The organism is Coraliomargarita parva (assembly GCF_027257905.1).
In the GTDB taxonomy this organism is placed as follows: Bacteria; Verrucomicrobiota; Verrucomicrobiia; order Opitutales; family Coraliomargaritaceae; genus Coraliomargarita_A; species Coraliomargarita_A parva.
Map to the genome: position 1 here is coordinate 173,015 of NZ_JAPZEI010000001.1, position 115,343 is coordinate 288,357.

93 protein-coding genes, 2 tRNA genes and 1 pseudogene (2 of these 96 running past the window's edge) are annotated in these 115,343 nt (G+C 56.2%); 37 read left to right on the forward strand and 59 right to left on the reverse strand.

Annotation, left to right across the window (positions count from 1 at the left end):
- The 3 genes from O2597_RS00660 to O2597_RS00665 form a co-directional block, all read right to left on the reverse strand.
- On the reverse strand, positions 1-713 hold the 5' portion of the coding sequence (locus O2597_RS00660) for a PEP-CTERM sorting domain-containing protein (protein ID WP_269522238.1). It extends 481 nt beyond the left edge of the window; 713 of the gene's 1,194 nt are visible here — the first part of the coding sequence; the start codon lies at positions 711-713; the stop codon falls past the left edge of the window.
- 329 nt (positions 714-1,042) lie between these two features.
- Entirely contained in the window at positions 1,043-1,126 is an 84-nt protein-coding gene (locus tag O2597_RS18680) for a PEP-CTERM sorting domain-containing protein (RefSeq protein WP_425603709.1), read from the reverse strand.
- Between the two features lie 42 nt (positions 1,127-1,168).
- A complete protein-coding gene (locus O2597_RS00665) occupies positions 1,169-2,203 on the reverse strand; it encodes a LacI family DNA-binding transcriptional regulator (protein WP_269522239.1) in 1,035 nt (344 codons plus the stop codon).
- A gap of 220 nt (positions 2,204-2,423) precedes the next feature.
- On the opposite strand from O2597_RS00665, the gene O2597_RS00670 reads away from it, so the two are divergent.
- Together O2597_RS00670 and O2597_RS00675 are read left to right on the forward strand one after the other, a co-directional pair.
- Positions 2,424-4,187, forward strand: a complete 1,764-nt coding sequence (locus O2597_RS00670) for an SGNH/GDSL hydrolase family protein (RefSeq protein WP_269522240.1) — start codon at positions 2,424-2,426, stop codon at positions 4,185-4,187.
- 144 nt (positions 4,188-4,331) lie between these two features.
- A complete protein-coding gene (locus tag O2597_RS00675) occupies positions 4,332-6,995 on the forward strand; it encodes a glycoside hydrolase family 5 protein (RefSeq protein ID WP_269522241.1) in 2,664 nt (887 codons plus the stop codon).
- A 924-nt stretch (positions 6,996-7,919) separates the two neighbouring features.
- Here O2597_RS00675 and O2597_RS00680 read toward each other — a convergent pair.
- The 4 genes from O2597_RS00680 to O2597_RS00695 form a co-directional block, all read right to left on the reverse strand.
- Positions 7,920-8,798 carry an alpha/beta hydrolase gene (locus tag O2597_RS00680; RefSeq protein ID WP_269522242.1) on the reverse strand — a complete coding sequence of 293 codons (879 nt, stop codon included), beginning with the start codon at positions 8,796-8,798 and terminating at the stop codon, positions 7,920-7,922.
- Between the two features lie 43 nt (positions 8,799-8,841).
- Positions 8,842-14,514: a PKD domain-containing protein gene (locus tag O2597_RS00685; protein ID WP_269522244.1), complete on the reverse strand. Its 5,673-nt coding sequence runs from the start codon at positions 14,512-14,514 to the stop codon at positions 8,842-8,844.
- Positions 14,515-15,075: 561 nt separating this feature from the next.
- Positions 15,076-16,107: a glycoside hydrolase family 113 protein gene (locus O2597_RS00690; protein ID WP_269522246.1), complete on the reverse strand. Its 1,032-nt coding sequence runs from the start codon at positions 16,105-16,107 to the stop codon at positions 15,076-15,078.
- Positions 16,108-16,678: 571 nt separating this feature from the next.
- Positions 16,679-17,512: a LamG domain-containing protein gene (locus tag O2597_RS00695; protein WP_269522247.1), complete on the reverse strand. Its 834-nt coding sequence runs from the start codon at positions 17,510-17,512 to the stop codon at positions 16,679-16,681.
- Positions 17,513-17,634: 122 nt separating this feature from the next.
- Between O2597_RS00695 and O2597_RS00700 the strand changes: the two genes are divergently transcribed.
- The 5 genes from O2597_RS00700 (at position 17,635) to O2597_RS00720 (ending at position 23,334) form a co-directional block, all read left to right on the forward strand.
- Entirely contained in the window at positions 17,635-18,507 is an 873-nt protein-coding gene (locus O2597_RS00700) for a helix-turn-helix domain-containing protein (RefSeq protein WP_269522248.1), read from the forward strand.
- 94 nt (positions 18,508-18,601) lie between these two features.
- The gene (locus tag O2597_RS00705; protein WP_269522249.1) at positions 18,602-20,290 is read left to right on the forward strand and encodes a glycoside hydrolase family 5 protein; all 1,689 of its coding nucleotides are present in this window, start codon (positions 18,602-18,604) and stop codon (positions 20,288-20,290) included.
- Between the two features lie 19 nt (positions 20,291-20,309).
- A complete protein-coding gene (locus O2597_RS00710) occupies positions 20,310-21,467 on the forward strand; it encodes a glycoside hydrolase family 5 protein (protein WP_269522250.1) in 1,158 nt (385 codons plus the stop codon).
- A 32-nt stretch (positions 21,468-21,499) separates the two neighbouring features.
- Entirely contained in the window at positions 21,500-22,495 is a 996-nt protein-coding gene (locus O2597_RS00715) for a glycoside hydrolase family 130 protein (RefSeq protein ID WP_269522251.1), read from the forward strand.
- A 152-nt stretch (positions 22,496-22,647) separates the two neighbouring features.
- On the forward strand, positions 22,648-23,334 hold the full coding sequence (locus O2597_RS00720) for a prepilin-type N-terminal cleavage/methylation domain-containing protein (protein ID WP_269522252.1): 687 nt from the start codon (positions 22,648-22,650) through the stop codon (positions 23,332-23,334).
- 108 nt (positions 23,335-23,442) lie between these two features.
- On the opposite strand, the gene O2597_RS00725 is transcribed toward O2597_RS00720, so the two are convergent.
- The 5 genes from O2597_RS00725 to O2597_RS00745 all read right to left on the reverse strand — a co-directional run bounded on the left by O2597_RS00725 (position 23,443) and on the right by O2597_RS00745 (position 31,623).
- A complete protein-coding gene (locus O2597_RS00725) occupies positions 23,443-24,189 on the reverse strand; it encodes a hypothetical protein (RefSeq protein ID WP_269522253.1) in 747 nt (248 codons plus the stop codon).
- A 34-nt stretch (positions 24,190-24,223) separates the two neighbouring features.
- Entirely contained in the window at positions 24,224-24,934 is a 711-nt protein-coding gene (locus tag O2597_RS00730) for a hypothetical protein (protein ID WP_269522254.1), read from the reverse strand.
- Positions 24,935-24,948: 14 nt separating this feature from the next.
- Positions 24,949-28,575 carry a hypothetical protein gene (locus O2597_RS00735; RefSeq protein WP_269522255.1) on the reverse strand — a complete coding sequence of 1,209 codons (3,627 nt, stop codon included), beginning with the start codon at positions 28,573-28,575 and terminating at the stop codon, positions 24,949-24,951.
- 591 nt (positions 28,576-29,166) lie between these two features.
- Complete coding sequence (locus O2597_RS00740; protein WP_269522256.1) at positions 29,167-31,362, reverse strand: glycoside hydrolase family 5 protein; 2,196 nt, start codon at positions 31,360-31,362, stop codon at positions 29,167-29,169.
- Positions 31,363-31,547: 185 nt separating this feature from the next.
- Positions 31,548-31,623, reverse strand: a tRNA-Phe gene (locus tag O2597_RS00745).
- A 175-nt stretch (positions 31,624-31,798) separates the two neighbouring features.
- On the opposite strand from O2597_RS00745, the gene O2597_RS00750 reads away from it, so the two are divergent.
- Together O2597_RS00750 and O2597_RS00755 are read left to right on the forward strand one after the other, a co-directional pair.
- On the forward strand, positions 31,799-32,926 hold the full coding sequence (locus O2597_RS00750; RefSeq protein WP_269522257.1) for an efflux RND transporter periplasmic adaptor subunit: 1,128 nt from the start codon (positions 31,799-31,801) through the stop codon (positions 32,924-32,926).
- A 27-nt stretch (positions 32,927-32,953) separates the two neighbouring features.
- Positions 32,954-36,055 (forward strand): efflux RND transporter permease subunit, encoded by a 3,102-nt coding sequence (locus tag O2597_RS00755; protein ID WP_269522258.1) that lies wholly within the window; start codon positions 32,954-32,956, stop codon positions 36,053-36,055.
- A 353-nt stretch (positions 36,056-36,408) separates the two neighbouring features.
- Here the strand turns inward: O2597_RS00755 and O2597_RS00760 are convergent, their stop codons facing one another.
- Positions 36,409-37,779, reverse strand: a complete 1,371-nt coding sequence (locus O2597_RS00760; protein WP_269522259.1) for a glutamate--tRNA ligase — start codon at positions 37,777-37,779, stop codon at positions 36,409-36,411.
- A 70-nt stretch (positions 37,780-37,849) separates the two neighbouring features.
- Here O2597_RS00760 and O2597_RS00765 point away from each other — a divergent pair, with 70 nt between their 5' ends.
- Together O2597_RS00765 and O2597_RS00770 are read left to right on the forward strand one after the other, a co-directional pair.
- Positions 37,850-38,578: a M14 family metallopeptidase gene (locus tag O2597_RS00765; RefSeq protein WP_269522260.1), complete on the forward strand. Its 729-nt coding sequence runs from the start codon at positions 37,850-37,852 to the stop codon at positions 38,576-38,578.
- A gap of 464 nt (positions 38,579-39,042) precedes the next feature.
- Entirely contained in the window at positions 39,043-39,423 is a 381-nt protein-coding gene (locus tag O2597_RS00770; RefSeq protein ID WP_269522261.1) for a GxxExxY protein, read from the forward strand.
- 121 nt (positions 39,424-39,544) lie between these two features.
- On the opposite strand, the gene O2597_RS00775 is transcribed toward O2597_RS00770, so the two are convergent.
- Both O2597_RS00775 and gmd read right to left on the reverse strand, forming a co-directional pair.
- Positions 39,545-40,492, reverse strand: a complete 948-nt coding sequence (locus tag O2597_RS00775; protein WP_269522262.1) for a GDP-L-fucose synthase family protein — start codon at positions 40,490-40,492, stop codon at positions 39,545-39,547.
- A 118-nt stretch (positions 40,493-40,610) separates the two neighbouring features.
- On the reverse strand, positions 40,611-41,630 hold the full coding sequence (gene gmd, locus O2597_RS00780; RefSeq protein ID WP_269522263.1) for a GDP-mannose 4,6-dehydratase: 1,020 nt from the start codon (positions 41,628-41,630) through the stop codon (positions 40,611-40,613).
- An 80-nt stretch (positions 41,631-41,710) separates the two neighbouring features.
- Here gmd and O2597_RS00785 point away from each other — a divergent pair, with 80 nt between their 5' ends.
- The 5 genes from O2597_RS00785 (at position 41,711) to O2597_RS00805 (ending at position 46,853) form a co-directional block, all read left to right on the forward strand.
- A complete protein-coding gene (locus O2597_RS00785) occupies positions 41,711-42,847 on the forward strand; it encodes a helix-turn-helix domain-containing protein (RefSeq protein ID WP_269522264.1) in 1,137 nt (378 codons plus the stop codon).
- A gap of 537 nt (positions 42,848-43,384) precedes the next feature.
- Positions 43,385-44,464 (forward strand): ferrochelatase, encoded by a 1,080-nt coding sequence (gene hemH / locus O2597_RS00790; RefSeq protein WP_269522265.1) that lies wholly within the window; start codon positions 43,385-43,387, stop codon positions 44,462-44,464.
- Between the two features lie 47 nt (positions 44,465-44,511).
- The gene (locus O2597_RS00795) at positions 44,512-45,384 is read left to right on the forward strand and encodes a cytochrome C assembly family protein (RefSeq protein WP_269522266.1); all 873 of its coding nucleotides are present in this window, start codon (positions 44,512-44,514) and stop codon (positions 45,382-45,384) included.
- Positions 45,381-46,457, forward strand: a complete 1,077-nt coding sequence (gene hemA / locus O2597_RS00800) for a glutamyl-tRNA reductase (RefSeq protein WP_269522267.1) — start codon at positions 45,381-45,383, stop codon at positions 46,455-46,457. Before O2597_RS00795 ends, hemA begins: the two co-directional genes overlap by 4 nt.
- A 42-nt stretch (positions 46,458-46,499) precedes the next feature.
- The gene (locus tag O2597_RS00805; RefSeq protein ID WP_269522268.1) at positions 46,500-46,853 is read left to right on the forward strand and encodes a cupin domain-containing protein; all 354 of its coding nucleotides are present in this window, start codon (positions 46,500-46,502) and stop codon (positions 46,851-46,853) included.
- A gap of 1 nt (position 46,854) precedes the next feature.
- On the opposite strand, the gene O2597_RS00810 is transcribed toward O2597_RS00805, so the two are convergent.
- The 8 genes from O2597_RS00810 to fabG all read right to left on the reverse strand — a co-directional run bounded on the left by O2597_RS00810 (position 46,855) and on the right by fabG (position 55,826).
- Entirely contained in the window at positions 46,855-48,594 is a 1,740-nt protein-coding gene (locus O2597_RS00810; RefSeq protein ID WP_269522269.1) for a GspE/PulE family protein, read from the reverse strand.
- 36 nt (positions 48,595-48,630) lie between these two features.
- Entirely contained in the window at positions 48,631-49,920 is a 1,290-nt protein-coding gene (locus tag O2597_RS00815) for a response regulator (protein WP_269522270.1), read from the reverse strand.
- A gap of 19 nt (positions 49,921-49,939) precedes the next feature.
- Positions 49,940-51,250, reverse strand: a complete 1,311-nt coding sequence (locus O2597_RS00820; RefSeq protein WP_269522271.1) for a sigma-54-dependent transcriptional regulator — start codon at positions 51,248-51,250, stop codon at positions 49,940-49,942.
- Between the two features lie 10 nt (positions 51,251-51,260).
- Complete coding sequence (locus tag O2597_RS00825; RefSeq protein ID WP_269522272.1) at positions 51,261-51,776, reverse strand: hypothetical protein; 516 nt, start codon at positions 51,774-51,776, stop codon at positions 51,261-51,263.
- A 52-nt stretch (positions 51,777-51,828) separates the two neighbouring features.
- Positions 51,829-53,226: a trypsin-like peptidase domain-containing protein gene (locus tag O2597_RS00830; RefSeq protein ID WP_269522273.1), complete on the reverse strand. Its 1,398-nt coding sequence runs from the start codon at positions 53,224-53,226 to the stop codon at positions 51,829-51,831.
- Positions 53,227-53,473: 247 nt separating this feature from the next.
- A complete protein-coding gene (gene fabF, locus O2597_RS00835; protein WP_269522274.1) occupies positions 53,474-54,730 on the reverse strand; it encodes a beta-ketoacyl-ACP synthase II in 1,257 nt (418 codons plus the stop codon).
- A 60-nt stretch (positions 54,731-54,790) separates the two neighbouring features.
- The gene (locus O2597_RS00840) at positions 54,791-55,045 is read right to left on the reverse strand and encodes an acyl carrier protein (RefSeq protein ID WP_269522275.1); all 255 of its coding nucleotides are present in this window, start codon (positions 55,043-55,045) and stop codon (positions 54,791-54,793) included.
- A gap of 34 nt (positions 55,046-55,079) precedes the next feature.
- Positions 55,080-55,826: a 3-oxoacyl-[acyl-carrier-protein] reductase gene (gene fabG / locus O2597_RS00845; RefSeq protein ID WP_269522276.1), complete on the reverse strand. Its 747-nt coding sequence runs from the start codon at positions 55,824-55,826 to the stop codon at positions 55,080-55,082.
- A gap of 130 nt (positions 55,827-55,956) precedes the next feature.
- On the opposite strand from fabG, the gene O2597_RS00850 reads away from it, so the two are divergent.
- The 9 genes from O2597_RS00850 to O2597_RS00890 all read left to right on the forward strand — a co-directional run bounded on the left by O2597_RS00850 (position 55,957) and on the right by O2597_RS00890 (position 65,006).
- Positions 55,957-56,691 (forward strand): pseudouridine synthase, encoded by a 735-nt coding sequence (locus O2597_RS00850; RefSeq protein WP_269522277.1) that lies wholly within the window; start codon positions 55,957-55,959, stop codon positions 56,689-56,691.
- Positions 56,692-56,737: 46 nt separating this feature from the next.
- On the forward strand, positions 56,738-57,703 hold the full coding sequence (locus O2597_RS00855; RefSeq protein WP_269522278.1) for an SH3 domain-containing protein: 966 nt from the start codon (positions 56,738-56,740) through the stop codon (positions 57,701-57,703).
- 48 nt (positions 57,704-57,751) lie between these two features.
- Positions 57,752-58,630 (forward strand): bifunctional methylenetetrahydrofolate dehydrogenase/methenyltetrahydrofolate cyclohydrolase FolD, encoded by an 879-nt coding sequence (gene folD / locus O2597_RS00860; RefSeq protein ID WP_269522279.1) that lies wholly within the window; start codon positions 57,752-57,754, stop codon positions 58,628-58,630.
- Positions 58,630-59,262, forward strand: a complete 633-nt coding sequence (locus tag O2597_RS00865; protein ID WP_269522280.1) for an RDD family protein — start codon at positions 58,630-58,632, stop codon at positions 59,260-59,262. Before folD ends, O2597_RS00865 begins: the two co-directional genes overlap by 1 nt.
- Before the next feature lie 119 nt (positions 59,263-59,381).
- Positions 59,382-60,497, forward strand: coding sequence for an ATP-binding response regulator (locus O2597_RS00870; protein ID WP_269522281.1), 1,116 nt, complete (start codon positions 59,382-59,384; stop codon positions 60,495-60,497).
- 5 nt (positions 60,498-60,502) lie between these two features.
- Positions 60,503-61,309, forward strand: a complete 807-nt coding sequence (proC, locus tag O2597_RS00875) for a pyrroline-5-carboxylate reductase (protein ID WP_269522282.1) — start codon at positions 60,503-60,505, stop codon at positions 61,307-61,309.
- A 499-nt stretch (positions 61,310-61,808) separates the two neighbouring features.
- Positions 61,809-62,816, forward strand: coding sequence for a LacI family DNA-binding transcriptional regulator (locus tag O2597_RS00880; RefSeq protein WP_269522283.1), 1,008 nt, complete (start codon positions 61,809-61,811; stop codon positions 62,814-62,816).
- 76 nt (positions 62,817-62,892) lie between these two features.
- Positions 62,893-63,669 (forward strand): hypothetical protein, encoded by a 777-nt coding sequence (locus O2597_RS00885; RefSeq protein WP_269522284.1) that lies wholly within the window; start codon positions 62,893-62,895, stop codon positions 63,667-63,669.
- Between the two features lie 77 nt (positions 63,670-63,746).
- On the forward strand, positions 63,747-65,006 hold the full coding sequence (locus O2597_RS00890; protein WP_269522285.1) for an FAD-dependent oxidoreductase: 1,260 nt from the start codon (positions 63,747-63,749) through the stop codon (positions 65,004-65,006).
- Between the two features lie 169 nt (positions 65,007-65,175).
- Here O2597_RS00890 and O2597_RS00895 read toward each other — a convergent pair whose 3' ends face one another.
- The 8 genes from O2597_RS00895 to O2597_RS00930 all read right to left on the reverse strand — a co-directional run bounded on the left by O2597_RS00895 (position 65,176) and on the right by O2597_RS00930 (position 79,721).
- A complete protein-coding gene (locus tag O2597_RS00895; RefSeq protein WP_269522286.1) occupies positions 65,176-66,822 on the reverse strand; it encodes an alpha-L-rhamnosidase-related protein in 1,647 nt (548 codons plus the stop codon).
- 102 nt (positions 66,823-66,924) lie between these two features.
- Entirely contained in the window at positions 66,925-69,222 is a 2,298-nt protein-coding gene (locus O2597_RS00900; protein ID WP_269522287.1) for a sodium:solute symporter family protein, read from the reverse strand.
- A 101-nt stretch (positions 69,223-69,323) separates the two neighbouring features.
- Positions 69,324-72,416, reverse strand: a complete 3,093-nt coding sequence (locus O2597_RS00905; protein WP_269522288.1) for an alpha-mannosidase — start codon at positions 72,414-72,416, stop codon at positions 69,324-69,326.
- A gap of 3 nt (positions 72,417-72,419) precedes the next feature.
- The gene (locus O2597_RS00910) at positions 72,420-75,626 is read right to left on the reverse strand and encodes a sugar-binding protein (RefSeq protein WP_269522289.1); all 3,207 of its coding nucleotides are present in this window, start codon (positions 75,624-75,626) and stop codon (positions 72,420-72,422) included.
- Between the two features lie 130 nt (positions 75,627-75,756).
- Positions 75,757-76,488 carry a hypothetical protein gene (locus O2597_RS00915; RefSeq protein WP_269522290.1) on the reverse strand — a complete coding sequence of 244 codons (732 nt, stop codon included), beginning with the start codon at positions 76,486-76,488 and terminating at the stop codon, positions 75,757-75,759.
- A 15-nt stretch (positions 76,489-76,503) separates the two neighbouring features.
- The gene (locus O2597_RS00920; RefSeq protein ID WP_269522291.1) at positions 76,504-78,198 is read right to left on the reverse strand and encodes a hypothetical protein; all 1,695 of its coding nucleotides are present in this window, start codon (positions 78,196-78,198) and stop codon (positions 76,504-76,506) included.
- Between the two features lie 49 nt (positions 78,199-78,247).
- Positions 78,248-78,868 carry a type II secretion system protein gene (locus tag O2597_RS00925; protein WP_269522292.1) on the reverse strand — a complete coding sequence of 207 codons (621 nt, stop codon included), beginning with the start codon at positions 78,866-78,868 and terminating at the stop codon, positions 78,248-78,250.
- 67 nt (positions 78,869-78,935) lie between these two features.
- Complete coding sequence (locus tag O2597_RS00930; RefSeq protein WP_269522293.1) at positions 78,936-79,721, reverse strand: hypothetical protein; 786 nt, start codon at positions 79,719-79,721, stop codon at positions 78,936-78,938.
- Positions 79,722-79,945: 224 nt separating this feature from the next.
- Between O2597_RS00930 and O2597_RS00935 the strand changes: the two genes are divergently transcribed.
- On the forward strand, positions 79,946-81,040 hold the full coding sequence (locus tag O2597_RS00935) for a GntR family transcriptional regulator (protein WP_269522294.1): 1,095 nt from the start codon (positions 79,946-79,948) through the stop codon (positions 81,038-81,040).
- Here the strand turns inward: O2597_RS00935 and meaB are convergent.
- The 7 genes from meaB to mce form a co-directional block, all read right to left on the reverse strand.
- Positions 81,037-82,002 (reverse strand): methylmalonyl Co-A mutase-associated GTPase MeaB, encoded by a 966-nt coding sequence (meaB, locus tag O2597_RS00940; protein ID WP_269522295.1) that lies wholly within the window; start codon positions 82,000-82,002, stop codon positions 81,037-81,039. The two genes, O2597_RS00935 and meaB, sit on opposite strands and share 4 nt — an antisense overlap.
- Before the next feature lie 101 nt (positions 82,003-82,103).
- On the reverse strand, positions 82,104-83,597 hold the full coding sequence (locus tag O2597_RS00945; RefSeq protein ID WP_269522296.1) for a butyryl-CoA:acetate CoA transferase: 1,494 nt from the start codon (positions 83,595-83,597) through the stop codon (positions 82,104-82,106).
- Between the two features lie 34 nt (positions 83,598-83,631).
- Entirely contained in the window at positions 83,632-84,804 is a 1,173-nt protein-coding gene (locus O2597_RS00950) for a sodium ion-translocating decarboxylase subunit beta (RefSeq protein ID WP_269522297.1), read from the reverse strand.
- Positions 84,805-84,835: 31 nt separating this feature from the next.
- Complete coding sequence (locus tag O2597_RS00955) at positions 84,836-85,228, reverse strand: biotin/lipoyl-containing protein (protein ID WP_269522298.1); 393 nt, start codon at positions 85,226-85,228, stop codon at positions 84,836-84,838.
- 37 nt (positions 85,229-85,265) lie between these two features.
- On the reverse strand, positions 85,266-85,685 hold the full coding sequence (locus O2597_RS00960) for an OadG family transporter subunit (protein ID WP_269522299.1): 420 nt from the start codon (positions 85,683-85,685) through the stop codon (positions 85,266-85,268).
- Between the two features lie 25 nt (positions 85,686-85,710).
- The gene (locus O2597_RS00965) at positions 85,711-87,261 is read right to left on the reverse strand and encodes an acyl-CoA carboxylase subunit beta (protein ID WP_269522300.1); all 1,551 of its coding nucleotides are present in this window, start codon (positions 87,259-87,261) and stop codon (positions 85,711-85,713) included.
- Between the two features lie 41 nt (positions 87,262-87,302).
- Positions 87,303-87,707: a methylmalonyl-CoA epimerase gene (gene mce / locus O2597_RS00970; RefSeq protein ID WP_269522301.1), complete on the reverse strand. Its 405-nt coding sequence runs from the start codon at positions 87,705-87,707 to the stop codon at positions 87,303-87,305.
- A 139-nt stretch (positions 87,708-87,846) separates the two neighbouring features.
- Here mce and O2597_RS00975 point away from each other — a divergent pair, with 139 nt between their 5' ends.
- The 3 genes from O2597_RS00975 to O2597_RS00985 all read left to right on the forward strand — a co-directional run bounded on the left by O2597_RS00975 (position 87,847) and on the right by O2597_RS00985 (position 93,011).
- On the forward strand, positions 87,847-89,982 hold the full coding sequence (locus O2597_RS00975; RefSeq protein WP_269522302.1) for a methylmalonyl-CoA mutase family protein: 2,136 nt from the start codon (positions 87,847-87,849) through the stop codon (positions 89,980-89,982).
- A 35-nt stretch (positions 89,983-90,017) separates the two neighbouring features.
- The gene (gene scpA, locus O2597_RS00980) at positions 90,018-92,186 is read left to right on the forward strand and encodes a methylmalonyl-CoA mutase (protein WP_269522303.1); all 2,169 of its coding nucleotides are present in this window, start codon (positions 90,018-90,020) and stop codon (positions 92,184-92,186) included.
- 303 nt (positions 92,187-92,489) lie between these two features.
- Positions 92,490-93,011 carry a cob(I)yrinic acid a,c-diamide adenosyltransferase gene (locus O2597_RS00985; protein ID WP_269522304.1) on the forward strand — a complete coding sequence of 174 codons (522 nt, stop codon included), beginning with the start codon at positions 92,490-92,492 and terminating at the stop codon, positions 93,009-93,011.
- A 51-nt stretch (positions 93,012-93,062) separates the two neighbouring features.
- Here O2597_RS00985 and O2597_RS00990 read toward each other — a convergent pair whose 3' ends face one another.
- From O2597_RS00990 to tsaD, 4 genes are all read right to left on the reverse strand, one after another.
- Positions 93,063-93,812, reverse strand: coding sequence for a M48 family metallopeptidase (locus tag O2597_RS00990; RefSeq protein WP_269522305.1), 750 nt, complete (start codon positions 93,810-93,812; stop codon positions 93,063-93,065).
- Positions 93,813-93,828: 16 nt separating this feature from the next.
- Positions 93,829-94,497, reverse strand: coding sequence for a MazG family protein (locus tag O2597_RS00995; protein WP_269522306.1), 669 nt, complete (start codon positions 94,495-94,497; stop codon positions 93,829-93,831).
- Between the two features lie 68 nt (positions 94,498-94,565).
- Positions 94,566-95,372 (reverse strand): hypothetical protein, encoded by an 807-nt coding sequence (locus tag O2597_RS01000; RefSeq protein ID WP_269522307.1) that lies wholly within the window; start codon positions 95,370-95,372, stop codon positions 94,566-94,568.
- Positions 95,373-95,558: 186 nt separating this feature from the next.
- Positions 95,559-96,599 (reverse strand): tRNA (adenosine(37)-N6)-threonylcarbamoyltransferase complex transferase subunit TsaD, encoded by a 1,041-nt coding sequence (tsaD, locus tag O2597_RS01005; RefSeq protein ID WP_269522308.1) that lies wholly within the window; start codon positions 96,597-96,599, stop codon positions 95,559-95,561.
- A 174-nt stretch (positions 96,600-96,773) separates the two neighbouring features.
- On the opposite strand from tsaD, the gene O2597_RS01010 reads away from it, so the two are divergent.
- The 3 genes from O2597_RS01010 (at position 96,774) to O2597_RS01020 (ending at position 98,842) form a co-directional block, all read left to right on the forward strand.
- A complete protein-coding gene (locus tag O2597_RS01010; protein WP_269522309.1) occupies positions 96,774-97,763 on the forward strand; it encodes an SAM-dependent methyltransferase in 990 nt (329 codons plus the stop codon).
- A 99-nt stretch (positions 97,764-97,862) separates the two neighbouring features.
- Positions 97,863-98,309 (forward strand): DUF983 domain-containing protein, encoded by a 447-nt coding sequence (locus tag O2597_RS01015; protein ID WP_269522310.1) that lies wholly within the window; start codon positions 97,863-97,865, stop codon positions 98,307-98,309.
- A gap of 101 nt (positions 98,310-98,410) precedes the next feature.
- Positions 98,411-98,842: an META domain-containing protein gene (locus O2597_RS01020; RefSeq protein ID WP_269522311.1), complete on the forward strand. Its 432-nt coding sequence runs from the start codon at positions 98,411-98,413 to the stop codon at positions 98,840-98,842.
- 296 nt (positions 98,843-99,138) lie between these two features.
- Here O2597_RS01020 and O2597_RS01025 read toward each other — a convergent pair whose 3' ends face one another.
- The 6 genes from O2597_RS01025 to O2597_RS01050 all read right to left on the reverse strand — a co-directional run bounded on the left by O2597_RS01025 (position 99,139) and on the right by O2597_RS01050 (position 103,425).
- Positions 99,139-99,897, reverse strand: coding sequence for an MlaA family lipoprotein (locus O2597_RS01025; protein WP_269522312.1), 759 nt, complete (start codon positions 99,895-99,897; stop codon positions 99,139-99,141).
- Complete coding sequence (locus O2597_RS01030) at positions 99,881-100,498, reverse strand: MlaC/ttg2D family ABC transporter substrate-binding protein (protein WP_269522313.1); 618 nt, start codon at positions 100,496-100,498, stop codon at positions 99,881-99,883. Before O2597_RS01030 ends, O2597_RS01025 begins: the two co-directional genes overlap by 17 nt.
- Before the next feature lie 21 nt (positions 100,499-100,519).
- Positions 100,520-100,978 (reverse strand): outer membrane lipid asymmetry maintenance protein MlaD, encoded by a 459-nt coding sequence (gene mlaD, locus O2597_RS01035; protein WP_269522314.1) that lies wholly within the window; start codon positions 100,976-100,978, stop codon positions 100,520-100,522.
- Positions 100,975-101,745, reverse strand: coding sequence for an ABC transporter ATP-binding protein (locus O2597_RS01040; RefSeq protein WP_269522315.1), 771 nt, complete (start codon positions 101,743-101,745; stop codon positions 100,975-100,977). The genes mlaD and O2597_RS01040 overlap by 4 nt, the downstream gene beginning before the upstream one ends.
- A 1-nt stretch (position 101,746) precedes the next feature.
- Positions 101,747-102,523, reverse strand: coding sequence for an MlaE family ABC transporter permease (locus O2597_RS01045; RefSeq protein ID WP_269522316.1), 777 nt, complete (start codon positions 102,521-102,523; stop codon positions 101,747-101,749).
- Between the two features lie 152 nt (positions 102,524-102,675).
- Positions 102,676-103,425: an IclR family transcriptional regulator gene (locus O2597_RS01050; protein WP_269522317.1), complete on the reverse strand. Its 750-nt coding sequence runs from the start codon at positions 103,423-103,425 to the stop codon at positions 102,676-102,678.
- 222 nt (positions 103,426-103,647) lie between these two features.
- On the opposite strand from O2597_RS01050, the gene O2597_RS01055 reads away from it, so the two are divergent.
- A complete protein-coding gene (locus O2597_RS01055; RefSeq protein WP_269522318.1) occupies positions 103,648-103,806 on the forward strand; it encodes a hypothetical protein in 159 nt (52 codons plus the stop codon).
- Positions 103,807-103,811: 5 nt separating this feature from the next.
- Positions 103,812-103,991, forward strand: a pseudogene (locus O2597_RS01060) (transposase); the annotation flags it as partial.
- Positions 103,992-104,166: 175 nt separating this feature from the next.
- On the opposite strand, the gene O2597_RS01065 reads toward O2597_RS01060, so the two are convergent.
- From O2597_RS01065 to O2597_RS01090, 6 genes are all read right to left on the reverse strand, one after another.
- Positions 104,167-104,241: transfer RNA gene (locus O2597_RS01065), tRNA-Gly, on the reverse strand.
- Positions 104,242-104,301: 60 nt separating this feature from the next.
- On the reverse strand, positions 104,302-104,898 hold the full coding sequence (recR, locus tag O2597_RS01070; protein WP_269522319.1) for a recombination mediator RecR: 597 nt from the start codon (positions 104,896-104,898) through the stop codon (positions 104,302-104,304).
- A gap of 16 nt (positions 104,899-104,914) precedes the next feature.
- Positions 104,915-105,226, reverse strand: coding sequence for a YbaB/EbfC family nucleoid-associated protein (locus O2597_RS01075; RefSeq protein ID WP_269522320.1), 312 nt, complete (start codon positions 105,224-105,226; stop codon positions 104,915-104,917).
- Positions 105,227-105,433: 207 nt separating this feature from the next.
- Entirely contained in the window at positions 105,434-105,961 is a 528-nt protein-coding gene (locus tag O2597_RS01080; protein WP_269522321.1) for an FHA domain-containing protein, read from the reverse strand.
- Positions 105,962-106,080: 119 nt separating this feature from the next.
- Positions 106,081-106,533: a CBS domain-containing protein gene (locus O2597_RS01085; RefSeq protein WP_269522322.1), complete on the reverse strand. Its 453-nt coding sequence runs from the start codon at positions 106,531-106,533 to the stop codon at positions 106,081-106,083.
- Positions 106,534-106,592: 59 nt separating this feature from the next.
- Complete coding sequence (locus tag O2597_RS01090; protein WP_269522323.1) at positions 106,593-107,513, reverse strand: NAD-dependent epimerase/dehydratase family protein; 921 nt, start codon at positions 107,511-107,513, stop codon at positions 106,593-106,595.
- Positions 107,514-107,572: 59 nt separating this feature from the next.
- Here O2597_RS01090 and hemF point away from each other — a divergent pair, with 59 nt between their 5' ends.
- Genes hemF through hemG form a run of 3 tightly spaced genes read left to right on the forward strand, consistent with a single transcriptional unit; the run spans position 107,573 to position 110,906 of the window.
- Positions 107,573-108,487, forward strand: a complete 915-nt coding sequence (gene hemF, locus O2597_RS01095; RefSeq protein ID WP_269522324.1) for an oxygen-dependent coproporphyrinogen oxidase — start codon at positions 107,573-107,575, stop codon at positions 108,485-108,487.
- Positions 108,488-108,529: 42 nt separating this feature from the next.
- On the forward strand, positions 108,530-109,561 hold the full coding sequence (gene hemE, locus O2597_RS01100) for a uroporphyrinogen decarboxylase (RefSeq protein ID WP_269522325.1): 1,032 nt from the start codon (positions 108,530-108,532) through the stop codon (positions 109,559-109,561).
- Positions 109,554-110,906 (forward strand): protoporphyrinogen oxidase, encoded by a 1,353-nt coding sequence (hemG, locus tag O2597_RS01105; protein WP_269522326.1) that lies wholly within the window; start codon positions 109,554-109,556, stop codon positions 110,904-110,906. The genes hemE and hemG overlap by 8 nt, the downstream gene beginning before the upstream one ends.
- On the opposite strand, the gene lpxB is transcribed toward hemG, so the two are convergent.
- From lpxB to cysD, 5 genes are all read right to left on the reverse strand, one after another.
- Positions 110,903-112,081, reverse strand: coding sequence for a lipid-A-disaccharide synthase (gene lpxB, locus O2597_RS01110; protein WP_269522327.1), 1,179 nt, complete (start codon positions 112,079-112,081; stop codon positions 110,903-110,905). The two genes, hemG and lpxB, sit on opposite strands and share 4 nt — an antisense overlap.
- Positions 112,082-112,087: 6 nt before the next feature.
- A complete protein-coding gene (locus O2597_RS01115) occupies positions 112,088-112,876 on the reverse strand; it encodes a glycerophosphodiester phosphodiesterase (protein WP_269522328.1) in 789 nt (262 codons plus the stop codon).
- A 50-nt stretch (positions 112,877-112,926) separates the two neighbouring features.
- Positions 112,927-113,856, reverse strand: a complete 930-nt coding sequence (locus tag O2597_RS01120; protein WP_269522329.1) for a Gfo/Idh/MocA family oxidoreductase — start codon at positions 113,854-113,856, stop codon at positions 112,927-112,929.
- Positions 113,857-113,940: 84 nt separating this feature from the next.
- Complete coding sequence (locus tag O2597_RS01125) at positions 113,941-115,224, reverse strand: sulfate adenylyltransferase subunit 1 (RefSeq protein ID WP_269522330.1); 1,284 nt, start codon at positions 115,222-115,224, stop codon at positions 113,941-113,943.
- Between the two features lie 61 nt (positions 115,225-115,285).
- Positions 115,286-115,343: the final stretch of a sulfate adenylyltransferase subunit CysD gene (gene cysD / locus O2597_RS01130; protein WP_269522331.1), read on the reverse strand. The gene runs 857 nt beyond the window's last position; only the last 58 of its 915 coding nucleotides appear in the window; its start codon lies off the right edge, out of view — the gene reads right to left on this strand; the stop codon is at positions 115,286-115,288.

A 115,343-nucleotide genomic window follows, 5' to 3' on the forward strand; every position in this document is an offset into this window, starting at 1 on the left:
TTAACCCCTTGGCTCAAGCCGGCAGCCATGATGAAGCTGCCATTCAATGTAAGATTGCGGTTCACGCCATCGAATGCTGAACCAGTAAGCTCAAGTGTGCCGTCGGCATTAACTGTTGTATTCTTGAGTTTGGCTCCCACAGAACCGGTGTAGATCACTTTACCTGCGTCCACGATCAAGTAACCATCGAGACGATTCACCGTCAGTGTTCCATCCCCACTCTTAGTCATGTAACTTCCGCCACGAATGGCATTGATTGATAGATTACCGCTCCCTAGCACATTAAAGTCCCCGTTAACTGCGCCAAGGTCCTGCGAAAATGTGGCACTGGCACTATCGCCTACTGTAAAGAGAATATTGCCAGAGCTGGCATTGGAGAAAGCACTGCCACTAAAGGCGACATCCCCCTCCTCGATTGTTATACTGCTTAATGCCTGTGTTCCAGAAATAACAACCACGGCACTGGTCATATCGGCCCCTGCGGAAAATACGACATCTGTGATAGCTCCTGTGGTGTAATCAACGGTCGCAGCCGCACCGGCGGAGTCAGTCGTCCAGTTTGCCGTAGCAGCAGCATCCCAAGTTCCATCCGCAATGGTGCCGGCACCTGCAGTGCTTCCGTTGGTGTCCCAGTATAATTGACCGTGCAAAGCGCCACCAAGAAATAAAGGCGCAGCAAGAAGCGAGGTTAACTTGTATCGTTTCAGATTCATATGAATTTAGGGTTTGAGTGGGGTTTATAGTTTATATTTAGGGAAAATTATCGCACTCGTTGAAATAGACACAAGAAGCCTTGCACGCAATTGGTTGCGATAGGCATTTTAGCCGCCCCCGGATATCCAGACTTCTAAACTAAGCCTTGTTATGGGGAACGAACCAGACACCCAGATTCCTCCTCTGCTTGCAAGGGTCGGAGGGGTCCCACTCTATTACTGCCCTGACGGAATTCGCAGACTTCACTCAGGCCTCCCCCGTACTTGACGATGCACCCCAAAAGCCCGGACAAACATCCGGGCCGTCGAAATTGTGTCGAACCACTCCCCTACCGGCGGCGCAGCATGACAAAAGCCAGCCCAAAGCAACCGGCCAGTAATGCGAAAGCCGAAGGCTCGGGAACAATGCTCAGTTGAGGGGCCTGAACAAACTAGCTTTAAGCAAACTAGACTGCTCAAGTTCGGTCGACCAGACTGAGACTCTTACCATCCACCCAGACGCCCTCGACCATGGTGGTCAGGGGCACGTCGGGAATGCCGCGTTCCCCGCGTTGCATCTGGCCGATCAACATGTCCATGGCCGCGGCGCCGATCTTGTCGGGACGCTGGTTGATCCCGGCCACCCCGCCGTTGGCTTCATTCCAGTTCAAGGTAGCGATGTCGACCTCGCCCGGGACTGAGATGCCGGCATTGCGCATCGTCTGCGCGACAATCCGGTTGTCACTGATCACGACATCCAGTTTTTCACGCCGGCACCAGTCCGGCACATCCGCGAGCGTGTTGTCATCAAAGAGATAGGTCTTGATCGCGAAATCGCGCGCTTCAACGCCTTTGAGTACGAGACGACCGTTTTGTGCGAGAAAGGCAGCGGAAAGCCAGAGTTCATCCACACGCCGGCTGGTATCGGAAAAGAGGCAGAGCCCGATCCGGTCGTAGCCCAGATCATACAGTTGGCGTATCGCGAGCTGCATGCCGTGGTAATGGTGCGGCGTGCTGCGGTGCAGAATTGGGGTCATGACCGAATAGCCGATGGTCACGCAACTAAAGCGCTCCCATTCAATCGCAATCGGCTCACGCACATGAGCCATCGGTGCCACGCAAATCCCGAGGATGCCCCGGTTGTAGAGGATGCGGCTCAAGCGCTGGGCGTTCATACCCGTCTCTCCCAACCAGAAGTGCTCGAGCTTGTAGCCGAGGCTTTCCACCCGTTCCCGGATGCCCTCATAGCAGCGCTTGTAAAATGGGTTCTCCCGCCATTCATCTCGCGTTGCAAAGTTCGTGATGTAGGCGATCGTCGTGACGCTCGACCCCAGCTTGCGTCCACGGCGGCGCGAGGCGAACGCGGAGAGCAAGGGGTCCGGACGGTAGCCCAGCTCCTCAGCCACCTTCTGGATGCGTTTTCGGGTCGCTTCAGGAATCTGCGGATTCGAGTTCAAGGCACGACAGACGGTCGACGACGAAACTCCCGCCGCCGTCGCGACATCTTTCATCGTCACCCGGGAACCGGACTGAGACTGTTTATGGGAGGCGCACACAACTATTTGTAGAATGAAGATAGCCGGAGGACGATCAAGCGCAATCGCGCAACTAGTTGCAGATGCACTCGCTGGCAGCTTCACCTAAAAGTTCCTAGGAAGGACAAAATAAAATCACAACCGCCATGCAGCCTATGTCCAAAGAGAGACTGCCAGGCCCACCTTATTCCCCGTTATGCAACGATTGAATTACCTCAAGTCCTGTCTAAAACTGGCCCTTCTGGCCGGATTTGCCCTACAGCTACAGGCGGTCGAACCGCTTCGCTACGTCGCCACCGGCGCACGGATCGGCGTCTACCGGCAGGGCACGAATGAGACCAGAACGGCCTTCTGGCACCGCACACCACACCAGCTCGGAGGACCGGTCGACGAAATCCAGATCGGCTTCATGAACTGGTTTCTGAACTACAACGATGAAACGGCCATCACGAACGAGGTCACCATCGAATATGCCTGGCTGGAACGCGCATCGGACGGACAAGTCGTGCCGGTTACATTCAACGGCTCCCGCCAACTCGTCATGCCTGCCGACGACACCGAGCCTTACTGGCTGGCAGATGCCATCGACTCGAGTGTGTGGACGGGCGGCACCCCCCAGCGTGACGAAGTCTTCTGGCTCAACATCAAAGGCAGTATTCCCGCAAGTGGTTTTGTCTCGCAAGGCAATCCGACCGGCTACAGCGGTTCGAAATTCATCCTCTATGATCCCGCCAATGATCCGGGCACCTATGACACCACCGGATCCGTCCCGTCAATCACAGATCAATATGCCCGCACACGCGGTTTGCCCACTATGTTCCTTGGACGCTATACGGAACCCGGCTACTTGTCGGTCATCGGTATCGGTGACAGTATCCTTGATGGCTCCGGCGATGCCAGTAGCTCCTACAGCACCATCTCCGGCTTCGGCTTTTTCTGCCGTGCCGCGGTTGACGAGTCCGGAGCAAATACTTTCGCCACCTTCAACCTCACCCGCCACGGAGCCGCGTCCACAGCCCCAACCAGAGCCGCCAATCCACGTCAACGGCATTTCCTCAAGTACGCCAATGTTGCGGTCGAAGAATACGGCACCAACGACCTTGGCAGCAGCGGCACCGGAACGGTCAGCACAATCCAAGGCCGCTTGGATGAACTTTGGGCACTGTGCCGCGCTGAAGGCATTCAGAAAATCATCCGCACCCAGCTGATGCCCCGCACAACCTCTGTGACCTACAACTGGATCAGCTTGGAAGACCAAACACCCAACACAGGATGGGGCGATGTGGACGCCGGGGACAGCGGCAAGCGCGACGAGCTCAATGCCGGTTTCCAAACTTCGCTGGCCAATGGCGACATCGATCTTGTGCTTGAGAACCTGGCCGTCGTAGCCGATCCCACCGACGACCACTACTGGCTGAGTAACGGCACCAATGACTACATGACCAGCGACGGCACACACCTCAGGGGAACGTCCTACGCGATGGTCGCCGTAGTTCTGCGCGACGCTTTGCTCGCAACCACCGTGGATGAAAATGCACCCCGCTACAGCACCTGGGCCGATGCCATCGACTGGGGCGGTGAAGATTCATCTGAGGAGGCAGACCCCAACAAAGATGGTATCAGCAACGCGATGGCCTACGCCCTCGATCTCTCTCCATTGGAAACAGTGCCTGCCTCTGACAGACCTTACGCAGCTTATGATAGTGAAACAGCTGACGGCCCATGGTTGAATTTTATCTTTCGAGAAAACGTAAATGCTGAGGATGTCATCTTCGACTACCTTTCCACACTCGATCTCACCGGCGGCTGGGACAGTTTGGTGGTGGATGATGTCAATGTGATCGAAGAAACCCTCGACCCGGATCCCGACGGTGATGGAACTGCCATTTTGAAGAAAGTCCGGGTTAAAATCGCCGGTAGCGACGCACAGCAGTTCCTCAAACTGCAGCTGACGCTCTAAGCCCTTCTTACAGTCTACTCTTAAACAGCTTCATTTCTGCCTCTTAGTCCAACGAGCCGAATGATGCGCCATCCATCGCAGATGGCGGGCGCATCATTCACCAGGTCGTTGGGCATCTCCCCCACCCCCAAACAAAGGATACCCATGAAGATCGACTGCTCCTCAATAAGCAGCCGGAGTCTGCTTCAATGTGGACTCATCTTGCTCAGCCCCGTGCTGGGCAATGCAGCCATCACCCTCCAAAACTGGTCTTCCAGCCCTTGGAACCTCACCGGAGGCGCAACCTCCTTCTCGGCCACTCAAACCGACCCGGTCTATGAAGGTGGCACGGACGCCGTCTTCAGTTTTGCAAACCCACTCGACGGAGTCGACATCACCGACCCGGCGAACCCCGACAGCAGCTCCGCGACCGCCAGTTTCTTCGGCGTCGAGGGCACCGGCTTCGGTGTGGGCGAAACCACCGTCGGACGCTTCGACCGAAACGAAAGCTTTTCGTTTCAAGCGGATCACGCATTCCAACTGAACGGTATCAGCTGGGCCGAGTATCAGGGTGACGAAAGCATCCAAATCAGTTGGACCAGCGGCGGTCTGCAGATGAGCGAATTATTCGATCTGGCAACCGGCGCCTTCTACACGACCACCGCATTCAGTGAAATCACGGTCGATGCAAATACACCCGTGACGATCACAAACGTCAGCGATAGTAGTGCCGGCGTGAATGGTCGTCTCCGCATAAAACAGGTCATTGTCGAATTGATCGACGGCATTGTGCTCCCCGAAGTCGGCGAAACCCACCGTCTCCAGTCCTGGACGACCAGCCCCTGGAATCTGGTCGGCGGCGACACTGCATTCAGTGCCAGCGTCACCGACACAATTCACGGTGACGTGCTGGTCAGCTTCTCCGACCCGCTCTCCGGGATCGACATCAGCGATCCGGACCTGCCCGACTTCACAAGCGCAAGCAGCTCCATCTTCGGCGTCGAAGGCACCGGCTTCGGTGTGGGCGAGTCCTGGGCTGGGCGCTTCACCCGTGGTGAGAGTTTCACCATCCAAGCCGAACAAGCCTTCGAGCTTCAGGCAATCCGCTGGGCCGAATACAGCGGCGATGAAACCCTGTATCTGACTTGGACGAGTGATGGCGTGCCGCTCAGCACAACCATTGCCGTACCGTCCGGTGCCTTCTACACCGAACTGCCCTTCGTCGGCATCTATCCGGATGCCAATACACCCCTGGAAATCGTCAATGTCAGCGGCAGCAGCGCCTATCTGGATGGACGTCTGCGGGTCAACTATATCGACATCGCCTTCCAAACGGCGCTGCCGGAACCGGAAGGGCTCTCGGCAGGTGCCATACAACTACTCAACACCTGGGACCTGTGGCCCTGGAATGCGACCGGCGGAGACTACACGATGTCGGGCACCCTCATCGCCCCCGAGAATGGTGGGACCGATATCACCTACACCTTCACTGCTCAGTCCGGAGTCGATATCACCGTCCCGACCGCACCTGACTTTACCGGGGCGACGAGTGACTATTTCGGCTACGAGGCCACCGGCTTCGGTGTCGGCGAAGCCTACGTCGGCCGTTTTGACCGCGGCGAAAGTATCACCCTCATCGCGGACCACGACACCCAGCTCGATGCAATCAGTTGGCGTGAACTGGATGGCGATGAGCAGCTCCACATCAGCTGGACAAGTGAAGGCGTCGCACAATCCGCTGTCTTTGACATAACAACATCGACCTTTGAATTCACGGACATGATCGTCGACGCCAATACGTCCTTGGTGATGACAAACGTGAGCCCGAGCACTTCATCACTGAACGGTCGCTTACGTATACAGCAGATCCAAACACGGGGCATCTACAGCACGGCCCCCTACTACGATCACTCCGGAGCGGATGGCTTCAACCAAATGTTTGGCGTCAATCTGGCCGGCGCTGAGTTCGGCGGCTATGCCTTCTGGCAAACCGATCCGGCCGAGTGGAACTACTACAATACCAAGGGCCTCAACCTGATCCGCATTCCGTTCACATGGGAGCGTATCCAGTCTTCGCTCTACGGCGCGGTCGACTTCACCAACCTGGATGCGGTCGTCGCCATGGCCAGCGCCCGCGGCATGAAGGTGGTGCTCGATATGCACAACTACGCCCGCTACAACGGAGACCTGATCGGTAGCACAAACGTGCCGAATGCGGCCTTTGAGGATGTCTGGCGACAAATAGCCGACCATTACAAGAATGAGTCCGCCATCTACGGCTACGGCATTATGAACGAGCCGCACGACACCGGTGGCCTCTGGCCCGCAGCCGCACAATCAGGTACCGACGGTATTCGCGAAGTCGATACAAGCAATTGGATCATCGTCGGCGGGGACAACTGGAGCAGTGCCAGTGCCTGGCGCACCAGCAATGCCGACCTGGACGTATATGATCCTTCCGGCAAGGTTATGTATGAAGCACACGTTTACTTCGACAGCAGCTGGCCGAGCGGCGACGGCGTATACGGCTCCTATGACAGCGAGAACCCAAGCCCGTTGCGGGGTCTGGCACGCGTGCATCCGTTCATCCTGTGGTGTCAGGAAAAGGGTGTCCGTGGGTTCATCGGTGAATACGGCACGCCGAAGGATGACATCCGCTGGAACAACGTTCTCGATCCCTTCATGTCCCACATCCAAGCCTACGGCATGAGCGGCACCTATTGGGCCGGTGGGAAGAACTGGTCGGACTATGCTTTGGATTGTTCACCAACCAACAGCTATACGGTCGACTCCTTCCAAATGGAAGTGCTCGAGAATTACACCGAATAAGAGCTTGCTCGATCCGGGCAACAACGAGGCCGCCATGTCTGAACATGGCGGCCTTTTTAGGGTTCATTGTGAATGGCACGGACTTAAGGCAATGATCCGTAGTGGCGACTTCAGTCGCCAGCAAGTCGACGCACCTGCAGGACGTAATATGGCAGCTAAAGCAGCCACTACCGCCCCAAGCCTCGATCGGCCCAAATATTCAATTCCCCTCATTCAGTCCGTGCCATTCTGGTTCATCGTCATTTACCGTGGAGGCCTCTGTTCCGGAGGGTTGCGCTCCGTCGCAACCGCGAATCTTGCCATCACTCACACATAACACTACAGCTTACAACGCTGCGGCGGCCACAGAGGGCCGCCCTCCACCGGACCCGAGCGATCACGATACCCCGCTGGGAGGGTTGCGCTCCGTCGCAACCGCGAATCTTGCCATCACTCACACATAACACTACAGCTTACAACGCTGCGGCGGCCACAGAGGGCCGCCCTCCACCGGACCCGAGCGATCACGATACCCCGCTTGGAGGGTTGCGCTCTGTCGCAACCTCGAATCTTGCGCTCACTCACACATAACACTGTAGCTTACAACACTGCGGCGGCCACTGAGGGCCGCCCTCCACCGGACCCCGAGCGATCACGATACCCCGCTGGGAGGGTTGCGCTCCGTCGCAACCGCGAATCTTGCGCTCACTCACACATAACACTGTAGCTTACAACACTGCGGCGGCCACTGAGGGCCGCCCTCCACCGGACCCCGAGCGATCACGATACCCCGCTTGGAGGGTTGCGCTCTGTCGCAACCGCGAATCTTGCGCTCACTCACACATAACACGATAGCTTACAACACTGCGGCGGCCACTGAGGTCCGCCCTCCATTAATCGCATTGACTACAGATAATCTCGCGCACCGACTTCGACCAACGAGCTCTATTTCAGGTGCTTTGCCAGGAACTCGAACAATGCCGGACGTAGATCCATTTGTTCGGGCTGTAAATCGAAGGAATGCGGCGCGCCCTCCACTTCGATGAAAGTATGCGGGACATTGGCTTGCGTGAGTGCGTCAGCCAACTTTTTCGACTGACTTAACTTGACCGTGCCGTCCCGGGTGCCGTGCGCGATAAACACCGGCGGGGTCTCCCTATCGACATGTGTGAGGATGTTGGCGAGGCGCAGGTTCTCCGCCGTCTCGGCATCGGTGTCACCGGCAAAGAGTTTCTGTCTCCCTCCGGTCACCTCAACGATACCGTAAAAATCAACAATGCAGGCAACCTGGTTGCTCTGCTCCAAGTAAAGTCCCCCGTGATTCAACGCGTCCACGTCTCCGCTGACGCCCACGAGCAGAGCCAGATGGCCCCCGGCGGAACCACCCGCCACCGCGATTCGGTCCGGATCGACGCCAAAGCGTGCCGACTCCTTCCGGATATACCGGAGCGCCGACTTGCAGTCGTAAATATTTTGCGGCCAGGGGACGTCCACGCCGCCACCGGGCAGTGTCTTCGACTTGTAGCTGCCGAGCCGGTAATCGATCGAAAAGGCCACATAGCCTTCCTCGGCCAATGCCTTACAAATCACCTTCTCGCGCTTGCTCAACTTATTGCCGCCGACCCAGCCGCCGCCATGAATCCAAAGCACCGCAGGACGCGGCCCATCCGATTCACCTTTCGGCGTGTAGACATCCATCTTCTCCGCGCGGTCCGGGCCCAGATAGGCGACATCTTTTTGAAAGCTCACATTTGATGCGTGCACAAGAGCGGGCAACATAAGCAGTAGCAGGGGGCGGATTCTTTGCATTGTAGATTTATTCATTAGACTGATATTTTTCGAAGGCGAGACGAACGATTTAGAAAGCTTATTCACTAATACGTAGTTTCAAGAACTGACTGTCTTCTGCGGCATCGGTTTTAACCCAGACACGCATCAGGTCCGCATCCCCATCAGAGCCTACCTGCTCCTCAATCACATTCACGTCATCGACCAGCAGGCTGTCCCAGGTTTGCAGGTTGAAACTCGTCAGCAATTCGTAATTCAAGCCGGTCTCCGAAGCATTGACCCGGAAGTCAAAGACCAGCCAGGGACCGCCTGCGGTGCTCGCATCATAAGTCACCTGCGGAAGGTCGCCCGGCCCCACAGCTTGCAAGGGGTCCAAGCCCAAGGCAAAGCACAGGAAGTTACTCACGCCATCCCCGTTCGGATCGGCTCCGGCCGAAGCGTCTGCACCCATCCAGTCGATTCCGGCGGCCCAGATCTCATAGGCAGTCCCGGGAGTCGCCAGCACTTCCGGAATGAGAATAAAATCAAGGCGGTAAGCATCACCGCTATGCGTCACCAGAGGTACATAATTGACGCTATCGTAGCCCGTAATTTCACTGAAGCCGAAACCGTCGGTCGTCACCTGATCGATGAGGGTATACGTGCGGCTGTAATCGAAACCAGCACCCAGGTTCAGGTCCAGCGCGGGCCGGTCATAAGCGCGCAACCAATCACCGGTCTGGAAGAATGTGATCCGGTCACTATCATCCGTCGTATTCAAATCCAACTCAATCCGGCTTCCGGGATCAAAGACGAGTTTGCCGCCCTCATCGAAATTAAAGCAAAAGGTCTGGTTCGCCCCCGGATTGCCTGGCGACAGAACCGCATGGCTGCCCATGGTAAACCGGAAGTATTCCGGGCGGACACTGCCATAAATATTGCCGCCGCCACTGAGGACTTGGGCTTGGATGCCTCCCAGGGTAAAGTCGGCCTCGCCGCAGTCGAACTTCGCTCCCGGTGCCAGATTGATCTCGGATGTGTAGTCGAAGGACACCGAGTCTTCCAGGATGAAATAGCCGGTTTGCACAAAGGTGCGCCCCGTGTAGGTTTGATCCGAATACACCGAAAACCGTCCGTTCGGCGCGGCAAAGACCACATCGATATCACCCTCAATAACAGAACGAAGATTGATGCCTGTCGTGCTTGCGATACTGGCTTCAGCCACCATCAGGTAAAGCACGCCGGTGTCGGAGGTCACGACTCCCCGGTCGGAATCGTTCGACCCGATATACAGCGCCCGTCCGTCTTTGTCCCCAAACGCGAGTGATTCGGTGGTCAGGGTACCTCCCCCCAAATCCAGGGTGGTCGATGAACTCAATGAAATTGCCAGGCTGCGAACGGTGACGTCTCCGGCGAATTCCCCGCTCAGGGCCTGGGTTTTCACGACCACGTCACTGCTACTGTCGTAGCCCAACCAGGAGGCATCCGAAAGTGTCGCGCTCCCCTCCTCGCTCGCACGGACCATTAATTTCCCCGTCGAATCCGTGCAGAGGAAGCCCGCGTCTTTCGTGCCGCCGGTGGAGCCGTCCAAATATTCGGCCAGGCCGAAATTAACCGCCCAGGGGAAATAGGTGTTGGCCGGAAGGCCATGTCCCTCCAGGACCAAGCCGTTCCCGGAAGTCACCCCCAAGCCTCCGGTCGTGTAGGTATTCATCGTTACCAGCGTCCCCATTCCGGTCACACCGCGGTCCAAGCCGTTTGCCAGTGACAGGGTCAAAATGCCCAAATTTGAGCTCCGGCCTCCGTAGCAATACAACATGCCGCTGCCATCGAGGATCACCCGGTCCACCGACTCGGTAATGGAGAAACTGTCGTTCGGGACGGTAAAGCGCAGAGACCCGACCCCGAAGCGCAGTCCTGCGGCATCGGAGATACGGTCGTCACTGGTCGAGTTATAATAGACGCGCGTATAGGCGATATTCCCGATCAGGGCCAGACTGTCGATATTCGGCAAGCCCGTCGCATTTGAGGAGGAGGAGCCGATGTTCAGGTTGCCTGAGTGAACCAGCGCTTCACCGCTCAGAACGGAGCTTTCCAGATCCATGTAGCGACTGTAGCTCGGCGAGCCGTCAAAGGTATCGACCCGGAAATTGAAGCCGTGGGAACCGCCCAGCAGCACAGCGCCCTTGCCGGACACGCCGCCCCGGCGTTTAAAGTTCAATCCGATATTACTGCCGGTATCAAAGTTGATGTGAATCCATGGGTCCTCGCCGAGGGTCAGCGTACGATCCGTACTGTCCAAACTGGTCAAATCGAACTCCTTTTTGAGCGCTCCCTCGGGGAAGTAAGCGGTGATCGAGCCCGCCACGACATCTTCCGCCAAACGGACATCGGGTGTAATAGTCGAGTTATAGCTGGAGTCCACCCGCAGGAAGGCATGTGCCCCTTCAGTCCATGCCTGGAAGCCATCCGTTACCGCGGGGTCCGGATTCCAGTTCAGCAAGCTACTGTTCCAGGTACCATCCATGTTCGCGTAATCGTCGGCCAGTTCGTCGATGCTCGTACCAGCGAGGTCGGAAGCACCACCGCCCCACCACAGCACATTGCTCGCAGTCACCACCACGGTCACCTCATCGCTGACTTCCACGCCATTGGCCACCACAGTCAGAGCGAAGACATAGCTGCCGCTGACCGTAGGTGTAAAGCTCATGCTGAGCTGGTCCGGGTTCGTCAAAGTCAGCGTTTCCGGACCGGAAACGAGCGTCCATTCCAGCGCAAGGCTGTCACCGTCCAAGTCATAGGCTTCTCCGGCCAAAGAAACCAGATCACCGGGTGCAACATATCGGTTGCCGCCTGCGGAGACAAAGGGGTCGAGATCGCCTTCGCTCAAGTTCACGATCACCGAATCGGAGTCGCTGCCGCCGGCATTGCTGACAACCAGCTCAAATTCATAGGTACCGGCAACCGCAGCGGAAAAATCCGGCTGTGCCGTCGAGGCGGCATTCAGGACTACGGCAGGGCCGGACACTTGGCTCCAGCTATAGCTCAAGTCCAATCCCTCCGAATCGCTCCCGTCCAGAGTGACCAGGTAATTCCCATCGGTGAGTGTCTGGTCCGCACCGGCATCCGCCACCGGAATCGCCAGTGCACTCTGGCCAAATACGGCGATATCCCAGGCGCGTTGGGCGGAATTGTCGCCCGATTTGCCGATGCCGCAAATGGCACTGGAAGCGGTGTTCCAGATATAAATACGAAATTCAACCGGGTCCGCCACATTCTGCAAAGCGCCGAACGCACTCGTATCCGCCGAACAGATCACCCCGCCGTTGTCGGATTGGTGAAATGCCTCGATCAGGGAGCCTTGCTCCAGCGGTAGTGTCGTGTAGCTCGCGAAGCCGTCCGTGCTCATACGTAGCTCGGCATTGATCGCCGGATAAGGATCCGAAATCGCCGCCCCACTGCTGTAGAGGAAGAAAGTGACCCGGTCCACCGAGACGGTGGAACCGCTTTGAGGGGCCAGAGTCCAAGCCACATAATCAATTGTGTTCAAACTACCCGAATCCGCTCCGGACATACCGAAAGCTTCGGAAGTCGTCTTTATCTTCAGTCCGCCGCCCAGCACCAAGCTCGCGGGCTCAATGCGGAAATTGTTGAACGTGCTCGACGGAGCGGAAAGCGAATCGAGCCAGGACCACCCCAGCAGAATGTCCGTATCCGCCGGGGCCACCACACGGATCGCCATCTCGACCGGCTCACTCTGCTGCAATCCGTCACTCAAGCAATAAGTCAAGCGGTCGCCCCCCAGATAATCGGTCGACGAAACGTAATACGCCTGGCCGTCGCTCCAGCGCAGCTGGCCATTCTCCGGATTCTTGATCACCACCGGGAAAAAGTCATCCCCGTCCGCATCAACCCCGGGGAAGTGCAAACGTGTCGGAGCATTGCTCGCAACTGGAACGACAGCGTCAGGTGCTTCGGGAACCGGCGCCTGCGATCCGCTACCGTCTTCACGAAGAAGGGCAAAGATGCCCTCCGATTGATTGTAGTAGCTACCTGTCTCGATCTCAGTTAAGGCCACGGCCCGCACCTGGTAATAGGTATCTCCACTTTCCGGAACAGAGGTATCCGTAAAACTCACCGCATCGGCGGCAAGCAGGTCGGTGTTTAAGCGCGTGTATGCCCCCAAACGCTCCTGCGAGCGATAGACATGAAAGCCGACACGAGTCGAATCCTCCGGAACCGACCAGCTCAGGACGGCATTGCCCTCCGACTGGGACACCTGCAGGTTAGCGGCCGGTTGAACGGGATTCAAACGTATGGTGGGATCCCCCATCATGTTGATGTGGACATAGTGTGGAAAGCTACCGGTGTGATAGTAGTCCGTCGTTCTCCCGAGACTCGAATTGGAATAGTTATTCACGGCTCGCAGGAGCGAATAGCCGGCAGTCTGCCCGACTGCCATCTGGTGAAAATAGTAATTCGGGCGTGCCCCCCAGAGCGTATTCAGCCCCCAGTCCGGCTGGGCCAAGACCCCGCGCATCGGTGCATTGCTGCGCGCCCAGTGTTGATTGTAACTGGCGAAGATAAATCCGATCAGCGTCTTGTTTTCGACCGCAGTATATTGGTCCTCTACGGTGCCACTTTGCATCAAGAAACGCCCCGCCATCAACATCGGTTGATACGACAAGGTCGGCCTAAAACCAGCCGTGCTCACCCGGTCATCACCAAACATCGGAAGCATCCATTGATACATCACATCAAGATAGGTATCATAATAATCGTTCAGCGCACGGTAAGGGATCTCCCGGTAGCCATGCTTCCATGCATGCGCTTTCTGAATATAATCCCGCAGATACTCACGTTCTCCTTTGCGGTAGGCAGTCATACCGGAGAAATCGACACGTCCACTTTGCAATTCGACGACGGATGGAATCGCATTCTGGTCGAACTTACCATCTCCGGGTATATTATCGACTTCAGCGGGATCACCTCCCGAGTAATCCTGGTCTAAAGTCGTATCCGTCCAGACCCCGTCCAAATCCGCATAATACTGGTCCGTCTCATGCGCACGCCCCGGAGCATGTCCATCCGGAGCAATCAAGCCCGAGCGCGCGATCGGCAAATGGCCAAAGAGATAGAGCGAGTTAATGTCGGGGTTGTCAGTGCAGGCCTGCACAATGGCCGCCTTCAAATCCTGATGCGTGCCGACGCCTTCAGGTGCGAAATCCATACGCTCGACAATCCAGCCATCCGCCACCAGGTCCATCTCGAGCAGACTTAACTCAGCTCCCAACACCGCCGCGACTTCCGAATCCACCACAAGCAACAAGGTGCCGGGATTTTCGTAGAGCGGTGCTTCGACCGAGACCCCGACGTAAGCATATTCAGTACTGTAACTCGCACCTTTTGCCGTGCTGTAGTAATACGGACGAAGGACCTTATATTCATAGCGCCGCCCGACTTCGACAGTCGTATCGACATACTCAATACCCGGATAGTCGACAGTCTGCAGTTCGACAAACCCCGCATTGGCTTCCGATCCGTCCTGCCCGAAGTCACGACGATAGATCACGACTTCGCCGTCAGCGGTATCGCCATCGTCCTGAAGCTGCTGGTCCCAAGTGAGCGTGACAGATGGTGACGCGCCGACATCCACTGAAGTCTGAACCTCGATACGACCGGTATAGGCCGCATAGATGCTCGGGACTTGTGCGAGCGCAAAAGCACCTAAGGCTAGCAGTTTTAAAAGAAAATTGGGGCGACTCAGCTTCATGTTACGGCTATTCCATTTGTAAGACATCGAGCAGCAGCGCACTGAAATCGCAGACTACCGGCAGACTCGTTTGCATAGGGGAAACCATATCCCTGCACCGGTCCCCGACTGATTCAACGCATTGAAAACGCAATAGATTGCATCCATTAATTGTCCAGTGCCCCCACCCTCAAATAACGCTTCGAATAAAAGACTTGATCCGTAGTGGCGACTTTCCCGGCCTAAGCTTCGCCTATCATGAGCTTGTCGAATGGCCGAAGCACAGTCGCCATCCAGGCTAAGCACGTGCAAGCGCAATATGGCAGCTAAAGCGAATGGCACTACTTTAAGCTTCTTATCGTAGTGGCGACTTCAGTCGCCATCGAGCCGAGGTGGCTTAGGATGCTGAATATGGCAGCTAAAGCAGCCACTACGAGCGACGCTTTGTTGCAATAGGAACCCTTCTATTTGTCCTTAAAGTAGTGCCATTCGCAGCTAAAGCAGCCACTCCCCCCCCTAGCCCCGAGTCAGCCTAAAGATTCGATGAACCTGCTTCAGTTTGCGCCATTCCAGACTGCCCGCTTACTCCGCGGAACGCATGAAATCCTTTTTAAGGGTCTCGTAGGATAGTTTGGGCTGCCCCTCCTGATCCAGTAGGCCCCAGGCAGTCTCGGCCGGACAATCCGGCTTCTTGCACTGCCAGCATCGCTTTGCATCACGCCAGTTGTAGTAGATCGCGCCGAGCACGAAGGGCTTCCCACGAAAAATACGCAGGGACTCCTGCAGGTAAGCAGCCTGAACCGCCTCACTGTGTTCCCCCCTCCAGTGGAATTTCCATTTCTTGGACTCGCAGGGATAGAGTCCCGAAGCCGCCTCTTCCGGGCTCATGATGCCTCCGGCGGAGGCATAGCCGAACTCCTGGACAAGAACCGGCTTTCCGGTCAGGGCATGGAAATCGTCGAGGTAGGCATGCCAACTCTCCGGCCCCCCTTCCCGCCAGGATCCGGGGTAACTGTCAAAACCGGCGTAGTCGACCGGCAAGGTGGGATCCCCATAAATCCCCTCCGCCACAACGAGCCCCTCATGCGCGTCGGTGTTGCCGTCCACCTCTCCGGGGAGCGAGGGGAACAAGGTAATATTGATCCCGACCTTTAAGTCGGGCCGGACCGACTTCATCGCGCGGATGCCTGTTTTCAGGAACTTGACCGACTGGACCAGATCCAACTGGTCCCGGAAAATCCAAATGTCCAGCTCGTTGGCCACCTGCCACCACTGGATCCACTCGCCGAAGGTCTCTGCCAAAAAACGGCAAATCCGGTCATAGGCTTGGTAATATTCGTGACTCCCCGGCTCAAGCGAGACAGCGGCCATCTCACGCGGTCCGGGCGTGATACCGATCAACCGAAACCCTTCCCCGCACAAGTCACGAACCCGTGCGGAAGCCTGACGGAAGCCTTCCCCCTGAGGACGCCCCTGAACGAAAGCAGCGAGGTCAAACTTAAAGTCACCGAAGCGCAAGCAGCCGATTCCGGCATCTTTCATCAACGAAAAATCCCGCGCTTCCAGTGATGGCAGTTGAGCCGCCACACCAAACATGAATTCTGTGGTTTCCATAAAGTATTAGAAAAAAAAATGCGAGTCGGCAGCGTGTACCTAGTGCATAGAGTTCTGCTCAAACCAGCGAAAGCTGACAATCCTCCTTGTATGCAATTACTTGCGTAGCGGCCTTCCATGACCTCAAGCACGGAAACTTGATAATCTCGCCCGCAACAAAAATTCGGACTGGTACGACGCACATGGCGGCTCAAGCCGCCACTACGGCTGACGCAACGGTTTCTCCGTAGCGGTGGCTTCAGCCACCGTCTCTGTAGCTGAGAAGGCACCCAGTCACCCGCAAGTTCAATCCCTTCCGTAAGTCCGAGCCATTCACGATGAACCATAAAAAAGCGGGATGCCCCGAAGGTGCACCCCGCTTTCGACAATGGTTAAACTGTAACTATTCCGGCCGGCCCGCCTGAGGACGGCGCACGGCGCAAAACAAAGTCACCAAGCCAAGGACCTTCACATCGGTCTGAAGTTCCGTCGGAATCGTTATTATTTTGAAATTAAGAAAACCTGTCCGTTCAGACCATAGCAACAGCCCAAAACGTTGAACCCGAAGAAGCCAGCGTCAACGCCGCCGGCACTACTTCCGCTGGCGGCGGGCAAAAACGAAGAGCAACCCGATCAGTCCCAGACCCATCGCGTATGTAGAAGGCTCCGGAATCACTGCAACACGCAGTCCTTCCAACTCGGAAAGGCTCAAAGCACCGTCGTAAATCCGGACATCGTTGAAGAGCGAGACGGGAGTGCGGTCATTTCCTGTTGCAGGGGTCCCTCCAATTTCCAAATCCGCGGTACTTGTGACAATTGATCCGCTCTTCTGCGCACCACTAGTCAATGCCAGCGATGTCGACTCATTGCCCACATAGAAGAAGACATTATCGCCGGATACGATCGAGCTGTCGTAAGTGACCGCGACAAAGACCCACTCAGTGGTTTGCAATGCAGCATCATCGCTGGAATAGACAGCGCCCGAAGTGCTGTTAAAGTTGAATACCAGGCGGTAGTCTCCAGAACTCGTGCCAGAGTTAGTCAAGTAAAAGTCAAAGCCTGTGCTGGAAGTCACATTCGAGAGAAGACGATCCGTGTCGTTGAAAGAGCTGATGTTCACCCACATCGCAATAGTAATGGCATCGAGCCCAAAAGCCGAATTGTCCGAGGTATCCGCCCTGAAGAAATTCTGCGAACCAACACTGTCCGTGGAAAGTGCCTGGCTGAATGAGCCCGCCCCCCCTGCCGTAAAGCCGGCATCGTTGAGCAGTGCTCCGTCGATTCCGAGACTTCCCGAATCCGCTACGGTCCCGTCCAGGGTATAGTGGGAGATGAGCGTCTGGGCCTCTGAACTCAGAGCCATGGCCACGAAAAGCGCCGTCGTAGCGGTCAACTTACCGATGATTTTTGGAGTTAATGATGTCATAACAAAGTAGCGTTATTTAGGATAATTTGGGTGTTAAATACGGATCGGATTCTGTTCCTACAGCCGATCCGGACAACTCAAATGGCTTGCCAGAATTGCACAAATAATTGTGAATTACACTCATGCTTACCAATAAGTCCGCTCCCCTGCGCTATCTCGACTGGAACAACCTGCGCTTCCAACTGCTCTGGATTTATGAAGGCTCCCCCTCGAGTAATGTACGTCAGGTTCGCCATGCGCTCCCCGGCTTATCGGCCTGGTGGGTCCGGAAAGGAAGCGTATCCATTCAGGGCGGCGGCGAAGAAGTCACCGGACTTGCCGGTGATTGGGTCTTCCCCCCATTCGAAGGAGACCAGCGCTCCTTCAGCCCGGACTTCCAATTCGTTTCTCTTCGCTTTATGGCAAGTTGGACTGAAGACCGGGAAGCGATACAAGAAGAAGTGCCACGCAAATGCAGCGCCGAGGATTACCCCAAACTGGAACGGGCAACCCATAAGCTGATGAAGATTAGCGGTAAGAAGATGCTCGAGGCCAAAAACCAGATGCAGTTCGTAACGGTCAAAATGCAGAACTTCTTAAGTATACAGTGCGCATTTCTGGAGTGGATACAAATCTACTTCCGGGTGATGGAAGACTTGGGTGCCCAAACCTACCGACTGGTCACGACGGACGACCGGGTCAACGATGCCAAGACCTATCTCGAACGTGCCCCCATCGACCATCCGATGCGCGAACAGGATGTTGCGAAAGTCATCGGGATCAGCGTGGCTCAACTCAATCGTCTCTTCGTGAAGGATATGGGCATGACTCCTTGCGGCTATTTTAACCGGCGCAAAGAGGAACATGCCAAGAAGATGCTGGTCCAGACATCGACCCCGATCAAGCGGATCGGCTACGAGTTGGGCTTCAACGACCCGGCCAACTTCACAAACTGGTTCCAGTCGAAGACGGGACAAAGCCCCAAAGCGTACCGGAAGGCAATCCTGGAGAGTTAGCCTCTGGCCGAAACACGGAAGGCAACTACTTGCGTGACAAATGCTTTGTCGCTTGCCCGCAAGAAATCTGGTATAGGCATTTTCCCCGCACACCATGTATTTAATAAGACATCTCCCCCTCTGTATCCTGTTTGTCATTCCCTTCCTCGCGCAGGCAGCCGACAAGACGGATGCCCCCCGGCTCTCATCCGAGCTTGCGCCTTCCTACATACAGAACGGCGACTTTGAAAGCGCGCTCAGCGAGGGACAGGTTCCCGAATCCTGGCGCGCCGGCACAGAGGGCAAAATCGAACGCTTGAATGAAGAGGATGGTTATGCCTACATGCGCTTAACCGCCCTAGCGGAAAACCAACTGGTTCAATTAGTACAGGACGCCCCCTTGCCCGAAGGCCTGAAGGGCGTCGTCTTCCATGCCCGATTCCGGAACGAGAATGTCCAGTTCGGCAAGGGCGGCTGGCTCTGCGATGCGCGTGCGCGCTTCCGCTTCTACGACGCCGACATGCAACCGGTGGGCCCAAAGCTCAAGGATATCATTTTCTTTTCCCAGGCCCAGCCCTGGACCCAGATCTCACGCGACTACCTCGTGCCGGAAGGCGCGGCCTATTTCCGGGTCAACTTGTGCCTGAACCGTCCCAAGTCAGGCATCCTTGATCTCGACGAGGTCCGACTGCTTGCCATGTCCGAAGACCGATTCCAGGAGCTCGAAGCGGCACGCTTGGAAAAGATTCGCAAGAAGGAAGCCGAAGCACTCAAAAAGGTCGAGGACGAGAAAATCATCCAAACGATGCTGCAGGCCGAACCAAAGACCCGGCAGTTGGGTGTGTATGGAAACCGTCTGGTCAACGCCGACCATGAGACGGTCATCCTGAAAGGCTTGAATATCGTCAGTCTGGAGTGGTCCCCAAAGGGCGAACACATCCACCGTTCCGTCAAAGTCGCCCTGCAGGAATGGCATGCCAACGCCATCCGTCTGCCGGTGCATCACGGCTTCTGGTTCGGTGAGGGCAAAGGCAGCAAGATTCCGTCAAACGATGCGGCCGCCTATCGCCAAATCGTTGACGATGCCGTGGCCATGGCGGCCGGCGAAGGCGCCTATGTCATACTCGACCTGCACAGTTACGGTGCGCCGCAGGAATTCGCCCGCCGCTTCTGGCTGGATGCGGCCGCACACTATGCCAACAACCCTGCCGTGCTCTTCGACCTTTACAATGAACCACACGGGATCGACTGGGAGCTCTGGCGCAACGGCGGGGAAAAGGAGGTCAAGAAGAAGGGCAGTAAGGAACCGGTCACCGTCCAGGTGGTCGGCATGCAGGCTTTGGTTGAAGCCGTCCGCTCGACCGGAGCCCGCAATGTGATCATCGCGGGTGGGCTCAGTTACGCCTTGGACCTCAGAGGCATCCTGAATGGTTACGCTCTTGAAGAGCAAGCCGGCGGCTTCGGCATCATGTATGCCACCCACTTCTATAACTGGCATGGAGGCTGGCAAAAACACTTCCTCGACATCGCCGAGAAATACCCGGTTCTGGTGGGTGAGTTTGGCGCGGACAAAAAGAAGATGTCCTTTATCCCGGGCAACCAGCAGGAGAATCCATACACCTGGGTGCCCGATGCACTCGGCATGGTCCAAAAGTACAATCTCAACTACACCGGCTTTTCCATGCACCCAAAGGCAACCCCCGTCCTGATCAAGGACTGGTCCTATGAACCCACCGACTTCTGGGGTGTCTTTCTGAAGGAGGCTCTTGAGGGCAAGACCTTCGAGATGAAAAAGATGCGCTAAGCCTCCCATTTTGAAACTTATGTCATTTATACGTATCCGCTTCGCCCTTACACGCCAGTACGCCTGCCTGGCCATTGTCCTGCTCGCGCTGGGCGGCTCCCCCAGCCAGGGGATGACGAAAGACCGCGACTATCCCAAGGATCCGCCTGCGGAAATGCCGCAACCTGAAAACTGGCCGGCGACACCCAAAGTCACCGGCAACCGACTGACGGATCCGGAAGGCAATGAGGTCTGGCTTCAGGGGGTCGCGATACCGGGTCTCGAAATCATCCCGGAAGGCCATGGTGCAGTCCACTCCACCATCGTGGCCATCGAGGACTGGAACGCGAACGTAGTGCGTCTGGCGATCAAGGACGATTTCTGGTACGGGCGCGGCAAGTCGCAAACCGACGGCGGACTCGCCTACCGGGCCATCGTGGATGCCGCAGTCCAAGCGGCCGCCAACCGCGGCGCCTATATCGTACTCGACCACCATCGCTACCGGGCGATCAAGCAGGAACAGATCCCCTTCTGGCAGGAACTCGCGACCCTCTACAAGAATCACCCGGCCGTGCTCTTCGACATCATCAACGAGCCGCATGAAATCAGCTGGGAAGTCTGGCGCAACGGCGGCTTCGTCGCCGAGAATACCGACAAGATCAACCAGGCCGGATTCCTCGATGACAAGACCATGCAAGCCAACCGGGGATTCGAGTCGCCGGGCATGCAAAAGATGGTCGAGGCGGTCCGTGCCACAGGCGCACGGAATGTCATTATCGCCGGTGGTCTGGATTGGGCCTACGACCTCTCCGGCATCCTGAAGGGTTACGCGCTGGAAGATCCCTCCGGAAACGGAATCATGTATTCCACCCACATCTACAACTGGAAACGGAACTGGCAGAAAGCCTTTCTCGATGCGGCCGAGCATCACCCGATCTTCATCGGGGAAGTCGGCGCGGACGTGAAAAAGATGAGCTTCATCCCGGAAGACCTACAGGAGGATCCTTATACCTGGGTGCCGGACATGCTCGGCGTCATCCAGCAATACCGCTTGAACTGGACCGCTTGGTCCTTCCATACCTGGGCCACTCCGGTCCTGCTGTCCGACTGGGCCCACTACACGCCCAGTCCCTTCTGGGGCGATTTCGCCAAACGCGCGCTGGCCGGTGAACAATTCGAGTTCGAGCGCCTAAGATAAGCACCTTTGAAATTAATTACTGATCCAACACAATGAAACGCTACGCTAAGAACCCTGTCCTCCATGAGGACGATATTCCATGGGACTGCATGTCCGTCTTCAACGCAGGTGTCTGCAAATGGGACGACGGCTATGTCATGCTCTTCCGCACGGATTCCGGCCCGAAAGAAGCACCCGATGCTTATCTGACCCGGGTCGGACTGGCCCGAAGCCAGGACGGCTACAGCTGGGAGGTCGACCCCGAACCGGTCTTCGATCAGCAAAAGATTCGCGAATGGCTCAAAGACCAGTACGACGTACGCTTCGGCGACAAGGAAGTCGTCCGTGTCTACGACCCGCGGATCACCGTGATTGATGGGGAAGCCTATTTTTGCTTCGCGGTGGATACCCACCATGGTATCCGTGGCGGCATCGCCAAGAGCACAGACCTGCGCAACTGGACCCTCCTTCATATCACGCTGCCGGAAGACCGCAACATGGTGCTCTTTCCCGAGCGCGTGAACGGCAAACTCGTTCGTCTGGACCGTCCCTTCCCGCTCTACCTGCGCGGTGGTCGTGAATCCTTCGACATCTGGATCAGCGACTCCCCCGACGGCGAGAACTGGGGCAACCACCGACTGCTACTCGCGGCCGAGGAAGTTCCCTTTGGCAACGCCAAGATCGGCCCCGGTGCCCCGCCCATCAAGACCGAAAAGGGCTGGCTCACCGCCTTCCACACGGTGGTGAAAGACGAGGAGAAGGATCTCTACGCATGGAGTCCAAACCCCTGGCGCAAGGAGTACATTGCCGGCCTCATGCTGCTCGACCTCAATGAACCCTGGAAGATCATCGGCATGTGCAAGGAACCGCTGTTGCGCGCCGAAGCCAAGTACGAGCTCGAAGGCTTCCGCGGATCCGTCATTTTCCCCGGCGGCTTTATCCTGGAAGACGACGGGATGGTGAAAATGTACTACGGCGCCGCCGATACCGTGGTGGCCCTGGCCGAAGCACCGGTCGAGGCGCTCCTCGCCTCGATTCAGCCCTTATAATCCACAGAACTCTGATACAAACGACCGGTGGGCTTCGACCCGCCGGTCGTTTTCGTTTCGGTATCTCCGAAAAGGCAACAAGTTGCGCGAAATAGAGATTGCGACTCGCCTGAAATCACGCAGGTTGCTATACTAACCCAAGCACCCCCCCCATGAGAGACTACTTCGCATTACTACCACAAAAAACACGATCACGCCAAGCCTTCACTCTGATCGAACTACTGATGGTCATAGCAATCCTGGTCATCCTGGCATCCATCCTGATCCCTGCGGTCAGCCAGGTAAAAACCAAGGCCAGTTCCGCACAATGCGCCACCCAGATCCGTACCATCGGCATGGCCCTCCAGATGTACTTGCAGGATAACGATAACATCCTCCCTTCAGGTGCCCCCTTTCAAAACAACCCGTTCTCAGGGCAAGGCCCTTACTACAACCGAGACCCGCGGCGCTTCCAAACCATGTTCGGCTCCTACTGGGACGTGCCCCGGGCCCAGAATTGGAGCACGACCGCATCCAAAATGGACTATGACGGCACCCTAGCCTGGCCCGCCTGGGAAAGCGGGCGTCGCAAGGACGGGGCTCCCAGCATGATCGGGCTCCTTCCGGTCGAGTTGACAACCAGCACGACCCGCAAGGCACCCACCTGGGGCAAGTCCTACACACAGATCGCGGATCCCTCCAACGCTCCCATGCTCACCGAGGTCGATGATTTGATCGCACCCGGTGCCTGGGGCGACGCACTGCCGACTGAACCGGTGCACGGGAACTACCGGAATACCTTATTCTTCGACGGGCATGTCGAGCAAATCGACAGCTCGATCAATTTGAGAAAACCCTAATACGAAACATCTCTGCACAAGGGATGCCAAGCCACTGCCGAATCTCACTCCTTCAGTGCTAGACTCAGCCCAGATCCTTGACGGCGGTTCACCTAGAAAGCCGTGTAGCTAATCAATCTCAAGCTCAGGGATTTCGACTTGCGCCGGATCGACCGGCCAATGCGGCAATGGGATCATCGTCACCGGACGCTCCGCCGACTTCGTAAAAAAGACATTTGCCCTCGATTCACTATTCAGTTCGACAACATTGTTAAAGAGCTTCCGCCACTTTCCTTTGTCATCGAAAGAAACATGCACGACTGTCGCGCCTTGGTTCAGTTGAATGTATGCAGTATCTTGGGCCGCAATCTGAACCCGATCACCTTGATTATAATCAATCCGGATCGCGTAGTCCGTAAAATTGTGTAACAACACAAAACGCTGGGGTAACAACTCTCCATTCTCGGGAACCGCATATAGATGATAGGAACGACGCCCTTTCGGAATCGCAAGGAGTGTGAAACGGCTTGCTCCTTGTGGGAAGGCCACACTCGCCACAGCATTCTCCTGCATACGTATTCTTTGAGGGCTCAGCCGTTTCTTATTTGAGTAAAACGCCAAGGTTTCCGGCCCCGTGTAATGCTGCGGTTCGGAACAGGAGTAGGACTCCAAGGCTTCTATCGTGCCACGCGTCGAATAACGCAAGGACGGCACATTGGTTTTCCATGCGAGGATTCGGAAATCGACAGAAACTTGAGCAGGCGGGGAAGCCTCCACCTGTGCCTGCAGAGGCTGTATCAGGTTCAAAAGTCCAGAAGACAGGAGTAAAAATAACAGAAACGTACCCTTCATCGATTTTGGATTGTACAAATTCACTCCGCCTAAAAGCGAGTGCAAAGCTATAGTGAGATTACTCAGCCAGCGCCGTACCTTCTTGACCCGGTTTGCTGGCTCCAGGCCATTTTGGCAAATTAAACATCGTTACTGGACGCGTCCCTTCGGATGCAAATATAATGTCTTTCGGTCCGGATTCGTTGAGTTCAGCGACGTTATTGAAGGCTCTCAGCCATTGCCCGTCCTGAAACCGTGCGACACGCAGAACGGTGGCCGGCCCGGCCAGATTGACCTTGTTGACGGCCGAAGGCGCAAGCCTTACGACCTTCTGACCATCATACTGGATCGCCAACTCATACTCTGTAAAGTTATGCATCCGGATGTAGGGTTCATTTGAATTAGAATCCTCAACCGGAATCGCATACATTTGGTAACGATCCTTGGCCACACGCGCAGTAACAATGATGTACTTGCTGGATTCAGCGGAGAACGCCACGGTTGCAACCGGTGTCGGCGCCTCCCCACCCGCAATAACCGGCTCCACCTGGCCTTTATAAAAAGCAAGTTCACGAGGGCCAGTATAGGTATGCACCTCAGTCAATGAAAATGGATCCCCAAGCGCTTCGATTTTCTGGTTTCCTGTATAATTAAGCTCCGGCAAAGTGCACTTCCACGAGTAAATCACGAATTCAACCGAAATCGGTCCATCCGCAGCGGCACCAGCCTGCGCAAAGAGGCCAACAGTCGTAATCAAGCTGCAAACAAAAGAAATGAAGAACTTACGCATAATTCCTACTTAGCTTAAATCTCATCGGCCGACAACCATCGGAAACTGACAATCTTATACCTACGCCCAAAATCCCGATTCACTGCTGCGCCGAGAGCGGAAGGTCCGTCAGTAGCGGCATCGGCATCGCTATCGACATAATCGACGGTTCGCTGTACCACTGCTTCACACCATGCACCGGCAAGTGCCGTTGAAGAATCGACCGGACTCAATACTTCACCATAGGTTCGGATCACGAACGTGTCGGAACGAGCCAACAGTGCAGAGCCAATCGCTTGCAGGATGTCACCTTGCATCAACCAGGCGGCGGATGCCGTCGTGGTTCGACCATATGGCCCCGGCTTGGCACTTTGATTCATATCCCACTCGATATGAGGGTTATCGAACTCCTTATCCGAGAAGTAAGCACGACGCGAATTATTGGAATCCGCTTTGTGGGACAAACTACTCGCAACTTCTCCATTAAAAAGAACCCGGTCTCCATATTCGCCCGCCGCATCGGCTTCGACCTGGATACCACCGACCTGGATAAAGCTGTTGATTCCCGCAGCTTCAGAGTCAATTGCCGCCTGCAATGGACCGGATAAACCACGCCCTTGGGGAACCGTAGGCGAAGCCAGATTCCCATCGCCATCCGCATCGTTGATATCCTCATTAAAGTCATCACTGGCAGGCACCAGCGTCCGGTTGATGAATTGCGAGAGCGTGACAAAAGGCCCTCTCGCACGTACTCGCTTCACCATCTCTCCAGCCAGCAGGTCGATCTCAGACGAGGTTAATCGACGATACCCCGCGTATGCATTATCCCCGGACCCGGAGGTTTGAAAGCTACCCGATGTATCCACGCTGTGCTGTGTTTGCCAAAGGGTACGTGGAAACGGTACACCGTCTGCAGTCGTATCATCATTCACCCGCAAATCATTCATTCCACTCAGCAAGGCGACCCATGCATCCTTCGAGGTGGAATTAATGTTGAATGCCCCTTTCACAGACAGCTGCTCGGCGGACTGCGGACTGCGCGCATCATTACTGGTAGCATCCGGCTCCAGTTGGTAGCGCAAATTCAATGGCTCGTAATCCGATCCGCTTTGCGGGATCCCGGAGAAGTAATAGCTGTCCCACAAGGCCGTGTTGAGAAGGTAGGATAGATCGAAGTACCGCGTACTGGCCGAAGATCCGTTTGTCGCCAATGAGTAATCATTACGGCGGGTTTCGATGGACTGACCACGCGTCACGAAAGGATTGAAATACGAATTACCAACAGCATAGCCCGGCACAAAGTTGATCGTACCATCCAGAGTCTCATCATCGGTCGAAATATTTGCATGCTGCAATTGGGCCAGAGACACGACCGGAAGCTGATCGGCAGAGCGGCGGGGAAAGTCATACAGCACTCCGGATAGCGCCGACTGGCGGATATCGTCGTTAAAATCTTCCGCCCACTGGGCCGGATGCAACGAGTCGGTGAATGCTGAAAAAATGTTGGTGCCAGCGGAACCTCCAGCCATGTTACGAATCACACCAGCGCCATACGAAGGAGGTGAATTCAGTACATTATCCCCCCCATTGTAATAGACATTTGGATTCGAGATTGTTTTCGAGCGAATATTGAAATCCTGGAAAGGCCGGCTCGTCACATAATAGCTGAATTCGTATTTTAATGAACTGGGTGAGGTCCAATCCATGGTACGTTGCGCTGGCGCAATGAATTTGAGATGCGCGCTTCCCATAACGGTACCGGCGAAGGAAATAACCTGGTTCGATCCCTTTCCTATTCTAAAGTGCTCAATGCGTTGGTAGATTTCACTCGTAGGACTACGCATTGTCAGGTTGAAATCACTATCGTATTGAAAAAGGGTCGCAGCGACATCACTGAACGATCCGGTTGAATCATAGGTGCTAAAATCAAGTGTGTCGGCGGCAGAGAAATAGTTGCTCGTCAAGATAGGATTGCTCGCGGTCCGGACTGAAAGCTGGATGGTATTCACAGGATCATCCACCGGATCGTTGTTGCCGCTCAGGACCTGATGATTCCCCTCGACGGCAAGCGTCACCGTTTGCCCCGGAGCAATGGTGAAGGAATTGGGCACCGTAAGCTTCACCGTGTCCAACATGCCGGTGGTCTCCGTTGTATTATCCGGCCCCCGCAAGATCCCGTAGGTTGCGAGAGTTGTTCCCTTCCCCTGACCTCTTGCCACGCGGATGATCAACCCGCGATCAAGGTTGGCTTTTCCGTCATTTTTAAGAACGAATTCAAGCTCATCGGCAGGCACATTGAGCGAAAAATTATATGGATTCGCCAAAACGATCGCAATATTGCACCGCAACGGCAGCGTAAAATCCTCTCCAGCAGGAAGAGTCTTGACGTTGTTGATTCGTGGATCCTCGGTAAAGAAGATCATCCGGAGCTGGGTGATGATGGGAGACACGCTCAGTTCCGTCGCAGTCTCCGGACGTATCGTCAGACTCTGTGAAGCCAGACTGGGATTCGTATTGTAAAACGAATACAACCAATCCCACTTGGGCGCATAATTCCCGCTCCCCCAATCAGGTGAATAGCTATCCTCAATGATCGCGTTCCCTTTGAGCGATGAGCTATTCCAGTTGCTGGATGATTCGAAATAATAGGTCAGATCGGTCTTTAATCCACCGTTCAGCACATCCGTAAGTAAGCCCTTGGAGTACAGCGTGATGTCATGAAAAGATTCCGCAATGGTCTCATCGGTCAAATTCGGGCTAATCAGCTTCGCCTGACTCATCGCATTGAAGCGAGTGAAGTATTCGGCTGCGCTCGCATCATCGGCCCCCGGATAAGTGTCCCAACCGGGAAGCATTTCAATACCGGACCTGGCCGCACTCATCAGCCTCAAGCGTGCCTCGGCTCCAGCACTGTTATTGGCATCGGGACTTTCAGATCCGGCGTAGGGATCATTCAGCGCATAAGATGCCTTGACCCCCTCGTCGCCGACCCACCAGGCATAGCGACCGGAGGGGCTATTTGTGCCGGAATTTGCGGCAATATCCTGCATCGGTGCAATGACATAGCGCTCACTGGCATTCTCTCCATCAATGGGGTTCACACCGGCGGTGCCGGGACCGACCAGTAAAACCGCTTTTTGACCGGATGCCTGAATTTCCAAACCCGCGTAGCTCGTAGAACTGCTCCATGATGCCGGATCCGCAGGATCTAAGCCGGCCGTCGACCAGTCAATCGAATCCCCCGGAGTAAAACTGCTCGGATCCGAACTCACCACCCAACCATCCGAGTCGACCGAAAATACGTTGTTTTCATTACCACTAACCAACCAGTTCAATAGAACAGGACTGGGCGTCTCTTCATAGATAGAATTCGCAGGTATGCTGTAAGAGGTGCCGGCACGTCCCCAGACACCGGTCCACCAACGGCTGCCAGTCTGAACCGAAGGGGCACCACTCTCGCTAAGGCCATTCGAAGTCCCATTCACCGATTGGGTGTTTTTCGCAACACCGCCCGCGGCAAGACGGGATCCATCTGCTTCGGCAGCGATATCTGCAGTGGCCGTAACGCGCTGATCCGGCCCCGTAAGCTGTTGCAATTCACCGACTGCGAGATTCAAAGCCAGCAAGGCATTCTGACGCGCCTGCAGGCGTTGAAGATTCATACTCGCAGCGGTCGACTCAACCCGCGTCATCGCAACAAGCCCCAACAGCAACAGGAGAATGACAGAGAGTAAGCTCAGAGCCACAATGATCGCGAACCCCTCCCGAGTACTCGTGTCAGGGCCCAAGCAAAGCTTGTCTGTTAATTTAAGTCGTCGCATTAAATGAAGATTTTTTAGTATGCCCCTTTCAAATTAATATCCTCCAACCAATACGAATTCCTACTAGAGTGGAGTTTAGATGGGAAATGAGGTAGAGAAGCTACGAAGAGAGACAAAGACGTCAATTTTCAGAGCATTAAATGAATTCGGGATTTAACAAGAACATGACAGCGCAATAAGTTGCACATGCCGACAAAGGTCTTCGACTAAAGACCTCAGGATTCATCACAAAAACAGCTGAGAGCTTAAAGGCGGCGACCGCTAACTCAAATGGTTTCCCATCCAAAGCCGATTTGACGAGTCCCCCACAGCAGGGGCCTCGTGAGCGTGGGAAGCGTTGAAGTGCATCTTTTTCAGGAATCGAGGCCAGAGCGTAAAAAGCTCCCGTCTCGCGAGGAGACAGGAGCTTTGAAAAATATGCAGACGGAACAGCTAGCGTAGGCGACCGCTGAACTCGAACTCCTGACCCGAAAGCGCGTCCTTCGCCTGTTGTCCCCAGAACGGGGTCGGCGTGTAGGTCCAGTCCACCAGCATCCGCGGGCTGGCCCCCGGGTGCAGACACCAGGCGGTCCAGTTCAGCTTGTGCTTCTGGATCAGGCCCAGCATGTCAGGCACCCAAGTATCCCAATCCTCCTGGATATCGTGCGGCATGAAATTCATCTTCTTGGCATCGGCACCGACTTCCCCGACCAGGATCGGGTACTTCTCGGCCACATCGAGGAAGCTCTTTTGCCAGCCGCGCTTCCATGGATAGACGTGGGTGGAGTACATCACCCCGTTTCCACCGTGATCGTCGACCGCAAATCCGTTCAGGATGCCGGAAAGGTCATAGGCATAGTCCAGACCGCCGACCACTACGATATTACGGGCACCCACCGAACGCACCGCATCGACCAGGGCTTGCATACCGATGGATTCGAATCCGCGGGCATTCATCTTTTTCTCAATCTCGCTGAGGAAGGCATCTTCATCCCCTTCCTTTTTCTTGTCGGCGACAAAGCCGCCGTTGCGCCAAATTTCCCAGGTGGTGCCGTGCGGCTCATTCATCAAATCGAAGATCACGGCCGGGTGGTTCTTATAGACGGTGGCCGCCTCCTCCCAGAAGTCCGCATGGACTTGACGCGGCGAACGGTAACGGTGGAGGTCGAGCACAAGATAGGCGCCGCGGTTGGCAGCCATCACGACTGCATCGTTGATCAGCTTCTTGTACGCCTCGCCGCCTTCGCCAAACCAGTATTCCTCCTTCACGGGGAGACGGATCACATTGCCGTTCCACTCATCGAGAACGACTTGGATCGACTTCAAAATATTTTCACCTGCGGGGTTCCACTCCATGCTCGGTACATTCGAGCCCTGCAGCCAGACTTCCTCGCCTTCGGCATTGACCAGACGGTTGCCCTCCACGTGGAGTTCCGAAGGCCAATTCTCCTTCTTCGGCGCTTCCGCGTCCGCATGCAGGAAGGCACGCTCCGCATCCTTTTTCGCCTTGGCGACCCGTAACGGCTCCGCATCAATGGGAGCGAGCTTCAGGTTATTGAGATCCATGATACCGGATTTGACATTGAAAAGCGTGGGCATCAGCTCGAGTGAAACCGCGCCCTCCGGAACAAGCATCTTACGGCTACGGTGCTGCCAGCCATCGGTCGACCTTTTGCTGTAGGTATCACCGCCCCCAGACAGTTTCTTGCCGTTGATATCCAGGAATTTCATCATCACCCGGGCATCGTGCCAGGGCTGAGAGCCTTTCTTGATATTGGTCAGGCGCCAATCCCAGGACATCTCCAAGGCATCGACACCGGCCGGGATATCGATCTTGCTGTAGTACATGACCATCTTCTCTGGATTGTCGGACTGGATGCGCAAAAATAGGTCCCCGGCTTCATTCTCGTAACTCAGGCCTGCCTTCAATTTACCCCAGTGGTCGGGGCGGCCATCAGTATTGCCGTCCGCCTGCATGTCGCCATTCAGGATAATATTGCCGGTGTCCGCCAAAATCTTGGCGGCTTTGCCCTGACGCTTTGCCGCCTCGGCGCTCTGTTTTGCCTCACGCGCTGCCTTGGCTTCTGCGGCGGCTTCGCGCAAAGGAACCGGGTCCGTCGCGACCATCCGCATATCATCCAGATCATAGACGCCGGCCTTCACATTGAAGAGGCAGGGCATGAATTTGATCAGGACGGCGCCTTCCGGAACCAAAAAGGAAGTCTGCTTCGCCACCCAGCCTTGAGTGTCCTTGCTCGTATTGGGCGCACGTGGCGTCGGTCCCAGCTTTTTACGATTCGCATCCATGAACTCGATCATGATGCGGGCATCGAACCAGGACTTGTCGCCACGCTGCAATCCGGTGATTCGCTGCTTCCAGCTGAAGTCAATCGCCTGCACGCCTGCGGGAATCTTGATTTCAGTATAGAGCATGATCATCTTGCCAGGCTCCTGGCTGGTCATGCGGATGAAGTGGTTCCCCGCTTCAGCTTCCCAGGTCGCACCCGCCGGTTGCGGCCAGCCGGCCGGCCAGCTCTCCGTCGGGCCCGCGGGTTCAAAATCGGAATTCAATACGGTTTGCCCCTGAAGCGAGGCAGCAAAAGACCCCAGCATGCAGCAGAGGGGTAAGACATATCGAGATAGTTTCATAGGCTTGCTTGTGAGGTAGAATCCGGTCCTTCCGGATATTCTGGCAGACGTAAGGCCGGAAAGTTCCACGTTGTCCCCCGATTCTCAAGCGAAGTCCCACGCAATATGTTGCGAGGTGTATTATTCTACCAGATTCGAGACAATAAAAAGCCCGTAAGTCTCTCGAAATACGGGCTTTATAAAAATGGTGGCCAGACCCAGAATCGAACTGGGGACACAAGGATTTTCAGTCCTCTGCTCTACCAACTGAGCTATCTGGCCTTGGTTGGAAAACGCGGGATTAAGGGTTTTCGTTTAGGGCGCGTCAACTGAGTTTTTCAGATTTTTTTCGAGCAGGCGCAAGACAGGCCCTCTTTTCGCTGAAAAGCTCAAACAAGTGTTTGTATTTTCAGCATTTGCGCGCTGAGTTGTGCCTCGAACGAGATAAGCCCTAACCATGTCAAAGAAGATCACTTTCGCTCTCATCTTTGCGGCCGCCCTGGCTGTCGCCCTTGTCGCCATAGTCGGCACAAAGGTACTGCAATTTAAAGTCATGGGTGCCGCAGAGGCATCCACGAAGCCTCCATCCTCCACCATTTCGACCTTTACGGCGGAAAAGCAAAACTGGGGCGAGTCGCTGCGTGCGGTCGGATCGATCCAACCGGTACAGGGCGTGGCCTTGGAAGCGGAGGCCTCCGGCATCGTGAAATCGATCGATTTCACGAACGGCCAGCGGGTCCAGGCCGGAGACCTTCTTGTACAATTGGACATTGACGTGGAAAAGGCGCAGTTGAAAGCGGCTGAAGCCACCGCCAAACTGGCGGCCCTGGAGTACGAGCGGGCCAAGCGCCTGCGCGAAAGCGGAAATGTCCCCCAGAGCCAGCTGGACAGCGCCGTCGCCGACTTGGACAAGGCGAACGCGGACGTGGAAAACATCAAGGCCGTGATCGACCGGAAGACCGTCACCGCACCTTTCGATGGCCGCGTCGGCATCCGACAAATCAATCTGGGGCAGTTCGTCCCGCAGGGCGCACCGATTGTCGCACTGCAATCCTACGACAAGGTCTACGTGAACTTCACCCTCCCCCAACAGGCCTTGTCCAGGCTCGAAGTCGACTACCCCGTAACTCTGGAGACCGATGCCTTCCCGGGCCGTGAATTTGAAGGCCAGATAACCGCCTTAAGCCCGGAAATCGACCCGGTCACCCGCACCATCGAGGTGCAAGGCACGCTGGACAACCCAGAGGGCTTGCTACGAGCGGGCCTGTTTGTACGAGTGCGCATCATCTTACCGGTCGAGGAGGAAGTGCTGGTCGTGCCGGCAACTGCCATTCTCTACGCTCCCTTCGGGAATTCGGTGTACAAAGTACTACCTGCCGAAGAAGGCGAAGGGCTGATCGCCAAGCAGTTTTTCGTACGCCTGGGCCGTACGCAGGGCGACTACGTCTCGATTCTGGAAGGCGTCGAAGACGGAGACGCAGTCGTCTCGGCCGGCGCATTCAAACTGCGGAACAATACCCCGGTGAACATCGACAACGAGAACACACCGAAACCCAAGCTGGCCCCGAAGCCAGCCAACTCCTAAGCGAGCGCCCCAACACGCACTCGAGTGATGCCCACAGCCTTTACCGATATCTTCATCAAGCGTCCCGTGCTGGCCATTGTCGTCAGCTTGGTGATCGTCATTGCCGGCCTGCAGGCCATCTCGTCACTGACGGTGCGCCAGTATCCCCGCAACGAAAACGCCAAGGTCACCGTTAGCACGGTCTACATCGGGGCGGATGCCGAGCTTGTCCGCGGGTTCATCACGACCCCGCTGGAGCGCGCCATCGCCACGGCGGATGGGATCGACTACATCTCTTCGGAGAGCAAGCTGGGCATGTCGACCATTACCGTGCGCCTGGAGCTGAACTACGACTCCACCAAAGCTTTGGCGGAGATTAGCGCAAAGGTGGACGAAGTCCGGGGCGATCTGCCTCCGGAAGCCGAAGTCCCGATCATCACGGTGGAATCGGCCGACAATGAGCGCGCCTCGGCTTACCTCTCCTTCGCCTCCGAGATCCTCGAAGGCAATGAGATCACCGACTATCTGGTACGGGTGGTACAGCCGCGCTTGACCGCCATCGCCGGGGTGCAAGAGGCGGAAATACTGGGCGGACGGACCTTCGCCATGCGCATCTGGCTCGACCCTCAGCGGATGGCCTCACTGGGGATCTACCCATCCCAGGTCCGGAATGCGCTGGCCGCCAACAATTACCTCTCCGCTGTCGGCCGGACCAAGGGAAACCTGGTCACGGTCAACCTCACCACGGATACCGACCTGAACACGGTCGAGGATTTTGAGAAGCTGTCCGTTCTGAACCGAGGCGACACCATCATCCGCATCGAGGACATTGCCACGGTCGAACTGGGGGCGGAGGACTACAATGCGGAAGTCCGCTTCTCCGGCGACAAAGCCGTCTTTATGGGCATCCATGTCCTGCCGAGCGCCAATACCGTGGATGTCCTCACGGACGTCCGGGCCGAACTGGAAAAAATCAAGGCGGCCCTCCCCGAAGGCATCGAAGCCGACATCGGCTACGACTCGACCATTTACATCAAGGAAGCCATCCACGAGGTCACCAAGACCTTGGGCGAGACCTTGCTGATTGTGATGGCGGTGATCTTCCTCTTCATGGGGCGGATCCGCACGGTCCTGGTCCCAGTGGTCGCCATCCCGATCTCACTCATCGGCGCGATTTTCCTGATGCAGATGCTGGGCTTCACCATCAACCTGCTCACCCTGCTGGCCGTCGTGCTTTCGGTCGGCATCGTGGTCGACGACGCCATTATCGTGGTCGAGAACATCGAACGCCACCTGGAGGAAGGGATGGCACCTATGCCCGCAGCCTTGAATGGCGTACGGGAGCTGATCGGCCCGGTCATTGCCACCACTCTCGTCTTGGTCGCCGTCTACCTGCCCATCGCGTTCCAAGGCGGGCTGACCGGCTCGCTCTTCCGCGAATTTGCCCTCACCCTCTCGGGTGCCGTCGTCGTGTCCTCCGTCGTGGCCCTGACCTTGAGCCCGATGCTTTCGTCGAAACTCTTGAAAAGCGGCGAGCATAAGGGGCTGGCCAAGCGTATTAATGACGGCTTCGACAACATTCGCCGGGTCTACGGCTCCATCCTGAAGGTGAGCCTACAGACACGGTGGCTGGTCTATGCCGCGTGGATCGTACTCTTCCTCATGTGCGTGCCCATGTTCATCTTCTCGTCAAATGAATTGGCCCCGGAAGAGGACCAGGGGGTAATATTCGGCATCGTCAACGGCCCCGCCAACAATACGCTGGAGGAAACCGTGCGTTATACCGATGAGGCACGGGAGATCCTAGGCTCGATCCCGGAAGGACGCCACATCTTCCAATTCACGACGCCGACCTTTGGATTCAGCGGTGTCGCACTCGATCCCTGGAGCGAACGTGAGCGCACAACCTTCGAGCTGAAACCCATCCTCCAGCAAGAGCTCTCGCAGATCGCAGGCATTGATATCTTTCCGACCACACCGGCCGCCCTCCCCGGAGGCAGCGATTTCCCCGTCGAATTCATCGTGGCCTCCACCGCGGAACCCGCTGAAATCCTCGAGTATGTAAAGCAGATCCAGGGCAAAGCGATGGCCAGCGGCCGCTTCGCCTTCACGCTGGTGGATACGAAAATCGACCAACCCCAAACCGAATTCAAGATCGACCGGGACATGGTCAGCACGCTCGGACTCGATCTGCGCGACATTGGGGCCGACCTCGGCTCGCTGGTCGGTGGCGCCTACGTCAACCGCTTCAACATCGACGGACGCAGCTACAAGGTCATTCCGCAGATCGAACGGGTGGAACGCCTTTCTCCGGAGCAACTCCAGGATATTTATGTGCGCGGCCCGGAAGGAAAGCTCATCCAACTCAGCACGATTGCAAGCATGGAGGAAAGCGTACAGCCACGCTCCCTCAACCGCTTCCAACAGTTCAATGCGGTCAAGCTGAGCGGCGTCTACAAGGGCCCGCTGAACTCGGGCCTCAAGTTTCTCGAGGAAACGGCAGCGGAAATTCTTCCCGACGGCTACCGGATTGATTACGCCGGCGAATCCCGCCAACTCCGCAGCGAAGGCAATACTTTCCTGCCCGCCTTCGGCCTGGCCATTATCCTGATCTTCCTCGTGCTCTCGGCACAGTTCAACAGCTTCCGGGATCCCTTTATTATCCTGCTGGGCTCCGTCCCGCTCGCCATGTTTGGCGCGCTGACATTTACCTTCCTGAAAATGATGAATCCGAACCTGTCCTTCTGGACCGACGGCTGGACCACCAGCCTGAACATCTATTCGAAGGTCGGGCTGGTCACCCTGATTGGACTGGTGGCCAAGAACGGGATTCTGATCGTGGAGTTTGCCAACCAGCTGCAAAAGGAAGGACGGAGCAAGCTGGCGGCCATTCAGGAAGCCGCCGAAGTCCGACTGCGCCCGGTGCTCATGACCACGGTCGCCACGGTTGCAGGCCACTTTCCCCTCACCCTGGTCACTGGCGCCGGTGCGGAAGCACGCAACTCCATCGGTCTCGTCCTTGTCGGCGGCATGGCCATCGGCAGCTTGTTCACACTCATCTTCCTACCCTCGATCTACATGCTGATCGCCCGGGATCGAAGCGCGGAGATCACAGAGGAAAGTCAGTACATGCACCCGGCCGAAACCTAAAGCAGTCTACCACAACGGAGCTAGGGCGTCCCCGCCCTAGTTTAGTTCCATTGCAACATGATCGTATCAGGGCGGGATCCGCCTTTGCCAATGGCACCGGCGTGACTGGCTGCCCGGACACCGAGACTTCGACTCTGCGCGACGTAAAGCAGTCTACCACAACGGAGCTAGGGCGTCCCCGCCCTAGTTTAGTTCCATTGCAACATGATCGTATCCGGGCGGGATCCGCCTTTGCCAATGGCATCGGCGTGACTGGCTGCCTGGACACCGTTGAATGCCCGTACAAACCAAATCAAGCTCACATAAAAGCGGTTCGATAAGGATATCGAACCCGACCACCTGAGAACAAAATTCTACGATGCTTCGATGAAGCGACGAATCCGGCCGAGCACACGGTCGCGGCCCATCACTGCCAACATGGGCAAGAGGTCCGGACCGCCACCTTGGCCACTCACCGCGTAGCGTAGCGCGGGGAAATAGGCGAAGACCTTTTGGCCTTGGGCCTCGGCATGGGTTTCCAGCGCGACGTGGAGACCATCCGCATCGAAGCTTTCGACGCCCTCCAGAACCGGAACCACTTCCGCCAGAAGGGCCTTGGGATCGGCCTTCTTGGCGATCCGTTCACCGGTCTTCTCGTCCATCGGATACTCGTCTTTGAAGAAATAGCCGACGAATTCCGGCAGGTCATCGAGGCCCTTCACCTTGGGCTGGCAGAGTCCAAGGACTGCCTGCAGGTAGTCTTCGCTCTCCTCCTCACTGACCACGCCAGCGGCTGCAAGGATCGGGCGTGCCAAGAAGGTGAAGCTCTCGATATTCATCTCGCGCAGATATTCTGCGTTGAGCGCGGAGAGCTTCTTCTCGTCGAAGCGGGAATTGCCCTTGTTGATTCCGGGAAAGTCGAAGAGCTCGATGATTTCACCGATGTCCATCTTCTCGCGGTCATCCTTGGGATTCCAGCCCAACAGGCAGATATAGTTGCGTACCGCGGCAGCGAGGAAACCGCGGCTTTCGTAATCCTCGATCAGGGCACCCTTGTCGCGCTTGCTCATTTTGCCCGGGCCGGATTCTTTGAGGATCAGCGGGATGTGCGCAAAGACCGGCGGCTCGACACCGAAGGCCTTGAAGAGCTCGACGTGCTTGCTTGTGTTCGAAAGATGGTCTTCCCCGCGGATCACGTGGGTGATGCCCATGGCGATGTCGTCGACCACATTCACGAAGTGGAACACCGGGCTGCCGTCCCGGCGCACGATCACGAAATCCATCTCCTCGCGACGCTCCACGCGTCCACGCACGGCATCCTCAATCACGACCGGCTCGGTCTTCACCTTTTCGACCTCGGCCTTCTTGAAATCGTCATAGGTGGTGTAGCGCTCGCCTTCCAGCTTGAACCAGATGGCCCCGTCCTTCTCGTAGGTGCGGCCGGCATCCTTCAATTTTTGCAGGTATTCGTCGTAGACCGGCTGGCGCTCGCTCTGGAAATACGGGCCATAATCGCCGCCGACTTCGGGACCTTCATCCCAGTCGAGCCCGAGCCAGCGCATGCCGTCGATCAGCACGCGCAGCGCCTCTTCGGTATTCCGGGCCTTGTCGGTATCCTCGATCCGGAGCACGAAGGTGCCACCGGTATGGCGGGCATAGAGCCAGTTAAACAAGGCAGTACGGGCACTTCCAATATGGAAGAAACCGGTGGGACTGGGAGCAAATCGAACGCGTACGTGTGACATGACAGAGATTTGAGATTTAATAAAAACTGTGTAGATCTGATGAAAGACCGAAACGGAGCACAGAAACAGCATGATAAAACGAGTCAACGCCGATCAGTTGCTAAGACAGCTGGAATCCGCCGCCAAGGCTGCCGGATTCCAAGTCGAAACCTACGGTCGGATCGGTTCGTGGCCACTTCAAGCTTATACCCGAGAGGGTGACGCCACCGGCCGCCAGGTCTACTTGTCCGCCGGCATCCATGGAGATGAGCCGGCCGGCCCGCTTGCGCTCCTGGACCTCCTGGAAGCCAAGCAGCTTCCCAACCAGCACCATTATGCCATTTGCCCACTAATGAATCCTGCCGGCTATGAAGCCGATACCCGCGAAAATCACGAGGGCATCGACCTGAACCGCGACTACCGGGACTTCAGAAGCGAAGAGATCCGCAGCCACTGCCGCTGGGCCACGACCCGACTAGACTCGCTGGACACCTGCTTACACCTGCACGAAGACTGGGAAAGCAAGGGCTTCTACCTCTACGAGCTCAATTTCGGCAAGCAGCCGGGCTATGCCAACACCATCCTTCAGTCCACCCTAGCCTACCTTCCAACCGAAACGGCCGCTGAGATCGACGGCCGAGCGGCAGCCAATGGTCTGATCTGCCCGGAGCGACTCCCCCAGCTGGAGGAGGGACATCCCGAAGCCATCTATTTCCAGCAGAAATTCGGAGGCTTGAACTACACCCTGGAGACCCCGTCCAGCTTTCCGCTGGAATTACGCATCGCGGCATTAAAGGCCGCCGTGCTGGCAGTCCTGTAGGCGTATGGAGGTTATGCAACCGCTGCGCTAGAGAGCCCGTCCGCCTACGTCCTCCGGAACGACGCTGCGACAAGTCGGGCGAGGTGTAGGGAGAGACGGTCCCGACAGACAGCAGGTCAGTCTCGTTCTCCCGAACTGAGTGACTTAGGTAGTGGTATCGGTGTTGAGTGATTCTGTCCTGGGTTCCAAGTCCAAGACCACCGCTTTTGCTTCCAGATCGTCACAGATGCATAGCTCGATCAATCGAAAGAAGCGGCTTGCCCATCAAGAACTTAGTGAAGCGAGATGACTCCCCCTCGACCGGAGCCTCCCGAAATCTCCCACCTTGTGAAAATTTCCATCCATCAGAGCCCCGGCACAACGTTTTTGTTAACAACCGCTGCGCTAGAGAGCCCTACGGGCGAGGGAGAGAGAGGGTTGGGTTGGTGTTGCCACAGGCAGCTCGTTGAAGCATAAAAACAGGCATGGATGAATATACGGAACTAACTGGAAAAATCATCGGTGCGGCGATGGAAGTCCACAGTTACTGGGGGCCGGGACTGATCGAAAGTATCTACGAGAAAAGTCTCGCGCATGAACTGAGCTTACGCGGGATTGAGGTAAAGCGGCAGGTAAAACTCCAACTCAAATACAAGGACCTGGAACTGGATGACGACTTCGCGCTCGACCTAATCGCAGATGGCAAAGTCATCGTCGAACTGAAGGTCGTCAAAGAACTCGCACCGATCCATCAGGCTCAGCTCATGACCTACATGAAACTAACCGGTTGCAAAGTTGGATTGCTAATCAACTTCAATGTCGTGCATCTAAAGGAAGGTATCCGAAGACTCGCTTTACCGGAATAGCTTGATATCCTCCTCCCTCAACCTCCCTCCTCTAGCGAAGCGGTTGTGAAAATTTCCATCCATCAGAGCCCCGGCACAACGTTTTTGTTAACAACCGCTGCGCTGAAGGCAGGGCTGCCCGCTACTCCCGGAGCGTACCGTCAGCCTGCTCCTTCAGGAATGACTGGTAGGCCATCGCCACGCCTTCTTCGATCGGAATCTTAGGCTCCCAGCCAGTCGACTTGATGAGCGAGATATCAGTCAGCTTTCGCGGCGTGCCGTCGGGCTTACTGGTATCGAAAGTCAATTCGCCCTGGTAGCCGGTCACGGTCATGACCAGTCGCGCCAGGTCGCCAATCGAGATATCGGTCCCGCAGCCCAGGTTCACCCAGTCCGGCGGATTATCCAGCTGCAGCAAGTGCAGGATACCATCCGCAGCGTCGTCCGCATGAAGGAACTCGCGCAGCGGTGTGCCCGTGCCCCAGATCGCGACTTCGGGAGCCGAAGTTTCCTTGGCTTCGTGGAAGCGGCGCATCAGGGCCGGCAACACATGCGAATTCTGCGCATGGTAGTTATCCCCGGGACCGTAAAGGTTGGTCGGCATAGCGGAATGAAACAGGACCCCGTATTGACGACGGTAGAACTGGCACATTTTCAAACCCGCGATCTTGGCGATCGCGTAGGCCTCGTTGGTCGGCTCCAGCGGCGACGTGAGAAGAGAATCTTCTTTGATCGGCTGCTCGGCGAATTTCGGATAAATACAAGTGCTGCCGAGGAAGAGCACACGCCCGACTCCGGCACGGTAGGCCTCGTCGATCGTGTTCTGGGCAATGGCCAGATTCTCGAACATGAACTCCGCCGGATAGGTGTTATTGGCGTGGATCCCACCGACCTTGGCCGCGGCAATCACCGCCACATCCGGTTTCGCTTCAGCATAGAACGCCCGGACATCCGCTTGGCTGGTCAGGTCCAGCTCTTTGCGACTGCGGGTCACGATGTTCTCAAATCCCCGCGCCTTCAGGGCACGCACCACAGCGGAACCAACCATCCCGCGATGACCGGCCACGTATATCTTGGAAGTCTTATTCATGCAGCAATTCCCGATCTATGTCCCCCCTCCGACTCCTAACCTTAATCCAGACACTGAAGTACACATGTTATTCGCTCCGGATTCAGAGCAGGGCGTAGGAATCAGAGATAAGGCTCAATTAAATATTTTCGACAGCCTGCTTGTAGGCAAGCTCCTGCTTGGCCAGTACGAGGTCAGCATCAACCATGATCTTGACCAGGTCCTTGAACCGCACCTTGGGCTCCCAGTTCAGCTGCTTCTTCGCCTTGGACGGATCGCCGATCAGAAGATCCACCTCAGTCGGGCGTTCATAGCGCTTGTCGTATTCGACATACTTTTCCCAATCGAGATCCAACAGCCCGAAGGTCTCTTGCACGAATTGCTTCACCGAGTGGGTTTCGTTGGTTGCCATGACGTAGTCGTCACCCTTGTCCTGCTGAAGCATGAGCCACATCGCCTCGACATATTCCTTGGCGTAGCCCCAGTCGCGCTGGGCATCGAGGTTACCCAGGTAGAGTTTGTCCTGCAGCCCCATCTTGATGCGGGTCGCGGCACGGGTGATCTTACGGGTGACGAAAGTCTCACCACGGCGGGGCGACTCGTGATTGAAGAGGATACCGTTGGTCGCGTGCAAATTGTACGATTCCCGGTAATTCACGGTCAGCCAGTAGGCATAGACTTTGGCACAACCATAGGGCGAACGCGGATAGAACGGTGTTTTTTCGGTTTGCGGCACTTCCTGCACCAAACCGAACATCTCGGAAGAGGAGGCTTGGTAGAAGCGGCACTTGTTGTCCAAACCGACTTCACGGATGGCTTCAAGAATACGAAGTGTGCCGAGGCCGGTCACGTCGCCGGTATATTCCGGCACGTCAAAGGACACACGCACGTGCGATTGGGCACCCAAGTGGTAAATTTCGTCGGGCTTGAGATCATAGAGTAGCTTCACCATTTGCACCCCGTCTGCCAAGTCGCCATAGTGCAGGAACATCTTAGTGCCGTTAATGTGCGGGTCCTTGTACAGGTGATCGATACGGTCGGTGTTAAACGTGGATGCACGACGGATGATGCCGTGAACCTCGTACCCCTTTTCGAGCAGGAGCTCGGCAAGATAAGAACCGTCTTGCCCGGTGATGCCAGTAATGAGAGCTTTTTTCATGTTAAACGTATTCTAGCAGACACGAGACCAGTTGTCTTTTCGTATTTGCGTAAATTTATTTATTATTTTACGCAAAACCAATGAAACAAGGTCCAAAGATTGTGGCCATCGCCTCCGACCTGAATTTCCGGCACGCCGCCGAGATCTTCAACGGGATCAACGATTACCTGTACTCACGACGACTCGACTGGCAACTGGTACCGTTGAATTTCGGCTTTGAAGCCCGACTCATGGAACTTGCGCAATCAGGCCGGCTGGATGGAGCGATCGGGACCTTTGTCAGCGACCGCTGGCTAAGCGGACTGAAAGAGACCGGCGTCCAGGCCGTCAACCTGTACCATTTCTCCAAAATCGACACAGTCTCGTCAGTCAGTGTGGATGACAGCTACATGGGGGTCTTAGCCGCCCGTCATTTACTGGAACAGGGCGCACAACACCTCGCTTTCTACGCGGATTCCATGCACTATGCGACCGAGCTCCGGTGGGAGGGCTTCCAAACGGCTCAAGGTAAGAAGCCAGTCACACGCTGGTCCTCTCAGTTACCGATTGAGCAACAATTCGCAGCAAGAGACCATCAATCACGCCCGGAAGGCATCTACTGCACCAACGACCGACTCGCCCGGCGCGTCATCCAAGCCGCCAAGCAGTCAGGACGGGTCCTGGGCAAAGACTTACTCGTGCTGGGCACCGACGATGACGCCTCGGAGTCCGTCTTTGCGGGGATCGGCATCAGTAGTTTTAGCATCCCCGCACGGCAAATCGGCAAGCAAGCGGCCCAGTGTATGGAACGCGCCCTGAACGGGAGTGAAGACATGATTCGTGAATACCTGATCGATGCAATCGAACTGGTGGCACGGGAGTCCAGCCTAGCCCAGGGACGGGGCCGCATCGCCCAACGCGCCACCCAATACATCCGGGATCACCTGCAGGATCCTTCACTCGACATCAATCAAATCGCCCAGCAGGTGGGAAGCTCTCGCCGCACACTCGAACTGGCATTCGTCACACATTACGGGACGAGCCCACATAAGCAGCTCACCCAGCTACGATTGGAGCGCGCTCGCCAGATGCTCGAAAGCACAAACCGCAGTATCTCGGAAATAGCAGAAGCCTGCGGATACCCCGAGATCCACTATTTCTCCGCATGGTTTAAAAAGCAGAGCGGTCTGTCTCCGAAGCAGTATCGCCACTCACGCCTAAACGAAGCGGAGGCATAGATCAAAATGCGGAGACGACTAGCGACTCGGCATCCGCCTCTGTAACATCAGGCAAATGAAGCCACATGAGGCAAGAACGAGACTCGCGAGCTGGAAACCGCGGACATCTACCAGACGGTCACAGGTAAATGCCAACAAAGCGCAAAGGAGACAGGCAGTTGCCGAGATCAGAAGAAAGGGTTGCTTCATGACTTAAGAGATTACTAAACCCGCAGCATCAAATAACATGACAAAACAAAGCTTAGCGGATAGCCCAAACCGCCCACGACGGTCAACACAGCGCCCAGGTCCGCCCAATCTTTTACATATTTCTTACATTAAAAAAGACGAGCCCCACTCAGGCAGAACAGCCCGGCATCCCCGAAAGGCCACGGCCCACAGGGATGAAAATGCCTTGTAAGGTCTTGTTTCCAAGCGCTTATTGCTAAGCGAGATAGACAAGCCCTCCACTCCACTCATACCCAGCTTTAAAACTTCTCATCACTCTTCCGCCGCTGCGGTTTGACAACTTGTACACTGACCACCTTTTCTAAGCATATGTCCAAGCAAGGCATTATCCTCCTCAATCTGGGCTCGCCGGATTCAACCGACGTTTCCGACGTCCGCCGCTACCTTCGTGAATTTTTAATGGATGAGCGTGTCCTCGACGCCCCCTACCCGGTCCGCTGGTTTGTCGTCAACTGCATGATCCTGCCACAACGGCCCAAGCAGTCTGCGGAAGCCTATGCCAGTATCTGGCGCGAGGAAGGTTCGCCACTCATTCTGATATCCGAAGCCCAACGGCGCCTCTTGGCCGAGCGACTCGAAATACCGGTCGCGTTGGGCATGCGCTATGGCAACCCATCGACCCGTTCCGCGTTACAGGAACTGCTGGACCAAGGTGTGGATGACCTCTTCATCATGCCGATGTATCCGCACTACGCAATGTCCAGTTACGAGACGGCGGTCGTGCATCTCATGGAAGCGGTACGCGAATTGAAACCGGACCTGAAAACGACCCTGCTGCCCCCTTATTACCAGGAACCGGACTATATCGAGGCTCTCGTCGAATCAGCCCGCCCCGCTCTGGAAAAGGGTGATTTCGACCAACTCGTCTTTTCTTTCCACGGCATTCCGCAACGCCATCTAATCAAGGGGGACCCGTCCCACAAGCATTGCCTGCAAACCCCGGACTGCTGCAATACCTGCCATCCGGCCCATGGCACCTGCTATCGACACCAGTGTGCCATGACGGTGGAGAAATTCGTCCTCACTATGGGGCTGCCCAAGGAGAAATACCGGATGACTTTCCAGTCCCGCCTGGGAAGGGATCCCTGGCTGCAACCCTACACGGACAAGACGCTGGAAAAGCTGCCCGAATCCGGACACAAGCGTGTCAAAGTCATGTGTCCCGCCTTTACGGCCGACTGCTTGGAGACATTGGAGGAAATCGCCGGGGAAGGCCGCGAGATTTTCCTCGAAGCAGGCGGAGAGGACTTCGAACCGATTCCCTGCTTGAACGAACATCCCAAATTCATCGATTTTCTTGAAAGCCGCGTACGGGCCTGGCAGAGCGGGGCCTACGAGACGGCCAAGGCCACGGAACCCGCATACGTTGCGCCGATGAAAGGATTGTAATTCGCAGGCTAAACTGAATCATTCGGCACAAGACTGCGAAGACCATCATGCTTGCCCTCATCGACTTTTCCGATCGCACCTTTCTGGGACTGGGAGCTTTCGCCTATGTCTCGGCCTTTGCCGTCGGGCTGATCGCCCTCCTGCTACGGAAGAACTACCCCCGTCCGGTGGTCTTCACCATGGTCTGCGCCGGCTTCCTCTTGCAAACCGTCGGGCTGAACCTACGAGCGGCCGATATGCGGGGCTGCCCTCTTGGTAATACATTCGAGGTCGCGCAGTTCATCGCCTGGTCGCTGGTTCTCCTCTTTTTCATCATTGGGCCGACCTTCCGGCTGCGCCTCCTCGGCTTCTTTACCGCGGCGTTGGCGGCGATTCTGGTCGGGGGTAGTTTCCTCTTTCCATCCTGGGATCGCCCCTACCCGCCCGGCCTCTTCGGGGGAAACCCCTGGATTGAACTACACGCTTCCCTGGCGATTTTCAGCTATGGCATCTTTGCCCTGCTGGCCCTCGTCTCCGTCATGTTTCTGATCCAGCAACACGGCTTGAAGAAAAAGCAATTTCAAGGCCTCTACCAATATCTGCCCTCGGTTCAGCAACTGGACCAGATGGGCAAACGGCTGCTCATCACAGGAGAGATCGTCCTGACCGCTGCCCTAGTTTTCGGTGCATTCTTTTGGGTGGAAAACATCAGCTTGGTTCCCGTCTTCAAACTCAGTATTACCTGTTTGGTCTGGCTGGGCTACCTCGTGGTGGTCTGGCTCCGACTGAGTAAAAAGCTCGTCACCCGACGCCACGCAATCGCCTCAATCGCCCTTTTTCTCTTTGCCATGGCATCCCTCTGGCCGGTTCAGTCTGCACGACACCACGATGACGCGCCCCCGAAAGAACAGAACCAGGCCGCCTTGCTACCCGACTCATGACGCAGGAGCCCCTACAGTCTCTCTTCGTGCTGGGCAGTTCCCACCACGAGGCGCCGCTTGAAGTCCGGGAGCGCTTTGCCCTCAGTCCCGAACAGACCGGCATGCTGCGCGCCGCCCTCCACGAAGTAAAAGGCATCCGGGAATGCGTGGTGCTAAACACCTGCAACCGTGTTGAAATCTATGGTTTAGCCGAAGCCGGTATCGAAGAAGAACAAGTCCGCGCCCAACTCTGCCAAATCCAGCAGCTCGACCGTAGTCTCTTTGATGCGCACTCCTTTTGGCATACGAATCTCGACACGCTGCAGCATGCCCTCGAGGTCGCCAGCGGTCTGGATTCCCAAATGATCGGTGAAACCGACATCCTCAGCCAGATGAAGAGCGCCTATGCGGACGCCAAGAGTGCGCATTGCACCGGCGCCGTGCTGAACCGCCTGTTCGAGAAAAGCTTTCAAGCCGCCAAGTCCGCCCGTTCACAGACCGCCATTACCAAGGGACAAATCAGCATCGGCAACGTGGCGGTCGATTTAGCCAGCCGGATCTTCGGCAAGCTGACCCGCAGCCGGGTGCTCCTCATTGGCAGCGGCGATGTCGGCGAGAAGACTGCCCAAGCCCTGAAAAGCAGAGGGGCGGCCGATATAGCCGTCTCAAGCCGCACCTTTGAAAAGGCACATGCCCTGGCCCACCAATTTGAGGGTGCGGCCATCGACTTCGCTGACTTCCGGACACATTTGGAACACTATGACATTATCATCAGTTCCACTGCCGCCACGGGATCCATTCTCGATCGTTCGACCATCCAACAAGCCATGCGCCGGCGTCCGGAGCGCCCACTCTTCCTCATTGATGTCGCCGTACCCCGTGACATCGACTCGGATGTCGAGGCTATCGACAACGTCTACCTCTACAATCTCGACGACCTGTCCACGATCGCCAACGAAAACCTCGCTCAGAGGAAGACCGAGATCGAGCACGCCCGGGCCATCCTCAAACAACATGCCTGGACGCTCTGGCTGCAGCTGAGACGCCGAGCCCTGATGGCCAAGGAAAGCGGCGGCCCCCCGGGACCGCGCTAATTTATTGCTGACCTCCCCCGAAACCTGCTTCAAAATGAAATCATGATCAGCAAGGTTCATGAAATCGTCCCCGAAGTCGCTGAAGGCGTCCGCGGCGGCAACGGCACCGTCTACGCCCACAAACTCCTCGACCTCTTTCCCGGCAGTGCCATCAAAAGCGTCGGCCTCGTCCGTCTGGAACCTGGCGCAACCATCGGGATGCACTCCCACGATGGCGATGAAGACTTCTACTATTGCCTCTCCGGATGCGGCATCGTCGTGGATAACGGGGTGGAACATCCGTTCACACCAGGCACGCTCCAAATCACCCGCGACGGCGAGACCCAGGCCATCCGCAATACCGGAGAAACGGAACTAATCTTCCTCGGTGCCCTCGTCGCGACGCTCGAAGAGTAAGTTAGCTCGCCGCTTCGGCTTCTTCATAGGCCTCCATATCCGGCGGAACAGTCGCGATGGATTCCTCCATCGTGCTGAAGCCTTCCTTGACCTTCAACATACTGTCCTGGTGCAATGTCTTCATGCCATTGCGCATGGCGATGCGTTTGATCACGGCGGCCTCCTCTCCGGAGTTGATCGCTTTCACCAACTCTTCCGAGGTTGCCATGAGTTCGTGAATACCGACCCGGCCCTTGTAACCCAAGCCACCGCAGGTCGGACAACCGTCCTGGATCGCCATGGGCACTTTGCCGCTCCAGCCAATCGCACGCTGTATGATATCCGCTTCATTGCCTTCCTGCATGTAAGTCTTCTTACATGTCTTACAGACCCGGCGCATGAGGCGCTGCGCGCACACACAGACCAGGGATGCGGAAATCATGAAAGGCTCGATCCCCATTTCAGTCAGACGTGAAATGGTCGTCGGCGCATCGTTTGTATGCAGCGTGCTGAATAGCATGTGACCGGTCAAAGCCGCTTCCACCGCGATACCGGCGGTTTCATGGTCACGAATTTCCCCCACAAGGATCACATCGGGGTCTTGACGCAGGAAGGCGCGAAGGGCCGCCGCGAAAGTCAGGCCGATCTTACGCTGCATCTGCATCTGCATGATTCCGTTCAAGGTATACTCGATCGGATCTTCCGCCGTCCGGATACAGATATCACTCGTATTGATCTCGTTCAGCGCGGAGTACAAGGTCATGGACTTACCGGAACCGGTCGGTCCGCAGTGTAGAATCATCCCGTAGGGGCGCTGGATCAACTCACGATACAACTTCAGGTTGTCCTCGGAGAATCCCAATGCCGGCAGTGGTAAAGTACTCTTCTGCTTATCCAGAATACGCATGACCACGCCTTCACCGTGGTTCAGCGGCGCAGTCGACACACGAAGGTCCACATCGATGCCCTTCTTGTTAAACTGCTTGAAAATAATCCGGCCGTCCTGAGGCAGCCGTTTTTCGGCGATATCCAGTTGAGACATCACCTTGAGACGGGCGAGCAGGGCACCCGAAGCCGCAGGCGGTATCGTCAAGCGGTTCTGCAGCACACCGTCCACGCGAACCCGCACACGCGTCTCTTTTTCAAAGGGCTCAATGTGGATATCACTCGCCCCCGAAAAATACGCTTCCTCAATGATCCGGTTGGCGAGCTTGATAATCGGGGCGGAATCCTCGTCCGAGAGATCGTCCTGATCGAGGTCCTCCTCGCTCTCGTAGTCCATCCCGAGCGCTTCGACCACATCGCCAAAGCCCACCGACTGCGGCTCCTGCTTGCTGTCGAGTGCTTTCTCGATATCCGCCTCCGCGCCCAAAAGAGCGGAAACCTTCATCCCTGAAATATCCTGGATCTTGGAGGTTACCTGAATATCAAATGGATTGCTCAGCGCGACCACGATGTAATCACCGACCGTACCGAGAGGCAGCACCTTGTTGTCCTGACAGAAATCCTGTTCCAGCTTCGCGAAGGTGGTCTCCGTCACAATGCAGTGCTTCACATTGATCGGAGCCATGCCAAAGGCCTTGCCCTTGGCGACCAGCAACTGGAACGGGCTGATCTTGTATTCTTCGGCCAGGAGCTTTTCAACGGCATCTCCGGTCATCTCCTCCTTGGTGTCGACAATCGAGTTGTACTGCGCGCTGGAGAGCTTTCCCGCGTCGAGAAGGTTCCTTACGATCGAGGCCTGAATACGGGCTAAAGCCATAATGCGTCGGGTTGAGTCCTTGGATAGTTTGAAAGTTTACAGTTTGGCGAGTTCCGGCTTTACCAGAGCGAGGTGACGGAGATCGGTTTCGGACTGGACCACGGAGGAAACGCCCACTTCGCCGGCCAGAGCCGACGGGCTGCCCCCTGAATCATTCAGGGCGGATACCAGATAGGTCGCCTGCGCCTGTTGGAGCAACCTGGCCAGACGATCGCCGGCAGGCGCGGAAGCCGGTTGTTCCAACTCAAGCTCATCCAGCGTAATCGGGTCGGACTCCGCACGCTTGACCGCCTCCACCACAAGCCGTTGAAGTTCGTCATAATCCCCCGGCCATTCATGTGATAGGAGCGCATAACTCGCTTCCGGGGAGAAATCCGGCGCCTTGTCCTTCCCCATTTGATTGGCCGTAATTCGGGCAAAACGTCGCGAATAATGCGCCACATCAGTGGGACGCATCACAAGTGGGGGCAAAGACACACCCAAGTCACCCGCAAGCTCCAGAAAGCCGGCGTGGCTCAGGTTCTCGCTCAGCACGAAGATCAAAAGCCCCCCGGTCAAGGGGCCGTTGCCGAGCATGAAGGCACGTGCCTGCTCGATGGCACCGCTGTCCGGCAACTCAACAAGGACAACATCACTGCTCTCGGAATCTTCCAGGACAGCTTGCAGCGCAGCCACCCCATCCGCCATCAATTGCTCAAACGACAACGTACCGACCGGCTTGTCGCGATTACCGCGCCACGAGGAAATATCTTTTGCAGCCAATTCGAAGTCGCCGCCAACCGCAGAATGGATAAAGGCACAATTCCCACTGTGGCACAGACTCCATAAATCCAGCATAAAACGCTTGGATAGGGCACAGGCCGCACTGAGGTAACGGGGCTCCTCCGGATAGCTCGTCACCGCTTTAACCGCTGAACTGCCCGGCTCTCCTTCTTCCGACAAGGCCGCCTTCTCATCTTCGGTCATCGGCACGGAAAAACGTGCCACGTGCTCCAGGAAAGCGGCGGTATCCAGCGGCTTTTCCATGACTAAAGTGACACTCATATTCGCCACTTTGACCAATTCCGGCGTATTCATCAGGCCGGAAACAAGAATGAAGGGCAGATTGGGATATAGTTCACGGGCACGCTTCAGGAAATCTGCGCCGTCCATTACCGGCATCTTGTAATCTGAAATTACCAGATCGTAAGGGATCTCTTCCAACTGGTTAATCGCCCGTTCCGGGCGTGTGGCCATGTCGACACGGTAATTATGATCCCGCAGGAGATCGCGTAGCATCTCTGCGTAATTCTCTTCGTCATCCAGCACTAGTATCCGTCCCGCCATAAATTGTCTTTCTATCCAGTTACTTCAGAATGCCGTCGATCTCCGCTACATCCGTGCCAAAAAAGTCCGCCACACGGTTCTTGCCGCCCCCGAGTAGGATCGAACTGGCCAGGACAATCTCACTACGTGCATTCGACAAGAAGGCATCTAGCTTGGCCCGGGGGTTCGCCCCCTCCGCATGCAGGACTTCCTGCAAAGTATTCCGGGTCAGGACACCTCCAGAGCTCAAGTCGACAACCTTCCGCACCGTCGCACGCAACTCCTCGTAGTTACGCTTCCAGGTATGCTTGCGGAAAAGTTCACGCGCCGAATTCTCAAACTGCGGCACCGAGCCAAGAGCTTTTTCCTTGGCCGCATCGACCACGATCTGCTGCGCGAGCACGGCAATATCGGCAGGACAGTTCCGCAATGCAGGCACCTGGACCTCAGCCGTCCCCATCAGGATGTAGAGATGCTCATCAATCCGCTCCTCGTCAAAGAGCACGTCCAAGTCCCCGCTCACACAGAAAATCGTACGAATCGGGAAATCGATCGCTTCAAACAGCCCTTCGCATTTCGGCAGCAAAGCTGCCAGCTTCTTCTGTTCCGGGCTCATGCTCTCCACATCGAGCAATACACATGTGACCCGCTCGGCACCGGCGGCCTTCGCCGATTCAATCAGGTTGAGTGCCTGTTCCGCCTCGAAGGAGTCCGGGCTGAGATAAACGAAGTGCTCTCCATCGCCCTCATAAAACCCCCGAATGTCGTTGCAGATAGCGCGATAATGGGTGCCAGGCTCACCGATCAGGGACAGGGTCGACTTGAAGTTCCGTAGGCTGTGAAGACGCTCTGCAAATTCCAAGGATGCCGGCGACTTGCAGGGAAAAGAGCGGAATGCAAAGCCCAGCTTGTCCACATTCGTATCAGGCTCACCCACGCCTTCATTCGAAGCACCGGATTCCGAATCGGATGATTGTGGGGCCTTCTTGGATTCCTCAATCAGCTCGGCTGTCCGTTCCAACAGGGAAAAGATATTCAACGGCTTGAGAAAGACACCGCCAACTCCCTCGCTGATCAGCTCGCGGATTGTATCGTTCTCCAAATAACCGGAAACCATGATGACCGGAACCTGCCGCTTGATCTTCTTGATCCGCTTCATGAACTCCGCCCCGGTCATTTCCGGCATCTTGTGGTCGGTCACCACGAGGTCGTAATCCGTATGGGTAAAGACCTCAACCGCTTCAACCGGGTCCTCAAGCGAGGTGACGATGTAGTCGGCCTGCTCAAAAATATCAGTCAGCAGACTGTTGAAGTCCGCATCATCATCCAGAATTAAAACGCTATAAGCCATTATCTAAAATTTACTCGGCCTCTGCCGCAGCTTCGTCCTCGTCCTTATGTATTTCTTCAATCCGCTCGAGGGCCCGGTTCATCGATTGGGTAGAGGTCACGTACCAAATGATATCACCGTCCAGCATGCTCTCCCAGTGCTTCACCACCGGCGCACTCAAATAATAGCACGTCGCGACCATGTAGGTGTTTTCAACCTTGTCGAACGGTAAGGTCGAAGTGGCGAAGCAGATCGTCTCCTCCAGATTCCACTGGCGAAGTGAGCCGAGTTCCACGGCATCCAGGTCCACCAATCCTAAACTGTGTTCCTCCACCTGATATTCGATGACTTTACGCTCATCCAAGACCTTTAAATCGTAGATCAGCGTGGTCAGGATGGAGGCATGTTTGAGCTCTGAGCTCTGGATCGCCTCCATGAATTTTTCGTTGGCCGCCTCTAGGTCGCCGACGGCGACGATCCCTTTATCGACAAGGGATGAACCAAGGAATCGGTTACTGCGAAGTATGAGTGCTCGATGCTCCTGCATTAGATTTCCTGAACTTCTATAATCGAGCTGTTTAGGTCAAGCAATCACACGCTCAATCATCCCGTCTTACAGAAATATAACCACTTCTTCCCTGAAAATAAATGTACAGGTGACTCACAGGCCTGGATCGTAGTAACTGGAGCCCCTGATCCACTGAGAGAGGGGTCTCCCCGTTGATATGGAGCACAACCGCCCCGGGACGCAGAATTTCAGCATAAGGCGAGTGATCACTCACGGCAGTCAGGAGCAAGCCTTCCAAAGCTGCCGGCAAGCCGTATTGACGGCGACTTTCCCGGTCGATGGCAAGTGCCTCCACCCCGGGCAGGAACTCCCCGTGGCGTGCGCCCAAGCCGTAAGGATCCTTACGATCCACCAATCTCACCCGCAACTCGGCCTCCCGCCCGTCTCGCAGATAGGTGAGTAAAACCTCATCCGGCCCCAATGCTGCCAATACCAATCGAAGCATGCGCGCATCACGGATCTCCTTATCGCCAATCCGGAGAATGATATCCCCCTTCTTCAAACCGGCTTTATCGGCCGGCAGGTTTGGCATGACCGACTGTACCAGCACCCCATCGACTCCATCGAAAGCGAAAGCCTCACGGGTATCCTTCGTCAGGTCCGTCACATTGACTCCCAGCATACCGCGGCGCATCTCACCGTACTCGATAATGGAGCGCGCCACGGTATGGGCAAAATTCGATGGAATCGCAAAACCGATCCCGATACTCCCGCCGCTGCGCGAGAGGATCGCAGTATTAATACCGATCAGACGGCCATAGGCGTCCACCAGGGCGCCTCCCGAATTCCCCGGATTAATGGGCGCATCTGTCTGGATAAAGTTTTCATTTCCGGAATCCCCCAGAATGGAGAGATTGCTCCGCCCCGTGGCCGAAATGATGCCCTGCGTAATGGTCAGTCCAACCCCCATGGGATTCCCGATCGCGAACGCGATATCCCCCACTTCGAGCAGCTCACTGTCCGCGAAAGTGATGTGCGGCAAGGCCGTCGCATCAATCTTGAGTACCGCGAGGTCGCTCTGTGGATCGCGCCCCACCACCCGGGCTTCCAACTCCCGGCCGTCGTTCAATTCGACCAGAACGTCGTCCGCCTCCCGCCCCTCAGGGGTGATCACCACATGATTATTTGTCAGGATATAGCCATCCGGCGAAATCACGACCCCCGAACCGATCCCGACCGGATCGAGGCGCTCCTCCACCACCTGCTGTCCTTGCGGCAGCGGCAGACCTAAAAACCGCCGCAACGCCTCTTCCCGGGGATCCATCCCATGGGCCCGAAAAATCCGAATGATCCGAGAGGTGTGCACCGACACGACGGCGTCACGGGCCGGCTTCAAGACCGGCGCATAACTGGTCAGGTACTTCGGATTCTCACGGTCCACCGGACTCGGATCCACATCGATCCGAACTTCGGAAGAGGCGAAGAGCATCCGCGAACAGACCAGGCATAAAACCACGGCCGAGAGACGACACAAATGAGGGCGAAGGCACACAAATGGAAGCGACATAGCTGCTTTTGCACAATGTCGAGCCACCACACGGACTCAACCTCTATTTGCGAAAAGCCGCCACGCAGACAAACCTTCGGAAGCACAAAACCTCCAGAACTTGACGAAGCGGTATAAAAAGAAGGCCCGGCAAACGCCGGGCCTTCTGAAAAGCTTGGTAAGCAAGTAATTAGACGCTCTTCGTAAAGAGCACCGTGGCGTTGTGTCCACCAAAACCGGAGTTGTTGCAGATCGCGACCTTAACTTCCGCATCACGCGCCACATTCGGCACGTAATCCAAATCGCAGTCCTCGTCCTTCTCCTCGTAATTGATGGTCGGCGGTACCTTGCCTTCGAAGATCGCCTTGGCGCAAACCGCGGATTCCACCCCACCGGCGGCACCGAGAAGGTGTCCGGTCATCGACTTGGTCGAGCTGACCATAACCTTGTAGGCATGATCGCCTAGCGCACGCTTGACGGCCAGGGTCTCGAATTTGTCGTTGTAAGGTGTCGAAGTACCGTGGGCGTTGATATAGTCCACGTCCTCCGGTTGAAGCCCGGCGTCCTTGATCACCTTAGTGATCGCCGTCCCCAAGGCCTTGCCTTCGGGATCCGGCGAAGTGATGTGGTAAGCGTCGCAGGTAGCCGCATAGGCGGTCACATCACAGTAGATGCGGGCACCACGGGCCTTGGCATGCTCCAGAGTTTCAAGGATGAGAACACCGGCACCTTCCCCCATGACGAAACCATCACGCCCCTTGTCAAAGGGTCGGCTGGCACGCTCAGGGCAATCGTTGTAGCTGGTGCTCATTGCCTTCATGGAGCAGAAACCGGCATAACCCAACTCGGTGATGGCCGCTTCCGAACCGCCCGCCACAATGATGTCGGCCTCGCCGTCCCGAAGGATGCGGAAAGCCTCACCAATGGCGTGAGTAGCGGTGGAACAGGCACTTACAATACCGTAATTCGGGCCACGGGCTCCGATCTCAATGGCCACCACTCCGCTCGCGATATTTGCGATCAGGGAAGGGATCATGAAGGGGGAAACCTTGCGCGGCCCCATCTCGTAGAGACGGCGGCTTTGCTTTTGGATGGTTTCCATCCCACCGATTCCGGAACCAACCAGAACACCGAAACGCTCGGAGTCCAGCTTGGTGGTGTCCACGTTGGCATCAGTCAGAGCCAGCTTCGTGGCAGCCATGGCAAAATGAGTGAAACGGTCATTACGACGCGCTTCCTTCACATCCATGAAGTCGCCGACTTCGAAGTCACGAACCTCCGCGCCAACCTGGCAGGGATAGTCCGTGGCATCGAACGAAGTAATCCGGCCGATGCCGCTTTGTCCGTTCATGACCCCGGACCAGAACGCATCAACTCCCAGTCCGTGGGAATTGACCGTACCAATACCGGTCACAACGACTCGATGACGTAATAGCGATTCGGGCATATGAATAAAAATTAAGCCGCTGGTGAGGCGGCCTAGTTGTTCTGTTAGGTGAGTTGACCCTTATCCGGCCTTCTCTGTGATGTACTTGATGACGTCACCAACAGTCTGGAGCTTTTCAGCGTCAGACTCCGGAATTTCACCGTCGATCTCGTCACTGAATTCTTCTTCGAATGCCATGATCAGCTCGACGGTGTCGAGCGAGTCCGCACCGAGATCATCCAGAAAGGAAGCTTCGGGAGTGACCTGCTCTTCATTTACGTTGAGCTGGTCGACGATGATGGTCTTTACGCGTTGTTCGATAGTTTGATCAGCCATAATTGTCAGTGTTAATAAGTAAAGGATTTGAGCATCACATGACCATACCACCGTCAACTGTAAAAACTTGACCGGTGATGTATCCTGCTTCTTCGGATGCTAGAAATGCGGTGGTGTGCGCGATATCGGCGGCCTGCCCCATGCGCTTCATCGGGATCACTCCGATAATGCCCTGTTGTTGCTGCTCGTTCAGTTCGGCCGTCATATCGGTCTCGATAAAGCCCGGCGCCACGGCATTGACCGTGACATTTCGGGCGGCAAACTCCTTGGCCAGACTCTTGGTCATGCCGATCATACCAGCCTTGGCCGCAGCATAGTTGGCTTGTCCGGCATTGCCGATCAAACCGATAACGGAAGCCATGTTGATGATACGCCCCCAACGTTTGCGGGTCATGGGCCGGGCGAGGTGCTTGATAAAAGTAAAGCAGCTGGTCAGGTTCGTCGCGATGACATCATCCCAGTCGGCGTCGCTCATGCGAAAAAGCAAGCCGTCACGGGTGATCCCGGCATTGTTGACCAGGATATCCACGGTTCCGTGGGCTTCCAGCCACTGCTTGCAGGCAGCTTCGACTGCGCCACGGTCGGCCACGTCGACCGCCAGGGACTCGGCGGAGCCTCCTTTTGCGACAATACCGTCCGCCACCGCCCCGCAGGAGCCGGCCGAGCGACTCACGCAAATGACGTGATGGCCTTTATCGGCCAGAAGTTCAGCGATACTTTTGCCGATGCCGCGGCCGGCACCGGTCACGAGAGCGACTTTTTTCTCGGTCGTGTCTGTCATTCCTAATTTATTGAGGCGTCTTGGTAATAAGCAAAACCTGAGTCTTCGGCATTAAATCCATCCGGGGCAAGCACGAATGTTACTTTGAAGCAACATTGACAGCCCCGCCTCAACTCGACTCAAGTTCTGCATGGCTCCAAGTGAAGAAGCGCAACGTATCCAGAAGTTAATCGCCAACTCCGGTCTCTGCTCCCGTCGTGAAGCAGAACGGCTGATTGAGGACGGTAAAGTGCGGGTCAACGGAAAGGTCGCTCAACTGGGAGACAAAGCGCTCCCAAGCGCGGATATTTTCGTGAACAACAAGCCGCTGCGCAGCGCACCGGAGCGCACCGTCACCCTCGTGATGAACAAGCCGAAAGGTTACGTCTGCACAAATAGTGACCCGCATGCCGAGCGCACGGTCTTCGAACTGCTCCCGCCCGACCTGCAACGCCTGCGTCTCTACTGCGCCGGACGCCTCGACAAAGACAGCGAAGGGCTGCTCGTCATCACCAACGACGGAGACCTGGCCAACCGTATCACCCACCCCAGCACCCGTATCGTCAAACGCTACCGGGTCACCCTGCACCGCGACTTTGACCTAAATGATATCCCCAAACTACTCGCCGGGGTCGATTTCGAAGGCGATTTCCTCAAAGCCGAAAAGGTCTTGCCCGCCCCTGCAGTCGGAGAAGGCTATCAACGCCGGCTGGAGGTTCACCTCCACCACGGCAAGAAACGGGAAGTCCGCCGTCTCTTCGAAGCGCACCGTTACTATGTCAAAAAACTGGTACGCGTGCAAATCGGCGGAATCGTCCTGCGCAACCTCCCCAAGGGCGGAATCAAGGTCTTGGGCCAGAAGGATCTGGCGCGTTTGCTCGCTTGATGCTGGCAATTGGAACCGCCATCTGCACAGTGGATCGCTCATGCTTGTGAACATCCTACGCATTTTATCCTGCAGCTGTGCCTGCCTTTGGGCGGCCGGCCCCCTCCGGGGCGCGGATATGGCGCTCCACCTCTCGGCAGACGAACACTCACCTGTCATCGCAACAGTACCGGAAGGGTCTCCCGCCCTTCGCCAGTCCGCCCCCGTACTGGAGCGGAAGGCCGCCGAAGAAGGTTGGCGCTGGCTGGACTACCGCGCCCGCGTACAGGGGCATGTGCCCAGCGCCCGACTTTCCAAGAATTTCGAAATCGACTTGGATACCTTCATCCGTGCCACCCCTTCCTCAAACGCCCCCGTGCTCAGCCTGGTGGAACCCGGCGACCAGTTTGAAATCGTGGAAGCCAACGACGATTGGACAACCGTCCGCTTCACCAAGAACATTCCGGCCTACTACAAGACATCGACCCGTATCTCCGAGCGCCCCGCCCTCTCCGTCGCCGCCCCCGCCGCCATGCCGGGCGCCCGCAAGGCGGTAGCCTACGATCCGAATGCAAGCCTCGGAAAGACCGCTCCCGAAGACCTCGCACCCGAAAATGTGGTCTGGTCCGTGCGAAAACCCGGCTCACAACCGCTTCCGGCCGCCAGCCCTCCGATTCGCCCCGAGACCACGGAATCCGACCGAAACTTGCAACCGATCGACATCGTTGTCGCCCCCACGCAGACACAAGCCATCGACACCCCGCAACGGCCGGCTGACAGCGTGGGCGTTCCGATGCGCCGCCTGAACGGCAAACTCGTTCGCGAAATCTCCAGTTTCGGTCCCCGTTACCCCTTGCGCTTGAAATCAGCCAGAGGTGAGCGTATCGCCTACGTCGACATGTCACGACTCTTCATACCAAACCTCCAGCCCTACATCGACCAGCAGGTGCGAATCCATGGCGAAGTACGGCCCCTCGTCCCCGGAAGCCGGGAACTCGTCATCGTGGCCCGCACCATCCGCCTCGCCGAATAAGCCCGTATCCCGCATCCCGTATCCCGTATCCCGTATCCCGTAACACTTATGACCCTCATCGACGGCAACGCTATCGCAGAATCCATCATTGAAGAACTCACCGTCGAGGTGGGCGCACTTCCGGGCAAGAAGCCCGTGGTCGCCTTCATCCGCGTCGGGGATGATCCGGCCTCCGTGTCGTACGTCCGGAAGAAGCAGAAGACGGCCGAACGGATTGGCATCGAAAGCCGCCTCTACCTGCTCCCGGAAACCGTCAGCAAGGAAGCGCTCTTCGCTCAGATTGACGCACTGAACGCCGACAGCGATGTCAACGGGATCCTGATCCAGGCACCGCTCCCGAAGCACATCGACGAAACCGAGACCTTTAACCGTGTCTTGCCCGGCAAGGACGTGGACGGCTTTAACACGGTGAATATCGGCAAGCTTTGCCAGGAGGACGCGACCGGCTTTGTCGCCTGCACCCCTGCGGGAATCGTCGAACTGATCGAGCGGAGCGGTATCGAGACGGAAGGCAAGCATGTGGTCGTGCTGGGCCGCAGTCAGATCGTAGGCAAGCCCGCCGCGCTCCTCATGATGCGCAAGGGCATCCCCGGCAATGCCACCGTCACCGTCTGCCACTCCCGCACGCAAGACCTGCCAGCCGTAACACGCCAGGCGGACGTCTTGATTGCAGCGATCGGACGGCCGCACTTTGTGACTGCCGACATGGTCAAGGATGGCGTGGCGGTGATCGATGTCGGCATCAACCGCATCCCCGACGCGAGCAAGAAGAGCGGGTACCGCCTGGTCGGCGACGTGGAATTCGATGCCGTGGCGCCGAAAGCTGCCCATATCACTCCGGTTCCCGGCGGGGTCGGCCCCATGACCGTGGCCATGCTTATGCATAACACTTTGCGGGCCTTCAAGGCTGCCAACACCAGCAGCTGATGGTAGAATCGCCCAAGCCGCCGGAAAAAGGACCGGGCGGAAGCCCGCCGCCACTCAACCTCCTTGATACTGTCCTGCGTGATGACGGCCCCCTGCCGCCAGCCCGCTTCGGCATCCGGAGCCTGGCCTTCCTCATGGATTTCGTCCTGCTCATCCTGCTCTCCACCTTCATCATCTGGAAGCTGGTCCTGCCCTACCACCATCCGGGCGCGCTCAAGGAAAGCAGCGAGTGGTTCGAAGCCCTGATCAACTGGGCCCAGCAAACGGAGCGCGGGGCCATCCCGGAACCCAGTCTGGAACTAAAGTCCGCCATCGCCATGGCCCGCGACCTGCAAATCCTCATTTTCTGGGTCTATTTCGCGGTCGGCGAAGCCTTTTTCGGAGGTTCCTCCCTGGGCAAACGGGCTTGCCGCCTGCGCTCCATCAGCACCATCACCCTGGGCCCCTTGCCCATCATGAGCGGGATCGTCCGGGGCGGATTAAAGACCTTGTGCCTCTTTTTCCTTCCCCCTATGGGCTTGGCCGTTACTCTTCTGGCGTCGATCTTCAACAGCCGCCGGCAGCTCGGCCATGACCTCCTTAGCCGCACCGCCGTGGTCGACGAAAGGCGCATTCAGATGAAAAATTCTTAAAATACCTCACTCGAAAGGCAGAATTGCTTATTTTTCTGGTTTCCCTCTACGTATTCTCCTTCTAATAACTGCTACTTCAACTCCCCGCACTAATCTGGTGGACAACCAAGGACCGCACCTTGAGCAAGCGACAAAAGCCGAAAATTCTCGTCGTTGACGACCAACCGATCAACATCAAGCTGCTTCAGCGCAAGCTGGAGCGTCAAGGCATGGACGTTTTGGTCGCCTACAATGGCCGTGAATGCCTGAAGATCGTCGAGGACACCATTCCGGACCTGATCCTTTTGGATATCATGATGCCGGAGATGGACGGCATCGAGACCTGCCAGCATCTCAAAGCCAATCCACAGACGGAAACAATTCCGATCATCTTTATTACCGCCAAGGCCTCGAAGGAAGGGAAGCTGGAAGGACTGGACGCCGGTGCGGTCGACTACATCACCAAACCGATCGACCTCGACGAGACCCTGGCCCGTGTCCGCACCCAATTGCGGCTGCAGGACATGTTCCGGGAAAACCTTGAGCTGCAGGAACGACTGGGCGATGTACGCAAGTCCGCCGCAGTCGGCGCGATCACCCAAGGCATCGCGCACAACCTGAATAATTTGCTGGGCGTCGTTGTCGGCTACCTGGATCTGATCAAGAACGGCTACAACAGCCCGGATATGGTGCAGCGCAGCGTGCTGCTGATGGACAATGCAATCAACCGCATGGTCAACATCATCCGCCAGCTCGGCACCATCGCCAATAACGAGCGTGTGGAACTCGCCTCGCATCCCGTCCCGGAACTGGTCGACAACAGCATCGAACGTTTCAAGGATGATTACGAAGTCCCCGCCAATGTCGAAATCCTGTCCGAGCTGGAGCCGGACACCAAGATTTCCGCGAATGCCGAAACATTTGAAATCATCCTCGGCAAGCTGCTCATTAACGCATGGGAGAGCTACGAAAAAGGCACTGACGACGAGGCGCGTCCGATCCAGCTGACCGCCCGGATCTCGCGCGACCGGGGACCGGCCATGGTCGAAATCAAAGTCATCGACCGCGGCACGGGTATTTCGGCGGATGTCACCGATACGCTCTTTGAACCTTTCATCACGACCAAGACTTCCGTCGGGCGGGGCATGGGCCTGACCATTGCACGCCACACCATGCGCAATCTGGAAGGCGAAGTCACCGTGAAGAACAACACGGATGGGCCCGGAGTCACCGCAACCATCCTCCATCCCGTTTGATCGCAATGCCCGTTCGTATCGTTTTCCTGGGAGCAGGCCGCATGGCCTCGGCCATTGTACGTGGCCTGATCCGCAACAAATTCTATGAGCCGTCTGAAATCGCCTGCACCTGTGGCGACGACCCGACCGGCCCCCAGCTCGCCGAAGCCACCGGCATCCAATACCTGCCCCACATCACGGAAGCCGTCAAAGCAGCCGAAGCACTGGTGTTGGCCTGCAAGCCGCAGCAGTTTACCGCAATCAGCCCGGAACTGGCAGAAGCCGCCTCGGGGAAGCTCGTGCTTTCAATCCTTGCCGGCACCCCCCTTTCACGCCTTTCCGAAAAATTCGCCAAGGCCCGCAACATCGTCCGCACCATGCCGAACACCCCCGGCCAAATCGGTGCCGGCGTGACCGCTTACGCCCCGCTCTCTGATTTGAGCGAATCGGATACCTGCATCGTGGAAAACACCCTCAGCTCGCTGGGTAACTACCATCGCGTGGAAGAATCCGACTTGGACGCCGTCACCGCCCTGAGCGGCAGCGGCCCGGCCTACGTCTTTGAATTTGCCGCCGCCCTCCGCGAAGCCGGTATCCACTGCGGACTGAGCAAGGAGCTCGCGACCTCGCTCGCCGTCGACACTCTGCTGGGTTCCGCCAAGCTGCTCGAACAGAGCGACCAAACCGCCGAGGAACTGCGCATCGCCGTGACCTCCAAGGGAGGCACCACCGCCGCCGCACTGAAAGTTTTGGAAGATGCCAATTTCAGGGATCTGGTCGACCGCGCACTGGCCGCCGCGAAGGCCCGCTCGCTCGAACTGGCGAATGCGTAACGACCGATTAACAAATTGGATATGAACAGGTAGGGATTGATGTCCCCATCAATCCGCCAACGGCTCGTTAAGGATAACGAGCCCCACCAAGGCCGTTGCTCGAATTAGCGAAGTGGTATAACAACAGCTTGAAGCTCTGATGTCGTAATCGCACCGCTTTAGCCGTGCGATCCGAATCGGTGACGGGAATCCCTTGCACTTTCGGGCGACCGGCTAAAGCAAGCCGCCTACGGCACCGCAAAGTTTAGTTCCCCAGCAGGTCGCTCAAGGCCACCGACACCGGCACTTCGCCCATACCCACGGCTGTCTCCATCTTCTCGATGAGCGCTTTGGTCTTATTTCGTCCAAGAAAACAAGCCTGGGTGACAGGGTTCCAGCGTGCAATTGCTCCGACTGCCGCCAGTTACAAGATTTGTCCACGTTCCCACTTCTCCTTCCAGTTGGCTTGTATCGATTGAAACAGCTTGAGATTTGGACAAGTCCAAATAGTCATACGGTTATGAATATACGCGAATTAGCCGAGCTGGCCGGATTGAGTAAATCAACCGTCGCTTACGCGTTAAAAAACAGTCCCTTGGTCAATAAAACAACCCGTGAGCGCGTTCAGGCTTTGGCCAAAACACATGGCTACACGCCCAGTCCGGTCGTCAATCAGTTCATGCATCAAATCCGGACCAGCCAAGTCCGTAAAAGGTCCAGTAACCTCGCTTACATCCTGCACGGCCACGAAGCCAGACTCGGAGAACGGCAACTGCACGAACAGGAACTCATCGAAGGTGCTTCCGAACAGGCAAAACGACTCGGCTATGCGATGGAAATCATCCCATGGGAAGCTGAAGCACTGACAGAAATGCGATTGAATTCAGTGATCAAGGCGCGTGGCATACAAGGGATACTGATCGGCCCGGCAAGCCAGACTCAGGCAATGTTGAAATTGGATTGGGCGCGCGTTTATGCACTGGCAAGCGGTTATACTCTGAAAGACCCGCCACTCGACCGGATTGCATCCGATCTATTTCTATCCATCATCACCAGTATCGAACAGGCGCTAAGCCGCAATTACCGGAAGATAATCCTAGCAATCAGTGAGTCTTCCGACGCACGCGTCGGTTATCGTTGGCGCTCAGCCGCCTTGATACAAAAGGAACTCCACGGGACAAAACGAGTTCAGCTTTTAACCGACAACTGGGACTGCCCAAAGCCCTCGATCCTGGACAAACTAGCAGCGAGCAAAGGATGCGCCATCATTGGATCACAGCAAGTCTATTCACATTTGCAGAAAATTGGACTAAGCATCCCAACAGACATAGGCTTCATTGCACTCGATACCTGTGGCATTCCAAAAACAATCTCTGCAATTTATCAGCCGCACAAGGAAATGGGTGCACAGGCCGTAAATCAGATCGCATCAATGGTCGAACGCGGTCAATTCGGACTCCCCAATCTTCCGATTCATATCACCAAGGAGTGCGGTTGGCATGAAGGGGAAACACTCCCGATTAGATAGATGAATACAGAATTTGGACTTGTCCAAATTCATAGATTTTGACCCCTTAAAATCTTCGTAGCATTTAGGGGGGACTATGAAACTTACCTACACCTTTGTCGCTTCCCTGCTATTCGTCGCTCTGAACACCCAAGCGCAAACCTTGATCCTTCTAGACACGTTCAACGCCGCCGATAACACCGATCTGAATGCTGACCTGAGCCGCCAATCCGGTTCCGCGAGCACGATAAACTGGACCGAAACAGAACCGAAGCCCACGTCCAATACCGCCATCTCGTCGAACCAACTCCTGATTGGCGGCTCAGATTTCGGGCAGGACTACTCCGCTGAATTATCCTACGATCTGGGGGGAGACAGCAGCCTGACTCAATACGGAGAGTTCCTTATCAGCTTTGAGATCGTCTCCGTGGCAAACTCCTATACAAGCTTCGCGCTGAATGCAGACCCCGGCCAAACGCGGCCCGCGGTGGACGATACAACCGACTTTGGCCTGCTGTTCCTTGGCTCAAGCCTTAGTGTTCGAAGTGGTACGTCAGGAGTTGCATCAAGCTCGACACCACTAACTGGCACCGTAGAATTAACAATTACAACGGCTGCGATTACATCCGGAACAAGTTACACGGTCGAAATGACTTACGGAGGCAATACCGTTGACTTGAACGGTGGCAATGCCGGCACGTCATATTCCGGAACATGGCTGCAAAACGACTTGTATCTATCGTTCAGCAGTCGAAGCGGCGACAGCGTTATCGATAATTTCTCGGTAACGGCGATTCCCGAACCTTCCGTCGCGACACTGTTCCTGGGCGCAATCGCTAGCCTGATGATTGCACGACGTAAGCAACGCGCTTAGCGCTGAACGCCACGAAGAACTGAATTCTGATTCGGAACGTTCGATCGATCGGTCGAACGTTCTACTGGTTTACTACAATGAAAACTTACGATGCTGTTATCATCGGCGGCGGCCCTGCCGGCTTTCCCGCAGCAATTCAAGCGGCCCGCATGGGAGTTCGCACGCTTCTGGTGGAAAAAAGCGGAATGCTCGGCGGCACCACTACCCTCAACCGTGTGGCCTTCCCCGGTCTATTCCATGCCTGGGGCAAGCAGATCATCAGCGGCATCGGCTGGGATCTCGTGCGCCGGGCGGTGGAGATCGAAGGCAATGAGTTCCCCGACTTCAGCCAGGTCCCCGACCGTCATTGGAAGCACCAAGTCTACCTCTGCCCGACCCTGCTCGCTACTTTGATTGATGAAGCCGTGGTCGAGTCCGCCTGTGAACTGCGACTGCACACCATGCCCGCCTCTATCGAAAAAATTGAGGACCGCTGGCGCGTGCAGCTTTGCGGCAAGGAAGGTCTCTTCGAGATCGAAAGCAAATGGATCATCGATGCGACCGGTGACGCGAATGCCGCAGCCCTCGCCGCTTGCCCGATCAAGGCTCCGGAAGCACATCTTCAACCGGGCACGCTGGCGTTCGAATTCGGCGGATATAATCCGGCAAACATCGATATCGATCAACTGAACAAGGCAGCAATGACTGCTCTCGCGTCCGGACAGCTGGAAAAGGGTGATTTCGGCTGGAGCGGACACTCCCTGGATCAATTGGTCGGCACAAAGGGCAAGAACGCCATCCACACAGCCGGCATTGACGGCTTCGACAGTAAGGGTAAAACCAAAGCGGAGCTCAAGAGCCGCAAGGCATTGCTGCGAGTCTATCGCTTCCTTAAGGCACAACCGGGCTTCGAAAACCTGTTCGTCAACTGGTGCGCACCCGAATGTGGCATCCGCGCCACCCGCTGTATCGAAGGGGACACTACAATCACCTACGAGGACTACACCAGCGGCAAGCGGTGGGACGACGCCGTCTGCTACAGCTATTACCCGATCGACCTTCACACCGATGAGGGGTTGACCTATGAAATGCTGAAGAAAGGCATCGTTCCAACGATCCCGCTTTCCGCCATGACGCCGAAGGGGACCTCTGGCTTCCTCGTCGCCGGGCGTTGCATATCGGGAGATCCGCTCGCCCACTCCGCATTTCGCGTTCAGGCCTCCTGCATGGCCATGGGCCAAGCCGCCGGCGCGGTTGCAGCACTGGCCACCAAGAAAGGATTCAGCAGGCCGAGCCAAGTCGACCGGCACGAACTGCAAGCGGCACTCGTCACTCAAGGTGCAATTTTTCCGGAATGATCCGACAATCCCGCAGGGTCTTTGCTTGTTCCATCATGAGCTAGTCGAAACGGCAAGCTGCCCCCTCTTTCAAACGACAACCCATGAAAGCTCCTCCTCTTGCAGGAGAGCTGTCCCGGCTGGTCCGGGACAGCATGTCCGCCGGAGCCTCGGCGTAGGACGGAGGGGTTCAAACCCGCTCCACGCCATCCGGCAACTGGTATTCAACAATAGCCTCTCGACCGGCCTCCTGCGTCACCTCGACCTCAATCGGGCCAAATGCCGTCGGCACTTTGGCCTTCGCCCACTCAAGCCCTCCGAGTTGGGGCCGAATAGTCGCTTTGCGAAATCCCGGTGTCGCAGGACGCACTCCCATCAAACGGCGAATGATAATATTGGTCGGCGCTGTACCCCATGCATGATTCCAATCCAAGTTCGGCTTATACTTCACGTCCCAAGCCTCCATGGTCATCGTGCTGCCGACGCGATGAATCATATGCCACCAAGAGCGGTCCGTTTTGGCGGTCATCAAGGACAGCGCATACTCTGCTGCCGCGTTCTTGTAGAGCGCATCCAGTAAATGCTGCGCGCCATACACACTGCATGACATGCCCCGGCTCTGGATAAAGGATAACACTTTCGGCAAGCGCACTTCATTAACCAGACCGCTCAAAAGCGGATAAAAATTCGCATGCTGGGACGCGTGCTCTGTCGCATTTCCGTCTACATAAATCCCACGAGACGCATCAAAAAGTTTCCGGTTGAGACTATCCGCAACCTGACGCGCACGCAGTTCAAAGAAAGCGCAATCGTTCACCTGCCCGATGTGCCGGGCGATCCGCCCCATCAGCACCAAGCTCCGGTGATGCAATGCGTTGACCGCAGTGTTCACTGGCGAAAAAACGTAACCATCCGCCTCCCCCCGTATATCACCCTGACCGCAATCACTACGCGGCCAGTCTACCATATCGGCCAACCCTTCGGCAAAGAAGCTATCTAAGCCCAGTTGCTTGCAGACCTCAGCTTTGGTCGGACATTCCTCAGCTGAAATCAAACCGTCTTCCCCAGCCAAACCATACAGGGTTTTGAGCTTCAGAATTTCATAATGCGCGCGAAGCCGTCCATCATCCCCACTGTAAAGAAAATCATACCAGGCAATCAGCGGCATGTGAAGATGCCACTCCGTCGGCCAAGTCGGATTCTTGACCAAATAATCAATGGTCTCCTGAGCAATGCCATAGGATGCATCGAGGCAGTAATGCGAAAGCTGGTTGATATAGGCATCGCCTTCATAGGGTATCCGCTCACGGTCGCCATCGACATAGAGACCACAAAAAGTCGTCGCCTTTATCGTGTGGCGGCACAGATCCCAGACCTCGTTCAGAATGGGATCGGAACATTCGAAATACGAGGCGTCATCATCGAATGGCGCATGCACGAAACGCTGTGTCGCGGACAACAACTCGATTCCCAGGGAGAGCCCTTCAATTCCGCAGTAGCGGAAAGGCAGCACTTCGCCGACCTCCATCGGCATCCGGATCGCCCGCGGACCGGTGTTCCGTTCATCTGCCGGAATCGTCACTCGATACAGGTGTGTTCCTTGCCTAAGTTTCAATGAAATCGCACGGTAGCGTATCGTCCCCCCGGGCTGTCGGTCCAGTCCGCCCTCCGCCGTCAGCTCCTCCCCAAGTTCCACAGTCAATACACGCTCCGCAGGTGCACAGCGAATTTCGAGTTCGACTGTGCCAAAAGCAGCACGCCCAAAATCGATCAAGTAGGTGCCATCCCAAAGGACTTTTTGGCAAACCGGAGAAACAGGTGTATCAATCAACTGCATACAGAACCGAAGTTTAAGTTATCACTATACCAACGACAAGAAAATGCATACAAATTTGGACTTGTCCAAAAAGAAGAACTCAACCAATCGCTTCCCTTCTTACTAGTCGTTCTGGGACTCATGCGTGCGTTCTTCGAATGCCTTTTTGTCGACCAGCGAGACGTGCCCTTCGACCATACCGTTATCGAGCGGATCGTCGATGCGGCCGGCCAGATCACGGAAGAGCTTCCGGATGTCAATAATGCCCCCGATCAGGAACCAGAAGGTTGAGATAATGCCGAGCACAGCGGTGACGCAGAGGCTGGTAATGAAGAAGTAGTTGCTCCACCACTCGACCGGCCAGGGCTTAATCGCGTTCCAGATCAGCACGCCAATGAAGCAGAATCCGAATTTATAAACGATCGCGTAGCCGAAGACCGACCAGGCGATAATCCGGTCGCCCAGCGTATATTCCGGAGTGATGCCGATTAGCTTCTTATAGAAACTGCGCAGACTCCACTTGAACGGCTCCTTGTATTCATTGGAAAGGTCATATACCCCACGGTGCAGCAAGCGGTCCAAGTTGTAGGGCTTGCGCTGCGTCAGAGCCGAACCAATCACATAGGCGGCAATCCCGGAGACCATGGCCATAAAGTAGAGCTCGTAAGAGTTGATCGGGAACTTCACCGCGTTCATCTCCCAGACGATATAGGGACGGAAGGGAGAGGAAACGGTTTCCAAGAAGTTCCCGACCGAGACCTCCCAACCATGAGATACTAGCCAAGGATAGACCGTCTCCGCCCAGTTGCGTTGCATGTAGAGCCCCGCGGCGGAGAGACCGGAACCGAAAATCAGGGCCCCGAAGGCACCAACGGTGTTACCGAAACGGCTGTAAAGGCCGAAGATCATGATCGGGCCGGCTCCGCCCAGCCAGAGCGCGCACATGATCGTTGTGAACATGATGATGTAATCGATCTGCACGAAGAAGATCGAAACGAAGAAGAAGAACAGACAAACCCCGACTGATGTCAGCCGCAGAAGCAGCAAGTGCTGTTTCGGCGTCAGCGGCTTCTTGAAAAACGGGATTATGATGTCCTGCACGATCGTCGAGGATGCATTGAACACACGCGAATCATCAGTCGAAATCAGCAGCATGATCATCAATAGGCAGAATAATCCCATGAGGCCGACAGGAAGGATATTCCTCAAGGCAACCGGCAACATCATCTGGTGATAAAGCGTGCGGAATTTCTGATATTGAAGATTTCCCTCCGGAGTGCCCCCAAGGGCCTCCAGTGCGGTCTCCATGTAAGGCGCATCGATATTGCTCTCCTGCGAAAGCGGGGCGTCCACGCCGATCTCATGGTGTGGCACGGGAACCGCCGCCAAATTGGCGTTGAGCTGCTCACGCATCGCGGCGTCAGGCACCGCTTCCACCGCCACCTTTTCCATCAGTTCATAGCGGATATCATTCGACTGCTCCGCATACTTCCGGTGCGTCATCAGCGCAATGATCATCACCGCGACCATGAGCAACATCAAAGCGGCATACAAATTACGCCAGGTCCCGAGGATACCCGCCATCTTCTGCTCGTGCGGGGTGCGACCGCTGCTGGTCGTGTCATTACCGATCCAGCTGGCCCGGCTCAGAATGCTCCCCATGATATTCACGAACAGCGCGAAGATATTAAAGTCACGCAGCTTCTCGATGTCGAAGGGGTTGATAAAACTCTGCCCTTTGACACGGTCCATCATCACAGGCCCAATCGTGTCATGCCACCCAAAGTGCAGCAGAATATAACCGGCAAGAATCACAAAGATCGGGTAGCACATCAGGCCCTGAAACGCGTCCGAGATCAAGAGCGAGATCCGGCCACCCGGCCAGATGACCACCATGCACAGGCAGAGCGATGCCGCCACGATCACACCGAAAGTCGGCATATTGAGTCCAAAGATCATCACCTTGTGCGGCAAGCCCAGGAAGTAGATGAAGAAGTTCGCCGCTACCGCCGGACCGATCGCATTGGTCACCATCTCCGAGATCGTGCGAATCGTCGCGGCAACGATACGCAACGGTCGATTGTAGCGCATCTCCAAAAACTGACCGATCGACAAGGAACGCGTCTCGCGGAAGCGATAGAGACAATACCCTGTCAATCCCATGATAATCCCCACCGGCACCGTCAGGTATTCCCAGAAGGTCAAGGCATAACCCACTTGGTATTTGGATTCCACCAGCGCCACCAGCGTGATCACACTCAGCCCCGCTGTCATGTCCCCCGCAGAGAGCACATAGCGACCCGCCACACGTCCTGCCGCCAGGAAGTCGACGACCCCACGCACATATTTGCGGCTGCTCACAGCGACCCATAGAACCCCAACCACAGGGACAATGACAATCAACCAATCTATCCAATGCATAATATAAATCTATTCGTTCAATTCAGCACCGCCCTTTTCTCTCAAGAAAAGGCATCGCTAAAGAATCATCCAACAGGCCAACGAATCACATGTAGCTAACCTTAACGAAATCCCTTCGGAATATTGGAACCCGCTAAGCAGCGAATCGTTTTAATCTCGAATGGGGCAAAGGCCAGCTCACCTCTCTCGTCCAGTGGTATTGCCTCTTTGGACACGACTTCGTTCAAGTCGCATTCCCATGCACTGCATTTCTCGAAGATGGTCGGTAGAGAGCAATTCACCGCCTCTTCCGAAAGGTTGACCAAACGCCAGATCCAACCACGCCCATCCTCTGCAGGTTTCACCGCAGCGAGTTCAATCGCCTCAGGCCAGCAAGACCCTAGAGAGTGAGTGTCTAAAGAAGCGCCCGCCCCTTTCGCGTATTTGACAGCGGTGTTGAATACCCTTGCCTCTTGGGTCAACTCGGCCGGACCAATCTGCTGATCGTGTGCCCGCAAGGCATAGCGGAAAGCATGCGTTCCCAAGTCAGTGCAATTCGTCGCTGAGATACCGGACCGATCTCCCTTTCCGATCAATGGCACATCCGGATAAGGAACGCTGCGCAGCAGCGTCATATCAATGAGATGCCCCTTGATTCGAAAACCGTATTTGCAATCGTTGTAAAGGGCGACACCCCCATCTTCCCCCGACAAATCAACCCACTGTTGGGCAACCACTTCGATTTGCGCACGCTGGTGCGAGCTTTCATCCAGAACACTTCTTCGTATAGAACCAAAAGGAATCTCAAACGAAGCCTCCTCCGTATCGACTGCGACAGGAAAACGCACGCGCAACATCATTTCGGGCTCACGCCAATCCACTTCGGTATCGAACTCCAGTTGGACCGCCCCACTCAAGAGACGAATGGTCTGAACGATTTTTGAACTACGATAGTGCAACTCCTGCCGTATCCATGCACATGGCCCGTCTACTCCAGATGTCACCCGCTTCAATTCGGGTCTTTCCAATGCTTCACGCAGATATCCCCAAACGTCCTTAGTTTCCAAATCGACAGCAAAGTCCCATGCGTCCCCTTTGTCCGGAATGATTACCAGATCATTGGCAAACTCTCCAGAAGCGATCCACTCGACATCCCCCTCCTTGACAAGGAAAGATGCCACACGACCATCCTCCGCAAATTGGATCTTGATGCGTTCGTTCTCAAGGCAACCCACGGATGCTGAAAGCTCAGAGAATTTCGGCAGGGTCTCATCCTTCACATGAGCCCAACCAAGTGCGGGCACATTGATCCGATGCCATGTATCCTCCAGACGAACCCATTCTTCGCGGGGCCAGGCGAGTGAGTTGAATACCACGAGTTGACCTTCCAAACCGACCTCCGCAGCAACCGCGCCATAGGCCTCTCTGGTCAGATATTCCAGTTCGGCTAAAATCGCCGCATAGCGGGCATTACACTCATCGTAGACACGCTTAATCGATGACCCTGGTAAGATATCGTGGAACTGATAAAGGAGCACCTCTTTCCATAAACGCTCCACCTGAGCAGCCGGATAGGGAGTTTTAGCAAAGACCGCAGCGAGGTAGGCCGCCCATTCCAACTCGCGCAATGCAATCTCAGAACGTCGATTGTTTCGCTTAACTAAACTTTGCGTCGTCAAGGTTCCCTGATGCCGCTCCAGATACAGCTCTCCCCGCCATACCGGGAACTTATCCGAATCTTGCTTCCAGACTTCGAAGAAATCAGCAGCACTGCCGATGCGAACTTCAGGTAAACCGGGCAAACGGGGTGCTCGACGCAAGCGCTCCAAATGCTCGGCATCCGGGCCACCACCCCCATCACCGATACCAAAGGCCATGAGTGCATGATCCGAAATTTCCTTCTCTTTATAATCGTCGAAAATCTTACGTAAGGATCGAGCCGCAGCCGGACCATTATACGTTTCCTCCGGCAGCATGTGAGTAAGGATCCGAGTCCCGTCGATGCCCTCCCAATGAAATGAGTGGTGTGCAAAGGGGTTGACCACATTCCACGAGAGTTTCTGCGTCATGAAAAACGCATGTCCACTCTTTCTCAGAATCTGCGGCAGCTGCCCATGATAGCCAAAAACATCCGGCTGCCAGCAGTAGTTTGGAACCAGGCCAAACTCCTCCCTAAAGAACCGTGCTCCATAGAGAATCTGGCGCACAAAGGACTCACCCGACGGCATGGAACAATCCGGCTCCACCCAGAAAGTGCCTTGAGGTTCAATACCGCCTTGAGCCACCGCCTGCTTAACCTTTGCATACAAATCAGGATAACGCTCCTTCAACCATTGATACAACTGAGGCTGACTCATGCCAAAAACATACTCCGGATAACGCTCCAGATTGTAAAGTGCTGTGGCAAAAGTCCGGGCACCCTTACGGATCGTCTCGCGGATCGGCCACAGCCAGGCGAGGTCCAAATGTGCATGACCGATCGCATGCACTGTCAAAGCAGGACTCGGATGCTCGCCGGAAAACCAATACGCGAGATGCTCACGTGCCCGAAGCACGCTCTCAGCATCCTCACAATCGAGTTCCTCAGATAATTGAGCGAGTGATTCCTGCAGGCGCAGTGCTTCCGAAGGACCAGATTGCAAGGTCAACAACCAATCGCGCAAAGTCTCCAAGTCATAGTAGAGCTGGCGAACCTCCTCACGAACCGTGGCTATTTCCGCTAGAACAATCCGTCCCTCATCTTTGACAAAGCCAAATAAATCGTTGAGCCCGGCATCGGCCCAGAACTCAACAACGCTACCGCTAACTGCCTCAGGTGGTAATGCATACACCGTCTTACCGGGCCCACCCAACTTATCATCGAAAGTAGACTTCACATTGGTCAAGCCACGCACAGGAATTCCTTGGCGATCAACCACACACAACTCACCATTCACATCGATCCGTGCGACAAGTTGTTCCTGTTCGACGCCAGTCGGCAGTTCAGACCGAAAGCGCATCCATCCACAATCAAAGAGCTCATCTGCCCAAGACGCCCCAACTTTGCCCTCACGCTTACGTCCACTCATTCGCAGAGCAAAGGAAACCGGCTCCTTAGTCCTCCAGACCATTACTTCAAATGGTGCTACAGTTACATATATGTTCTGTTGAACCTTCCGAAGCAATTCATCTAGCAATTCCTGTCCCGTCGATTGTTGTAAGAGCTCCCCCATCATTAGTTATTTGCCTGCACAATCGAGAATTTCTTCGCGGATCAGAGTCAGGTCACCAAAGTAACGGGGATCAACAATCTGCCCCCCCATTGGAGTGAAATAACCTTCCCAGCCACAACGCCACCAGCCATCGGACTCATTGAAAAGGACTGAAAAACCAAGTACTTTCTGTTCCCGCACCTCCCCGGCAACCTGTCCTAATACAGACCACGGAATCAACGCCTCATAATATGTGGTTCCCGAAACTCCATAGTCCCCTTCAATACGACTCGTCTTTAACGAAACTTCCTCCAACGGCCCTGCTTTCGAAAACGGAGTATCTCGCTGCAAAACTGCACCACTTGTTGCCAAGGTAATTACGGAGTAATCCAGAAAATTCACTTGTCCCCGCAATGTACGCTCATGGTTCAAGTCGATACCCAGCTGAACACTATCTGTCCGCCAGGCATTCAACCCCTTCTGCGTCGCATCGTGCTTATCATCGATTACTTCAGCAGCAAAGAGTAATCCCTCTTCACACCAGGCAAAACGAAATGTTGGCTTATAATCCTGCGTGCCTGTCCAAAAACGGGCTAACTCCACATTCCGTTTCTGACGTCCGAGTTGTTCGAAAACCGGGACAGACTGCCATTCATCCAACACCCCGTCGATAGTAACCTGCCCCTTCTCCATAAAGGGGATTCCACGAAAGCAAAAGCGTGCCCCCGGTTGCCTAACAATCTCATCTGAGCCATCACCGGGTATCACACGAACACCGACTTGATATCCTTCCGCCCAGTATAAGGCTAAGTATCCTTTCCCGGGTACTGGCGAATATGGATCAAATAGCTGGTTCGAAGACGCACTTGACGGAATAAAGGGTAACTCGACACTTTCTCCGGGCTGTAAATAAATGGAAGAGTCCGATTCCGGCACTATTTGCCATGCTTGCGGAGCCTTGTTGAGAAAAGCCAACTCGACCCGGCCACGGAAAGGTTTCACCGAAGTATTCTTGATAATCACATTTAATGCCGCCTGATTCATGTTACGTGCGCCCCCTATCACATGAATATCTAAAGGAGCATCCTCGCATTCTTCAGGCAGCTGAACAGATGGTTTCGGATCACTCGCAAGCAAAAGTCTACGATTTAATAATGAGACTTGTCTCCCAATTATAAACACAGGCGCGCCACCCACGGATAGGCTTAGGCGACTCGAATCAGGACTTTCAATCGGATTTCCATAGGTATCATATACCTCGATACCACGTTCATTGTTCATATCGGACGACCCAAATGATTCAACTCCAAGCTCAACTCTCTCCGGTTGATTCAATGTCCATAAAGTTGTTACAGGGATTCCATCATTTTCCCATTCGAGAACCCATAGAGACTCGGTCTCCGGAGTGATTCGACGAACAAAACTCGGGTGAGGCAAAATCCTAGTAAGGGCCGAATAATTAACCAGACCAGGTCGGCGATGCAACACACTGGCACTTAAATCATGATTGGGTAAACCACTGAATTGATTGACCAGGGAAAAACCAGCCATCAATTGATTCAGATACACACGTTGCAGATAGATCCCCTGTGTGACTTCATCCAATTCAATAGCCGACCCACTAGGTACCGTAATAGAAGGAACGGCACCTGGTTGTCGAGGCGTCCAGACGAAGTAAGCATCCTCGTTCACATAAATTGGCTTCTCACCAAACAAATCACGGATAGCAGCAACCACTTCAGTGTGGCCAAACTCAGGCCTCAACGGACTACGGTAACCGTGGATCGCAACAACATCTGTAGCGTCCGGCCCACCCACTGTCGCCAATTGATGTAGGAAGCTGAGATTTGCATGAGTCGTCCCAGTACTCATAACCTGAAGATCGAGGCCTGACTGACGTATATTCTTCGTCACCTCTGCAATCATTCGTGTTAGTGGAATAAATTGATTATTTCTAGGGGTCGGCGACCAATTTTCCGGCTCATTATGGATTTCTTCAATATATATGACATCCCCAGCAGCCTCTTTTGTATCTCGAAAAATCTTCGAGACCTTTTCAACTGAGCGCTGAATCGTAGTTGGCATGGCATCTCTCATTATTACGGGCCCGTCTAACAACGTGGCATTCAGTAAGAGTCCGTTAGTTCTAGCACGCTCGACATAGCGCTCAAGATCCTCCAACGTCCGATATGTTCGTCTCAATTTCTTCACACCTAAGCGAGCCGCCAGAGACCAATCTCTCATATAATTCGTACTGTATGGCGAAAGCCGATCGAATTGGTTGGGTGTGATCTTTCGATGGGGAATCACCACAAATTGCTGCCTTATATTCGGGTCGGATTTCTGCGATGACTGAGATATACAAGCCTGATAGGCTCCATGTTTCTTTAAGGCCCCGGAGGGAATCCGAAATTTGGCTCGATACGGAGAAGAATTTGCTTCAACTGCCAGTTCATTTTCATAGAGAACATCTCCGGCAAGCGATGTGCAGAGTAAATGTAAATCCTTTGGTTCATCTTTATTTATAATGCCAAAATCCAACACCACGTCTTGCCCAAGATCAAATACGCCATTAGCCACTTTCGAAGGTAACCAACATAACGCAAAATCCACATTGGGTAACCACTCGACCGCCATCGAATCGAGCGACATCTGGCGCCCTAGCCACTGATAGTGAACAAGGAAGTAAAGCTTCTGATTTTCTTTCCAAACTGGTTGTTCACACTGGACGTTTTTCGCCAACGAAACGCCGTCCAAGAGTAAGTCAACAGAGGCTCCCGACGGGGCGATCCGCAATGAGACTTCGTGCAAGCCCTTTTCTACGGCAGCCCCTTTGCCCTGCGCAATAAGCTTGGAAAGCTGACGCAATTGCCAGTCCCCATTCGGCTTGATCATAACCCACAGCAACCCATTCGAAGTAATCCCCGCTGCATTTCTGGAAATGGCAGCCCCGAACCATGTCTTCGAATTCGAAGAGGTATCTCCAAAATCAAAACAAATGCGCGCCAGAAGCACACCACGATCTTCTTGGGAAGACCACTTACCGAGAAACAGTGACATACTAGCTGGACCACTCCCCTCATAACGAACCTGTCCCTTCCCAATTCCATTATCACGCAAAACAAATCCCGGATGAGCATGCCATGGCGTTCCAGCTCCCTCACTTAAGGAACCATCAAGCTTCACGCCACTAGTACGTGTAGCGCCATCGACAGAAAACTGATCCTCATCCACAAAAAATGGAGGAGTTTGAGCGAGGCATTTAATTGCAAGAATAGCAAACGTGATTATGCTTATATTAAACCTCAAAATGGACCGTCTAGTCATAGTTCTTCTAAATTAAGTAAGCTCGACCTTACTAAAATCAGCGAACTTCATTCACTGACACCGCGCCTAACGAGGAACGCTCATCCAGCCATTGGAATAATACCAATGCATACCATTTTTTGGTCGCATCCGCATTATCGGGAATATCGATATTTCTGGCTAAAACCTTACCGTCCACGGAAAAGCTGGCACGATTGCGCTCGATATCCAGATCGATAGAATACTGATGCACTCCCGAAGAAAGCGTCAACTGTCCGGACTCAAGCGGCTCCCCATGGAATTGACGAAGAGACCAGTTGCCATCCGGCTGCACCATTGCCCAGAGAACGCCATTCGCTTGAAAATTATTAACATTGCGAGCCAAACCGAATGCCCAGTAAACCCCCTTCCCACCAGTCGAACCAAAATCGAATTGAGCGCTCATTCGATAAAGACCTCCCTTGCTGCTATCCATATCCAGAGGGAAGCTCGCCTGCGCAGGATGGTTATTAGCTACGGGTCGAACCACACCATTGATACCGTCTTCACTCGCCACAACTCGCAATGACGAACTGGCTCTCCATTTGCTCCAATTCCCCTCGGTCAAGGTATCATTTAAAATAGCATCTGTCGGACGTTCTCGACTCGGAGTAAAGTCATCATGGTCGATCTCACGAACCAATTGTGTGGGCAAACCGGATGCTGCAGCCCAAAGCCCTACGGGCACACTCATAGACAAGTGAAGCGCAGCTCCCACCCAGATCAAAGCAGAAAACAATCTCATATTCATTTCTTCCCAATTAACTTATTCTTGCGGCGCGTTCGGTACATTCGGGTCAAACACTTTTTTCTTAGCGACGACAGGTGCCTTACGCTCAGCTTCAGTCGCGGGTCGAAAGCTCAACTCAGAAAGGTCGACTAGATTCAAATTACCGGAGACCCTCATGCGATCGGGCTTCACATGACTATCACGAAGCAGCTGCCCCGTCGCACTATTATTCTGAAAGAGCAGAGTTCCTTGATAACGCCCTGCTTGACCTGTCCAGGCTGAATAAGTCCAACCTTCAATGATATTGCCTTCAACCACTCGAAGTCCATTGCCTGCAATTCCACTGAGCGCAGCGTTATCCGCAACAGGATCCTCTTCATTGTAAAGACGCCGCATAATATTGTCTTTAATAAATAGCCGCTTGGAACCGGCTTGCGTTCGAATAGCCGCGTAGTTCCCCGGCAAATCATTCACGAATTCATTACCGGTAATCGTGAGTTCCTCCGATTTACTGATCGCGTTGATGAAGCCGTTCACAAATTTATTGCCCGAAATATTCACATCTTTACAGGCCTCAATCACAACTTTTCGCGGGCTCCCCTCTCGGGCGACAAACTGGTTTCCAGTAATGAGAATTTTTCGATTTCCAAAACCACTCGCATTTGGACTGTGCAACCTCAGAAACTCCCCCTGATATTTTGCCTCTCCAAAGGGCTCAACCATAATTAAATTCCCAGAAATGACCACGCTATCTCCCCAAAAGTAGCAACCGATTCCATAGTATTTGGAGTTAACTGAAATGTTATTTGCAATCACGACTGTCCCCGTCCCCTCGGTATCGTAAGCCATATCGTCCATATAGTATGCGATATTATCCGAAATGATCACACTACGCCCCTTCGACCCCCATGCTAAAGTCATCCCGTACTCCGCGTAATTACCTAACACTTGTATATCATAGCTTCCTGCCGTATCCTTATGATACCCGGTTTCGGATGAACGCAATCCCCGATGAACTGTCGAGGCGGTCCCACGTGGCACCTGCTTGTGCCCATCGTTCGCATCACCACCCCACCATTGGCATTGAAAACGAACCCGACTTGACCAGTTCCCCTCATGCAACACCCATTCACATCCTTGCCTGGCCAAAGTGATATATTCACAATGCGTCGCACGGTTATTCAACACATCTAAGTTTCTCGTAAATTCCGCCACGACTAAAGCGTAAAAATTACGAACTTCGCAGTCCTCGATTTTTACATTATCGCAATTTTCCAGAGAAACGGCCACCAGCTTCTGATCCTTGCTCTTATAATCTGCAGTCGAACGCAAACTACGAAAATCATGAATTCTTAGCCCACTGACATTTCTGGCGTAGATCAGGGTCTTTAACACATCCGTTCCGATCTCCCCATCCTCTAGGGAGAAATCAATCTGCAACCCTTGGACTTCAACCCGGTCACCGGTCACCTTCAATAACATCCCCCCCTTCAAAGAGTCTATTTCGGGCTTGACCACAGCGCCCCGAGAAAAATTCAACACACTATTTTCCGGCAATGACAAACTACCCAATTCATATACCCCAGAGGGGAAATGAATATCCCGAACTCCATCATCCAATGCCGCCTGCAAAGAATCGGTCAAGTTTCCGCCTTTAGCCAAATAGTCCTGATTAACAATCAGAGACTTAGAAGCTTCTACCGCAACAGCCCGACCAAAGCCGAGAATCATAACGGCAACGAAAACACAGCAAAATGCGGGACTGAAATCCTTTTTTAAACTAGTCATAATCCGGATCACCAATCGGTGTATCATCTTCAACATTTCTAACCTGCCCACGCGTCAAATCACTGACTTTCTCCAACTCCACATGCCCATCCACATAAAGCACTGTAATTTGATGCTCATGAGGTTTAGGTGTGGCTTTAATTAGATCTTTTGTTTTCCATGTTAGAACATGAGCATCCAACCAGCGCCCACCACTATAGAGGTCGCACATATAAATAACCTTAGAGGTATCTCCTATCGCATTTATACTTTTGCCTGAAATAAAGGTATTAAACCCATATCCCCAGCCTGATACCGGGCAGGAAAGATTCTCACTCACCTGATCCAGGACGTCATCCCCGCTTTCAATGTCAGGAAAAAGATAGCGACCTATCGCAATGGCAGCCTCTTGGCGTGGAGAATATGAATGCTTAGGCAGCTCGTTATTGTGATCAGCCGCATACATTCGCATGCCAATACCAATTTGACGCGCATCACTCACACACTCTGCGGACAATGCTCGATTGCGCACGCTGGAAACCAAAGGAAAAATCAGCAAAGCTAAAATGGCAACTATCGCAAATGCCGACAGTATCTCGATTAGGGTAAAACCTCTCAAACGATGCGCAGACATAAGGCAGCAGAGAACTCACAGTTGCACGAAACAACTAGTAAACAAAAAACCTGATTGTATAAGTTTACTACCCTCTCGAACGGCGGCGCAATAGGCCAGTCATTACCAACGAGACTCCACCAATCAGCAAGCTAACAGTGGATAATTCCGGAATGACACTCACACCAAACGAATTAAACTTCGTTTGATCCGTAGAGCCACTATATTGTTTAAAAAATCCGGCTGCAACCACATCCGAAGTCGTAGAAAGAACATAGTCCTGCGACAACACATCCACACCATTGATCGTAACTCCGACGATTGTCCTGTTACTTTGGTCGTAACTCAAAGTATAGTCATTAAAACCCGTCGCACTGTAACTGGCAACATCCGTCAGATTTCCTGTCTCAAGAGTTGTTGTATACGTCATCAAAGACCATGTTCCAGTGTTCTTAGAAATGGACAACCACGCCACACCATTGGTTGTAGGAGACACACCGTTTCGGCCAAAAACCAAAGCCGTCCAAGTCCCTGACGCACCGATTGGAGAAACATCTAAACTAATCGTCGCGACATCACCATACCCGTCATATGCTCCAAAAGAAAAGGGCACATAGCCCGCCACATTCGTATTCGTATTCGATGTAACGTAATCATCCGTGCCATCCGTCCCAAGGATACAACTTGCTGAAGCGGTCCAAGTCACCCCCCCCAGCTCTGCGGTGGAACCACCCAGAAGACTGCCGGCAACTCGCGCCCCCGTAATTTCAAACGTATCAGAAATGACTTCGGTTCCATACGCATAGGATCCAGCAAATGCAGAGATATGCAAGACAGCTACCATGCCCCCCAGGGCTTTCATCCACTTGTTCATAATAATTACAATTTAGGGTTTGAATTTAACAGATTAGCTGAGCCATCTTGCTCAACTTTATTCACTCTTGTGATATAACTGTAACTGGTCAACAATAATTTTGACATAAAATGCGAAATAACACTACCATTCAATGAAACCTCAAGATAGACACGCCACGAAAAAGGCCTAAACCTTCTAGATTTCCATTCTAAAATCCGAAAGTAAGCACTTCGATCACTACAGTGACTATAGAATCAAATACGACCGACATCCCGCTCCACCAGCAGATCCAAGAAACAATACTCAATTGGATAGCCGAAGGGCGCTATCTAGATGGAGATCAATTACCGTCAGCACGAGAGATCTCGGAAAACACTGGCATCAAAGAGCAGACCGTCCGCCGCGCGATCAAGCGCCTCATCGACGACGGAACCCTCAGGGGAGCACAAGGCAAAGGCGTCTTTGTCAGTTCCTCGACACAGAAGCACCAGCGAATCGCCCTGGTCCTCCCCAATCTAGAAGATGAGCTAACAAGAGTTATTGCACGTGGCGCACAGAGCATCTTGGATAAGCATGGCCTACAAACTCTAATCCTTGATGCGGGACGTAACGCAGCCAAAGAAGACATCAACATTGAGAACCTCAGCACATTACCAATCGACGGTGCCATCATCTTCCCGATCACCTTCGGCAACATAGCCGAGCACATTGTTCGCCTGAAGGATAACAATATACCTTTTATTCTGATCGACAAATACCTTCATGGCATATCGTGCGACTGCATCCTAGCCGACGACTACGGCGGCTCTTACGCACTCACCGAACGCCTCACCAAACAGGGCTATCGCCGTTTTGCCTGGCTTAGCGGTGAGGAAACCTCATCCACAGTGGAAGATCGTCTCGATGGTTTTCGCTGGGCACTCGGCGATCAAGGAATTGCCATAGCTCGGAAACAGGTCCGACGGCTCAACCTGAGGACGCCAACCGAAGCGACAGAAGATCGTGTAGGTGAGGAAATCGACAATCTACTATCACTTCCGCCAGAGAGCCGCCCCGAGGTCATAGTCTGCGCCAATGACCTCCTGGCCATCGAAGCTAAAGTCGCACTAAACAAGAGAGGCCTCAGAGTCCCCCAAGACATTTCCCTCACAGGATTCGACGATCTTCAAACCGCACAAAAGGAAGAGCTAACCAGCGTGCACAAACCCATTCTTGAGATGGGCTCCAAAGCAGCTGAAATTCTTTTAAGCAAGTTAACGCTACGCAATTCTCCTCCAGAGAAAATTGTGCTCCCCTGCCATCCTATTTTCCGCGAGAGCACGGCGGACAAGACCTAACCCAGCAAGTCGCTCAAGGCGACCGAGACCGGCATTTTGCCCAGACCGACGGCTGACTCCATCTTTTCGATGAGCGCTTTGTTTTCGGTTGTGAAGCGCTGCATGACCGCTTGCTGCAGCAGGGACTGGAACCAGTCGACATTCTGCTCGCAGCGGCGCTCATCAAAGATCCCGCTGGCTTTCATCTCGCGACGGAAGCGCATGATCAAATCCCAGACTTGGTCGACTCCTTCATGCTCCAGCGCGGAACAAGTCAAGGCCTTCGGCTTCCACCCCGGTGTAAAGGGATGCAGAAAGTGGAACACACGCTCGTATTCGACACGTGCCTGCCGGGCACGGATGACATTATCGCCGTCGGCTTTGTTCACCACGATGGCATCGGCCAGCTCAATCACCCCTTTCTTGATCCCCTGCAGCTCATCACCGGCACCGGCGATCTGCAGAAGCAGGAAAAAATCCGTCATGGTGCGCACGGCGGTCTCGCTCTGCCCCACCCCGACGGTTTCCACCAGAATCACGTCATAACCCGCCGCTTCACAGAGCAGCAGGGCTTCACGGGTCCGGGCCGCCACGCCTCCGAGGCTATTGCCGGATGGAGAGGGACGAATAAAGGCATTGGGCTCCCGGGACAGGTCTTCCATTCGGGTTTTATCGCCTAGAATACTGCCACCGGTCACCGAACTGCTCGGATCAACCGCCAGAACGGCCACCTTTTTGTCCTGTTTGCAAAGGTACATCCCCATCGCCTCGATAAAGGTGCTCTTTCCCGCACCCGGCACACCGGTCAATCCGACCCGCATAGCGCCCCCCGCATGCGGGAGGATACGCTGCATCAGCTCCTGGGCATAGGGTGCATGTTTCGGCGCACGACTCTCGACCAAAGTAATGGCGCGGGCCAGCCGCGCGCGGTCGGAAGCCAGCACACCTTCGACGAGGGAATCGATATCCGGAGGATTACGCATAATGAGGAGGAAAATCAAAAAGAAAGCCCAGAGGCAGAGAGAACCGAATAAGAACTCTGCGCCTCTGGGCCTTGCTGTTAATTAAAAACAGATCGGATCACTTACATTTCCACGCCACGCATGTCCTTCTTTTCCATGAAGGCCTGGTGCATGGCGAAGGCCTTGCCCAGTGTTTGCGGGGTGTGACCGTTCTTTGCATCGCCCAGATAAGCGAGCAGCTGCTCACGGTACTCCGGATGCGCACACTTGTTGATGATCTCGCGGGCACGTCCGACCGGATCCTTGCCGCGCAGGTCGGCAATGCCTTGTTCGGTGATGACCACGTTGACCGAGTGCTCGCTGTGGTCGAGGTGGGCGACCAGCGGAACGATCGTGCTGATGGCACCGCCCTTGGCGATGGACGGGCAGGTGAAGATCGAGATATAGGCGTTACGGGTGAAGTCACCGGAACCACCGATACCGTTCATCAAGTTCTGCCCCATCACGTGGGTGGAGTTCACATTGCCGAAAATATCGACTTCGATCGCGGTGTTGATCGTGATGATACCTAAGCGGCGGACGATTTCCGGGTTATTGGAAAGCTCCTGGGGACGCAGGACCATGCGCTCCTTGAAGAAATCCAGATCGGCATAAATTTCCTTCAGCATGTCCGGAGAAACGGTCAGCGAGGTGCCGGAACCGAAGGTGATGTCACCACTCTTCATCAGGCCGATCACGCTGTCCTGGATCACTTCGGAATACATTTCGAAGGGCGGAATCTTCGGGTTCGCACCCAGAGCACCGAGGACCGCATTGGCGATGTTGCCCACGCCGGACTGGATCGGAAGGAATTCCTTCGGGATGCGTCCCTCCTCCAGCTCCTTGGCCAGGAAAGTCGCCACATTCTCACCGATTTTAAGGGTTGTCGGATCCGGATCCTTGAAACCGCCGACTTCGTCCGGGCGGTTGGTCTTGACGATACCGACAATCTTGGAGGGATCGACCTTCACCGCTGTCGAACCGATGCGGTCACGGCAGGTGTAGATCGGGATCTCGCGGCGGTGCGGGGGATCGAGCGGCTCGTAGATGTCGTGCAGGCCCTTCAGCTCGGCCGGATGGTATTCATTCAGCTCAATGAGGATCTTGTCGGCGATCGTGCAGAAAGTGTTGCTGGCACCGACGCTGGTCGTGAGGGTGATCTCACCGTCGTCCGACACGTCGGACGCTTCGACGATCGCGAAGCTGAACTTGCCCAAGTGACCGTAGCGGGCGGCCTGCGGGAGCATCGACAAGTGCATGTCGAAGAAGCAGGCTTCCCCCTTGTTGATCGCAGCGCGCAGGTGCGCGTTGCTCTGGTACGGCGTGCGGAACAGCACGGCATTGGCACGGGCCAACTCGCCGTCGAGGCTGTCACCGGTGGAAGCACCGGTCACGATGCCGACCTTGAAGTCGCGTCCGGCGTCGTGCTCGGCAACGGCACGCTTGGCCAGCGCGGTCGGAATTTCCTTGGCGGCGCCGGCGGGTGTGAAACCACTGAAGCCGATAATGTCGCCGTTGCCGACCATGGCAGCGGCCTCTTCGGCACTCAGGACTGGGATCTGTGTTGCGGTTAACATGATGAATTCCTCTAATTTTGTATTTAAAATAGCACTACCCAAGCATGGTCATGAAGAACCCGGCGACCAGAGCGGTACCAATCACACCAGCAACATTCGGGCCCATGGCGTGCATCAGCAGGAAGTTGCTGCTGTCTTCTTTCTGGCCTTCAACCTGGCTGACACGGGCGGCCATCGGCACCGCACTCACACCAGCCGAACCGATCAGCGGGTTGATCTTGTTCTTGGAAAAGAGATTCATGAGCTTGGCCATCCAAATGCCGGAAGCTGTGGCCAAGGCGAATGCGATCACACCGAGTGCCAGAATGCCCAAAGTTTGAGCGGTCAGGAAGTACTTCCCGTTCATGGTAATACCGACACTGGTACCCAGGAAGACGGTCACGATGTTGATAATTTCGTTTTGTGCCGACTTGCTCAGACGGTCGACCACTCCGGACTCACGCATGAAATTGCCCAGGAAGAGCATGAACATCAGCGGGGAGGCCGGCGGCACCAGGATCACGCACAGCATCATGATGACCAGGGCGAAGATGAGCTTCTCCAGCTTGGAGACCTTGCGCAGGCTCTTCATCCGGATACGGCGCTCTTCCTTCGTAGTCAGGAAACGCATGATAGGGGGTTGGATCACCGGCACCAGTGCCATGTAGCTGTAGGCGGACACGGCGATCGCACCGATCAGGTGCGGGGCCAGCTTGTTGGCCAGGAAGATCGACGTCGGGCCGTCCGCACCACCGATGATGCTGATGGCGCCGGCTTCCTGCAAACCGTAGTGGATACCGATGTACTTCATCAGGGACGCGGCAATGAACACGCCGAAGACACCGAACTGGGCAGCCCCTCCGAGCAGGAACGTGCGCGGATTCGCAATCAGCGGACCAAAGTCGGTCAACGCTCCCACACCCATGAAAATGATGGGCGGGAAGAGCTCCAGATGGATGCCCTGGAAGAAGTAATAAAACAAGCCGCCAGTACCGTCTTCCTTGAAGCTGTAGGTCTGGCCGGCAAACTCCAAGCCCTCCATAATCCCTTCGGTCGGCAAGTTCGCCAGAAGCGCGCCAAAGGCAATCGGGACCAGAAGCAGCGGTTCGAATTTCTTGTAGACTGCGAGATACAGGAGCGTCGCCACGACGACCCACATGACCAGCATTTGCCAGCCGATGTGACTGAAACCTGTATTCACATAGAGATTATGAAATGTTTCGAGCATACGAGGACCCTCTTTTGGAAGGAGATAAATCTTAAGCGATTTCGACCAGGGCCTGGCCTTCTTCGACACCGTCACCGGCGCCCACAAGGATAGCCTTGACCGTGCCGGCGGATTCGGCGGACACGATGGTGTTCATCTTCATGGCTTCGAGAGTCACGACCTTTTGGCCTTCGCTCACGGCATCGCCGACGTTGACATCAATGGAGACGACCACGGCAGCCAGCGGACTGGTCACGGCACCGGCGCCACCTGCGGCAGGTGCGGCCTTCGGAGCCGGTTTCGGTGCAGCCACCGGAGCGGCGACGCGGGCACCGGCGCTGGCGCTGGCACGGCGCGGAGCAGCCGGAGCGGAAGTGCCTTCATCGAGGAGTTCGACTTCGACATCGTAGGATTTGCCTTCAACAGTGATTCTGAGACGTTTCATGATCTGATTGTTTCCCTAAAGTAAGTGTGAGTGATTGTTAACGGACGCGGTGAGATGAGAAGATTTGGCGGCGGCCTTCCTGAGCCCAGCCGGGACCGGCCGAGTGAATGGAAACCACGCGATGGGCCCGGTCGCCATAGACGGAATGCACCGCTGCGGCGATCACCGCGAAGAGCACGGTTTCGTCCTCCTCGGCGGCAGCAGCCGGAACCGGAGCCGGGGCGGCGGCTTGAGCCGCAGCGGCATTGGCTTCAGCCGCTTGCTGTGCCTTCTTGGCAGCGTTGGCTGCGCTACGCGCAAAGATGCTGCCAATCACCGAAGTCAGGGTGGTGAACACCGCCAAGACCCCCAGTACGAAGCAAAAGCCTACGACCACGATCTCGGTCACGCCATGCGAAGCTTGCGCCGCTTCCGGCACCGCTTCGACTTGAGCGAGTATGTTGATGAATGAAGTCATGTTTGATTGACCTTGAGGTTAGCGATCAAAGCGGAATGTTACCGTGCTTCTTGGGCGGACGTGTATCACGCTTGCTGAGGGTGTTCCGCAGCGCCAGAGCGATCGAAGCGCGAGTCTTGGACGGCTCGATCACATCGGTGATCATGGCATTGGCGGCTGCCTGATACGGCGAAGCAAACTCGTTGCGGTATTGCTCGGCGATTTCGGCGGCCTTGGCCTTGGGATCTTCGGCTTCCTTCAAATCCTTGCGGAAGAGCACGCGTACGGCGCCTTCGGCACCCATCACGGCGATTTCGGCGGTCGGCCAGGCAAAGACCATGTCGGCACCGAGGTCGGCCGAGCACATGGCCAGGTATGCACCACCGTAGGCCTTGCGCATGATCATGGTGATTTTCGGCACAGTTGCGGCTGCGTAAGCAAACAGCATCTTCGCGCCGTGGCGGATGATACCGCCCTGCTCTTGGGCCAGACCGGGCATGAAGCCGGGAACGTCCACCAGAGTCACGATCGGAATGTTGTAGATGTTACAGGTCCGGATGAAGCGGGCGCCCTTGTCGGAACTGTCGATGTCGAGCGTACCGGCCTTGACCATCGGATTGTTGGCCACGATACCGACAACCACACCTTCGATGCGGCCGAAGCCGACAACCAGGCTGCGGGCGAAGTCCGGCATGATCTCGAAGAAATCACCATCGTCGACCAAACGGTCGATCACCGCCATCACATCCAGCGGCTCCTTGGGAGAGCCCGGAACCAGTTCGTTCATGACCGGGTCGTCCGAAAGGTCCAGATCGGTCAAAACGTGAGGGGGATCCCCGATGTTGTTGCTCGGGAGGAAGGAAAGCAACTTCGCGGTCAGCTCCATGGCGTGCTTGTCGTCATCCGCCACGAGGTGGATGTTGCCCGAAATGCTGGCGTGGGCGGCGGCCGAGGCGAATTGTTCCAACTGGGCGGTTTCACCCGTTGCCGCCTTAATGACGTCCGGACCACAGATGAACATGTTCGAATTGTCCCGGGTCATGATCAGGAAGTCCGTCAGGGCCGGCGAGTAAGCCGCGCCACCTGCTGTCGGACCCGCGATCACCGCGATTTGCGGGACCACACCGGAAAGAAGCACATTCTTGAAGAAGACCTGGCCGTAGCCACTCAGGGAGTCGACCCCTTCCTGAATACGGGCACCGCCGGAGTCACTGACACCGACAACCGGCATCCCCGACTCGTGGGCGAAGTCCATCAGGTCGCAAATTTTCTTGGCATGGATACGGCCAAGCGAACCACCGCTCACGGTAAAGTCTTGTGCGTAAGCTGCCACCGGACGGCCGTCGACCAGACCCGTGCCACACACCACCCCGTCGTAGGGCAGCTTCTTCTTGTCCATGCCGAAGCGTGTGCAGGTGTGTTCGGCGTGCATGCCGAACTCCTGGAAGGTGCCCGGTTGGAAGAAGGTCTCCAGGCGCTCACGAGCGCCCATCATGCCCTTCTCGCGGCGTTTCGCGAGCTTGTCCTCACCGCCGGCCTTGCGGGCGGTGGCTTGGCGCTCTCTCAGCTCTTCTAGTAGTTTTGGGTCGATAGCCATAATAGAATGTCTCCGTAAAGTTGAATCGTGCGCGTTCTTGCTTACTTCTTCTCCATGCAAAACTCAGTCAGCACCCCATGGGTCGACTTCGGATGAAGAAAAGCCACCATTTTATTTGCAGCGCCCTCAAACGGCACCTCATGAATCACGCGGACACCAGAGTCCTGCGCGTGCTTCAGTTGCCCTTCGATGTCGTCCGTACGGAACGCGATGTGGTGGATCCCCTCGCCGTTCTTTTCAAGAAACTTGGCGATCGGGCTATCCTCCGAGGTGGGCTCCAGCAACTCAATGTGCACATCACCCGCTTCAAAGAAGGCTGTTTTCACCTTCTGGGAGGCCACTTCTTCCTTTCCGTGGCAGTGCAAACCGAGGGCTTTTTCATAATACTCGATCGACTCGTCGAGGTTGCGAACGGCAATGCCGAGATGGTCAATTTGCTGAATCATAGTGTCTACCAGTTAGATTGAATAGCGAGATTAGTTAAACTTAACAAGTTTTCAAACTGAATTATCTATTCTTATTGACAATCGAAGCGCCCATTGCAAGTTTTTCTTATGACAATTTAAACTTTGTTCAGACAATCTAATGAATACCACAGATAAACTACTCGAAGAGTTCACCGCCCCCTCTAAAGAGGAATGGCGCGAAGCCGCTGAAAAGCTACTGAAGGGTAAGCCGTTTGACAAGATCATGAAGCAGATGACCCCGGAAGGGATCCTGCTGGAGCCGATCTTTTGGAAGGACGTCCTGGATGAATTGCCCGCTGTGGAGACCCTTCCGGGTACAGACGGCTACCTCCGGGGCACCACTGCTGCTGGTTATAATAAGGAACCCTGGGAAATCGCGCAGGAACTTCCTTACGGCACGCCGGTTGAATTCAACCGCGCCGCCCGCGAAGATCTCATGCGCGGCCAGAACGCACTGAACATCATTCTCGATATCGCCACCCTCAAGGGTGCGGATCCGGATTCCGCCCAAGCCGGCGAAGTCGGTGCCTGCGGCGTTTCCCTCGCCTGCCTGAAGGATATCGAAACCGCATTTAAGGACATCGTACCGGACGCCGTCAGCTTCCACATCCGCACCGGCTGTGCAGGCCTGAGCGTTGGCGCACTCTTCTTCGCCTGGCTTGAAAAATTGGGAGTGAACAAGACGCAAGTGAAGGGCAGCCTGGGCATGGATCCGGTCGCCGTGCACGCCGCCGCCGGTACCCTTCCGGTCAAGTTGAAGGAACTTCTGGATGAGCAGTCGGTTCTGACCCGCTACTGTGTCAACGAGGCGCCGGGCATCAAGGCGATCGCAGTTTCCTCACTGCCCTACCACCAAGCCGGCGGCTCCGCCGTTGAGGAACTGGGTGCCGCCCTCGCAACCGGCGCTTTCTACATCGAGCAAATGGTAGAGCGCGGCCTGACCGTCGACGAGGCCGCCAGCCAGATCCGCTTCAGCTTCGCGGTCGGACCGAACTTCTTCATGGAAATCGCCAAGATCCGCGCCGCCCGCGTCCTCTGGGCCAAGGTGGTCGCCGCATTCGGTGGCAGCGCCGAATCCCAGAAGATTTGCCTGCACGCCCGGACCGGTCTTTACAACAAGACGCAGAAGGACCCCTACGTGAACATGCTGCGTACCACGACCGAAGCGCTGAGCGCGGTCATCGCCGGTGTCGACAGCCTCTGTGTGGGCAATTTCGATGAAGTCATGCGTCTGCCCGACACCTTCAGCCGCCGTATTTCCCGCAACACGCAGGTGATCCTGCAGGAAGAATGCGAATTGACCGACGTGGTGGACCCGGCCGGTGGCTCCTGGGCGATCGAATGGCTGACCAACCAAGTCGCCGAGAAATCCTGGGCCTTCTTCCAGGAGATCGAAGGCAAGGGCGGCATCGAAGGCGCCTTGAAGTCCGGCTTCATCCAGGAGAGCATCGCCAAGACCGCTGCCGGAATGGAAAAGCTGCTCAACTCCCGCCGCATGAGCCTGGTCGGCACCAATGTTTACCCGAACGTCGGCGAAAAGAAATTGGAGCCGCACCTTCCGGACTACGCCGAACTGCGCAACACCCGCGCCCGCGAAATCGCGGCAGCCCGGCTGGAGCTCGATGAAGATGCCGACACCAAGGTGATGGCCGCACTCGGCAAGATCCTTGAATCCGACGGCGACACGCTGGTCCAAAACCTGATCGAAGCCGTCCAGACCGGTGCCACTATCGGTGAAATCACCAAGACGGTACGGGCTTCCATCGATCCGGAAGACGCGGTCAAGCCGCTCAAGGCGACCCGCCTCTCTGCGAAATACGAAGCGCTGCGCAATGCATCCGCCAATTTCGAGGCCAAGACCGGCAAGCGTCCGATGATCTTCCTCGTGAACCTCGGCCCGCTTCGCCGCCACAAGCTCCGCGCCGACTTCACCCGCTCCTTCTTCGAAGCCGGCGGCTTCGAAATCATCTCGCCCAAGGGCTTTGAGACCCCGGCGGATGCCGTCAGCGCGCTCAACGAGTCCGGCGCCGGGATCGCAGTGGTTTGCGGAACAGACGACGACTACACCGAGAAGTTCGCCGAGTATGCGAGTGCCCTCAAGGAGGCGCTGCCGGAGACACGACTCGTCCTGGCCGGTTATCCGGGCGACAACGAAGAAGCCTTCCGCGCCGCAGGCATGGACGACTACATCTTCATCAAGTCGGACAACTACGAAATGAACCGCGCCTACCTCGAAGGGCTGGGCGTTCTCTAATCAACCGGAAACGTTAACTGGAAAACTTTAAATCGATGAAACCAGACTTCACAAACATCGCATACGAAGCTCCCAAGCCTGCCGCCACCCGTGACGAATGGGCCGCACAGGTCAAGGCCGAGACCGGAAAGTCCGTCGACGATCTGGTCAACGAGACCATGGAGCAAATCGACGTCAACCCGCTCTACGGCAAAGACGTCTACGCGGACATGGAGCACCTCGACTTCACCGCCGGGATTGATCCCTACCTCCGCGGCCCCTACGCCACCATGTATGCCTTCCGTCCCTGGACGGTCCGCCAATACGCCGGCTTCTCCACCGCCGAGGAATCCAACGCCTTCTACCGCCGTAACATCGCGGCTGGCCAGCAAGGCCTCTCCGTCGCCTTCGACCTGGCCACCCACCGCGGCTATGACTCCGACCACCCGCGCGTGGTGGGTGACGTCGGCAAGGCCGGTGTGGCCATCGACTCGATCGAGGACATGAAGGTGCTCTTCGACCAGATCGACCTGTCCAAGGTCTCGGTCTCCATGACGATGAACGGCGCCGTGTTGCCGGTATTGGCTTTCTACATACAAGCCGGTATCGAGCAGGGCTGCTCGCTGGACCAGTTGGCCGGCACCATCCAGAACGACATCCTGAAGGAGTTCATGGTGCGGAACACCTACATCTATCCGCCGGAACCTTCGATGCGCATCATCGGTGACATTTTCGAGTACACCTCGCAGAACATGCCGAAGTTCAACTCGATCTCGATTTCGGGGTACCACATGCAGGAAGCCGGCGCCACCGCCGACCTGGAGATGGGCTACACCCTGGCTGACGGCCTCGAGTACCTGCGCACCGGTGTGAACGCCGGCCTTTCGGTCGACGCCTTCGCCCCCCGCCTCTCCTTCTTCTGGGCCATCGGCAAGAACTTCTTCATGGAAGTGGCCAAGATGCGCGCAGCCCGCTGCCTCTGGGCCAAGATCGTCAAGGGCTTCGACCCGAAGAACCCGAAGTCGCTGGCACTCCGGACCCACTCGCAAACCTCCGGTTGGTCGCTGACCGAACAGGACCCGTTCAACAACGTGACACGGACCTGTATCGAAGCCTTCGCTTCCGCATGCGGCCACACCCAGTCCCTGCACACCAACGCGCTGGACGAAGCGATCGCGCTGCCGACCGACTTCTCCGCCCGTATCGCACGGAATACACAGCTCTTCATCCAGGAAGAAACCGGCATGACCCGTTTCATCGACCCCTGGGGCGGCAGCTACTATGTGGAAGCACTTACCAAGGAGCTCATGCACAAGGCATGGGGCCACATCCAGGAGTGTGAGCAATACGGCGGCATGACCAAGGCGATCGAGGAAGGCATTCCGAAACTTCGCATCGAAGAAGCCGCAGCCCGCCGTCAGGCACGGATCGACTCCGGCAAGGAAACCATCGTCGGCCTCAACAAGTACCGCCTCGAGAAGGAAGACCCGCTGGAAATTCTGGACATCGACAACACCGCCGTCCGCGAATCCCAGGTCGCACGCCTCAAGTCGCTCAAGGCAGGCCGTGACAACACCGCCGTCAAGATCGCACTCGAAGCCATCACCGCTGCCGCGGAAAGCGGCAAGGGCAACCTGCTCGCACTCGCCGTCGACGCCGCCTCCAAGCGTGCCACACTCGGCGAAATCTCCGATGCCGTCGAAAAGGTGGTCGGTCGCTACAAGGCGAAAATCCGCTCGATCAGCGGTGTTTACTCGAAAGAATACGGCAGCACACCCGTCATGGAAGAAGTCAACACACTCATCAAGAAGTTCGAAGAGGAAGAAGGCCGCCGTCCCCGCATCATGATTGCCAAGATGGGCCAGGACGGTCACGACCGCGGCGCCAAGGTGGTTGCCACCGGTTACGCCGACCTGGGCTACGATGTCGACATCGGTCCGCTCTTCCAAACTCCGGAAGAAACCGCCCGGCAAGCCGTGGAAAATGACTGCCACGTGGTCGCCATGTCCTCCCTCGCAGCCGGTCACAAGACCCTGCTGCCGCAACTGATCGGCGAGCTGACAAAGCTCGGCCGTGAGGACATCATGGTGGTCTGCGGAGGTGTCATCCCGGCACAGGACTACAAGTACCTCTACGAAAACGGCGCCAAAGCCATCTTCGGTCCCGGTACGGTCATCCCGGAATCGGCCAAGCGGATCCTTGAGCTGCTGCTCGAAGACGCCTAAGGCGAAACGAATAGATTCTGATTTCAATAGCGCAGGCTTCCGGGCCTGCGCTATTTTTTTGAACCGCGGATGCTAGCCTGCCACAGACGAATGAATTCCGTAGCGACGACAGTCGCTTCGACCGAGGCCCTGCTGAAACAGCGCACAGCTTGAAACCGGGACCCTGAATTGGCATTGGCGCACTCGACGCTTCAGGAGGCAGCCGGATCTTCGCCGGTTGAAGCAATCGCCTCAATCCCTCCCGAAAAGATTTCTTCTTTTCACTGTGCACGGAGCCCTGTCTGTGTTTAGACATCATCCACTATGAGCATCGCAACCCAAACCGGCGACGACGGAACGACCGCCCTCCTCTTCAACAAACGCGTCTCCAAAACCCACCCGCGGGTCATGACCTACGGGCGCATCGATGAACTGGGCTCCGCCCTGGGCCTCTGCCGCGCCCACTCGGATGACGAGTCGACCAAACGCTTGATCCTGACCATCCAGAAAGAACTCATCAGCCTCATGGGCGAACTCTCCACCGACGATGCGGATCAGGAACGCTACCATAAGCATTATGGCCGTGATGCCATCAACCAAGAGAAAGTCGACCGTTTCACGGAATTGGTCCGGATGAAAGAGGAAACCGTCAAATTCCGGGGATGGACCTTCGCGGGAGATACCATTGCAGAAGCCTTTTTCGACAATGCCCGCACCTGCTGCCGGCGCTCCGAACGCGGCGTCGTCGCACTCAAGGAAACCGGCGCCATCGTACGCCCCGAGATCATCCAATACCTCAACCGTCTGGGTGACCTGCTCTGGCTTTGGGGACGCGAGCACGCGTAGCGACGGAGCCCTCGGCGAGGAAACGGGAGGCAGCAGTCATACCGCTTCGAATTAATTCGAGCGGTCGCAGGCGATCCGCCCCACACGCATCAGCACCGGGCTGATCAGGTCAAGCGCTTCCTCATGTTGCTTACGCTGAGGATCGTAGCGCTCCAACAAGGTCCAGAAACGCTTGGAGTGATTCAGCTCGGTCAAATGGGCCAGTTCATGCAGGATGACATAATCCTGCAATTCGGGCGCCAGCAGGACCAGACGCCAGTTCAGTGACAGGCTACCGCCCTCGGTACAGGAACCCCAGCGACTGGATTGGTCCCGGACAGACAGCTTTGTGTAGTCCAATCTCAAGCGCTTCGAGTGGTAGGCGACACGACAAGCCAGCGCGTCTTTGGCAAAACCGCGGACCAATCCATGGGCGGCATCCACCGGGGGCTGACTCCGGGGCAGGTGCAGCACGACATCCGCACCGCCATTGTCGAAAGTGTAGCGCCCCCGGATCTCCGGAACCGCTTCGAATCGGACCGTGAACAGGTCACCACAGGCAGTCAGACGCGGATGCTTTCTCAGCCATTTGTAGATGGAGCATGCCGCCGGCGCCTCTCTCAGTTGGGTCGCAAGCCATTCCTCATGCCGGATCACAAAGCGGATGGTCTCACGATGCGGACAGCGCCAGGGCACCGACGCCACGATCTGGTTTTGATGGCCGATACTAAGCCGCATGTTGCGCGCCCCCTTTCGGCGACGGATCTCCACCGGCACCTGACGGGAGCGGATCGAAACATAAATGGGAGCCGCGGGTTTCATCACGACATGCCTGCGCTCAGGACCGAACCGACTCCGACTCGAGGCGGTCCACCACGCCCTGGGCATAGCGCCGCAGCGCCGACTCGGGCTCGATCTTTTTCAATCGGCAGGCTGCCGCGATCTCAAACAACAGCTTGCCGAGCTGCGCTTCTTCCAAGCGATCAGCCGTCGCCTCAATCGCATCCTGATCGATCACGTCCTCGACATCCATCGACTGCTTCCGGATCTGCTTGTACACATCCTGGGCAAACATCAGGGCGGGCAACTGCCGGGGCAGGTCTTTGAAACGCCCTGCCTGTTTCGGGCCGCGCTTGCGCTCCTGCGCCTTGATCGCATCCCACTGGTTGAGCACCGCCTCGGTATTACCAAGGTTCGCCTGATCGCCGAACACGTGCGGATGGCGGCGTATCAACTTCGCATTGTTCTCCCGACAGACATCCTCGAAATCAAAGTGCCCCGCCTCCTTCGCCATCTGGGCATGCATGAGGACCTGAAGCAAAACATCCCCCAGCTCTTCCTCCATGTGGTCCATGTCGAGGCGATCGATTGTCTGGAGCAGTTCACAGCACTCATCGATCAGACAGTCGGCTATCGACTGGTGGTCCTGCTCAATATCCCATGGGCAACCGGTCTCGGGCTCCCGCAGCGCCGCCACGGTCTTCAAAAGCTCTTCGATCTCACTCATTCCGATCAGGACTTAGCGTACCCGATGCCAATGGCGAACTAAAATGCGCGGGCCGGATAATTCTCACCTCAAACTTCCGGCTCAGGCTCCGGAACCCCGGTTCCGGACACCGGCTCCAGGGAAGACAGCCACCAGCGAAGCGGCAGCAGGACGACCAGCAGCAGTAAGCTGAGCTCCGGCAAACTCCAACTCAACGCGAGTGCATCGATCAGGATGCTTCCCGCCTGCAGACGGGGGATCGCCTTGCGGGGAGCCATCGGTCCACTTCCCAGCCAGTACACCGGAAGGGCCGGGATCACCCGGAGCGCCAGGACAAAGAACAGCAACCAGGGAAGAAACCAAACCGAGCCCTCCGGCCGAAGGGATTCGAGCAACACCAGCGTCATCAACAGCGGGATGCACAGCAGGACACTCGGTTCCAACCCTCGCGAAGCGGGCACAACCTCGCGCCCACCTTCTGAAATCCAGCCGAGCCCGAGCATATAGGCAAAATGAACGATGCTCCAGAAGAGCAGTAGCCGGATCTCGTCGAACCATGGCAAGGCCCCGCCCCATACCGCGGACCCAGCCAGAAGCAACAGGTACGCCCGCGCAGCGGCAACCAGCAGGATCGAAGACCGAACATGTCCACGCGTCCAGGCGTAGCCCATCAGGCAACCGGCACATCCCAGTACCAGAGGCCGTGAAGCCTCGGAATAATGAAGCATGACGGCTGCCACGAGAAAGAGTGCGGCACTGGCGGGCAAGGCAGGGCTTGCACGATTCCCAGCCCAGATGGACTGCAGTAATCCGGCAGCGGTAAACATGAATGTCGCGCCAAGCAACAGGCCGGCGAATTGCCAATTCCAGACACCTCCGGCAAGGAACCAGCCCATGCAAAGATGACTCCATACAATCGGGACGACACCGACCCCGGAACATTTCACGCATATTTGCTTCAGGGAAAGAGATCGGCCGGACATCGAGGGCAAAAAAGCGCAGCGCGGGCCGAATGACAACCCGCAAACAGGGAAAGCCCCGTAGCGGACGGCGGGAAGCCATGCCGGCTAACGAGAGACGGGCTAACTCCCGGCCAAGCGCAAGGCAGGTGCGATACTCAGCGGTGCTTCCCGACGGTCAGGCAGGGCACCATCCGGATCCGTAAAACACGCAAAAGCGATCATGGCCGCGTTGTCCCCCGTGTGCCGGGGCTCGGCAATCAGACAGGGCATACGGTAGCGCTTGGCCAGCTTCTGCATCGCCGCACGCAAGGCCTTGTTGTTGGAAACACCGCCCGACAGGCCGAGACTCCGGTATTGCCCGTCCACCAGCAAGTGCCTTGTCTTGCCTCTCAGCTGGTCGATGACCGCCGCCTGATAGGACGCGCAGATATCGCTCATGGAGTCCGCGAGTTCGCGGTCATCCAGCTTTTCGATCCGGTAGCGCAAGCTGGTTTTCAAACCGGAAAAGCTGAACCGTCTTTCATTCCGGGGTGCGATGGCCTTGGGAAAATCAAAGGCACCGGGATCTCCCGATCGGGCCAGTAACTCCACCTGTGGCCCTCCCGGGTAGGACAGGCCCAGCAGTTTGGCGCCTTTGTCCAAAGCCTCCCCCGCCGCATCATCCACGGTTTCGGCCAAGACCCGGATCTCACGCGTGGAGGAAATCTCAAACAGGATGGTATTTCCGCCGGAAACAATCAGCCCGAGATGCGGCAGCAGTTCGCTCATCGCCGCATCAAAGCCTTCGGGGCTCTGCTCGTGCAGGGAAATAAAGGGCGACCAGGCATGGCCACGCAGGTGGTTGACTCCGACCAGCGGGACCCCCCAGGCCAAAGCCAGGCTCTTGGCAAAGGCGCCGCCTAATGCCAGGCATCCGGCCAAGCCCGGCCCGTAAGTCACCGCAATCTGCCGGATGTCCTCACGGTGTGCCATGACCGTGGAGTTTTCCAGCAAGGGAAAGAAATTCTTGAGATGCTCGCGACTGGCCAAATCCGGCACGACGCCCCCATACTCTCCGTGCAGCGCGATCTGGCTGTGCACCCACTCACCCACCATGCCCCGACGGGGATCAAAGAGCGCAAGTGCGGATTCGTCGCAGGAACTTTCTATCGCAAGGATCATCGACTGGCAAGTTAGCGCCGCTCGCCCAGTCCTGAGAAGCCTTTTTTCAGTTTCACTCACGAATCCCGCCCTGCCCTGAGCTTGTCGAAGGGCCTGCCCCACCCCCCGCCCGATTCATCACGCGAACATTTTGGGATTGGAAGCCGGGATCAAGCATGCACCGTCAGCAAAGGCATGTCCGCACACGACTCACAGTTTATCGAGCGATTCAAACTCCGTTCTCCGGAGGGAACGCTCAACTATCGGGACTACATCGACTTGGCGCTCTATGACCCGGACTGTGGTTATTATACCGCCGCGCGGGAACGAGTGGGCCGCAGTGGTTCACGTGATTTCTACACGGCGGAAAGCCTCGGCACAGTCTTTGCCCGTTTGGTCGTGACCGCAGCGGAAGACTTGCTGGGCCCCGACCGGGCCGCGGCAAGCTCCTTCGTCGAAATTGCCGCCGAACCGGAAACCTCCTTGCTCAGCCACCTAAAGAGCCACCCCTTCACCGGCAGCCAAACGATTCGCCAGGGAGATGCCATCGAAGCCTCGGGACCGGTCGTCATCTTTGCCAACGAGTGGCTCGATGCGCTCCCTTTTCATCGTCTGGTCTTTCGTGAAGGCAGCTGGCACGAACGCGGGGTTACCGTGAATGCAGAGGGAACACTCGAAGATTGCCTGCTTGAAGCATTCAGCCCGGAGGTCGCAGCGGTGGCTTCCCGATTGCCGGAACTCGCCAGCGAAGGCTATGAACTGGACCTGCCACTCGAAGCCGAGCACGCACTCCGGAGCCTGCTGGCCCAGGACTGGAACGGTCTGCTCCTATTATTCGACTACGGAAAATCATGGGCCCAACTCTGCGAAGCCTGTCCTGCGGGAACCGCCCGCTGCTTCTACCGCCATACGAGCAACAACGACCTGCTCGCGCGCCCCGGACAACAGGACATCACTTGTGACATCTGCTGGGATCCGCTGGAAGCACAACTCCGGGCATCCGGATGCAAGCGCACCCAGTTTGAAACCCAGGAAAGCTTTTTGGTCCAGCGCGCCGCAAGAGCCGCGGAAGCAATCGTCATGAGCAGCGCGGGCCGTTTCAGCGAAGAACGGCAAACTCTGATGGAGCTCCTCCATCCCGCCCACATGGGGCTCCGCTTCCAGGTCCTCTGGGGCATCCGCTGAGGATGGAGAGTTGCATGTCGGGCCAAGCTGACCTAAGATTGGACATCGACTCTCTTCAATCTGCATTGTCGCGCCTTTGGCAGACTGGCAGTTGCCCTCATGCAAGCTCCTCTCTCAAAACTGGAACCGCTCGCCCCGGCCACCCCCGGTGATGTCCTGCTTCGCGGCTTGCGCTGCCGTTGTCCCAACTGCGGCCGGGCCAAACTCTTTCGTTCCCTCATCCGGATCCATCATTCATGCCCCGCCTGCGGGATGACGCTCGAACGGGGCGACGGGTTCTACCTCGGGCCACTCTGTATCAATTACGGCCTTGTGGCCCTGTGTTTTGTCACGCCGGTACTCCTCATCGGATTCGCCGAATGGATTCCTGTCAAAACCGCGCTGGCACTGGCTCTCGCCGGCACGCTCTTCCTCCCAATCCTGCTCTACCGCTTCTGCTGGAGTTGGTGGTTGATGCTGTACTACCTGTGCCTGCCGGACGAACTGCATGCCAATCGCCCGGAAGATAGCGACGATCTATCCTTTGAAGAAGAACGGCGCAGTTAAAACCCAAAACCCTCGACCTGAAAGTCAGTTAAGGTTTTATGGAACATACCTCAATCCCGTGAGGACTCAATCCAGTGACAATCCTCCAACCCACTCAAAACATGAAATACATCCATACACTATTAGCCCTGATTGCCCTAAGCGTCCTCGCTGCCTGTACGAGCACATCCCAAAGCTCTGAGAGCATACCCCTCGAAGGAACAGCATGGACGCTCGCCGCTTATCCCGGCATGGAGTCGCTAATCGACAATGCCCCGAAAGCCCCCACCCTTCAATTTGACCCAAAGACCGACATCGCCAGTGGTTTCAGCGGCGTCAACCGCTTCTCAGGACACTACGCGCTGGATGGCAGTCAACTCGCCCTGAAACAAATGATTTCGACAAAAATGGCAGGGCATCCGGCAGCAATGAAACTGGAATCCGCCTTCCTGAAGACGCTAGCCACCGTGGACAGCTGGATGATCAAAGATGGCCAGCTGTATCTGCGGAGCGAAGGCAATACCATCTTGGTACTCGAGCCTTCAGGGGCTTAAGGGTTCATGCTGGGATTCATGCCTATTCCTGCCCAGGTCGTTCTTGCCGTCCCACTTCGCCCCGAGGTCACGTGTGTTCATTGATGCGCAAGAAAGCGGAAGCTCCGAACTCACAAGCGCACGGCATCATAAAACTCCTCCTCTGCTCGCAGGGGAGGCCTGTCACGGCGTATCCGAGAGAAGCCGGAGGGGTTCCACTTCCAACAGGCTTGAAACAGAATATGCTTCTTACCCGCAAATGAATCATGAACCCGGGATCAGCACCTCCCTGATTTGCGGGAGAACACAGGACGCCGCTACTCCGCAATCGCGGCGCGCATGAACTGGGTGTAACCGTTCTTTAACGAACCGTAGGGATCAATCGCGCTCCCCTTCATCTGGTTGTAACGGTCCATCAGGGAAGGCGTATCGACGAGGATTTCCGAGGTCCCCCAAGCGGTCTTCCATTCCCAATCCCAATCGCTGATAAGGCTGAATGGTTCACGGGTCGGATGCACGCACATCGCCCCGACCAGCCCGGTCGCATCACGCAGATTGGACGGACCGATCAGCGGAATCACCAGATAGGGTCCTTCAGGGACCCCCCAGGCACCCAGGGCCTGGGCTATACCCTCCGGTGGGATCCTGCCAAAGCCTTCGACCTTGTCAGCCGGGGTGAAAAGACCCGCGATCCCGACGGTCGAATTAATGGCAAAGCGTCCAGTCTCAATCCAAGCGCCTTTCCAACGCGCTTGCAGGAGGTTGCCGCTCAGGCGGATGGGATAGCGGAGGTTTTCAAAAAAATTACTGGCCGAGCGTTCGACCGGGTCGGGCGTGATCGCCTGGTAGGTATTGGCAACCGGATCCAGCACTTGGATGTAGAGAAAATCGTTCACCTTGAACAAGACCCGGTTGACCGGCTCAAGCGGATCGTAAATGGACGAACTGCCGTTGAGGTCTTCCCCATAGAGTTCCTCTTCGCTGAGATAATCATCGGCCGAGGCCACGCCCGTCCATGCGAAGCAGGCAAAGAAAAGTCCGGCCAACGGGAGCAATCGCTTAGATTTTGATGTCATTGTCGAGGTCTTCCTTGTTCAAGAGTTCTTCGAGTTTCGCGATGAGCGACTGCCCGTCCCCCTTGCGAAAGTGATCGTCAAATTGCTGGCGGTAGTTGGAAACCACACTAATGTCCTCGGCCACGATATCATAGAGTTGCCAACCGCTCTTCAAGTACCCCAAGCGGTACAGAATCTTCACCTCGGTATCCCCCACTTTAGCAATCGTCGGCACCTCGGCACGCTTGTCCGTCACCATCACAGTCGGAGAAAACGTGATCTCGGGTGCGGTTTTGTCCCCCAAGCCCTCGACGTAGGCCCGCAAAATCAGCTCCTTGATCAAGGCCATGACCCGGACTTGCTCCGTCTCGTTCATCAAATTCCAATTTCGGCCGATGGCCCGGCGTATGATCACCTCGAAGTCATAGCTCGCATCAATGACCTCGCGTACCTTTTCTTCCTTTTCGGACAGGCTCAGATCGACTGTATCCGGCGCATACAGGACATCCAGAACGGCGGAGACGGTTTCCTTCAACTTGACTCCCGGGTCATCCGCACGCAGCGAAGCGACCGGAAGCAAACTGCCGACACATAAGAGGACGAGGTAATAGAGTGGCTTCATAAACAAGAAGCGCAGCATGGGTCATTCTGAAGGCTCGTCAATACCTCCGAGGGCAAAACGGCTAATCAAGCTTTCGATATCCAGAGCGGACTCCGTATCCACAATGGTATCACCCGGCTCAAGCGGGAAACCGGAGCCTCCCGGCGACAGGTTGATGAACCGGTCACCGATCAGGCCGGCCGTCTTGACCGAGGCGATCGTGTCATCGTCCAGGCTCAACTCCTTGGGCAGTTCCAGCGTGGCGATGGCGAAAAACTTGTCGTTCAACTCCACCTTCTTGACGGTCCCCACACGGACCCCGGCAATCTCGATCCGGCTGCCGGCATTCACACCGCTGGCACTGCTGAAACGGGCTTGCAGGGTGTAACTGTCCCGTCCGAAGAAGCGCGCGCCCCCAATCTGGATCGCGAGGTAAAGCACCGACAGGATACCCGCCAGCACGAATAGGCCGACCATGAACTCGATCTTACGGTTTGTCATACGTCTGTTCTCCTCAGTTTGGATTCTCTCCCATAGTTCGCCTTGCTCAAAAAGCCCGACAAGGCCGACTGCGCATCGTCATTCAAATCCGACGGCTCGCCAAAGAATTTGATCACCCCTTCGTCCAGCCAGGCCACCCGGTCGCTGATCTCGAAGACCTCCGGGATGTCGTGGCTGACCAACAAGGCGGTAAAATCGAATCGTTCCCGGTAGTCGGCAATCATCTCGAACACGCTGAACTTCCGTTCCGGGTCCAGACCCGTCGTCGGCTCGTCAAACAGCACCAGCTGCGGATTCGTAATCAGGGCGCGGGCGAGCGCGACACGCTTCTTCATCCCGCCTGAAAGCTCGCCCGGATAGCGATGGGCGGCATCGGTCAACTCAAGTTGCTCCAGCATGTCCTGGACCCGCTCCCGTATCTCCCCGCGCTTCAGGCGGTTCGACTCGACCAGGGGCAGCGCCACATTTTCAAAAGCGGTCAGGGAATCGAACAGCGCATTGTTCTGGAACATATAGCTGAAAGCGATGCCTTCCGCGTCATTGACCTTGCGGCGACTCCGCGCAATCGGCTTGCCGTCCAGCTCGATCCGTCCCCCATCGGGTGTAATCAGATTCGCGATACACTTGAGCAGGACGGATTTGCCGATGCCACTCTTGCCGATAATCGTCGTGACCGAGGAACGGGCCACATCCAGGTCCACCCCGTCCAGCACCCGCTTTTCACCGAAATGCTTCTTCAAGCCGCTTATTTTCAGAAAAACATCCATCTTACAGCAGGAAGGAGGTGATTAAATAGTCGGCCCCGAGCACGGTCACGCTGGACCAGACAACCGCCCGGGTGGCGGATTCGCTGACCCCGCGCACGCCGGGGAAGGACGCCTTACGGTGGGTATTGAAGCCCCTGTAGGCACAAATGCAGATGGTCAGCAGGCCGAAAACCAGCGCCTTGATGAAGCCGCCCCGCACGTCCGCCCAGACCACACTGTCCCGCACCCCGTTCCAGTAAACCCCGGCATCGACGTTCAACAGCACGGAACCGGTCAAGTAGCCTCCGAGAACCCCGATCAGGTCGAAGGCGGAGGTGAGTATGGGAAAGCAGATCAAAGCCGCCAAAAGACGCGGCCCCACCAAGTAGCCATGCGGATTGATGCCCATCGTGCGCAAGGCGTCGATTTGCTCGTCATTGCGCTGGATCCCGAGCTCCGAAGCCAGGGCAGAGCCCGCCTGCCCGACAATCATCAGGGCGGTCAGAACCGGCCCCAGCTCGCGGATCAGCGATAGCGCCACCGCCGTGCCCAAGGCGCCTTCCGCGCCGAACTTCACCATTGTGTAATACAGTTGCAGGCCCATGACCAGCCCCGTAAACAAGCCGACAATCAACACAATGGTCAGGCAGCGAATCCCGATCTCGTGGACGGACACCGCCAGCTTGGAAAGACGGTGCGGCTGCACAAAAAAGCCACGGATCGCCATAAGCCCGAAGAGAGTGATCTCCCCGAGTTCATGAACTGCGCTCAGCGCGGTGCGTCCGGTACGTTGAATCATGGTGAGCAATAAAGTGTTCGCAAATCCCTGTCTTCAAACAGTGAACCGAGCACCTTGCAACCTTCCGCTGAGACTTTCACACTTCATTTAAAATGGTAATCCGCCCCAAAACCCCGAACCGCCACGATTCCTCCTGGCAGATGCCAACTTCTTTAGCTCTCCGCATCCAGACAAGTTCTCATCGTCACTGCGGCTTGCCTTAAGCGCTCCGTGATTTCCGGAACATCGTCTTCAAACTGCTCCGGCCAACCCACGACAGTCACGGATGCGATCGTATCCGAAGTCAGGTTGATCGGAACAGACAGTGCATAAATCGACGGGTGCTGCACACCGAAGTCCCGACAGATTGAATCCTTGCGGCACTCCTCGATTCGCTTCCAAACATCCTCAACCGTTTGGCGTCCCCACACTTCAGCCGGCGCGCTGTGTATGACTTGTTTGACCCTTGTGTCATCCAAGGTGGAAAGCAGCACGCCCGCCGCCGATCCTATCGTCAAATGGAAACGATAGCCCACTTGACTGGTGATTGCGTTGGGAGCATCCGGATCCGCCCGCAGCGCGGTGACCGCGTAGTGACCTTCCCGCAAAGTCACCTTCGCGGATAGGTTCAATTCCTGAGCCAGTTTCTGCAGCGGCACCTGGATCAGGCCCAGTGCATGTTCGATCTCCGAATACGAGCGGGCGACATGGGCCAGACCAAATGCGATGCGTAAGCCGCCTGCTGGATCCTGTCGCAACCAGTTCTGCTCCAGCATGCTCCGCACCATACGATAGCAGGACGCCGGCGGCACCTCCAGTGCATAGGAGAGCTCTTTGACCGTCACAGGACTTGTACGCTCGGCGATGAATTGGACAATCGCGATGGCCTTGCTAACAGCAGGATTCGTTGGTGAACTGGGCATCCCAACAGTATCATATATGATAATTTATTTATCAATATTATTTTAACCCAGATTCAATGCGACGAGGAAAAGATGGAGAACTACGAGCGTTACTACGAAAAAATAGGAGACTACTACGCACGTGTCCACCTAGATCCAAAGCGTCCGGACCGGTATCCCATCGTCGGCGGCTTATAATCGCCGCTCATTCCCCGATCGCCCGAATAGCAGAACCCTTGCTTCATGAAAATGCCGGCCGACATGACCTCCATCTGGGACCTTGCCCAGCTCGTCATCGGACTGATCAGCTGCGGCGTGGTCGGCCTCTTTTTCCTCGGCCTCTTTACGAAGCGCGCCAACGAGCTCGGAGCCAATATGACTAGTCCCCAACCTTTGGTGTAGACCCGAAAACCCTCGCACACTCACTTGAACAGTGGATCGAGCCCATTGCACTGATGTGGCGCTTCTCAAAAAACAACGCCATCACGGAAGGCTTCCATCGAAAGATGAAACTTATACAGCGAAGAGCCTATGGCTTCAGAAACTTTAACAACTACAGACTCAGAGTCATCGCTCTGTGCGGTTGAACCACGACACCACTAATAATCAAAATATGCCTTGTCCCCAATCTTTGGTGTAGACCCGAAGCACTCAACAAATCGTACCCAAACGCCCGTGCGTCGCCTTGCAGGCTATGCAGGGCATGCTCGCTAGCTTCAATCTCCACATGGCGGAGCCATGCGTAGCTCGAAGAGCGAAGCATGGTGCGGGTGGAGGGAGTCGAACCCTCGTCTCAACCTTGGGAAGGTCACATAATAGCCGTTATACGACACCCGCGTGGAAAGTAAGAAAGCTAATGCGGAAAGCAGGGGACTCGTCAACTGACAAAATCGGGAACTATTCGTAGCTGCGGCGGCCTTCGAGCGCGCTGCGCAGGGTGATGGAGTCGGCATAGCTGACGCCTCCGCCGCTGGGGATGCCGAACCCGATCCGTGTGACGCGGATGGGACGCTCGCCGACCAGTTCCTCCTGAATGTAGTGGCAGGTGGCCTGCCCTTCGATATCGTTGGAGAGTGCGAGCACGAATTCGCTGACGCTGCCGGACTCGATACGTTCGCGGAGTGCCTCGAAATTAAGATCCTGCGGCCCCACCCCATGAATGGGCGACAGTTTGCCATGCAGGACATGATAGGTCCCGGACCAAGCCGAGGAGCGCTCGATCGCAGCCAGATCCGAAACATGCTCCACGACACAGACCTGCGAATCGTCCCGGCGCGCATCCTCGCAGACCTCACAAAGCTCGCCCTCCGACAAGTTGCCGCAACGCTGACAACGCCCGACCGTCTCCCGAGCCAACTGCAAGGAGTCGATGAGTTCGTCCAGTGCCTCCGGCTTCTCCACCAGCAAGTGCATGGCGATCCGTTCGGCGGAACGAAAACCGAGCCCAGGCAGCCGCTTGAGCTTCTCCAGCAGGTGTTCGAAGGCAGGCGTCACGCAACAAGCGCTAAAATTACATCAGGCCGGGAAAGCCGCCCATGCCACCGGTCAGGGCAGACATGGCCTCTTCGCTTTCATCCTTGGCCTTTTGAGCCGCTTCCTGGATTGCTCCGAGAAGGGTCTCCTCCACAAATTCAGCGTCCTCCTTGAGGAATTCCGGATCGATCTTCAATCCCTTGAATTCACCTTGGCCGGTGATCTGGATCTCGACCGCACCGCCGCCGCTGGAAACCTCGAATACGCGTTCTGCCAGCTCGTCCTGGATCGCCTGCATTTGCTTCTGCATCTTCTGAGCTTGCTTCAATAGTTTGCCTACACCTGCCATATTGTAATTCCTTTTCTCTGGGTTATGGGATAAAAAGCAGAGAGTCCACGGGCAGACATATCCGAGTCAAGACGGAAGCCAGAGAAAAGTCATGCGAGCGGCCGATTCCGGCACAATACGGGGCTAGAACGAGTCGAAATGCCCCAGCATGGGAGGCAACACCAGACCGGAGCAGACAGAAAACGCCTCGCAGGGGAAAACAAGTGGCTAGGCCGCTTCGACCGTAATCTTAAACCGGAAGTTGGAACGCTCCGGACCGGGTATGAGCTCATGCTCTCCGGGCTCCAGGCAAATCTCTTTCTGCCCAGACTTTCCACCCAGCACAGTCCCGTCGACATAGGTGCCGAAACGACTGTCCAAATCCTGCAACCAAACACCGTCCTCGCGAACCTCAAGCTGACAGTGCCGCTTGGACACCGTATAAGGCTCCATCTGTGAGATCAGGTAGGCATCCTTGTCTCCGGGTTGCAGTTCGGCAATCGAACCGCGGCGGCCAATGAGCAGAGATTCATCATTCAATTGGCGCTTTTTGAGCAAAGTCTGACGTTTCGCCTTCTCAGAAATGGGCTCGATCCAAACCTGAAACGATTGATCTTGAGTAAGCGGAGCTTCGACCAAGCGCCGATCCGGCTGGCCTCCATCCACTTGCGCAGACTCGGTCGCCACACTCAAACGGGACAGCTTAAACAAGCGCCCTAAAGCCGACCCGATACTAACGTCATTACCAATATACATTAATATCTAAGGTGCAGGGATCGTAACAAATTGCACCTAGATATTGCACAAATACGCGCTTTTTCACATCTGCGTTACAAATACAGATGCCTCACCCGCCAGCCGATAGACCAAAGACCCTAGCCCGGATACTCGGAGAACACGTACTTGCGTAGATTATCCACCTCGACCTCATTCGCCAGAAGCAGCCAGCGGGTCACATCCCCGATAGAAATCATACCGAGCAAACGGCCATTTTCCAGAACCGGCAAATGTCGCACGCGCCGATCCGTCATCAACTGCATGGCATCCTCGACCGGAGTATCCTTTGTAATCGACTTGAAATGAGCCGTCATGACATCACGGACGATGGTTTTCGCCGGGTCCCGCTGTTCGGAGACGACTCGAACCAGCACATCCCGCTCGGTAAAGATACCGACCACTTGCTGGTCGCGCTTGACCAACACGGAACCGACGCGGGCCTGATTCATGGCCGCCACGGCAGCCGCCACGGTACAATCCTCATTCACTGAGAAGACCGAGGATGATTTTTCTTTGAGGATTTGGGTAACGGTAACTTTTAGAAGAGACATGAGCATAAGCTAAGCCGCCCGCCCGACATTAGCAATACAACTTTCACACATTACCAATTCTAATCTTCAAACAAGGCAGTATAACCCGCCTGGAAATCCGGAAAATGGGGAGCCCAATTCAGGGCCTGCCGGATTTTACCATTCGCAATCACACGATCCGGCATACGCCCACCCCGTCGCGCCAGGCGAGGAGAAACCTGCGAGGGGTCAAAGACAGGGGCCGCAACACCCAATTGATCGGCCAGCCAGGCCATGACAGTCGCTTTGTGTGCAGGCATGTCATCCGAAAGATTGTAAATACCGCTGGGAGCCGGGGCATCCACCGCAAGCAGGCGGACCATCACCTCGACGATATCATGGAGGTGTATTATGTTGAGCGTGTAGTCCCCCCGGCCCGGGATCACCGCTCCCGCACGCACTTGGTCGAGTAAATGATGACGACCCGGCCCATAGATCCCGGACAGTCGCAAGATGTAGTGCCGGTCCATGCCCGCCGAAGCGTTGACCAGAAGCCGCTCCGCCTCCAGCAGCAACTGCCCGCCCGGCCCCGCAGCTGAGGTGTCGGCATCCTCCGAAACAAGCCCTCCCTCCTGAGGGTAGACCGAAGTGCTGCTGGTATAGAGATAGCGGGACAGTCGGCGTTTTCCCGCCCAATCAAGGATGGCTTGTTGCCCGTCGATGTAGGACTTCCGGTAGCCTTCCAATCCATTTCCGGCAGAGCTGACACAGTTGACCACCGCCGGCCAATCCCCTTCCAGTTTCGTAGCCCATTCAGTCGAGTCCAAATCGCCGGTGATCACCGGATCCAGCCCCAGGGCACTCAGTTCGTCCGCAGTTTCGGCATTACGTGTGAGTGCCCCGACACGAACGCCCTCCCTCAACAATCGACAGGCCAAGGCGCGCCCCACGTAGCCACAGCCAAAGATCATCACCGCCTCTGGCAGCCTTCGACTTGAATCCGATTCATGCATGGGCTCCATTCAATTCACGATTCTATGACTTGTGCCGGATCGCAAGCTGATACAACATCTTACCGACTATGACCCAAGCCTCTCCAGAAAAAGTCCGCACCTACCTATTGGACTTGCAGGATACTATCTGCCAAGCACTTGCAGACGAAGACGGGGACCAGACTTTCCTTGAGGACAGCTGGACGCGGAGTGAGGGCGGCGGGGGCCGCTCCCGGGTCATGGAAGGCGGTGCGATCTTCGAAAAAGCAGGCATCAATTTCTCCGATGTACACGGCAAGGGACTCCCCCCCTCCGCCACGGCAACGCGACCGCAACTGGCCGGCGCGCCGTTCCGCGCCATGGGGGTTTCACTGGTCGTGCACCCGACCAATCCGCACATCCCCACCACACACATGAACGTGCGGTTCTTTCACGCAGAGCCCGACGAAGGCGCTCCCGTCTGGTGGTTCGGCGGGGGCTTCGACCTCACGCCCTACTACGGGAAGCGGGAAGATGCGGTCCATTGGCACAAAACAGCCAAAGCCGCCTGTGATCCCTTCGGACAAGCGCTCTACCCCCGTTTCAAAGAAACCTGTGACCGGTATTTCTACCTCCCCCATCGCAACGAGCCACGCGGGATCGGGGGGATCTTCTTCGATGACTTCAATGAAGGAGGCTTTGACCACTCCTTCGCCTTCATGAGCTCAGTCGGCGATCATTTCCTGCCCGCGTACCGTCCGATTGTGAGCCGACGGAAAAACAGCCCTTACACGGAAGCCGAGCGCGAGTTCCAGCTCTACCGCCGCGGCCGCTATGTCGAGTTCAACCTGGTCTATGACCGCGGCACCATTTTCGGCCTGCAATCCAAAGGCCGGACCGAGTCCATCCTGATGTCCCTGCCCCCCCTCGTCCGTTGGGACTACAACCGGCATCCGGAACCGGGCAGCCCGGAAGCGAAGCTCTACGAGTACTTCCTTCAGCCCCGGGACTGGGCGTCCGAATAGCCGAAAACTTTCCCTCACCATATACATCCGCTTCACGCATACATGACACCAAGAGAACGTTTCCTCGCAACCGCCCGTTGCCAACCCGTCGACCGCCCTCCGGTCTGGCTCATGCGCCAGGCAGGCCGCTACTTGCCTGAGTACCGGGAGTTAAAAGCCCAACATGATTTTGTCACCATGGTCCGCACGCCGGAACTGGCCGCGGAAGTCACACTGCAACCGCTCCGGCGCTTTCCCCTGGATGCCGCCATCATCTTTTCCGACATCCTGGTCATCCCCGAAGCGCTCGGACAAGGCTATCACTTCCGGGACCAGGGCGGCATCGGGATGGACTACCTGCTCGACAGCCGCGAAAAAATCGAAGCCCTGGACGCCGGCAAGGTGACGGAGAAACTGGCTTACGTGGGCGATGCGCTACGTCTCACCCGCCGTCAACTGGGCGACGACACCGCCCTGCTCGGGTTTTGTGGCTCCCCTTGGACGCTCGCCTGCTACATGGTCGAGGGCGGATCGGCCAAGGACTTTATCGCGATCAAGAAGCTGGCCTGGAGCGAACCGGAGCTCTTCGAAGCCCTGCTACAGAAACTGACCGACGGCATCGTCGAATACCTGCACATGCAGATCGACGCCGGTGCCGATGCGCTGCAGATCTTCGACTCCTGGGGCGCCATCTGTCCGGCCATCCATTACGACGCCTGGTCCCTGCGCTGGATCCACCACATTATCCATGAGTTGAAAGGCCGGGTCCCCGTGATCCTTTACGCCAAGGGCATGGGCCATAAAAGCGCCGACCTGATCCGGACCGGCGCCTCGATCATCAGCCTGGATTGGACCATCAACATGCGTCGGATCCGGAAATCACTGGGACACAGCGTAGCCGTCCAGGGCAACCTGGACCCCATCACCTTGACCACGACTCCGGAGACGGTACGCCGTGAAGCCGAACGCCTGCTGGAGGATGCCGGCAAGGAACCGGGCTTTATTTTCAACCTGGGGCACGGGATGGTGCCCAGCGCACGCATCGAGTGCGTCGAAGCCCTCATGGAAGTTATCACGGGACGAAAGAATGCCTGACACCTGCATCATCGGCGCCGGGATCACCGGTCTGGCCACCGCCTGGCAACTCCAACGCGGGGGGCACGAAAGCTTGGTACTGGAAAGTGCCGAGCGGGTCGGCGGCGCCATGCAAACGGAATGCCGCGGAGGCTACCTGGCCGAGGAAGGCCCCAACTCCATCCTGCTCAATTCCGCCGAGATCGAATCCTTCTTCGAGAGCGTCCCCGGCCTAAGTGAACAGATCATCGAGGCGCGCCCGGAAGCAAACAAACGCTACATCGTCCGCAGTGGCCAACCGCATGCGGTGCCCATGAATCCCCTGTCCGCAATCACCACCCCCTTGTGGTCCTTTGCCGGCAAATTGCGCGTCCTCAAGGAACCCTTCGTCCGCGCAGCGGAGGACGAGGACGAGGACGAGGAAAGCGTGGCGGAGTTCGTACGCCGGCGCCTCGGGGACGAACTGTACCGCTACGCCATCAACCCGCTTGTCGGCGGCATTTACGCCGGTGATCCCGAACTGCTCTCGCTGCGCCATGGCTTCCCCAAGCTGTACGCCCTCGAACAAGAATACGGCGGCCTGATCCGAGGCGCCCTCGGCAAGATGCGGGCCGCCCGGAAATCCGGAACCAAGTTCAGGAAGCGCATGATCAGTTTCAAGGACGGCATGCACGCACTACCCGCGACCATCGCCCGGGCCCTCGGACCGGCAGTACAGACCGGCGTATCCATCGAATCCATACGACAGGAAAGCGGGGGCTGGGCCGTCCGTTGGACAACAAGTGCGGGCGAATCCCGGCATGCCGCCTTCAAACAGATCATCCTCACGGTACCGGCGCACCGTCTAAGCGATCTCCCGCTGGAGAGCGAGCGCCAGCATGAGCTCGAACTGCTCAAGAGCATCGACTACCCGCCAGTCTCCGTACTCAGCCTCGGCTATCCGCGCGCTCAGGTGAAACATCCGCTCGACGGTTTCGGAGCTCTGGTACCGGAATGCGAAGGCCGCAAGGTCCTCGGCGTCCTCTTTCCTTCCAGCCTGTTCGAAGGGCGCGCCCCCAAAGGACAGGTACTGCTGACAGTATTTATCGGAGGCGAACGCCAACCGGACTGCGCCACACCCCACACCGAGGCACTGATGGGAATGGTACAGTCCGAACTCGAGGCCCTGCTCGGCGTGTCGGGCTACCCCGGTTTCGTGCACCACAAGCACTGGCCCAAAGCGATCCCCCAATACAAGCTCGGCTACGGGCAATACCTAAAGACCATCGAAGACATCGAAGCCGCCCACCCCGGACTGCATCTGGCGGGCAACTACCGCACCGGCATCTCCCTGAGCTATTGCCTGGAGGCGGCGATCGCCCATTAAAGCTCTTTAAGCAACCACTCCGCCGCACTGGCCCGGCTATCCGGTTGCAGGATTTCGCGAAGCTGGCGCGCCCCTTCCCTCGCCTCGGCCACCACCGAAGCGTCCGACTCGATGCGCAGGATGGCCCCCGCAAGCGCTTCCGGGGTCGCCGCACCCTGTAGGAATTCCGGATGCAGGGGGCGTTCGAGCAGGAGATTGGAGATGCCCAAATACGGAACCTGCATGATCATGCGCCCCAGCCAATACGTCATCGGGTGCAAGCGATAAGTAATGGCTCCGGGAATGCCGGACATCGCAACCGAAAGGGACATGGTTCCCGAACTCATCAGCACGCCGCTGGCCGGCATGGTTTGTTCCTCATTCGGCACGAGCTCGATCCGATCCCGAAGGTCGGCCTCATGCTCAAGGCAGGCTTCCAGAATCTCACGGATGGCTGCGGTCGGGTAAATGACCCGGGCCGAAAGCCCTGGCTTGGATTGCAGCGCCTGCCGGAACCCGCTCAACAGCATCGGAAAAATCCGCTCCACCGCCGCACGGCGACTGCCCGGAAGGAGCAGGACCGGCGCCGTTGCGTCATAAGTGAACGGCGGCTGGTAATCCTGCCTCACAAAGGGGTGGCCAACAAATTCAACCGGCAGATCCGTGTCCTTGTAGCAATCGACCTCGAATGGGAAAATGACTCCCAGGCGGTCGAGGGCCTTGGCCATCTTGAAACGACGACCGGCTTTCCAAGCCCAAATTTGGGGGCCGATGTAGTAGCTCACGGCGATCGCCCCGCCCCCTTTCCGGCTCAGGCCGCGACGGCGCAGCTCCTCAGCCAGACGCAGATTGAATCCCGGGTAATCGACAAAACAAATGTGCTTGGGACGGTATTGCGCGATCCAGTCCAGTGTCCGCTGGAAGAGCCCCTTGAAGAAGCCGTAATGCTTGATCACCTCGAAGAGTCCGACAATGGAAACCGCAGTCAGATCATACAGGAGTTGGGCACCCGCCGCCTGCAGTTCGACGCCCCCCAAACAGGCCACCTTTAGATCCGGTCGCCGCTGTTTCATATCCCTCAGGACCTCGGCAGCATGCTCATCGCCCGAGTGCTCCCCGGCAACAATCAGCAGGTCCACCCCTCCTCCATCAACGGGGGCATCAAAGGGATCTGGAACTGTTAATTTTTCCGACATGACACACTACAGGCTTTTGCCGTCCGAACCGTGGACCGGCACATTCGCGTCGAGCGCATGGCGGATCAGGTCCGGTTTGTTCGTGGTAATACTCTGAGCCCCCCGCCGTAACATTTCCATGGCCCATGCGGGATCATCCACGGTCCAGACATGAAAGCCGTAACCCTTCTTGCGGACCGCCGCCGCAAACTTAGGCAACATCAAGGGGTGCGCCTTCACACTGATATCGTCGCACCGGGCATCTTCCGCCGCGGCAAAGATCTTCGCCATACTCGGTTTCAAACGAATGCCCGCACGCTTAAAGTTGACCAGTAAACCGGTCCGAAGTTCGGGAGCCCCGGCTTTGACCGCCTTCAAGACTTCCGGATAGAAGGAAATGATGAAGATCTGTGCAGCGGGTACGTCGGACTGTTCCAGCTCCGCCAGTAAATACGGAACGATACGCACATCCGACTTGAGTTCGATGTAGAGCAGCTTGCCTTCGGGAACCGAGGCGAGCACCTCGCTCAAAAGGGGGATTCGTGCCGGACCGGCATCCTGTACCCCCTCCCGCGTAATCAATTCGATCGCCTGCAATGCCTGCCAGGTCACTTCCGCCACCGTCAGGCTGGTTCGTGACACGCGCTCCGTGGTCGCATCATGGATGCAGACGATTTCGTTGTCAGCCGTCAGATGGACATCCACCTCAACGGCATCAGCCCCGACCTGCCAGGCAAGCCGCACCGCCGCCATCGAATTTTCCGGCGCGTATGCGGACGCACCACGATGCGCAACAATTTGGACCTCAGCAGACATAAGAAGCGGAAAGAGGAGGCAGCCAACTAGGATTCTCCAGCGCATACAGGCTAGCCCCGCCCGTGGATCAGCTCTGAAATCTGGATGGCGAGTTCAAGGGCAGACTTGCCAAGTTCGGCACCCACCTTGGGCTGACCGGTTTCGCGAACCACCTGGGCAAAGGATTCCAGCTCCAATTTCAAGGGTTCGTCCTTCTCGATCGGGATCTCCTCCCGCACAAGCTCGTGGCCTTCCTTGCGGAGGAAGTGCCCGGCCTGGTTCATAAAGTCGAGGGACAGGTAGTTGGCCGGCTGGAAGACCCGGATCTCACGCACCTTTTTCATGCTCACCCGGCTGGTGTTGATATTGGCCACACAACCACTCTCAAAGGTAATCCGGGCGTTGGCGATATCCTCGCTCCCCGACAGCACCTTCACACCCACGGCTTCGACCGACTTAACAGGTGAGCGGACGAGGGCGAGAATCACCCCGAGATCATGGATCATGAGGTCGAGTACCACGCCGACCTCGGTCCCGCGCGGGTTGAAGGGTGCCAGACGGTCCGCAGTGATGAACTGGGGAGCCGTCACAGCGCTTTCCAGATAGCCCATGACCGGGTTGTAATGCTCGATATGCCCCACCTGGACGATACGACCGGCGGCTTTGGCCGCGGTCAGGATTTTTTCGGCTTCTTCCAGGCTGGTGCACAGCGGCTTCTCGATCAGGAGGTGGCAACCGCCCTGGAGCAGCGGCACCGCCACCTCGCAGTGCTTGTCCGTAGGGACCACCACACTGACCGCATCGCAGGCCTCGGCCAGCGCTTCAAGCGTCTCAAAGCGGCGGCAATTGTACAAACCGCAGATTTCCGCGGCGCGTGCGTCATCGGCCTCGACGATACCGACGAGTTCGGTGCTTTCCAGCGCAGCATAGATGCGGGCGTGGTGTTGGCCGAGATACCCCGTACCAACCACACCACAACGAATCTTGGAGTCTTCAGACATGATGGGATAGGTTGAAAATTGCTAGTTGTAAGCTGATTGGCCGGATGTTCAACCAACAAGCTTCAACGCACAACACCCAACTCCCTAAATAATCATGCCGGCGGCCACCGTTTCGTTGGTCTGCTCGTCGATCAGGATGAAGCTGCCGGAGATCCGGTTCTTCTTGTAGCTGTCCGCGATCAGCGGGGCCGAAGTCCGCAGGGAAATACGTCCGATGTCATTGAGGCTGAAGACCAAGTCGTCCTCGATCTTGTGCAGGGTGTTGATGTTCACCTTGTAGCGCACCTCCGTGACGATCGCCTTCACCTCCTTGGTGGTGTGGCGCAGGATGTACTTGCCGCGTCCGGCCAGCTTCTTGGTCGCGGAGAACCAGCAGATCATGGCCTCGATATCCTGGCGCGGGGCCGGCGGATTGTTCGGCTTCACCAGCATGTCGCCACGGGAGATATCGATCTCGTCGTTCAGGGTCACCGCCACGGACATGGGAGAGAAGGCTTCCTCCAGCTCTCCTTCCATGGAGTGAATCGCCTTGATCGTGGTTTCAAAACCGGAGGGCAGCACCTGCACAGCGTCGCCCGGCTTGAAGACACCGCCGGCCACACGCCCGGCAAAGCCACGGAAATCATGCCACTTGTCGGAGTGCGGACGGATCACCCACTGGACCGGAAGGCGGGCGTCCACGTGGTTGGCGTCGGCACCGATATACACGGTCTCGAGGTGGTAAAGGAGGGTCGGCCCCTGGTACCAGGGCATCTTATCGGACTTGTCGACAATGTTGTCCCCCAACAGGGCACTGGCCGGGATGAAGGTCACTTCCACGATGTTATCGAGACGGGAAGCGAACTTCTTGAAGTCCTGGATGATGGAATTGTAGATCTCCTCACTCCAGTCGACCAGGTCCATCTTGTTGATGCAGACCACGATGTGCTGGATGCGCAGCAGGTTGGCGATGAATGCGTGACGGCAGGTTTGCTCGATCACGCCCTTGCGCGCGTCCACCAAGAGGATGGCAAGGTTGGCCGTGGAGGCGCCGGTCACCATGTTCCGGGTGTACTGGATGTGCCCCGGGGTATCCGCGATGATGAACTTGCGCTTCGGTGTCGCAAAATACCGGTAAGCCACGTCGATCGTGATCCCCTGCTCCCGCTCGGAACGAAGCCCGTCGGTGAGAAGGGCAAGGTTGACGTGTTCGTCGCCGCGCGACTTGGAGCTGCGCTCGACGGCTTCCAGCTGGTCTTCAAAGATCGCCTTTGAATCGTAAAGGAGACGGCCAATCAGGGTGCTCTTGCCGTCGTCCACGGACCCGGCCGTGGTGAAACGCAAGAGGTCCATGTCGAGATAGCCTGCTGCTGATTTTACTTCGCTCATTTTAGTAAAGTGTAAAGGTGTGAAAGTGGGAAGGTTTGAAGGTGAAACGTCCGTGCTTGGCTTAGAAATAACCTTCCTTCTTGCGGTCTTCCATGGCGGTTTCGGAACGCTTGTCGTCG

Coding starts and splice junctions, on each gene's coding strand:
- O2597_RS00665 (WP_269522239.1), bottom strand. CDS start 2,203: ATGAAAGATGTCGCGACGGCGGCGGGAGTTTCGTCGTCGACCGTCTGT.
- O2597_RS00670 (WP_269522240.1), top strand. CDS start 2,424: ATGCAACGATTGAATTACCTCAAGTCCTGTCTAAAACTGGCCCTTCTG.
- O2597_RS00675 (WP_269522241.1), top strand. CDS start 4,332: ATGAAGATCGACTGCTCCTCAATAAGCAGCCGGAGTCTGCTTCAATGT.
- O2597_RS00680 (WP_269522242.1), bottom strand. CDS start 8,798: ATGAATAAATCTACAATGCAAAGAATCCGCCCCCTGCTACTGCTTATG.
- O2597_RS00685 (WP_269522244.1), bottom strand. CDS start 14,514: ATGAAGCTGAGTCGCCCCAATTTTCTTTTAAAACTGCTAGCCTTAGGT.
- O2597_RS00690 (WP_269522246.1), bottom strand. CDS start 16,107: ATGGAAACCACAGAATTCATGTTTGGTGTGGCGGCTCAACTGCCATCA.
- O2597_RS00695 (WP_269522247.1), bottom strand. CDS start 17,512: ATGACATCATTAACTCCAAAAATCATCGGTAAGTTGACCGCTACGACG.
- O2597_RS00700 (WP_269522248.1), top strand. CDS start 17,635: ATGCTTACCAATAAGTCCGCTCCCCTGCGCTATCTCGACTGGAACAAC.
- O2597_RS00705 (WP_269522249.1), top strand. CDS start 18,602: ATGTATTTAATAAGACATCTCCCCCTCTGTATCCTGTTTGTCATTCCC.
- O2597_RS00710 (WP_269522250.1), top strand. CDS start 20,310: ATGTCATTTATACGTATCCGCTTCGCCCTTACACGCCAGTACGCCTGC.
- O2597_RS00715 (WP_269522251.1), top strand. CDS start 21,500: ATGAAACGCTACGCTAAGAACCCTGTCCTCCATGAGGACGATATTCCA.
- O2597_RS00720 (WP_269522252.1), top strand. CDS start 22,648: ATGAGAGACTACTTCGCATTACTACCACAAAAAACACGATCACGCCAA.
- O2597_RS00730 (WP_269522254.1), bottom strand. CDS start 24,934: ATGCGTAAGTTCTTCATTTCTTTTGTTTGCAGCTTGATTACGACTGTT.
- O2597_RS00735 (WP_269522255.1), bottom strand. CDS start 28,575: ATGAATCTTCAACGCCTGCAGGCGCGTCAGAATGCCTTGCTGGCTTTG.
- O2597_RS00740 (WP_269522256.1), bottom strand. CDS start 31,362: ATGAAACTATCTCGATATGTCTTACCCCTCTGCTGCATGCTGGGGTCT.
- O2597_RS00750 (WP_269522257.1), top strand. CDS start 31,799: ATGTCAAAGAAGATCACTTTCGCTCTCATCTTTGCGGCCGCCCTGGCT.
- O2597_RS00755 (WP_269522258.1), top strand. CDS start 32,954: ATGCCCACAGCCTTTACCGATATCTTCATCAAGCGTCCCGTGCTGGCC.
- O2597_RS00760 (WP_269522259.1), bottom strand. CDS start 37,779: ATGTCACACGTACGCGTTCGATTTGCTCCCAGTCCCACCGGTTTCTTC.
- O2597_RS00765 (WP_269522260.1), top strand. CDS start 37,850: ATGATAAAACGAGTCAACGCCGATCAGTTGCTAAGACAGCTGGAATCC.
- O2597_RS00770 (WP_269522261.1), top strand. CDS start 39,043: ATGGATGAATATACGGAACTAACTGGAAAAATCATCGGTGCGGCGATG.
- O2597_RS00775 (WP_269522262.1), bottom strand. CDS start 40,492: ATGAATAAGACTTCCAAGATATACGTGGCCGGTCATCGCGGGATGGTT.
- gmd (WP_269522263.1), bottom strand. CDS start 41,630: ATGAAAAAAGCTCTCATTACTGGCATCACCGGGCAAGACGGTTCTTAT.
- O2597_RS00785 (WP_269522264.1), top strand. CDS start 41,711: ATGAAACAAGGTCCAAAGATTGTGGCCATCGCCTCCGACCTGAATTTC.
- hemH (WP_269522265.1), top strand. CDS start 43,385: ATGTCCAAGCAAGGCATTATCCTCCTCAATCTGGGCTCGCCGGATTCA.
- O2597_RS00795 (WP_269522266.1), top strand. CDS start 44,512: ATGCTTGCCCTCATCGACTTTTCCGATCGCACCTTTCTGGGACTGGGA.
- hemA (WP_269522267.1), top strand. CDS start 45,381: ATGACGCAGGAGCCCCTACAGTCTCTCTTCGTGCTGGGCAGTTCCCAC.
- O2597_RS00805 (WP_269522268.1), top strand. CDS start 46,500: ATGATCAGCAAGGTTCATGAAATCGTCCCCGAAGTCGCTGAAGGCGTC.
- O2597_RS00810 (WP_269522269.1), bottom strand. CDS start 48,594: ATGGCTTTAGCCCGTATTCAGGCCTCGATCGTAAGGAACCTTCTCGAC.
- O2597_RS00815 (WP_269522270.1), bottom strand. CDS start 49,920: ATGGCGGGACGGATACTAGTGCTGGATGACGAAGAGAATTACGCAGAG.
- O2597_RS00820 (WP_269522271.1), bottom strand. CDS start 51,250: ATGGCTTATAGCGTTTTAATTCTGGATGATGATGCGGACTTCAACAGT.
- O2597_RS00825 (WP_269522272.1), bottom strand. CDS start 51,776: ATGCAGGAGCATCGAGCACTCATACTTCGCAGTAACCGATTCCTTGGT.
- O2597_RS00830 (WP_269522273.1), bottom strand. CDS start 53,226: ATGCTCTTCGCCTCTTCCGAAGTTCGGATCGATGTGGATCCGAGTCCG.
- fabF (WP_269522274.1), bottom strand. CDS start 54,730: ATGCCCGAATCGCTATTACGTCATCGAGTCGTTGTGACCGGTATTGGT.
- O2597_RS00840 (WP_269522275.1), bottom strand. CDS start 55,045: ATGGCTGATCAAACTATCGAACAACGCGTAAAGACCATCATCGTCGAC.
- fabG (WP_269522276.1), bottom strand. CDS start 55,826: ATGACAGACACGACCGAGAAAAAAGTCGCTCTCGTGACCGGTGCCGGC.
- O2597_RS00850 (WP_269522277.1), top strand. CDS start 55,957: ATGGCTCCAAGTGAAGAAGCGCAACGTATCCAGAAGTTAATCGCCAAC.
- folD (WP_269522279.1), top strand. CDS start 57,752: ATGACCCTCATCGACGGCAACGCTATCGCAGAATCCATCATTGAAGAA.
- O2597_RS00865 (WP_269522280.1), top strand. CDS start 58,630: ATGGTAGAATCGCCCAAGCCGCCGGAAAAAGGACCGGGCGGAAGCCCG.
- proC (WP_269522282.1), top strand. CDS start 60,503: ATGCCCGTTCGTATCGTTTTCCTGGGAGCAGGCCGCATGGCCTCGGCC.
- O2597_RS00880 (WP_269522283.1), top strand. CDS start 61,809: ATGAATATACGCGAATTAGCCGAGCTGGCCGGATTGAGTAAATCAACC.
- O2597_RS00885 (WP_269522284.1), top strand. CDS start 62,893: ATGAAACTTACCTACACCTTTGTCGCTTCCCTGCTATTCGTCGCTCTG.
- O2597_RS00890 (WP_269522285.1), top strand. CDS start 63,747: ATGAAAACTTACGATGCTGTTATCATCGGCGGCGGCCCTGCCGGCTTT.
- O2597_RS00895 (WP_269522286.1), bottom strand. CDS start 66,822: ATGCAGTTGATTGATACACCTGTTTCTCCGGTTTGCCAAAAAGTCCTT.
- O2597_RS00900 (WP_269522287.1), bottom strand. CDS start 69,222: ATGCATTGGATAGATTGGTTGATTGTCATTGTCCCTGTGGTTGGGGTT.
- O2597_RS00905 (WP_269522288.1), bottom strand. CDS start 72,416: ATGATGGGGGAGCTCTTACAACAATCGACGGGACAGGAATTGCTAGAT.
- O2597_RS00915 (WP_269522290.1), bottom strand. CDS start 76,488: ATGAATATGAGATTGTTTTCTGCTTTGATCTGGGTGGGAGCTGCGCTT.
- O2597_RS00920 (WP_269522291.1), bottom strand. CDS start 78,198: ATGATTCTCGGCTTTGGTCGGGCTGTTGCGGTAGAAGCTTCTAAGTCT.
- O2597_RS00925 (WP_269522292.1), bottom strand. CDS start 78,868: ATGTCTGCGCATCGTTTGAGAGGTTTTACCCTAATCGAGATACTGTCG.
- O2597_RS00930 (WP_269522293.1), bottom strand. CDS start 79,721: ATGAACAAGTGGATGAAAGCCCTGGGGGGCATGGTAGCTGTCTTGCAT.
- meaB (WP_269522295.1), bottom strand. CDS start 82,002: ATGCGTAATCCTCCGGATATCGATTCCCTCGTCGAAGGTGTGCTGGCT.
- O2597_RS00945 (WP_269522296.1), bottom strand. CDS start 83,597: ATGTTAACCGCAACACAGATCCCAGTCCTGAGTGCCGAAGAGGCCGCT.
- O2597_RS00950 (WP_269522297.1), bottom strand. CDS start 84,804: ATGCTCGAAACATTTCATAATCTCTATGTGAATACAGGTTTCAGTCAC.
- O2597_RS00955 (WP_269522298.1), bottom strand. CDS start 85,228: ATGAAACGTCTCAGAATCACTGTTGAAGGCAAATCCTACGATGTCGAA.
- O2597_RS00960 (WP_269522299.1), bottom strand. CDS start 85,685: ATGACTTCATTCATCAACATACTCGCTCAAGTCGAAGCGGTGCCGGAA.
- O2597_RS00965 (WP_269522300.1), bottom strand. CDS start 87,261: ATGGCTATCGACCCAAAACTACTAGAAGAGCTGAGAGAGCGCCAAGCC.
- mce (WP_269522301.1), bottom strand. CDS start 87,707: ATGATTCAGCAAATTGACCATCTCGGCATTGCCGTTCGCAACCTCGAC.
- O2597_RS00975 (WP_269522302.1), top strand. CDS start 87,847: ATGAATACCACAGATAAACTACTCGAAGAGTTCACCGCCCCCTCTAAA.
- scpA (WP_269522303.1), top strand. CDS start 90,018: ATGAAACCAGACTTCACAAACATCGCATACGAAGCTCCCAAGCCTGCC.
- O2597_RS00985 (WP_269522304.1), top strand. CDS start 92,490: ATGAGCATCGCAACCCAAACCGGCGACGACGGAACGACCGCCCTCCTC.
- O2597_RS00990 (WP_269522305.1), bottom strand. CDS start 93,812: ATGAAACCCGCGGCTCCCATTTATGTTTCGATCCGCTCCCGTCAGGTG.
- O2597_RS00995 (WP_269522306.1), bottom strand. CDS start 94,497: ATGAGTGAGATCGAAGAGCTTTTGAAGACCGTGGCGGCGCTGCGGGAG.
- O2597_RS01000 (WP_269522307.1), bottom strand. CDS start 95,372: ATGGGCTGGTTCCTTGCCGGAGGTGTCTGGAATTGGCAATTCGCCGGC.
- tsaD (WP_269522308.1), bottom strand. CDS start 96,599: ATGATCCTTGCGATAGAAAGTTCCTGCGACGAATCCGCACTTGCGCTC.
- O2597_RS01010 (WP_269522309.1), top strand. CDS start 96,774: ATGTCCGCACACGACTCACAGTTTATCGAGCGATTCAAACTCCGTTCT.
- O2597_RS01015 (WP_269522310.1), top strand. CDS start 97,863: ATGCAAGCTCCTCTCTCAAAACTGGAACCGCTCGCCCCGGCCACCCCC.
- O2597_RS01020 (WP_269522311.1), top strand. CDS start 98,411: ATGAAATACATCCATACACTATTAGCCCTGATTGCCCTAAGCGTCCTC.
- O2597_RS01025 (WP_269522312.1), bottom strand. CDS start 99,897: ATGACATCAAAATCTAAGCGATTGCTCCCGTTGGCCGGACTTTTCTTT.
- O2597_RS01030 (WP_269522313.1), bottom strand. CDS start 100,498: ATGAAGCCACTCTATTACCTCGTCCTCTTATGTGTCGGCAGTTTGCTT.
- mlaD (WP_269522314.1), bottom strand. CDS start 100,978: ATGACAAACCGTAAGATCGAGTTCATGGTCGGCCTATTCGTGCTGGCG.
- O2597_RS01040 (WP_269522315.1), bottom strand. CDS start 101,745: ATGGATGTTTTTCTGAAAATAAGCGGCTTGAAGAAGCATTTCGGTGAA.
- O2597_RS01045 (WP_269522316.1), bottom strand. CDS start 102,523: ATGATTCAACGTACCGGACGCACCGCGCTGAGCGCAGTTCATGAACTC.
- O2597_RS01050 (WP_269522317.1), bottom strand. CDS start 103,425: ATGCCCAGTTCACCAACGAATCCTGCTGTTAGCAAGGCCATCGCGATT.
- O2597_RS01055 (WP_269522318.1), top strand. CDS start 103,648: ATGAAAATGCCGGCCGACATGACCTCCATCTGGGACCTTGCCCAGCTC.
- O2597_RS01075 (WP_269522320.1), bottom strand. CDS start 105,226: ATGGCAGGTGTAGGCAAACTATTGAAGCAAGCTCAGAAGATGCAGAAG.
- O2597_RS01080 (WP_269522321.1), bottom strand. CDS start 105,961: ATGTATATTGGTAATGACGTTAGTATCGGGTCGGCTTTAGGGCGCTTG.
- O2597_RS01085 (WP_269522322.1), bottom strand. CDS start 106,533: ATGTCTCTTCTAAAAGTTACCGTTACCCAAATCCTCAAAGAAAAATCA.
- O2597_RS01090 (WP_269522323.1), bottom strand. CDS start 107,513: ATGGAGCCCATGCATGAATCGGATTCAAGTCGAAGGCTGCCAGAGGCG.
- hemF (WP_269522324.1), top strand. CDS start 107,573: ATGACCCAAGCCTCTCCAGAAAAAGTCCGCACCTACCTATTGGACTTG.
- hemE (WP_269522325.1), top strand. CDS start 108,530: ATGACACCAAGAGAACGTTTCCTCGCAACCGCCCGTTGCCAACCCGTC.
- hemG (WP_269522326.1), top strand. CDS start 109,554: ATGCCTGACACCTGCATCATCGGCGCCGGGATCACCGGTCTGGCCACC.
- lpxB (WP_269522327.1), bottom strand. CDS start 112,081: ATGTCGGAAAAATTAACAGTTCCAGATCCCTTTGATGCCCCCGTTGAT.
- O2597_RS01115 (WP_269522328.1), bottom strand. CDS start 112,876: ATGTCTGCTGAGGTCCAAATTGTTGCGCATCGTGGTGCGTCCGCATAC.
- O2597_RS01120 (WP_269522329.1), bottom strand. CDS start 113,856: ATGTCTGAAGACTCCAAGATTCGTTGTGGTGTGGTTGGTACGGGGTAT.
- O2597_RS01125 (WP_269522330.1), bottom strand. CDS start 115,224: ATGAGCGAAGTAAAATCAGCAGCAGGCTATCTCGACATGGACCTCTTG.